At 57.0% G+C, this 115,343-nt stretch carries 106 protein-coding genes and 1 tRNA gene (1 of these 107 cut by a window edge); 59 read left to right on the top strand and 48 right to left on the bottom strand.

Translation table 11 applies throughout. The features are described from left to right. The 5 genes from AC2FLB_RS12170 to AC2FLB_RS12150 form a co-directional block, all read left to right on the top strand. A protein-coding gene (locus AC2FLB_RS12170) for a nucleotidyltransferase family protein (protein ID WP_496700819.1) crosses the window boundary here: on the top strand, positions 1–489 show its 3' portion. The gene continues 111 nt to the left of window position 1, outside the view; 489 of the gene's 600 nt are visible here — the last part of the coding sequence; its start codon lies off the left edge, out of view; its stop codon occupies positions 487–489. 753 nt (positions 490–1,242) lie between these two features. After that, positions 1,243–2,679, top strand: coding sequence for a Do family serine endopeptidase (locus AC2FLB_RS12165; RefSeq protein WP_496709333.1), 1,437 nt, complete (start codon positions 1,243–1,245; stop codon positions 2,677–2,679). Between the two features lie 183 nt (positions 2,680–2,862). Continuing rightward, positions 2,863–3,543 (top strand): response regulator transcription factor, encoded by a 681-nt coding sequence (locus tag AC2FLB_RS12160; RefSeq protein WP_142634264.1) that lies wholly within the window; start codon positions 2,863–2,865, stop codon positions 3,541–3,543. Further along, positions 3,536–4,906: a sensor histidine kinase gene (locus AC2FLB_RS12155; protein WP_271946675.1), complete on the top strand. Its 1,371-nt coding sequence runs from the start codon at positions 3,536–3,538 to the stop codon at positions 4,904–4,906. The genes AC2FLB_RS12160 and AC2FLB_RS12155 overlap by 8 nt, the downstream gene beginning before the upstream one ends. A gap of 74 nt (positions 4,907–4,980) precedes the next feature. Next, positions 4,981–5,328 carry a TfoX/Sxy family protein gene (locus tag AC2FLB_RS12150; protein WP_496687709.1) on the top strand — a complete coding sequence of 116 codons (348 nt, stop codon included), beginning with the start codon at positions 4,981–4,983 and terminating at the stop codon, positions 5,326–5,328. A 54-nt stretch (positions 5,329–5,382) separates the two neighbouring features. Here the strand turns inward: AC2FLB_RS12150 and ndk are convergent, their stop codons facing one another. Both ndk and AC2FLB_RS12140 read right to left on the bottom strand, forming a co-directional pair. Next, positions 5,383–5,805, bottom strand: coding sequence for a nucleoside-diphosphate kinase (ndk, locus tag AC2FLB_RS12145; protein ID WP_142634270.1), 423 nt, complete (start codon positions 5,803–5,805; stop codon positions 5,383–5,385). Between the two features lie 116 nt (positions 5,806–5,921). Then, positions 5,922–7,124 carry a multidrug effflux MFS transporter gene (locus tag AC2FLB_RS12140; protein WP_496709332.1) on the bottom strand — a complete coding sequence of 401 codons (1,203 nt, stop codon included), beginning with the start codon at positions 7,122–7,124 and terminating at the stop codon, positions 5,922–5,924. Positions 7,125–7,230: 106 nt separating this feature from the next. Here AC2FLB_RS12140 and AC2FLB_RS12135 point away from each other — a divergent pair, with 106 nt between their 5' ends. The 7 genes from AC2FLB_RS12135 (at position 7,231) to AC2FLB_RS12105 (ending at position 14,161) form a co-directional block, all read left to right on the top strand. Further along, positions 7,231–9,084, top strand: a complete 1,854-nt coding sequence (locus AC2FLB_RS12135; protein WP_496709331.1) for an ABC-F family ATP-binding cassette domain-containing protein — start codon at positions 7,231–7,233, stop codon at positions 9,082–9,084. Continuing rightward, a complete protein-coding gene (locus AC2FLB_RS12130) occupies positions 9,081–9,701 on the top strand; it encodes a MarC family protein (protein WP_142634274.1) in 621 nt (206 codons plus the stop codon). Before AC2FLB_RS12135 ends, AC2FLB_RS12130 begins: the two co-directional genes overlap by 4 nt. Before the next feature lie 40 nt (positions 9,702–9,741). Beyond that, the gene (locus AC2FLB_RS12125; RefSeq protein ID WP_142634277.1) at positions 9,742–10,323 is read left to right on the top strand and encodes a retropepsin-like aspartic protease family protein; all 582 of its coding nucleotides are present in this window, start codon (positions 9,742–9,744) and stop codon (positions 10,321–10,323) included. Positions 10,324–10,371: 48 nt separating this feature from the next. Beyond that, positions 10,372–10,998, top strand: coding sequence for an ImuA family protein (locus AC2FLB_RS12120; RefSeq protein WP_496709330.1), 627 nt, complete (start codon positions 10,372–10,374; stop codon positions 10,996–10,998). A 61-nt stretch (positions 10,999–11,059) separates the two neighbouring features. Continuing rightward, a complete protein-coding gene (locus AC2FLB_RS12115; RefSeq protein WP_496690686.1) occupies positions 11,060–12,274 on the top strand; it encodes an MFS transporter in 1,215 nt (404 codons plus the stop codon). Continuing rightward, on the top strand, positions 12,271–12,867 hold the full coding sequence (locus tag AC2FLB_RS12110) for a YceI family protein (RefSeq protein ID WP_496690687.1): 597 nt from the start codon (positions 12,271–12,273) through the stop codon (positions 12,865–12,867). The genes AC2FLB_RS12115 and AC2FLB_RS12110 overlap by 4 nt, the downstream gene beginning before the upstream one ends. 70 nt (positions 12,868–12,937) lie before the next feature. Beyond that, positions 12,938–14,161, top strand: coding sequence for an MFS transporter (locus AC2FLB_RS12105; RefSeq protein ID WP_271946650.1), 1,224 nt, complete (start codon positions 12,938–12,940; stop codon positions 14,159–14,161). A gap of 33 nt (positions 14,162–14,194) precedes the next feature. On the opposite strand, the gene AC2FLB_RS12100 is transcribed toward AC2FLB_RS12105, so the two are convergent. Beyond that, on the bottom strand, positions 14,195–15,865 hold the full coding sequence (locus tag AC2FLB_RS12100; RefSeq protein WP_496690688.1) for a flotillin family protein: 1,671 nt from the start codon (positions 15,863–15,865) through the stop codon (positions 14,195–14,197). A gap of 34 nt (positions 15,866–15,899) precedes the next feature. Further along, positions 15,900–16,616, bottom strand: coding sequence for an OB-fold-containig protein (locus tag AC2FLB_RS12095; protein ID WP_496687695.1), 717 nt, complete (start codon positions 16,614–16,616; stop codon positions 15,900–15,902). Positions 16,617–16,872: 256 nt separating this feature from the next. Here AC2FLB_RS12095 and metG point away from each other — a divergent pair, with 256 nt between their 5' ends. From metG to AC2FLB_RS12080, 3 genes are all read left to right on the top strand, one after another. After that, the gene (metG, locus tag AC2FLB_RS12090; protein ID WP_496709329.1) at positions 16,873–18,591 is read left to right on the top strand and encodes a methionine--tRNA ligase; all 1,719 of its coding nucleotides are present in this window, start codon (positions 16,873–16,875) and stop codon (positions 18,589–18,591) included. 287 nt (positions 18,592–18,878) lie between these two features. Continuing rightward, the gene (locus AC2FLB_RS12085; RefSeq protein ID WP_496695163.1) at positions 18,879–20,057 is read left to right on the top strand and encodes an efflux RND transporter periplasmic adaptor subunit; all 1,179 of its coding nucleotides are present in this window, start codon (positions 18,879–18,881) and stop codon (positions 20,055–20,057) included. Positions 20,058–20,060: 3 nt separating this feature from the next. Then, a complete protein-coding gene (locus AC2FLB_RS12080; protein ID WP_496690692.1) occupies positions 20,061–23,198 on the top strand; it encodes an efflux RND transporter permease subunit in 3,138 nt (1,045 codons plus the stop codon). 38 nt (positions 23,199–23,236) lie between these two features. Here the strand turns inward: AC2FLB_RS12080 and glpD are convergent, their stop codons facing one another. Beyond that, positions 23,237–24,814 (bottom strand): glycerol-3-phosphate dehydrogenase, encoded by a 1,578-nt coding sequence (gene glpD, locus AC2FLB_RS12075; protein ID WP_282021329.1) that lies wholly within the window; start codon positions 24,812–24,814, stop codon positions 23,237–23,239. Between the two features lie 203 nt (positions 24,815–25,017). On the opposite strand from glpD, the gene AC2FLB_RS12070 reads away from it, so the two are divergent. The 6 genes from AC2FLB_RS12070 to AC2FLB_RS12045 all read left to right on the top strand — a co-directional run bounded on the left by AC2FLB_RS12070 (position 25,018) and on the right by AC2FLB_RS12045 (position 29,770). Continuing rightward, the gene (locus AC2FLB_RS12070; protein ID WP_271946633.1) at positions 25,018–25,800 is read left to right on the top strand and encodes a DeoR/GlpR family DNA-binding transcription regulator; all 783 of its coding nucleotides are present in this window, start codon (positions 25,018–25,020) and stop codon (positions 25,798–25,800) included. A gap of 97 nt (positions 25,801–25,897) precedes the next feature. Continuing rightward, on the top strand, positions 25,898–26,053 hold the full coding sequence (locus tag AC2FLB_RS12065) for a DUF5993 family protein (protein WP_271946630.1): 156 nt from the start codon (positions 25,898–25,900) through the stop codon (positions 26,051–26,053). Between the two features lie 9 nt (positions 26,054–26,062). Next, on the top strand, positions 26,063–26,632 hold the full coding sequence (locus AC2FLB_RS12060; protein WP_496709328.1) for a disulfide bond formation protein B: 570 nt from the start codon (positions 26,063–26,065) through the stop codon (positions 26,630–26,632). 34 nt (positions 26,633–26,666) lie between these two features. Beyond that, complete coding sequence (locus AC2FLB_RS12055) at positions 26,667–27,029, top strand: DUF3302 domain-containing protein (protein ID WP_496690695.1); 363 nt, start codon at positions 26,667–26,669, stop codon at positions 27,027–27,029. Positions 27,030–27,050: 21 nt separating this feature from the next. After that, complete coding sequence (locus AC2FLB_RS12050; protein ID WP_281994737.1) at positions 27,051–28,196, top strand: HlyD family secretion protein; 1,146 nt, start codon at positions 27,051–27,053, stop codon at positions 28,194–28,196. Between the two features lie 11 nt (positions 28,197–28,207). Then, complete coding sequence (locus AC2FLB_RS12045) at positions 28,208–29,770, top strand: efflux transporter outer membrane subunit (protein ID WP_496690696.1); 1,563 nt, start codon at positions 28,208–28,210, stop codon at positions 29,768–29,770. Between the two features lie 3 nt (positions 29,771–29,773). Here AC2FLB_RS12045 and mprF read toward each other — a convergent pair whose 3' ends face one another. Both mprF and AC2FLB_RS12035 read right to left on the bottom strand, forming a co-directional pair. Continuing rightward, positions 29,774–32,383 (bottom strand): bifunctional lysylphosphatidylglycerol flippase/synthetase MprF, encoded by a 2,610-nt coding sequence (gene mprF / locus AC2FLB_RS12040; RefSeq protein WP_496709327.1) that lies wholly within the window; start codon positions 32,381–32,383, stop codon positions 29,774–29,776. Between the two features lie 98 nt (positions 32,384–32,481). Continuing rightward, positions 32,482–32,910, bottom strand: coding sequence for an Lrp/AsnC family transcriptional regulator (locus AC2FLB_RS12035; protein ID WP_142634311.1), 429 nt, complete (start codon positions 32,908–32,910; stop codon positions 32,482–32,484). Positions 32,911–32,996: 86 nt separating this feature from the next. Between AC2FLB_RS12035 and rocF the strand changes: the two genes are divergently transcribed. The 3 genes from rocF to ocd are packed head-to-tail and all read left to right on the top strand — an operon-like array spanning position 32,997 to position 35,887. Then, positions 32,997–33,917: an arginase gene (rocF, locus tag AC2FLB_RS12030; protein ID WP_142634313.1), complete on the top strand. Its 921-nt coding sequence runs from the start codon at positions 32,997–32,999 to the stop codon at positions 33,915–33,917. Further along, on the top strand, positions 33,917–34,837 hold the full coding sequence (gene ctlX, locus AC2FLB_RS12025) for a citrulline utilization hydrolase CtlX (protein ID WP_496677787.1): 921 nt from the start codon (positions 33,917–33,919) through the stop codon (positions 34,835–34,837). The genes rocF and ctlX overlap by 1 nt, the downstream gene beginning before the upstream one ends. A 9-nt stretch (positions 34,838–34,846) precedes the next feature. Next, positions 34,847–35,887, top strand: a complete 1,041-nt coding sequence (ocd, locus tag AC2FLB_RS12020; protein ID WP_142634317.1) for an ornithine cyclodeaminase — start codon at positions 34,847–34,849, stop codon at positions 35,885–35,887. Between the two features lie 67 nt (positions 35,888–35,954). Here ocd and AC2FLB_RS12015 read toward each other — a convergent pair whose 3' ends face one another. From AC2FLB_RS12015 to AC2FLB_RS12005, 3 genes are all read right to left on the bottom strand, one after another. Then, positions 35,955–37,358: a TRAP transporter large permease gene (locus AC2FLB_RS12015; RefSeq protein ID WP_496709326.1), complete on the bottom strand. Its 1,404-nt coding sequence runs from the start codon at positions 37,356–37,358 to the stop codon at positions 35,955–35,957. Positions 37,359–37,361: 3 nt separating this feature from the next. Continuing rightward, positions 37,362–37,991, bottom strand: coding sequence for a TRAP transporter small permease subunit (locus AC2FLB_RS12010; protein ID WP_496709325.1), 630 nt, complete (start codon positions 37,989–37,991; stop codon positions 37,362–37,364). Positions 37,992–38,056: 65 nt separating this feature from the next. Then, positions 38,057–39,073 (bottom strand): C4-dicarboxylate TRAP transporter substrate-binding protein, encoded by a 1,017-nt coding sequence (locus AC2FLB_RS12005; RefSeq protein WP_496695146.1) that lies wholly within the window; start codon positions 39,071–39,073, stop codon positions 38,057–38,059. A gap of 428 nt (positions 39,074–39,501) precedes the next feature. Here AC2FLB_RS12005 and acs point away from each other — a divergent pair, with 428 nt between their 5' ends. The 8 genes from acs (at position 39,502) to AC2FLB_RS11965 (ending at position 48,900) form a co-directional block, all read left to right on the top strand. After that, the gene (gene acs / locus AC2FLB_RS12000; RefSeq protein WP_496690701.1) at positions 39,502–41,466 is read left to right on the top strand and encodes an acetate--CoA ligase; all 1,965 of its coding nucleotides are present in this window, start codon (positions 39,502–39,504) and stop codon (positions 41,464–41,466) included. 7 nt (positions 41,467–41,473) lie between these two features. Beyond that, on the top strand, positions 41,474–42,157 hold the full coding sequence (locus AC2FLB_RS11995; protein WP_142634327.1) for an adenylate kinase: 684 nt from the start codon (positions 41,474–41,476) through the stop codon (positions 42,155–42,157). A 184-nt stretch (positions 42,158–42,341) separates the two neighbouring features. Next, positions 42,342–42,626 carry a DUF4212 domain-containing protein gene (locus tag AC2FLB_RS11990; protein ID WP_142634329.1) on the top strand — a complete coding sequence of 95 codons (285 nt, stop codon included), beginning with the start codon at positions 42,342–42,344 and terminating at the stop codon, positions 42,624–42,626. A gap of 6 nt (positions 42,627–42,632) precedes the next feature. Then, the gene (locus AC2FLB_RS11985) at positions 42,633–44,417 is read left to right on the top strand and encodes a sodium:solute symporter family protein (protein ID WP_496709324.1); all 1,785 of its coding nucleotides are present in this window, start codon (positions 42,633–42,635) and stop codon (positions 44,415–44,417) included. 111 nt (positions 44,418–44,528) lie between these two features. Then, a complete protein-coding gene (locus tag AC2FLB_RS11980; protein WP_496709323.1) occupies positions 44,529–46,352 on the top strand; it encodes a DUF294 nucleotidyltransferase-like domain-containing protein in 1,824 nt (607 codons plus the stop codon). A gap of 26 nt (positions 46,353–46,378) precedes the next feature. Then, entirely contained in the window at positions 46,379–46,897 is a 519-nt protein-coding gene (locus AC2FLB_RS11975) for a hypothetical protein (protein WP_496690703.1), read from the top strand. Between the two features lies 1 nt (position 46,898). After that, positions 46,899–48,311, top strand: a complete 1,413-nt coding sequence (locus AC2FLB_RS11970; protein WP_496709322.1) for a 3'-5' exonuclease — start codon at positions 46,899–46,901, stop codon at positions 48,309–48,311. Positions 48,312–48,399: 88 nt separating this feature from the next. Continuing rightward, positions 48,400–48,900 (top strand): flavin reductase family protein, encoded by a 501-nt coding sequence (locus AC2FLB_RS11965; RefSeq protein WP_281994740.1) that lies wholly within the window; start codon positions 48,400–48,402, stop codon positions 48,898–48,900. Between the two features lie 3 nt (positions 48,901–48,903). On the opposite strand, the gene AC2FLB_RS11960 is transcribed toward AC2FLB_RS11965, so the two are convergent. From AC2FLB_RS11960 to AC2FLB_RS11950, 3 genes are read right to left on the bottom strand one after another with little or no spacing between them, the layout of a single operon-like run. Then, on the bottom strand, positions 48,904–49,383 hold the full coding sequence (locus AC2FLB_RS11960) for a DUF6505 family protein (protein ID WP_142634342.1): 480 nt from the start codon (positions 49,381–49,383) through the stop codon (positions 48,904–48,906). Then, complete coding sequence (locus AC2FLB_RS11955) at positions 49,383–50,078, bottom strand: biotin/lipoate--protein ligase family protein (protein WP_496695137.1); 696 nt, start codon at positions 50,076–50,078, stop codon at positions 49,383–49,385. The genes AC2FLB_RS11960 and AC2FLB_RS11955 overlap by 1 nt, the downstream gene beginning before the upstream one ends. After that, on the bottom strand, positions 50,075–51,136 hold the full coding sequence (locus AC2FLB_RS11950; protein ID WP_142634347.1) for an Mrp/NBP35 family ATP-binding protein: 1,062 nt from the start codon (positions 51,134–51,136) through the stop codon (positions 50,075–50,077). The genes AC2FLB_RS11955 and AC2FLB_RS11950 overlap by 4 nt, the downstream gene beginning before the upstream one ends. 110 nt (positions 51,137–51,246) lie before the next feature. On the opposite strand from AC2FLB_RS11950, the gene AC2FLB_RS11945 reads away from it, so the two are divergent. Next, positions 51,247–51,975, top strand: coding sequence for a hypothetical protein (locus AC2FLB_RS11945; protein ID WP_496700134.1), 729 nt, complete (start codon positions 51,247–51,249; stop codon positions 51,973–51,975). On the opposite strand, the gene AC2FLB_RS11940 is transcribed toward AC2FLB_RS11945, so the two are convergent. Beyond that, a complete protein-coding gene (locus AC2FLB_RS11940; protein WP_496709321.1) occupies positions 51,969–53,921 on the bottom strand; it encodes a 4Fe-4S binding protein in 1,953 nt (650 codons plus the stop codon). The genes AC2FLB_RS11945 and AC2FLB_RS11940 overlap by 7 nt on opposite strands. A gap of 230 nt (positions 53,922–54,151) precedes the next feature. On the opposite strand from AC2FLB_RS11940, the gene AC2FLB_RS11935 reads away from it, so the two are divergent. The 10 genes from AC2FLB_RS11935 to AC2FLB_RS11890 all read left to right on the top strand — a co-directional run bounded on the left by AC2FLB_RS11935 (position 54,152) and on the right by AC2FLB_RS11890 (position 63,333). After that, the gene (locus AC2FLB_RS11935; protein ID WP_142634353.1) at positions 54,152–54,706 is read left to right on the top strand and encodes a DUF3305 domain-containing protein; all 555 of its coding nucleotides are present in this window, start codon (positions 54,152–54,154) and stop codon (positions 54,704–54,706) included. Further along, positions 54,703–55,284 carry a DUF3306 domain-containing protein gene (locus AC2FLB_RS11930; protein WP_496690711.1) on the top strand — a complete coding sequence of 194 codons (582 nt, stop codon included), beginning with the start codon at positions 54,703–54,705 and terminating at the stop codon, positions 55,282–55,284. Before AC2FLB_RS11935 ends, AC2FLB_RS11930 begins: the two co-directional genes overlap by 4 nt. Before the next feature lie 4 nt (positions 55,285–55,288). Continuing rightward, positions 55,289–55,900, top strand: a complete 612-nt coding sequence (locus tag AC2FLB_RS11925; RefSeq protein WP_496709320.1) for a TorD/DmsD family molecular chaperone — start codon at positions 55,289–55,291, stop codon at positions 55,898–55,900. A gap of 59 nt (positions 55,901–55,959) precedes the next feature. Next, on the top strand, positions 55,960–56,148 hold the full coding sequence (locus AC2FLB_RS11920; protein ID WP_142634359.1) for a ubiquinol-cytochrome c reductase iron-sulfur subunit N-terminal domain-containing protein: 189 nt from the start codon (positions 55,960–55,962) through the stop codon (positions 56,146–56,148). A 107-nt stretch (positions 56,149–56,255) separates the two neighbouring features. Next, positions 56,256–59,150 (top strand): formate dehydrogenase subunit alpha, encoded by a 2,895-nt coding sequence (locus AC2FLB_RS11915; protein WP_281972245.1) that lies wholly within the window; start codon positions 56,256–56,258, stop codon positions 59,148–59,150. Between the two features lie 11 nt (positions 59,151–59,161). Further along, on the top strand, positions 59,162–59,755 hold the full coding sequence (fdh3B, locus tag AC2FLB_RS11910) for a formate dehydrogenase FDH3 subunit beta (RefSeq protein ID WP_085821701.1): 594 nt from the start codon (positions 59,162–59,164) through the stop codon (positions 59,753–59,755). A 121-nt stretch (positions 59,756–59,876) separates the two neighbouring features. Further along, a complete protein-coding gene (locus AC2FLB_RS11905) occupies positions 59,877–61,058 on the top strand; it encodes a formate dehydrogenase subunit gamma (RefSeq protein WP_496709319.1) in 1,182 nt (393 codons plus the stop codon). Further along, positions 61,059–62,321, top strand: a complete 1,263-nt coding sequence (locus AC2FLB_RS11900; protein WP_281972247.1) for a c-type cytochrome — start codon at positions 61,059–61,061, stop codon at positions 62,319–62,321. It begins immediately after the preceding gene. Positions 62,322–62,334: 13 nt separating this feature from the next. After that, positions 62,335–62,460 (top strand): hypothetical protein, encoded by a 126-nt coding sequence (locus tag AC2FLB_RS11895; protein ID WP_281972248.1) that lies wholly within the window; start codon positions 62,335–62,337, stop codon positions 62,458–62,460. Then, positions 62,461–63,333 carry a substrate-binding domain-containing protein gene (locus AC2FLB_RS11890; protein ID WP_496709318.1) on the top strand — a complete coding sequence of 291 codons (873 nt, stop codon included), beginning with the start codon at positions 62,461–62,463 and terminating at the stop codon, positions 63,331–63,333. It abuts the gene before it with no gap. 2 nt (positions 63,334–63,335) lie between these two features. Here the strand turns inward: AC2FLB_RS11890 and AC2FLB_RS11885 are convergent, their stop codons facing one another. The 9 genes from AC2FLB_RS11885 to AC2FLB_RS11845 all read right to left on the bottom strand — a co-directional run bounded on the left by AC2FLB_RS11885 (position 63,336) and on the right by AC2FLB_RS11845 (position 72,227). After that, positions 63,336–64,151 (bottom strand): ABC transporter substrate-binding protein, encoded by an 816-nt coding sequence (locus AC2FLB_RS11885; protein WP_496709317.1) that lies wholly within the window; start codon positions 64,149–64,151, stop codon positions 63,336–63,338. An 18-nt stretch (positions 64,152–64,169) separates the two neighbouring features. Further along, positions 64,170–64,904 carry an ATP-binding cassette domain-containing protein gene (locus AC2FLB_RS11880; protein WP_496709316.1) on the bottom strand — a complete coding sequence of 245 codons (735 nt, stop codon included), beginning with the start codon at positions 64,902–64,904 and terminating at the stop codon, positions 64,170–64,172. After that, positions 64,897–65,610 carry an ABC transporter permease gene (locus AC2FLB_RS11875; protein WP_142634374.1) on the bottom strand — a complete coding sequence of 238 codons (714 nt, stop codon included), beginning with the start codon at positions 65,608–65,610 and terminating at the stop codon, positions 64,897–64,899. The genes AC2FLB_RS11880 and AC2FLB_RS11875 overlap by 8 nt, the downstream gene beginning before the upstream one ends. A 153-nt stretch (positions 65,611–65,763) precedes the next feature. After that, positions 65,764–66,753 carry an ABC transporter substrate-binding protein gene (locus AC2FLB_RS11870; protein WP_142634376.1) on the bottom strand — a complete coding sequence of 330 codons (990 nt, stop codon included), beginning with the start codon at positions 66,751–66,753 and terminating at the stop codon, positions 65,764–65,766. A 60-nt stretch (positions 66,754–66,813) separates the two neighbouring features. Next, complete coding sequence (locus AC2FLB_RS11865) at positions 66,814–67,659, bottom strand: ABC transporter permease (RefSeq protein ID WP_496687640.1); 846 nt, start codon at positions 67,657–67,659, stop codon at positions 66,814–66,816. Beyond that, positions 67,656–68,588 (bottom strand): ABC transporter permease, encoded by a 933-nt coding sequence (locus AC2FLB_RS11860; protein ID WP_142634380.1) that lies wholly within the window; start codon positions 68,586–68,588, stop codon positions 67,656–67,658. Before AC2FLB_RS11860 ends, AC2FLB_RS11865 begins: the two co-directional genes overlap by 4 nt. Next, the gene (locus tag AC2FLB_RS11855; protein ID WP_281972254.1) at positions 68,581–69,375 is read right to left on the bottom strand and encodes an ABC transporter ATP-binding protein; all 795 of its coding nucleotides are present in this window, start codon (positions 69,373–69,375) and stop codon (positions 68,581–68,583) included. The genes AC2FLB_RS11860 and AC2FLB_RS11855 overlap by 8 nt, the downstream gene beginning before the upstream one ends. Positions 69,376–69,429: 54 nt before the next feature. Further along, complete coding sequence (hydA, locus tag AC2FLB_RS11850) at positions 69,430–70,884, bottom strand: dihydropyrimidinase (protein ID WP_281994751.1); 1,455 nt, start codon at positions 70,882–70,884, stop codon at positions 69,430–69,432. A 92-nt stretch (positions 70,885–70,976) separates the two neighbouring features. Beyond that, the gene (locus AC2FLB_RS11845; RefSeq protein ID WP_496709315.1) at positions 70,977–72,227 is read right to left on the bottom strand and encodes a Zn-dependent hydrolase; all 1,251 of its coding nucleotides are present in this window, start codon (positions 72,225–72,227) and stop codon (positions 70,977–70,979) included. A 169-nt stretch (positions 72,228–72,396) separates the two neighbouring features. Between AC2FLB_RS11845 and AC2FLB_RS11840 the strand changes: the two genes are divergently transcribed. Then, a complete protein-coding gene (locus tag AC2FLB_RS11840; RefSeq protein ID WP_282021346.1) occupies positions 72,397–73,005 on the top strand; it encodes a TetR family transcriptional regulator C-terminal domain-containing protein in 609 nt (202 codons plus the stop codon). 254 nt (positions 73,006–73,259) lie between these two features. Here AC2FLB_RS11840 and preA read toward each other — a convergent pair whose 3' ends face one another. The 3 genes from preA to AC2FLB_RS11825 form a co-directional block, all read right to left on the bottom strand. Continuing rightward, a complete protein-coding gene (gene preA / locus AC2FLB_RS11835) occupies positions 73,260–74,564 on the bottom strand; it encodes an NAD-dependent dihydropyrimidine dehydrogenase subunit PreA (protein ID WP_496709314.1) in 1,305 nt (434 codons plus the stop codon). A gap of 45 nt (positions 74,565–74,609) precedes the next feature. Continuing rightward, positions 74,610–75,944: an NAD(P)-dependent oxidoreductase gene (locus AC2FLB_RS11830; RefSeq protein WP_496690719.1), complete on the bottom strand. Its 1,335-nt coding sequence runs from the start codon at positions 75,942–75,944 to the stop codon at positions 74,610–74,612. Between the two features lie 157 nt (positions 75,945–76,101). Further along, entirely contained in the window at positions 76,102–76,734 is a 633-nt protein-coding gene (locus AC2FLB_RS11825; protein ID WP_496690720.1) for a cupin domain-containing protein, read from the bottom strand. 171 nt (positions 76,735–76,905) lie between these two features. Between AC2FLB_RS11825 and AC2FLB_RS11820 the strand changes: the two genes are divergently transcribed. From AC2FLB_RS11820 to AC2FLB_RS11810, 3 genes are all read left to right on the top strand, one after another. After that, positions 76,906–77,901 carry a GT-B fold glycosyltransferase domain-containing protein gene (locus tag AC2FLB_RS11820; RefSeq protein WP_496709313.1) on the top strand — a complete coding sequence of 332 codons (996 nt, stop codon included), beginning with the start codon at positions 76,906–76,908 and terminating at the stop codon, positions 77,899–77,901. 72 nt (positions 77,902–77,973) lie between these two features. After that, positions 77,974–79,266: an O-acetylhomoserine aminocarboxypropyltransferase/cysteine synthase family protein gene (locus AC2FLB_RS11815; RefSeq protein ID WP_271946534.1), complete on the top strand. Its 1,293-nt coding sequence runs from the start codon at positions 77,974–77,976 to the stop codon at positions 79,264–79,266. 3 nt (positions 79,267–79,269) lie between these two features. After that, positions 79,270–79,986 carry a GNAT family N-acetyltransferase gene (locus AC2FLB_RS11810; protein ID WP_496709312.1) on the top strand — a complete coding sequence of 239 codons (717 nt, stop codon included), beginning with the start codon at positions 79,270–79,272 and terminating at the stop codon, positions 79,984–79,986. Here AC2FLB_RS11810 and AC2FLB_RS11805 read toward each other — a convergent pair. After that, a complete protein-coding gene (locus AC2FLB_RS11805) occupies positions 79,983–80,678 on the bottom strand; it encodes an SIMPL domain-containing protein (RefSeq protein WP_282021349.1) in 696 nt (231 codons plus the stop codon). The genes AC2FLB_RS11810 and AC2FLB_RS11805 overlap by 4 nt on opposite strands. Positions 80,679–80,842: 164 nt before the next feature. On the opposite strand from AC2FLB_RS11805, the gene AC2FLB_RS11800 reads away from it, so the two are divergent. Beyond that, positions 80,843–82,720: a hypothetical protein gene (locus AC2FLB_RS11800; RefSeq protein WP_496709311.1), complete on the top strand. Its 1,878-nt coding sequence runs from the start codon at positions 80,843–80,845 to the stop codon at positions 82,718–82,720. A gap of 43 nt (positions 82,721–82,763) precedes the next feature. On the opposite strand, the gene hppD is transcribed toward AC2FLB_RS11800, so the two are convergent. After that, entirely contained in the window at positions 82,764–83,861 is a 1,098-nt protein-coding gene (hppD, locus tag AC2FLB_RS11795) for a 4-hydroxyphenylpyruvate dioxygenase (RefSeq protein WP_281994757.1), read from the bottom strand. A 146-nt stretch (positions 83,862–84,007) separates the two neighbouring features. Here hppD and AC2FLB_RS11790 point away from each other — a divergent pair, with 146 nt between their 5' ends. Both AC2FLB_RS11790 and AC2FLB_RS11785 read left to right on the top strand, forming a co-directional pair. After that, the gene (locus AC2FLB_RS11790) at positions 84,008–84,463 is read left to right on the top strand and encodes an Lrp/AsnC family transcriptional regulator (protein WP_142634408.1); all 456 of its coding nucleotides are present in this window, start codon (positions 84,008–84,010) and stop codon (positions 84,461–84,463) included. 19 nt (positions 84,464–84,482) lie between these two features. Continuing rightward, positions 84,483–86,363, top strand: a complete 1,881-nt coding sequence (locus AC2FLB_RS11785; protein ID WP_142634410.1) for a monovalent cation:proton antiporter-2 (CPA2) family protein — start codon at positions 84,483–84,485, stop codon at positions 86,361–86,363. A 28-nt stretch (positions 86,364–86,391) separates the two neighbouring features. Here AC2FLB_RS11785 and cobT read toward each other — a convergent pair whose 3' ends face one another. After that, positions 86,392–87,405, bottom strand: coding sequence for a nicotinate-nucleotide--dimethylbenzimidazole phosphoribosyltransferase (gene cobT / locus AC2FLB_RS11780; RefSeq protein ID WP_496690724.1), 1,014 nt, complete (start codon positions 87,403–87,405; stop codon positions 86,392–86,394). Between the two features lie 79 nt (positions 87,406–87,484). Here cobT and cobS point away from each other — a divergent pair, with 79 nt between their 5' ends. Next, the gene (cobS, locus tag AC2FLB_RS11775) at positions 87,485–88,249 is read left to right on the top strand and encodes an adenosylcobinamide-GDP ribazoletransferase (protein WP_496690725.1); all 765 of its coding nucleotides are present in this window, start codon (positions 87,485–87,487) and stop codon (positions 88,247–88,249) included. A gap of 83 nt (positions 88,250–88,332) precedes the next feature. Here the strand turns inward: cobS and AC2FLB_RS11770 are convergent, their stop codons facing one another. The 5 genes from AC2FLB_RS11770 to AC2FLB_RS11750 all read right to left on the bottom strand — a co-directional run bounded on the left by AC2FLB_RS11770 (position 88,333) and on the right by AC2FLB_RS11750 (position 93,361). Then, positions 88,333–88,851, bottom strand: coding sequence for a CarD family transcriptional regulator (locus AC2FLB_RS11770; protein ID WP_142634416.1), 519 nt, complete (start codon positions 88,849–88,851; stop codon positions 88,333–88,335). A 282-nt stretch (positions 88,852–89,133) separates the two neighbouring features. Continuing rightward, the gene (fdxA, locus tag AC2FLB_RS11765; RefSeq protein WP_085821728.1) at positions 89,134–89,472 is read right to left on the bottom strand and encodes a ferredoxin FdxA; all 339 of its coding nucleotides are present in this window, start codon (positions 89,470–89,472) and stop codon (positions 89,134–89,136) included. A 66-nt stretch (positions 89,473–89,538) separates the two neighbouring features. Then, a complete protein-coding gene (locus tag AC2FLB_RS11760) occupies positions 89,539–89,904 on the bottom strand; it encodes an RNA-binding S4 domain-containing protein (RefSeq protein ID WP_496709309.1) in 366 nt (121 codons plus the stop codon). Between the two features lie 6 nt (positions 89,905–89,910). Next, positions 89,911–92,730, bottom strand: a complete 2,820-nt coding sequence (locus AC2FLB_RS11755) for a helicase-related protein (RefSeq protein ID WP_496709308.1) — start codon at positions 92,728–92,730, stop codon at positions 89,911–89,913. A 22-nt stretch (positions 92,731–92,752) separates the two neighbouring features. Further along, complete coding sequence (locus AC2FLB_RS11750; protein WP_496700103.1) at positions 92,753–93,361, bottom strand: tetratricopeptide repeat protein; 609 nt, start codon at positions 93,359–93,361, stop codon at positions 92,753–92,755. Positions 93,362–93,391: 30 nt separating this feature from the next. Here AC2FLB_RS11750 and AC2FLB_RS11745 point away from each other — a divergent pair, with 30 nt between their 5' ends. The 3 genes from AC2FLB_RS11745 to AC2FLB_RS11735 all read left to right on the top strand — a co-directional run bounded on the left by AC2FLB_RS11745 (position 93,392) and on the right by AC2FLB_RS11735 (position 96,546). Continuing rightward, positions 93,392–93,682 carry an SCP2 sterol-binding domain-containing protein gene (locus tag AC2FLB_RS11745; RefSeq protein WP_142634424.1) on the top strand — a complete coding sequence of 97 codons (291 nt, stop codon included), beginning with the start codon at positions 93,392–93,394 and terminating at the stop codon, positions 93,680–93,682. Next, the gene (locus tag AC2FLB_RS11740) at positions 93,682–94,623 is read left to right on the top strand and encodes an alpha/beta fold hydrolase (protein ID WP_496709307.1); all 942 of its coding nucleotides are present in this window, start codon (positions 93,682–93,684) and stop codon (positions 94,621–94,623) included. The genes AC2FLB_RS11745 and AC2FLB_RS11740 overlap by 1 nt, the downstream gene beginning before the upstream one ends. A 102-nt stretch (positions 94,624–94,725) precedes the next feature. Further along, the gene (locus AC2FLB_RS11735; RefSeq protein WP_281994761.1) at positions 94,726–96,546 is read left to right on the top strand and encodes a M3 family oligoendopeptidase; all 1,821 of its coding nucleotides are present in this window, start codon (positions 94,726–94,728) and stop codon (positions 96,544–96,546) included. Positions 96,547–97,482: 936 nt separating this feature from the next. On the opposite strand, the gene AC2FLB_RS11730 is transcribed toward AC2FLB_RS11735, so the two are convergent. From AC2FLB_RS11730 to AC2FLB_RS11715, 4 genes are all read right to left on the bottom strand, one after another. Further along, positions 97,483–97,752 carry a DksA/TraR family C4-type zinc finger protein gene (locus AC2FLB_RS11730; protein WP_142634430.1) on the bottom strand — a complete coding sequence of 90 codons (270 nt, stop codon included), beginning with the start codon at positions 97,750–97,752 and terminating at the stop codon, positions 97,483–97,485. A gap of 59 nt (positions 97,753–97,811) precedes the next feature. Then, the gene (locus AC2FLB_RS11725) at positions 97,812–98,789 is read right to left on the bottom strand and encodes a Gfo/Idh/MocA family protein (protein WP_496709355.1); all 978 of its coding nucleotides are present in this window, start codon (positions 98,787–98,789) and stop codon (positions 97,812–97,814) included. A 130-nt stretch (positions 98,790–98,919) separates the two neighbouring features. After that, positions 98,920–99,816 carry an RNA polymerase sigma factor RpoH gene (rpoH, locus tag AC2FLB_RS11720; protein WP_142634432.1) on the bottom strand — a complete coding sequence of 299 codons (897 nt, stop codon included), beginning with the start codon at positions 99,814–99,816 and terminating at the stop codon, positions 98,920–98,922. 145 nt (positions 99,817–99,961) lie between these two features. Then, positions 99,962–100,996: an RluA family pseudouridine synthase gene (locus AC2FLB_RS11715; protein WP_281972271.1), complete on the bottom strand. Its 1,035-nt coding sequence runs from the start codon at positions 100,994–100,996 to the stop codon at positions 99,962–99,964. On the opposite strand from AC2FLB_RS11715, the gene AC2FLB_RS11710 reads away from it, so the two are divergent. After that, positions 100,995–101,297, top strand: coding sequence for a DUF6476 family protein (locus AC2FLB_RS11710; protein ID WP_142634436.1), 303 nt, complete (start codon positions 100,995–100,997; stop codon positions 101,295–101,297). The two genes, AC2FLB_RS11715 and AC2FLB_RS11710, sit on opposite strands and share 2 nt — an antisense overlap. 2 nt (positions 101,298–101,299) lie before the next feature. On the opposite strand, the gene AC2FLB_RS11705 is transcribed toward AC2FLB_RS11710, so the two are convergent. The 9 genes from AC2FLB_RS11705 to AC2FLB_RS11665 all read right to left on the bottom strand — a co-directional run bounded on the left by AC2FLB_RS11705 (position 101,300) and on the right by AC2FLB_RS11665 (position 111,848). Further along, on the bottom strand, positions 101,300–102,262 hold the full coding sequence (locus AC2FLB_RS11705) for a hypothetical protein (RefSeq protein ID WP_496709306.1): 963 nt from the start codon (positions 102,260–102,262) through the stop codon (positions 101,300–101,302). A 47-nt stretch (positions 102,263–102,309) separates the two neighbouring features. Continuing rightward, positions 102,310–103,308, bottom strand: a complete 999-nt coding sequence (locus tag AC2FLB_RS11700) for a glycosyltransferase family 2 protein (RefSeq protein ID WP_496690732.1) — start codon at positions 103,306–103,308, stop codon at positions 102,310–102,312. Between the two features lie 106 nt (positions 103,309–103,414). Beyond that, positions 103,415–105,433, bottom strand: a complete 2,019-nt coding sequence (locus tag AC2FLB_RS11695) for a hypothetical protein (protein ID WP_496709305.1) — start codon at positions 105,431–105,433, stop codon at positions 103,415–103,417. Continuing rightward, a complete protein-coding gene (locus AC2FLB_RS11690) occupies positions 105,430–106,365 on the bottom strand; it encodes a hypothetical protein (RefSeq protein ID WP_496709304.1) in 936 nt (311 codons plus the stop codon). The genes AC2FLB_RS11695 and AC2FLB_RS11690 overlap by 4 nt, the downstream gene beginning before the upstream one ends. 5 nt (positions 106,366–106,370) lie before the next feature. Next, a complete protein-coding gene (locus tag AC2FLB_RS11685) occupies positions 106,371–107,354 on the bottom strand; it encodes a glycosyltransferase family 2 protein (RefSeq protein ID WP_496709303.1) in 984 nt (327 codons plus the stop codon). Positions 107,355–107,620: 266 nt separating this feature from the next. Further along, a complete protein-coding gene (locus tag AC2FLB_RS11680) occupies positions 107,621–108,403 on the bottom strand; it encodes a dimethylarginine dimethylaminohydrolase family protein (protein ID WP_271946472.1) in 783 nt (260 codons plus the stop codon). 18 nt (positions 108,404–108,421) lie between these two features. Next, the gene (locus tag AC2FLB_RS11675; RefSeq protein ID WP_496709302.1) at positions 108,422–110,017 is read right to left on the bottom strand and encodes a 5-guanidino-2-oxopentanoate decarboxylase; all 1,596 of its coding nucleotides are present in this window, start codon (positions 110,015–110,017) and stop codon (positions 108,422–108,424) included. After that, positions 110,014–111,201, bottom strand: coding sequence for a pyridoxal phosphate-dependent aminotransferase (locus tag AC2FLB_RS11670; RefSeq protein ID WP_496709301.1), 1,188 nt, complete (start codon positions 111,199–111,201; stop codon positions 110,014–110,016). Before AC2FLB_RS11670 ends, AC2FLB_RS11675 begins: the two co-directional genes overlap by 4 nt. After that, complete coding sequence (locus AC2FLB_RS11665) at positions 111,198–111,848, bottom strand: TetR/AcrR family transcriptional regulator (protein ID WP_496695076.1); 651 nt, start codon at positions 111,846–111,848, stop codon at positions 111,198–111,200. The genes AC2FLB_RS11670 and AC2FLB_RS11665 overlap by 4 nt, the downstream gene beginning before the upstream one ends. Before the next feature lie 96 nt (positions 111,849–111,944). Here AC2FLB_RS11665 and AC2FLB_RS11660 point away from each other — a divergent pair, with 96 nt between their 5' ends. The 4 genes from AC2FLB_RS11660 to AC2FLB_RS11645 are packed head-to-tail and all read left to right on the top strand — an operon-like array spanning position 111,945 to position 115,057. Further along, positions 111,945–112,721, top strand: a complete 777-nt coding sequence (locus tag AC2FLB_RS11660; RefSeq protein ID WP_496690739.1) for an ABC transporter ATP-binding protein — start codon at positions 111,945–111,947, stop codon at positions 112,719–112,721. Positions 112,722–112,752: 31 nt separating this feature from the next. After that, a complete protein-coding gene (locus AC2FLB_RS11655; protein WP_496690740.1) occupies positions 112,753–113,526 on the top strand; it encodes a transporter substrate-binding domain-containing protein in 774 nt (257 codons plus the stop codon). A gap of 47 nt (positions 113,527–113,573) precedes the next feature. Next, complete coding sequence (locus AC2FLB_RS11650; RefSeq protein WP_496691035.1) at positions 113,574–114,287, top strand: ABC transporter permease; 714 nt, start codon at positions 113,574–113,576, stop codon at positions 114,285–114,287. Then, positions 114,287–115,057 carry an ABC transporter permease gene (locus tag AC2FLB_RS11645; RefSeq protein WP_425471946.1) on the top strand — a complete coding sequence of 257 codons (771 nt, stop codon included), beginning with the start codon at positions 114,287–114,289 and terminating at the stop codon, positions 115,055–115,057. The genes AC2FLB_RS11650 and AC2FLB_RS11645 overlap by 1 nt, the downstream gene beginning before the upstream one ends. A gap of 164 nt (positions 115,058–115,221) precedes the next feature. Here the strand turns inward: AC2FLB_RS11645 and AC2FLB_RS11640 are convergent. Continuing rightward, a tRNA-Leu gene (locus AC2FLB_RS11640) sits at positions 115,222–115,308 on the bottom strand. Positions 115,309–115,343: the final 35 nt, after the last annotated feature.

Raw genomic sequence — 115,343 nt, 5'->3', positions numbered from 1 at the left:
CAGACAGCACGGGCCGCATCGTCGGTTATTGTTGCCCTGCCGTCCAAACCTCATCCCAGGTACGACGTGTTGCAGGGGCTGGACCTGCATCTGGTCGAAATCGCAGATGCGGAGGAAGGTATGAATGCCAGCTTACGAGGGGCTCTGTCCGCTGTTGGGCCAGAGGCCGAAGCCGTCATGGTTCTGCTAGCTGACCTGCCTGAAATCACTCTGGATGACCTTCAGACGCTGATCAAGGCGACTAAGGCGTATCCGGATAAGCTGATCTGGCGCGGGTCGACCGCGTCAGGACAGCCTGGCCACCCTGTGATTTTCAGCCGTCTCCTGTTTGATCAAATCAGCCGCCTGACCGGAGACGAAGGCGCACAATCAGTGGTTCGGGACCATCGGGACAAGGTCCATCTATGTGTGCTCCCCGGCCAACATGCCGTGCTGGATCTGGACACGCCCGAAGCATGGGATATCTGGACCAAAAATCGCAACAGTTAAAACGAGTACGGCCCGGTCAATGAAGACCGGGCCGGTTACCCAATTAAGGACTACCACTTTTCACTGATCCTGAAAGCGCGTCCAGAACACACTAGGCATTCCGAATATTCCGCAACCGAACCTAAACAAGACCCCCTCGTTAACATGCCGCTCAGCGCTTCCAGAGACTGTGACAAGCCGTTGGCACCCCCTAGTGCCGCCGACTTCCCTTCGCTTGGGCAAGACCATCGTCACCTATCAGATGCTCTCAAACAACGTAAAATTGGCCTAAACTTGCATTTTCTGATGTTTCAGTTTGGTTTTTACGCAACATCTCTCTCAATGCATTTCTACTATAGGTTGTTCGTCCGAGAAAATCTAAAAGCGAGTACACTCCAATTATCACAGACCATATATATAACATGTTCATAATATGATATGTTTCCGGCAAATTCAGCCTATGAGACCAGATCCACTCACAACCAATGGCTGTGTCATAAATCCATCAATTTCTGAGAGCTCGTTTTGTTTATCAAACAGATTTAATTCAACTAAAATCATCATTTGACTGCCGAACAGGCAACAATCCACCGATTCTCACCTTATGATTCGGAAGATTTCCGCGAATCTTTGCCACCCGACGCCGGGATAGAGCCTCTCGTTTGTGGCAAAATTAAGATTTATTAACCAACCAATCAGGAAAGTCACAGACTGATGCAGCATCTCTTGATCCAAGGCGCGGCCAGTGTCGCGTGCTTCAATCAGGAGACCAAAATGAGCATCCGTAAATCCTCTCTTCTTATGCCACGCACATCAAACTGGATAGGCGTCTCAGCGCTGAGTGCGGCATTGTTGGCAACGACCGCCCTGCCCTCGAAAGCTGACGAAGCGCTGGCTGATTTAGTTGAGAGCGTGTCACCTTCTGTCGTGACCATCATCGCGGAACAAAACGCCGCCAAGGGCCCGGAAACCGGACAGCAGTTTGATTTCGAAGGCCAACCATTCGGTGAATTCTTCAAACGCTTTGGCGTGCCTGAAGAGTTCGATGCCCCCCGTCGTGGTCCGTCTCAGGGTTTGGGGTCAGGTTTTGTACTGGATGAAGCAGGGTACATCATTACGAACCATCACGTGGTCGACGATGCCGCGACCGTGACCGTGCGCCTGAATGATGACCGAACTTTTGAGGCTGAGGTGATCGGTACCGACCCGTTGACCGATATCGCGGTTCTCAAGATCGACGCGGGCGAGCCACTTCAGGCCGTAGAGCTTGGCAATAGCGATGTGATCCGTGTGGGCGAGGATGTTGTCGCCATCGGGAACCCGTTTGGCCTCAGCTCGACCGTGACGACCGGGATTGTATCGGCCAAGGACCGCAATATTTCGCAGGGACCTTATGCCGAGTTCATCCAGACGGATGCGGCCATCAACAAAGGCAATTCCGGTGGCCCGCTGTTCAACATGGATGGTGAGGTTATCGGCGTGAACTCGGCCATCTATTCCCCGAGCGGTGGGTCGGTCGGGTTGGGTTTTGCCGTCACGTCGAACATTGTGGACCATATTGCCGCGGATCTGCGCGATGATGGCCAGGTCAGCCGCGGTTGGCTGGGTGTGTCAATCCAGAATGTCAGCCCTCAGATCGCTGCGGCGATGGGAATTGATGCCTCAAACGGCGCATTGGTTTCGGACGTTGTAGCCAACAGCCCTGCCGAAGGCGTCCTGGAACAGGGCGACGTCATCCTGACCTTTAACGGCGAACCCGTCGCGTCCAGCAGCGACCTGCCGATCCTTGTCGGAACTACCAAGGTTGGAACAGAAAGCACGCTTACAGTTTTGCGCAACGGCAGTGAGCAAGACATAAAGTTGACGATTGGACAGCATCAGTCCGCATCGGCCGAAATGGACAAGTCAGTGGATGAAGGCATTTCGGGCACCGCCCTGGGCGTCACCGTTGCACCACTAACAGAAACCAACCGTGCGGAACTGGGCGTGGCCGAGAATATTGACGGTGTGATCGTCACGGACCTGAAACCGGACAGCCCTGCAGCAAAAGCCGGTCTTCAGCGTGGCGACGTGATCGTGAAGCTGGGCAACCAGGATACGGCCACACCTGACGCGCTGAAAGAAGCGCTGGACAGCGAAAAAACCGATCCCGCGCTTGTCCTGATCAACCGTGGCGGCAACCAGATCTTTGTTGCGGTGGAAATCGCCTGATCGAACACCTGCGCGCGCCACGTGATGGGGAGATCTGGCGGGCGCCTCTCTGGCATGATTGAATTGTCCGCAATCTGCCGGAGCAGCCGGGTGCGCAACGACGCACCCGGCATCTAAACCGGTCAAATCTTGTACTTTGTTTGAAAAATTGTGTTTAAGTTCCGGTAGAAAGGATTTCAGATCATGAGCCGACGCCTGTTGATCGTTGAAGATGATGAAGACACCCGGGAATTCATAGCAAAAGGATTCAGCGAGGAAGGATATGTCGTCGAACAGGCCGCGGATGGGCGCGAAGGGCTGTATCACGCCACAGATGGTGGCTTTGACGCCATCGTTCTGGACCGAATGCTGCCCGGTCTAGACGGCCTGTCACTGATCAAATCCATGCGCGCCGCGGGTCTGAAAACTCCGGTTCTGATGTTAACCGCAATGAGCGCGGTCGATGAGAGAGTCAAAGGCCTGAGGGCCGGTGCAGATGATTATCTGGTCAAACCGTTCTCTTTTCAGGAACTGCATGCGCGGATCGAGGCTCTGTTAAGACGCCCGCAGGAATCTGAGGAAAACCCGACCCTGACCTGCCGCGATCTGGATATGGATTTGCTGACCCGCAAAGTCACCCGCAACGGGCGAGAGATTACCCTGACACCGCGTGAATTTCAGATTTTGGAATTCTTCCTGAGACGCAAGAACCGTGTGGTGTCACGCACTATGTTGCTGGAAGGTGTTTGGGATTATCATTTCGACCCGAACACCAATGTGGTTGACGTCCATATCTCGAAACTGCGCCGCCAATTGGATGAAGGCGGAGAGATCCCGTTGATTGAAACAGTCCGGGGCGCAGGTTACATGATATCTGATGGATAACCTGCGGCTTTCGTTCAATAATTCCAGAACACGTTTGGTTCTGGCCAGCATGGTTCTGAGCACATTGCTGACAGCCACCGTGCTGGCCCTTGTCTATGTCACCGCAAATCGCAGTATCGAAAGCGAAACCCGCTCGGTGGTTTCCGCGGAATTGACCGGTCTGGCCGATGAATACGAAAGGCGCGGGCTCATCGGTTTGCTGACAGCCATCGAACGCCGTATTCCCACCGCCTCTGAACGGGATGCCCTTTACTTATTGACCGACCGCAACGGGACGAAATTGGCTGGCAACCTGAGGCAATGGCCCGATGACATCACTGCCGGAAGTGGTTGGGTCCAACTTGAGCTGCGACGCTCGGACAGCGAACAGCTGGTGCCAATCTCGGCTGCATCCATTCGTCTGCCGGGCGGAGAACGCCTGCTTGTCGGGCGGGATGCGTTGGCACGACAGCAGTTTGACCGTGTTCTTTTACGCTCGGTCGGCTTCGCGCTGGCAATCGCGCTGGCGCTGAGCGTCCTGACAGGCTGGCTGTTTACCAGGCTCGTCTTTTCGCGCTTGTCTGACATCGCCTCGACCGCAGAAAATATCGTTTCAGGCGACCTGTCGCGCAGGATGCCCTTGCGCGGGACCGGTGATGAATTCGATCAAGTTTCAGGTACGCTCAATACGATGTTGGACCGGATCGAGGAGTTGGTCAGCAATCTACGGACGACCTCGAATTCGATCGCGCATGATCTACGCTCTCCTTTGTCGCGGTTGAAACAGCGGGTCGAATCCCTGTCAGATAGCCGCAAATCCGAACAGGATCGCGAAATCGACATCGCGCGCGCGACGACCGAGGTTGATCATGTCCTGCGGGTTCTGGGCCAACTGACTGAGATTTCGCGTGCCGAAGCAGGTGTCGGGCGAGAGCAGTTCGAAGATGTCGACCTTAAGCAACTCGTGGCGGACGTGGTCGAGCTCTATGATCCGGTTGCCACGGATCAGGGCGTAACACTTGAAGTTACAGGGTCAACTGCCCCCCTTCCCGGCCACCGCCCCCTTTTGTCTCAGGCACTGTCCAACCTGTTAGAAAATGCTCTGCGATACGCGCCTGATGGTTCGACCATCACGATCAATATTGCGGATGACGGCCTGTATACCAACCTCAGCGTGCGGGATCACGGCCCCGGTGTACCACAGGACGATCTGGCCCGCCTGCAGATGCCCTTTGTGACACTTGATCCCGCCCGGACCGAGCGCAATGCAGGTCTGGGCCTGGCTTTGGTCGCAGCGATATCGCATATGCACAAAGGCATGTTCGACGCCCGCAACTGTGATCCGGGCCTTGAAGCTACTATTCGTCTTTCGCGCAAACCCTGATCCGGTAATCATGAACCGCAAAGGTAAAAAAGGATCGGGTGACAGTAATTCTGACACCGGTTAAAACGTCGATTATGTCTGACCCGATCTCAACTATCCGTAATCTCGGCCCGGCCTATGAACAGGCTTGTGCGCGTGCCGGTATCCACTCGGCCCAGCAACTGCGCGAGATAGGCCCCGACGCGGCCTATGCAAAACTTTTGCAGGCAGGATCGCGCCCTCATTTCATCGGCTATTATGTTTTGGTGATGGGGCTGCAAGGCCGCCCCTGGAACGATTGCAAAGGCGAAGAGAAAAAGGCCCTGCGGCAAAGGTTCGACGCAATCAAAGCCAGCAACAGCACTGCGCCGCAAACGAAGATGATCGCCGACTTGGATGCGATCGGCGTCCGGATATCTTCGGACGACTTGAAACCCGCATAGGAAAAGCCGCCCCCGACCCCGGGAGCGGCTTTATAGGCTTGATCTTAAAACAGATTAGCCGACCAGTTCGATGCCCGAGAAGAAATAGGCGATCTCAACCGCTGCGGTTTCCGGTGCGTCTGAACCGTGGACCGAGTTCTCGCCAACCGATTCAGCGAACTCAGCGCGGATGGTGCCGGGGGCCGCATCTGCGGGGTTGGTTGCGCCCATGACTTCGCGGTTCTTGGCAATGGCGCCTTCGCCTTCCAGAACCTGTACAATAACCGGCTCGGACGACATGAATTCGCACAGTTCGTCATAGAACGGGCGCTCGGCGTGGACGTCATAGAACTTGCCAGCTTGTGCTTTGGTCATGTGAATGCGCTTTTGCGCTACGATGCGCAGACCGGCCTCTTCAAACTTGGCGTTGATCTTGCCAGTCAGGTTGCGGCGGGTTGCATCGGGTTTGATGATCGAGAATGTGCGTTCCAGTGCCATGTCGGCCTCTCCTTAAAATAGGGCGCGGGGCCCGCGCCGAAATCCATCGCGGGCCGCGTATCATGGTCTGTAGCTTATGAAAAGTGTTATGATGCCCTGCTCCGGCGCTTTGCCGGTCACAATGTGCCGGGCAACGGGTCCAGACGGTCGATCCTACGAACATAGAGCACGGCCAGAAGGCCGATAAAGCTGCACCCGCACATCATGCCAAGCACAAGAAAGGGTCCGTTTTCCGGGCTGACAAAGGCGCCGGTGATCGTGGTCAGAACCGCCCCCAGCGCAACGATCATTGCACCTGACAGGCCCGCCGCGCTGCCTGCCAGTTTGGGACGAACCGACATCACGCCCGACGATGCATTGGCGTTGGTCAGTCCATTGCCGAAACCGACACAGATGGCCGAGCCGAAAAAGACCCAAACCGTACCAAGCCCGACCCAAAACAGAAGCAGCCCGCAAAGCGGCCCTGCCGTGGCCACATTCCGCCCTATCAGGATCATCGTTGTTAACTGCGTCCGCGCCGCCAATCGGCCAGTGACAAAATTCCCGACCATGAACCCGCCGGTGATAATGCCGATCCCAAGACCCAGCATCGCGGGGCTCAGATCAAACCAAGCAGCTGCAACCAACGGTGCACCGGTGATAAAACTGAAAAAGCCGCCGATCGAAAATGCCGCGCATAGGGCATAACCCCAAAACCTTCGGGCGCGGAACAGATGCGGATATTCCTTCAGCTGCGCCGCGAATGTTGGGGCGCGGTTTATATTGGTCTCTCCCATATCAAACCACAGCAAAGCCAGCAGACCGGTGCCAAGTACGGAATACAGAACAAACCCCGAGCGCCAGCCAAACAGCATGTCCAACGCGCCGCCCAACATCGGTCCCAGCATTGGCGCCAGCGCCATAGCCATTGCGACATAGCCCAGCTTGCTGGCCGCCTCGTTGGGGGGATAGCGGTCTCGGATTGAGGCGCTGGACAGCACAGACCCGGCGACAACCACAGCCTGAACGAGGCGAAAACCCAGAAACACCCAGATTGACCCAGCCAGCACACAGCCGATGGATGCGACCACGAAGATCGACATGCAGATCAACAGGACCGGCCTGCGCCCATATCGATCCGACAGAGGACCCATGATCAGTTGCAGCACAGCAGAAACCGCCAGATATCCCGCAACCGCCAGATTCATAAGGCCGTAATCCACCTGAAAGCCCGCGCTCATATGCGCCAGCGATGGCAGGAACATATTCAGCGTCAGTACCGACAACGCCGTGGCAAAGACCAGCGTGACCAACGACGGAGGTGTTCGGGCTGTATGCATGATGGAACCGTGTGAAAACTTCAGGCAAATCAGCGCTAACACATCGAATGCCGGTTGAACATGCAAGCCGCTGGCGGCGGCATAACGGCTCTGCTAAGAGCAGCATATGTTACGGATTCAAGACATCACCTATGCCGTTGAAGGCCGCCCTTTGTTAGAGGGCGCAAGCGCAACCATCCCCGATGGCCACAAGGTTGGACTAGTGGGGCGCAATGGCACCGGCAAGACCACGCTGTTTCGCTTGATCCGGGGGGAACTGGCGCTGGAATCGGGTAGTATCGCTGTCCCGAAACGGGCGCGTATTGGTGGCGTGGCGCAAGAGGTGCCCTCGTCCGATGCCTCACTGATCAATACCGTTCTGGCCGCCGATACCGAGCGCAGCGCACTGATGACTGAAGCCGATAGTGCCACGGACCCCGGACGCATCGCCGATATTCAGACCCGGCTGGCCGATATAGACGCCTGGTCGGCCGAAGCGCGCGCAGCCTCGATCCTCAAAGGGTTGGGGTTCGATGACGAGGATCAACTGAAACCCTGTTCGGACTTTTCCGGCGGCTGGCGCATGCGCGTCGCGCTAGCAGCGGTGCTGTTCTCGCAGCCTGATCTGTTGCTGCTGGACGAACCGACCAACTATCTGGATCTGGAAGGCGCGCTGTGGCTGGAAAGCTATCTGGCGAAATATCCGCACACGGTGATCATAATCAGCCATGACCGCGGGTTGCTGAACCGCGCTGTGGGGTCAATCCTGCATCTGGAAGATCGCAAGCTGACCTATTACGCGGTGCCTTACGATAAATTCGCGGAACGCCGCGCCGAACGTCTGGCACAGGCGGAATCGGAAAACACCAAGGCCAAGGCGCGCATCGCGCATCTGCAAAGCTTCGTGGATCGCTTTCGCTATAAGGCGTCCAAAGCAGTTCAGGCTCAGTCGCGCCTGAAGATGATCGAACGCATTCAGTTGGTCTCGACCCCGCAAGAGGCTGCTCTGCGCGCTTTTTCCTTCCCAGAACCCGAAGAACTGTCGCCCCCGATCATTCAGATCGAAGGCGGTGTGACGGGATACGGCGAGACCGAGGTGCTGCGCAAACTGAACCTGCGCATTGATCAGGATGACCGTATCGCGCTGCTGGGCAAGAACGGTCAGGGCAAATCGACCCTGTCCAAGCTGCTGTCTGATCGTCTGCCGTTGATGGCTGGCAAGATGAGCCGCAGCACCAAACTGCGCATCGGCTATTTTGCACAGCATCAGGTGGATGAGCTGCATGTGGACGAGACGCCCTTGGATCATCTGCGCCGATTGCGCCCGAATGAAGCACCGGGCAAGTGGCGCTCGCGTTTGGCCGGGTTCGGATTGAATGCCGATCAGGCAGAAACCAAGGTCGGGCGGCTGTCCGGCGGTCAAAAGGCGCGCCTGTCGCTGCTGCTGGCCACCATCGACGCCCCGCATATGCTGATTCTGGACGAACCGACCAACCATCTGGACATCGAAAGCCGCGAGGCGCTGGTTGAGGCATTGACCGCCTATTCCGGGGCCGTAGTGCTGGTCAGTCATGACATGCACCTACTGTCGCTGGTGGCGGACCACCTCTGGCTGGTCTCGGACGGATCCGTCAAACAGTTTGACGGGGATCTGGAATCTTATCGGTCCCTACTGCTGGGCCGCGACAAACCTGTTAAGGAAAAGCCGCTGACGGCCAAGCCCAAACGCCCATCGCGCGAGGCGGTTCTGAACCTGCGCGCCGATCTGCGCAAATGCGAGGAACGGATCGAGAAATTGACGGATATGCACGAAAAGCTCTCGGCCAAACTGGCGGACCCCAGTTTGTATGAAGACGACAAGATCAACGACTTGGCAACCTGGAACCGGAAATTTGCCGAGGTGGTCGAGGCCATGCAAAAAGCCGAGGCGCTTTGGGTGGTTGCAGCAGAGCGGTTGGAACAGGCAGAGACCGCAGCATGATGGATACAGCCTTTCTCATAACCTCGTTTACAACATTGCTGGTGGTCATTGATCCGCCAGCACAAACGCCGATCTTTGTGGCCCTGACACAAGGCATGGATCGGCATGCGCGCTATACAATAGCGGTGCGCGCCTGTCTGACGGCGGCTGGGATTCTGGCCATGTTCGCCGCATTCGGCGAGGCGGTTCTGGGCTTTATTGGCATCTCGATGGAGGCGTTCCGCGTTGCGGGCGGAGTTCTGTTGTTCCTCACAGCGCTGGACATGCTGTTCGAACGGCGCACCAAGCGGCGCGAAAACAGCGCCGAAGAAGAAGAGCATCCTGATCCTTCAGTATTTCCGTTGGGTATTCCCCTGATTGCAGGACCCGGCGCGATTGCCACAATGATCCTGCTGGCCGGGCAGCATCCGGGCATAGAGGGTCTGGCCGTGGTGATCGGCATGATGCTGATCGTAGTGGCGATGGTGTTCGTCACCTACCTGTCTTCAGGCGCGGTGGCACGAATTCTGGGCAAGACCGGGCTGAATGTGCTGACCCGCCTGTTGGGCATGCTGCTGGCGGCCTTGTCAGTTCAGTTTATCTTGGATGGGCTAAAAGCCTTTGGATTTGCGTCATAAATCCCCATATTGGATTCGAGTGACGCAGTAAGGTAGCGGTATGGACGGCGACAGCATTGCAAATCTGGCCTATCTTGGATTGTTGGGCGCAGCGGTCGTGGCCTGGTTTATCTCTCAGAACCGGCAAAGCCTGAACAAAACGTTGCAACAGGCTCTGGCCTGGGTGTTTATTTTTATCGGCATCATTGCCGCCTATGGACTATGGGGCGATATCCGCAGCACTGTGGGCCCTGCCCCGCAGATGACCGTGACCGGCGAAAGCATCGAAGTGCCGCGCGCTTATGACGGGCATTACTATCTACCGGTTCTGGTCAACGGAGAACCCATCACCTTTTTGGTCGATACCGGCGCCAGCCAGATTGTGTTGAACGAGGCGGATGCCAGACGCATCGGTGTTGACCCCGATCAGCTGAACTATTTCGGGCGGGCCCTGACGGCCAATGGCGAGGTGCGCACCGCCCCGATACGGCTGGACAGCCTTGAACTGGGGCCGATCACGGATCGCAATGTCTCGGCCTGGGTGAATGAAGGGGCGCTGGATCAGTCCTTGCTGGGCATGGATTACCTGCACCGGTTCTCGAATATTCAATTCGCGGATGGGCGTCTGATCCTGTCGCGCTGATGCCCTCTCGATATTGAGAACATAATGAGAACATGCTAGAGTAATAGCATGTCCACACATCTTCTTGGCCGCAAGCCTGCACGACAAATGGCGGGGCTGCAGCTCCATCCGCAGATCACCCTGCAACTGGCCCGCGTGCACGAGGCCTGCGGCCCCGCCCGGCGCAGCTTTGCCATGTGGTTGGCCGGTCAGGCACAGGGGCCGGTGTTGTGGATTTCCCCCGCGTGGGAGGCCAGCCAGTTGCACCCAGGCGGGATGATGGCCTTTGCCGATCCTGCTCGGTTCCTGTTTGCCCGCCCCAACCATGCCGAGGACCTGCTGTGGTGCATGGAAGAAGCGTTGCGCAGCGGGGCAACCCCACTGGTGATCTGCGATCTGCCCGAGGCGCCCGGCCTGACGCCGGTCCGACGGATGCATCTGGCCGCGGAACAAGGCGGCACGATGGGGCCAGCCCCGCTGGGCCTGTTACTGACCCCTGGCGATGGCGGCGCACAGGGGGTTGAAACCCGCTGGCACATGGCTGCGGATCATCACGCCGGGGTTCCCTGCTGGACCCTGACCCGCCGTCGCGCCCGCGCCCTGCCCCCGGTCAGCTGGCAGGCCACCCAGAGCAAGACGCATGCCGGGCTGAACCTGACGCGGATCAAGGCCCAAGATGTGTATTGGGGGGAATAAGTTACGCGGCTCACGGCACTTGTGACTAGCCAAGTGCTACATCCACCCCTAGCGTTCCGGTATGAGCCATCCAATCCATGACAGCCGCTATTCTTGGCTTCGCCTTCTGATCACCCTCGCAATCGCTACGGTGGCGAATGTGGGCATGTGGGCGGTAATCGTCGTGATGCCCGCGATCGAGGCGCAATTCAGCGCCGGTCGGGCCGAAGCCTCATTTCCCTATGTCCTGTCGATGATCGGGTTTGCACTGGGGAACATGTGGCTGGGGCAACTGGTTGATCGGTTGGGCGTGACCAAGGCACTGATCGGTGCCGCCCTTCTGAGCGCGGTCAGCTATCTGTTGGCAACATGGGCGCCGAATATGCTGCTCTTGTCACTGGCCCATCTGCTGTTGGGGTTGGGCACGGCTGTTGGTTTTGGCCCTCTGATCGCGGATATCTCACACTGGTTCATGAAACGCCGCGGGATTGCGGTGGCGTTGGTTGCCAGTGGAAACTACCTGTCCGGGGCGATCTGGCCAACGCTTCTGTCAGGCATCCTTGCACGTGAGGGATGGCAGCAGGTCTATCTGACGCTGGCGGTCATAACGCTGCTCGTTGTCATACCCCTGTCTCTGCTGCTGCGCCGGCAAGTCCCGATCGAGGCCCATCAGACCGCCGCCGCCAATGCGCAGATCAACGCGCGCAGCGTGGGAATATCGCCGCGCAGCTTGCAATACGTTCTTGGTCTGGCCGGAATCGGCTGTTGCGTGGCCATGTCGATGCCGCAGGTCCATATCGTGTCCTACTGCGTCGGGCTCGGATATGGCCCGGCGGTCGGAGCCGAGATGCTCTCGCTGATGTTGCTGGGCGGCGTGGTCAGCCGAGTGATCTCGGGGTTGGTCGCCGACAAGCTGGGCGGGTTGATGACATTGCTGGTCGGCTCTTTCCTGCAATGTATCGCCCTATTTCTGTTCCTTCCCTATGACGGGATGGCCTCACTTTACATTATCAGCCTCATGTTCGGTCTGGCGCAGGGCGGCATTGTCCCCAGCTATGCGCTCGTCGTACGTGAATATATGCCCCCGCAAGAGGCCGGAGCACGCGTTGGCTTTGTCATGATGATGACCATCATGGGCATGGCACTGGGCGGATGGATGTCCGGGTGGATTTACGACTTAACCGGAAATTATCAACTGGCCTTTATCAATGGCATCCTCTGGAACGGGCTGAACATCGCTATCCTGCTGATGTTGCTAAGGCGATCACGGCCCCGCAGGCTGGAGGTCATGATATGACCCAACTGACAAGGCGCGCTGTACTGTCCGGGTTGACCACCCTTCCATTTGCGCACCCGGCTCTGGCCGGGTTGCGTCCCTATGAACTGGTCCACAATGGCACTTCCGTAGATTTTACGTTCGAGCTGTCCGGAATCACACAGTCCGGAACCATGCCGATACGATCTGCAGATATCCGAATTGACATGACCGACCTGGCCAACAGCCGGGTGGATGTTTCGCTGAACGTTGCCAAGGCGCGAACCAACCTGCCCTTTGCCCGCAAACCCATGCTCAGCGCTGGGGTTCTAGACGCCACAGGATTTCCCACAATTCATTTCACCTCGACCGATATTCAGCTTGGCAACGGTGGACGTATCTCGAACGGGGCCGAGATCACAGGAGATCTGACCTTGCGTGGTGTAACGCGACCAATCACATTGCGCGCCAATATTTTTCGCCCGCCCGGCAGCGCCCGAGACAACTTGAATAACCTCTCCGTCCAACTCAGCGGTTCACTGAACCGTCACGAATTTGGCGCCTCGGGTTATTCCGACCTCGTAAAGGAAACTGTTGGCCTTGATATCCGGGCCAAGATCAAAAAGACTGGATAGATCAAAAACGACGCCACAAAGTCGATAAGCCGCGCGCACCGCGCTGGAAATATCGCAATCTGAGCCCATCATGCGCACGATCATTTCCTTTGCCGCCCTATTTCTTTCCGTCATTCTGCTTCAACTGTCCACCGGTGGCGTTGGCCCGCTGGATGCGATTTCCGGCCTGACCCTGAATTTCACCACCGGGCAAATTGGTCTGTTGGGCTCGGCCCATTTCGTTGGCTTCTTTGTGGGATGCTGGTGGGCCCCGCGCCTGATGGGAAGCGTCGGCCATTCGCGGGCATTTGCCGTTTGCACAGCTTTGGGCGCAATGGGGTTGCTGGGGCACACCCTGACGGACAACGCTTATATCTGGGCGGCCCTTCGGATCGCGTCAGGCGCCTGTGTCGCCGGGTGCTACACAGTGATCGAGGCCTGGCTGAACGCAAAAGTCACGAATGAGACGCGCGGGCGCGCCATGGGCACCTATCGCATCGTCGATATGGGCGCGTCCCTCTGCGCCCAGCTGATCATCGCAGTTCTGCCACCAGCATCATATGTCTCGTATAACTTGCTGGCGATCCTGTGCTGCGCTGCCCTGTTGCCGCTAACACTGACCCGCGCCAGCCAGCCCGAAACGCCCGACGCCCCGCGCTTGCGCCCGAAACTGGCCTGGAACAGCTCTCCTCTGGCGGTGGCCGGGGTGGTGGTTGCCGCGTTAAGCTCGGCGTCCTTTCGGATGGTCGGCCCTGTTTACGGGCAAGAGGTTGGGCTTGGCGTCGATCAGATCGCGTTTTTCCTGGCGTCTTTCGTGCTGGGCGGCGCGTTGGCGCAATATCCGATGGGATGGCTGGCCGATAAATACGACAGGCGCTGGGTACTGATCTGGCTTTCGGTTGCCGCCGTCCTAAGCTGCGGTGTGACCATGGCCGCCGGCAACACCGGAACCGTCGGCGTCATGCTGGCCGCGTGTTTGTTCGGCTTTACGACCTTCCCGATTTTCTCAGTTTCATCCGCGCACGCCAATGACTTTGCCACAACCGAACAACGGGTCGAGCTCTCTGCCGCGCTGATGTTCTGGTATGCGCTGGGTGCGATTGCCTCGCCTTACGTGTCATCCACTTTGATCCAATCCTTTGGACCCGGCGCGCTTTTTGCCTTTGTGGCACTTGGCCACGTGTTCCTGATCATCTTTGGTCTGGCGCGGATGCGGTCGCGGCCAACACCCGAGGAACGCACCAGCTATGTCTATTCACCGCGAACCTCGTTTACCATCGGGCGCTTGCTGAAACGATCCCGCGAGGAACGATAGAAAAAGGGCCGGGAAAATCCCGGCCCTTTCGTTTTAGTGTTCGGTGTGAGGTTCCTTGTCGACAACTTCGACCTCTTTCACCGGATCAACCGTCGGCTCTAGCGCGCCGTTGACGATGCCCCCGACCCCGTTTTCCATCGACAGGCCCAGCTCTTCGCCCAGCTTTTTCAGCGCGGGCATCTGCACGGCCATACCCATGATCGAATCCAGCGCCTGGTTCACCACCGGCTTGTCGCCATTGGCGCCTCCGCCACCACCGGCGGCACCGATCCCGCCAACCTGGTGGATCTTGATCGAGTCGATCTTTTCGGCAGGTTTGACCATTTCCGCAATGATCGTCGGCATCGCTTCAATCCGGGCCAGATCAACCTTCAGGCGGATCTGATCAACGGACAGGGCATTGTCAGCCTCGACAATCGCGCGCTTACCTTCCGCTTCGGCCAGCATGTCGTTCTTCTTGGCCTCGGCGCGAATATTCAGCGCATCCGCTTCGGCTTGCGCCTCTTCACGGCGGGCTTCGGCGCGGTCGGCGGCAGCTTCTTTCTCGGCCTGGGCGGCCAGACGGATGGCTGTGGCCTGACGTTCAGCCTCACGCGTCGCTTCGATCAGCACGATCTGCTTCTGACGCTCGGCCTCGGCCACCTGACGGGCGGTAACCACTGCTTCGGTCGCTTTGGTCGCCTCAGCGCGGGCCAGATCGGCAGACGCACGGGCGCGGCTTTCCTCTTCGGATTTCTGCGCGATGATGATCTGACGCTCTTGCTCGGCAACCTCTAATTCGCGCTCTTTCGAGATCTCGGCCTCACGGATTTTACGCTCGCGCTCGATATCGGCGCCACGAATGGCTTCTTCACGGGCAATCCGGGCACGTTCGGTTTCACGCACCGAATCCTCGGTCCGCGCGGCGATCTCGGCCTCTTGCGCCACGCGCAGGGTTTCGATCTGTTGCGTCTGTTCGATGCGGGCCTGCTCTTCGTCCTTGTCGATCAACAGCTTTTGACGCTGAGCTTCCATGGCAGCACGGCGCACTTCTACCTCGGCATCCGCATCAATCTGCGCGCGCTCTTTTTTCGAGGTCGCAATCACCTCGGCCAGCTTGCGCATACCCACGGCGTTAAAGGCGTTGTTCTCATCCAGCGCTTCGAACGGCGTCTGGTCCAACGCGGTCAGCGAGACCGATTCCAGCGACAGGCCGTTTTTCAACAGGTCTTCGGAGACCGCATTCTGCACCTCTTGCACAAAGTCAGCGCGGTTTTCGTGCAGACCGTCCATGGTCATCTGCGCGGCCACGGCGCGCAGACCGTCGATCAGTTTGCCTTCGATCATCTCACGCAGTTGTTCGATATCGAATGTGCGGGCGCCCAGGGTTTGGGCGGCACGTGCGATGCCTTCGTCCGTAGCCATCACCGAGACATAAAACTCGACACCTACATCGACACGCATCCGGTCTTTCGTGATCAGGGCAGCCTCAGCGCTGCGTTGAACTTCAAGGCGCAGCGTTTTCATGTTTACTGGGCTGACTTCGTGCAGAAGGGGGATAACCCAAGCGCTACCGTCCATAATAACTTTCTTGCCGCCAGCACCAGTCTTAACAAGACTGATCTCGCGGGTGGTCCGTCGGTACAACCGTTTCAAAACCAATCCAATTAACACTAGTATCGATAAAACGGTCGCAACAATAATGATCAGGAGTTCAAGTCCCATGCAAAATCCTCCAAGATTGGGGTTTGAAATTTAGTTAGTCTGACAAGCCGACCAGAACGAACCGGTCTTGCCGTCGGTCGCGCAAGACAAGCACTTCGGTGCCTTGTTCCAGCGTATCCTTGTCCTGCAGGGGCTCAGCGCGCAGGTAATGCGCATTGCCAAAGCGATCCATGACCCGCACTTCGGCCGGGCGGCCACGCGATGCTGTCCCTTGCGAGATGAAACCGCGACGGCGGGCCAGCATCCGTTCAGACATCGCCTCGGTCTCGGTTTTCGGCAGCAGGCGGGCAAAGACCGCGCTAAAGCCACGCGCAAACCAGATGCCAAAGGCCCCGGCCGGGATCGCGGCCATCCATGAGGGCAGATCAAAGCCCATCACATCACGCAGGCCCAGCTGCAGACCGATGCCCGACAGGCCGAAGCCAGCCAGCAGAACCACCAGCCAGATCATGAACGGCACTTTGCCAAAGCCCAGCCAGCTTGCAGGACCGTCCGAGGCCACAACCGGCGTTTCCGCCGCGACCTCGGCCAGCTCGAACTCACCCAGATCGACATCCGCGTCCAGATCAAGTTCGAAATCACCAATGTCCAATTCCGGAGCGTCAACCACATCAAGGTCAACCTCGCCCTCACCCGCCATCAGGCTTCCACCCAGCAACAGCGCCACCAGTTCCAGCCCCAAAAGGCCAAACAACAGCGCAATCGCAATGGTAAAGGGCACAAATGCACCCTCGAGTAGAAAACTGAGCATCAGTGGGCTGTCTCCGTAATTGTATACTATGGTATGCAGTTAATATGGGGAGTCATGACAAAGTTTCAAGAGGTTGTGATTCTATATTTCAACCTATGGGTAATTAACATGGTGACACAGCGGCAGTCGGGAAATCCGTTCTTTGGGGTTTTTTCGGTGCCTGGGGCCGGAAAGTGGCATCCGGGCAAAAGCCGGGCTTTTGCTGGGCTGTGACATAAGATAGACGGGCCTGCAGTTACATACGCGGAAACGGAACATGGCTCGGATTCTCATCACCTCGGCGATCCCCTACATCAACGGGATCAAGCACCTCGGCAATCTGATCGGCTCGCAACTGCCCGCCGACCTATATGCGCGGTATCAGCGCGGCCGGGGGAATGAGGTCATGTTTCTCTGCGCCACCGACGAACACGGCACCCCGGCCGAGCTGGCCGCCGCCAAGGAAGGCAAGCCGGTCGCTGATTACTGTGCCGAGATGCATGGTGTGCAGGCCGATATCGCACAGCGCTTTGGCCTGAGCTTTGATCACTTTGGCCGCTCGTCCAGCGCCCAGAACAAAGCGTTGACCCAGCATTTCGCGGGCAAGCTGGAAGACGCCGGGCTGATCCGCGAAGTGAGCGAGAAGCAGGTCTATTCCCACGCCGATGGACGGTTTCTGCCGGATCGCTATATCGAAGGCACCTGCCCCAACTGCGGCTATGACCGGGCGCGCGGTGATCAGTGCGAAAACTGCACCAAGCAATTGGACCCAACTGACCTGATCGAGCCGCGCTCGGCCATTTCCGGTTCGACCGACCTTGAGGTGCGCGAAACCAAGCACCTGTATTTGCGCCAATCCGCGATGAAGGATCAGCTGGACGCCTGGATCGACTCCAAGACCGATTGGCCGATCCTGACCACCTCGATCGCCAAGAAATGGCTGCATGACGGTGACGGCCTGCAAGACCGTGGCATTACCCGCGATCTGGACTGGGGCGTGCCGGTCAAGAAAGGCGATCAGGACTGGCCGGGTATGGAAGGCAAGGTCTTTTACGTCTGGTTCGACGCGCCGATCGAATACATCGCCTGCGCCAAGGAATGGGCTGATGTGACCGGCAAAGCGGATGCCGAGTGGGAGCGCTGGTGGCGCACTGACAAAGGTGCCGATGACGTGCGCTATGTTCAATTCATGGGTAAGGACAACGTGCCTTTCCATACCCTGTCCTTCCCGGCGACCATTCTAGGTTCGGGTGAGCCGTGGAAGATGGTCGACCATCTAAAATCCTTCAACTACCTGAACTATGACGGCGGCCAGTTCTCGACCAGCCAAGGTCGCGGCGTGTTCATGGACCAGGCGCTGGACATCCTGCCTGCCGATTACTGGCGCTGGTGGCTGCTGAGCCATGCGCCCGAAAGCAGCGATAGCGAATTCACCTGGGAGAACTTCCAGCAATCGGTGAACAAGGATCTGGCCGATGTGTTGGGCAACTTCGTCAGCCGGATCACCAAGTTCTGCCGCTCAAAATTCGGCGAGGCGGTGCCCCAAGGCGGCACCTATGGCGAGCGCGAGCAGGCCCTGATCGAAGAGCTGACCCGCCGCGTCCGCGCCTATGAAGGGTTCATGGAGGCGATGGAAGTTCGCAAATCCGCCCAGGAATTGCGCGCCATCTGGGTTGCCGGGAACGAGTATCTTCAATCCGCGGCACCCTGGTCGACCTTCAAGGAAGATCCCGAACAGGCCGCGGTACAGGTGCGTCTGGGTCTGAACTTGATCCGGCTCTATGCCGTGCTCAGTGCGCCGTTCATTCCCGAAACCACCGCCCGTATGCTGAGCGCGATGAACACGCTGGATACCGGCTGGCCTGACGATGTTGCGGCGGCCCTGTCCGCCCTGCCCCCAGGCCATGACTTTGCCGTTCCCGAAGTGCTGTTCGCCAAGATAACGGACGAACAGCGCGAAGACTGGCAGAGCCGTTTCGCTGGTATCCGCACCTAAGACACCCGACCGGGAAAAAATACAGGGGGCTTAACGGCCCCCTTTTTCATTTTGCGTTTGATCCAGATTGCCGGAAACGCCCTTGCCAGATCAGGAAACTAACCCTGGCCGATTTGCGTAAACCTGCCGCCCTACAGAAAAATATCCTTGGGTAAGCGATTGCCTTACGGGCTAACACGCTTGAGAAACCCACCAAAACCAGCCATCCTCACAAAGAGTTTAGGCGACTCGGACCGCTGGCGGCGACCCGAGTTGTGTCCAGTTTTTGTTTCAATGGGGCTTCTGCCATGATCCTTGCATCAACACTTTTCAGCTTTCGACCGAATGACCCCATAGCCAAATCCGTTTGGTATGCCGCAGCTTTTGCCCTGTGTGGGTTGGTGGTGCCAGCTGCCGCGCAGGATAAAAGTGACGCCCCACCGCCCAAAGTGTCCATCGCAGCGGCCTACACACAAGAAATCACGGACGAGGCGACTTTCATCGGTCGAGCTGAGGCGCTGAACAAGGCCGATATTGTCGCCCGGGTCAGCGGTTTTTTGGACAGTCAGAATGTTGAAGACGGCGCGATGGTGAATGAAGGCGACCTTATGTTCACGATCGAGCCGGACCTGTATCAGGCGACACTAGATGCACGGAATGCCGATCTGGACCGTGCCGAAGCAAATCTTGAGCTCGCCAAAGTTGACCTGGCCCGTAAAGAAGAACTTTACAAACGCGATGCCACTCCGGAAAGCGAACGGGATATCGCCCGTGCCAACGAACTTGTGGCCATTGCCGAAGTCAAAGCCGCGAAAGCCGCGATCCAACAGGCCGAACTTGATCTGAGCTATACTAAGGTCCACGCACCGTTCACCGGCCGTATCGGGCGGGTCGCTATCAGCGTCGGGGACGTTGTCGGCCCGAACAACCCACCATTGGTGAATATCGTCAGCGAGGCACCAGTGTATGTGAATTTCTCGTTGAACGAGAAACAGTTTACCTCGGTTCTTGAACAATATGGCGAGAATGCATCGACGCTGGCCGAAAGCCCCAAAAGCCCGAATGTGCATGTAACGCTGCCCAATGGATCGGATCTGGGCGAAACAGGTTCGATTGTTTTCGTTGACAACCGTATCGACCCGCTAACTGGAACGATTGCAATGCGGGCCGAATTCACAAATGCCGACCGGCTGATCCTCGATGGTCAGTTCCTGAGCGTTCATATCGAAGCGCTGGAGCCGACTTTGCAGGTTCTGATCCCGCAGGCGGCCTTGTCACGTGATCAGCGCGGTGATTTCGTTCTGGTCGTTAACGATAAGCAAATGGTCGAACAGCGCTATATCACCACCGGCGACAATGTCGGAACTGCTGTGATCGTTCTGGACGGCCTGCGCGAAGGAGAAAGCGTGATCGTCGAGGGCCTTCAGCGCGTGCGCCCGGGTGTGGCAGTGGATGCTGTCACCGCATCCGAGCAGCCGGGAGAGTAACAGATGTTCTCATCCCTGTTCATCAGCCGGCCCAAGCTGGCCCTAGTTATTTCGCTTGTCCTGACGATCATGGGCGGGATCGGCTATATGGTTCTGCCGGTCGCCCAGTTTCCTGATATTACGCCACCGGTCGTCAGCGTTTCCGCCACCTATACCGGTGCCAATGCCGAAACGGTCGAGAACACCGTCGCCGCGCCGATCGAGGCGCAGGTCAACGGCGTGGATGACATGATCTACATGACGTCCACCTCTTCGGATAACGGCTCGTATTCGTTGAATATTACCTTCGAAGTCGGCACCGACCCCGACATTGCATCCGTTAACGTGCAGAACCGCGTTGCGCAGGCCATGTCTTCGCTTCCGTCAGAGGTGACTTCGTCGGGTGTCGTTACTCAGAAGGCATCGACCAATATGCTGATGCTGGTCACGCTGACCTCACCCAAAAGCACCTATGACAGTGTATTCTTGTCGAACTACGCTTCGATCAACCTGAAAGATGCGTTGGCACGGGTACAGGGTGTTGGTAAAGCCGATGTTCTGACTAACCTTGAATATGCAATGCGGATCTGGATGGATCCCGACAAGATGACCGCCCTGTCGATTTCACCGGGTGATGTCATAGACGCTATCCGAGAACAGAATATCGAAGTGTCTGCCGGTTCGATAGGCTCGCCTCCGGTCCCTGAGGGACAGACATTTCAATATACGATCAAGACCAAGGGCCGGCTGACCTCGGCCGCTGAATTTGGCAATATTGTCATCCGTACTGGTGATGCAGGGGCAATCGTACGCATAAGGGACATTGCCAGAACCGAACTTGGAGCGCAGTTCTACTCGGCTTCGGGGTATTTCCAGGCAGAACCCGCAACGGTTATCGGAATCTATCAAGCCCCCGGTGCCAATGCGTTGGCTGTTTCTGATCGTGTTCAGGCCGAATTGGACCGGCTGTCGCGTTCGTTCCCAACAGATGTTGAATATCAGGTTCCGTTCAACACGACGGACTTCGTGGAACAATCTCTGAACGACGTGGTTTCCACCCTGATGCTGACGTTCGTTTTGGTGATTTCGGTCGTATTTGTCTTTTTGGGCAGTTGGCGTGCCACGATCATTCCTGCGGTTGCTATTCCTGTTTCGCTGATTGGCACGTTCGCGTTCCTGCTGGCGTTTGGGATGTCCCTGAACACAATTTCTTTGTTCGCGCTTGTACTGGCCATCGGGATCGTGGTCGATGATGCCATCGTGGTGGTTGAAAACGTTGAACGCATTATCGCCGACGAAGGGTTGTCCCCGCCTGAGGCGACACGGAAAGCAATGGGCCAAATCACCGGACCCGTCATCGCAACCACACTGGTTCTGCTGGCCGTTTTTGTGCCCGTAACCTTTATGCCTGGCATCTCGGGGCGACTGTATTCTCAGTTTGCAGTCACCATCTCGACTGCGGTCGTGATTTCGTCAATCAACGCTTTGACCTTGTCTCCGGCGCTTTGCGGACTGGTTCTGCGCGCGCGCTCGGGTCCGCCCAAGGGTATTCTGGCCCTGTTTGAGCGTTTCATCGGAACGCTGCGTGACGGTTATGTTGTCATTGTGCGCAAACTGTTAATTCTGCCAGTCGCCGGACTGGGCGTCATCGTTGTTCTGGCAATGGGTACAGGGACGATCATGTCGAACACATCAAGCGGTTTTATTCCGCTTGAAGACAACGGCTATCTCTTTGTGGACATCCAGTTGCCAGATGCGGCAACGCTGGAACGCACCGAGACTATCGCAGGTCGGGTCGACGACCAGATCCGCGATATCTCGGGGGTTGCCAGTACAGTTTTGATCAACGGATTTTCGCTACTGAACGGCACAACCACAAATGGAGCGACCGTTTTTGTAAACCTCGACAACTGGGACGAGCGGCAAGATCCCGACCTGTCTGCCGATGCCATTCTGGGCAAGGTTCTAGCGATTGCAAATGGCGAATCCGCAGCTTCGATCGTGGCCTTCAACCCGCCACCGATACAGGGCCTCGGCATGTCAGCCGGTGTGGAAATGGAGGTTCAGCAAGTCGGGGGCGGTACGCCTCAGGATCTGGCCTCGGCCGTTGGGTCCTTCGTCTATGCTGCAAACCAGCGACCCGAGATTGGTCAGGCCTATACAACATTCCGGGCCAATGTTCCTCAGCTATTTGTCGATCTGGACCGTGAGAAAGCGAAAACCCTGGAAGTGTCTGTTGCTGAGATTTTTCAGACGATGCAAGCCCAACTAGGCTCGTACTATGTGAACGATTTCAACCTGTTTGGCCGCGTCTACCGCGTGATGATTCAGGCCGAGGGGAGCTATCGGAACAAGGTCGAAGATATTTCGAACCTGTATGTGCGCTCGACCAAGGGCGATATGGTTCCATTGGGTACGTTGATCGACGTGGAAAACGTGTTGGGGCCAGTCCTGTTAAAACGGCATAACCTGTTTCGTTCGGCAACTGTTACAGCTGTACCTGCGCCAGGGCTGTCCAGTGGCGACGCTATCACTGTGATGACAGAAGAATCCGCCAACGCCCTACCCTCGGGATACGCGTTTGAATGGACAGGTACCGCGCAACAGCAGCTTGCATCCGGCAGCCTTGTGATCATTATCCTCGGGCTTGCTGTCCTTTTCGCCTATTTGTTCCTGGTGGGGCAATACGAAAGCTGGTCGATGCCGGTGTCCATTCTTCTATCGGTTATTGTTGCCCTATTCGGGGCGGTTGCGGCGGTGGCCATCGTGGGCAGCGACATAAACCTGTACACGCAGATCGGGATGATCATGCTGGTGGGGCTTGCGTCGAAGAACGGTATCCTCATCGTTGAATTCGCAATGGAACAGCGTGCCAATGGCCTTTCGATCAAAGATGCTGCAGCCGAAGCCGCCCATCAACGATTCCGCGCGGTGATGATGACCGCCCTCTCCTTCCTGTTGGGTGTTGTACCGTTGCTTGCCGCGAACGGCGCGGGAGCGGCTAGCCAGAAGGCCATCGGTGTCGCCGTCTTTGGCGGAATGCTGGCGGCGACTCTGGTTGGCGTTATCCTTGTGCCGGTACTTTACGCCCTGATGCAGGGGCTGAGGGAATGGCTCAAAGGGACAAAGAACGACCCCGACCCTTCGGAAGAAGCCGCATAAATCAAAAAAAAGCCCCGCCAAAAACGCGGGGCTTTTCTTTAATGGGCCAGGCGCTTTTCGATCCAGCGCTGGATGGCAGCGATCTGATCGGCATCAAGTCTTAGGCCCAGCTTGTTTCTGCGCCAGATGGCATCTTCAGCGCAGCGCACATATTCCTTGGTGACCAACCATTCCATTTCGCGTTCGGTCAGCGTCGCCCCGAACTCTTCCCCCAGATCCTCAGCGGTCTTTGCATCGGCCAGAATAGCGCGCGCCTCGGTTCCATAGGCGCGCACCAGCCGTTCCGCCCATGTGCGATTCAAAAAGGCATAGTCGAATTCCAGACCGGCAATAAGGTCTTGCACTGCGCTAACGGGGAAATCGCCACCCGGCAAAGAAACTCCAGCGGTCCATGGACCGGGCAAATCCGGGAAGTACTCAGCGATTTTCTCAAGCGCACTTTCGGCCAATCTGCGATAGGTCGTAATCTTGCCGCCGAAAACATTCAAAACCGGAGCGCCGCCAAGCCCATTGACCTTCAGAGTATAGTCTCTGGTCGCGGCCGTTGCGCTGCTGGCCCCATCGTCATAAAGAGGGCGCACACCGGAATAGGTCCAAACGATGTCTTCGCGGGTTACAGGCTGCTCAAAATATTTTGACGCAAATGCACACAGATATTCCTGTTCAGACTCGGTACAGACTGGAGGAACCGATGGGTCTGGGTGATCCTGATCAGTTGTTCCAATAAGGGTGAAATCTCTCTCATAGGGAATGGCAAAGATGATGCGCCCGTCTTCGCCCTGAAAGAAATAGCATTTGTCATGGTTGAATAACCTGTGGGTTACGATATGGCTGCCGCGGACCAACCGAACCCCCTCGCGCGAGTTCACGTGGATTTTGTCCTGAATAATGTCCCCGACCCAAGGGCCACCGGCATTGATCAGCATCTTGGCCTGGACGACGCGCGTTTCATCACTCTGCTTGTCGCGGATCGTGACATGCCACAGGTCATCGACCCTTTCGGCAGACAGAACCTCTGTCCGGACCAGAATTTCGGCACCTCTGGCCTCGGCATCACGGGCGTTCAGAACCACCAGACGGGAATCTTCAATCCAGCAGTCGGAATATTCATAGGCAGTTTCGAACCTGTTCTGCAGCGGGCCGCCTTCGGGCGCAGACCGTAGATTCAGCGACGAAGTTCCCGGCAGAATTTTCCGCCCCCCGAGGTGGTCATACATGAACAGGCCCAGACGGATCAGCCAGGCCGGGCGACGACCGCGCATCCAGGGCATCACCATGCTCAGCAGGCGCGATGTCGGCGTGTCCGAGTCAAAGCGCATCCCATCGTGGTACGGAAGCACAAAGCGCATCGGCCAACTGATATGCGGCATTGCCCGCAGCAAGGTCTCACGCTCGATCAGCGCCTCGCGGACCAGTCGGAATTCAAAGTACTCAAGATACCGCAGGCCGCCATGGAACAGTTTGGTCGAGGCAGAGGACGTCGCCGATGCCAAGTCGTTCATCTCGGCCAATGTCACCGACAATCCCCGCCCGGCCGCATCACGCGCGATCCCGCAACCGTTAATACCGCCACCGATGATGAATAGGTCAGTAACCTGGCCAGTCTGCTGTGCCATTTGCAGGTCAGTCCTTTTGCTGAAAACGTGCGGCAATTAACCCGTTCGATACTCGGTTCGTCAATGTGGATTTTCGTTTTTTTTCGCGTAACGAACAAGAATAGCGATTTTTTGTTGTTGTCCAAACGATGTTTGTTTTCTGCCGGTTGCAATATTGCGAAAAAAGGAACAAAAACGAAAGAACCCAATAACCGGAGCTTCCCTTGTCTCTTTCGTTCCGCCAGTCAGACATCATAGAAATCGCCAAGCAGAATGGTCGCGTCATGGTCGAGGATCTGGCGTTGCAGTTTGGTGTCACGGTCCAAACGATCCGGCGTGATCTTTCCGAGCTTGCGGAACTGGGCAAGCTGGACCGGGTTCATGGCGGCGCGGTCCTGCGATCCGGCGTTTCGAATATCGGTTACGAGGACCGGCGCGCCCTGAATGCTGAAATCAAGACCCGTATCGCACAGGTTTGCGCTGCCAACATACCGGATGGTGCATCGCTTTTTTTGAACATCGGTACATCGACCGAGGCTGTCGCGCATCAGTTGCTAAACCACAAAGATCTTATGGTGGTGACAAATAACATGAATGTCGCGCGTATCCTGGTGGAAAACACGAACTGCCAGATCGTCGTCGCCGGTGGTGTTCTGCGCCGGTCGGACGGTGGTCTGATCGGCAATCTGACCAATTCAACGATTGAACAATTCAAGTTCGATTATGCGGTAATCGGGTGTTCCGCACTGGACGCCGATGGTGATCTTCTGGATTTCGATTTCCAAGAAGTCCGTGTCAGCCAGACTATCATTGCACAGGCCAGACACAGCTTTCTGGTTGCCGATCATTCGAAATTTCAGCGCTCGGCCCCTGCCCGTATTGCCTCGATGTCCGAAGTTGACGTTTTCTTTACAGATCAACCTCTTCCAAGTGGGCTTGCACGTAAATGTAAGGAATGGGGAACGCGGGTCGTATACAGCGGCCGAACCACCGGAGATTCGCATTAAACGCGTAATTCCAAACGTGGTTCTTGTCATAGGCGACCGGCCCTGACAGTATCGCAACATATTGCAATCAGTGCACGGCAAGGGGGAGATCCGGGCCATGATCGCGCTTTTATTTGCGTTACTCACAGCCACTATGGGGCTGAATTATTATAGAAAAACCAAAGCGGCCAATGTTGTGTTCTTCATTACCATGGCCCTAAGTGTTTATTGGCTGAAGTTTCATGCCACCAGCCAACTGACCATTCAGCTGTAGGAGGCCACAATGACACCCGAGCTTTCCCGCACCCTGAACGCGTTGGGAACCCTGGCGGTCAGCCTCGTTCTTGTACTGGCCTTCGGATACCAGCTGGCGCTGAACGAACTGCCCTGCCCGCTTTGCTTATTGCAACGGGTCGGGTTCGTAGCGGTGGGCGTTGGTTTGGGCCTGAACCTGCTATACGGAGCCCGGCCGCAGCATTATGCGTTGATGTTGCTTGCGGCACTGTTTGGGATCAGCGTTTCCGTTCGCCAGATCTTGCTGCATATCGTACCGGGTACCGGCCACTATGGTTCGCCTGTTTTTGGGTATCACTACTACACATGGGCCGTGATCTGCTTTTTTCTGATCCTGCTGGGCACGGCAATCATGCTGCTTTTCGACCGTCAATATCAGGACACAACCGTCGATCAACCACGGTTCGGGGGCAATACGCTGGCCAAAACCGCGTTCTTTGTGATGCTAGGGCTGGCCGTGCTAAATGCGGGGTCGACCTTGTTGGAATGTGGACCAGGTATCTGCGCTGACCCGCCGACAAGATACAAATTGATTGACGAACTGGACACCAACAACTGAGGATGGATAAACCTTCCCTCATGGAGGCATCGGAATGGGACTACTGGGGCAGCCGCTAGGCTATTATGACTATCTGACATTTATCGCACTTATACTGCTGCTGGCCGCTGTAATGGCGCTGTTTCTGTTCATAATGGGACTGCCCGGCCGCATCGCAATCAAACGCAACCATCCCCATGCCGAGGCAGTCAAGATCATGGGCTGGATGGGGTTTCTGGCCGTCGTTCCCTGGATTCACGCCTTTATGTGGGCTTTCCACGATGCAGCCACAGTCGATATCCGCCGTTTGCCCGACGATGAACGCGATGCGATACGCAAGGATATCAAACGGTTGGGCGGTGAACTGACTGAAGAATATCGCGATCCGCTGGACCCGGACGAAACACAAAAAAGCTAAGGCTAAAGGAAGTCCCACAATATGTTTGTCGCTCTTGGCATTACGCTTTTCTACATCATTTTTGTCTGGCTGATCTTCTTCAAACTGCAATGGCTTAAGTTCAGTATCGCCTGGGGCATCGTTTCCTTCTGGGTGGGTGCTCATCTGTTATTGATCTTTATGGTTGCGCTGCGGTTCTTCCAGCCATTTTCGATCGACAGCCACGTGGTCCGCTCAACCATACAGATCGTACCGCGCCTGACTGAACCAACCATCCTTTCCGAGGTTCTGGTCGAGCCGAATACAGAGGTGAAGAAAGGGGATCCGCTGTATCGGTTCGACGACACCGTCTTTGCGCTTGAATTCGAAGAGGCATCCGCACAGTTGGTTGCAGCCCAGCAGAACGCCAAAATTCTGGAACAGGATGTGATCGTCGCGGGTGAAGCCGTCGAGCGAGCCAACGCGCAACTGGCATATGCGCTGACCCAGCAAGCACGGTATGAAAACCTTGTCCCTGCGGGTGGTGCCCGCGAGGATGAGCTGGATCGCTGGAACGAGCAGGTCACGGAAGATCAGGCCAAGATAAAAGAGGCCGAAGCCAATCTGGAAAAGGCAAAGCTGGCGCTGGATTCGCAGATCGACGGGGTCAATACCGGAATCGTTCAAGCTCAGGCTCAGTTGGAAAAGGCCCGGTACTTTCTGGACAATACTACGATCTACGCGCCCGAAGATGGTATGATCGTTTCACAACAGGCACGCCCGGGTCTGGTTGTCGGTGACATCCGATTGGGCGCAATCGCCAGCTTTGTGACCAAGGAAAATCCCTATATTCTCGCCACTTACCGGCAGCAAAACCTGAAATTTGTGAAACCCGGGCAACAGGTTGAGGTCGCGCTGGACTTATATCCCGGAGAAATCCTGACCGGCAAAGTCGAGGCAATCTGGTGGGCAACCCGCCAGGGTCAATATCTGCCATCAGGCCGCCTGCCCGGATTTGAACTGCCAAAAATTCCCGGACATATTGCCGTGCAGATTTCGGTCGAAATTCCAGATGGCCACGTCTTTCCCGCCGGTGGACATGCCGCGGTGGCAATCTATACCGGCCAGGGCAAAAGCTTTGAGTTCCTGCGGCGCATCAATATCCGCCTCTATTCCTTCGCAAACTTCATCCGACCACTGGACATTTAAGGACACGCTGTATGACACGGGCCAGACTAAACCGCAGTTTGATGGGCACAGCCCTGTGTGCCGCGCTGCTGGTGGGATGCGCACCTGTCGGTCCTGATTTTGTGCGACCGAACTCTCCGGTCGTGAAGGAATGGATCGAGGTAAACAACCCTTCAGTCGGTGCCAGCGGCCTCACCTCGCGTAGTGCCCCTGTTGCAAAATGGTGGGAGACCTTCAACGACGCCACTTTGAACCGGTTGATCGCCGAAGCCTATGCCCAGAACCTGGCGCTACAGGTGGCCGGTGCACGCGTATTACAGGCCCGCGCACAGCTTGGGATTGCCTTTGGTGAGCTTTACCCCCAATCGCAGGCCATCGGAGGTTCGATCGAGCGGCGCCAGATCAGCGATAATATCGGGCCGATTTCCGATATCAATCGGATCATCCCTCTGGATACCGAATTCTCGACCTCGCAGGTTGGCTTCGACGCCCAATGGGAATTGGATGTGTGGGGGCAGCAACGCCGGGGTGTGCAGGCCGCACGATCCAATCTGGCACTTCAGGTCGCTAATTACGATGACGCTTTGGTCACGCTGACCGGCGATGTAGCAGCGTTATATGTAAGCTTCCGCGCGCTGCAAGAAACTCTGTTCGTGGCACGAGAGAATATCAAGCTGCAACAGGAATCGGTTGATCTGACGCAACTGCGTTTCAACAACGGCGTCACCACTGAATTGGATGTGCAAGAGGCCACCGCCCTGCTGAACAATACCATGGCGCTGGTGCCGGAAATTGAAAGCGATCTTCAACAGACCAAGAATGCTTTGGCTGTTTTACTGGGAACAACACCCTCGCGCATGGCCGGGTTGCTGGGTAATTCCGGTCGTATCCCTTCGGCCCGATCCAACGTCGCCGTTGGAGTACCAGCGGAATTGCTGCGCCGACGCCCGGATGTACGCGCCGCAGAACTGGCCGCTGCCACACAGTCTGCGCAAGTTGGGATCGCGATTGCTGACCTGTATCCCCAGTTCATCCTGTCCGGTTCGATCGGCCTGCAGGCCTCGGGCAGTCAGGACCTGTTTTCATCCGCCAGCAATACTGGGCTGGCCAGTGCCGGAGTGGTCTGGAATGTGCTGAATTATGGGCGGATCAAGAATAATGTCCGCGCCCAGGACGCAGCTTATCAGGCATTGATTGCGAACTATCAAAACACCGTCCTGACCGCTTATTCCGAGGTTGAAAGCGCCATGGTCGCCTATGCGCAATCACGCAAACAGGTGACATTCTACCAAAACAGCGTCACCGCATCGCGCAAAGCTGCCGAGATCGCGGTGAACCAATACCGGGATGGCATCGCCAGTTATTCCCGCGTTCTGAACACGCAAACCGCATTGCTTCGATCACAGGCCAATCTGATCGAAGCCCGCCAGCAGGTCTCGAGCAATCTGGTTGCAGTCTACAAAGGTTTAGGCGGTGGTTGGCAAATCCGGCAAAATCAGGAGTTCCTGCCGGAAACCGTGCTGGCCGAAATGGCCTATCGCACCGATTGGGGAGACCTGCTGCAACAGGCTCCGACCCAAGCCAGCCTGAACTGAGCGCTATTTCGTCAGACCGCGCAAGCCGCCCGAAATCAGAATGTTGACCTCGTAGAGAATACGCGGCGCGGCCAGTCCTCCGGGGCTGGCCAAATAGTTCGGGCTCCATTCTGGTTCAAATTTCTGCTTGAACGAGCGCAGCCCCTCGAAGTGATAAAACTGTTCGCCATGTTCATAGACAAAGCCGCCAATGCGGTTCCACAGCGATGCCAGTTGCCGGTTTTCGATCCCGGAAAACGGTGCCGCCCCCAGCGAGAACCAGTGGAACCCCTGCTCGGCCCCCCATGACATCATCTCGGCAAACAGCGCGTCCATAACAAAACTTGGGCTATCTGGTTCATACCGCATCAGATCCAGCGACAGTTCTGATTTTTGCCCGCCCTGAAACAGGTTAGCAAACGCGACGATCTCACCTGTTTCGCCATTCCGCAGCACCGCGTGGTCGAAATAGGACAGATAGGTTTCATCAAATCCGCCAAGCGCAAAACCTTTCTCGGCCCCAGCTTTTTGTGCCAGCCAGTCATCCGAAATCTTGCGCAACTCGGGCAGGATCGGGGTTAGTTCCTGTTTTGGAATAATCTCGAAAACATACCCTTCGCGTTCGGCCCGGTTCTTGGCTTGGCGGAATCGCTTGCGGGATTTGCCATCCAGCGAAAAGTCTTTCAGCGGCACCCGGGCAACCTCGCCGATTTTCAGGATCGACAGGCCCAGGTCCAGAAAGGTCGGCAGATACTTGGTCGAAACGCTGTAAAAGGCGCAGAGCTTCCCCTCACGATCCGCCATCTCGCGCAGCTGCCAGATCAGCTGTTTGCCGGCGGTTTCATCCCCTACCGGTTCGCCTTTGGTGACCAGCGCGTTGCCGGTGTCGGCATAGGCCAGAAAGGCGGTGTCATCCGGTGCGATCAGGAATTGCTTGTCCCCTGTCAGCGAGATCTGCGATTCCGTGTCTTCGCTTTCCATAACCAGACGCTCGACAACGTCGGGGATTTCGGTGCGGACCGGCGCGGGTATCTCGCGCCCGAACAGAGAGCTGATGGCAACCACCCCAAGGATCACCGCAACCACAAGGCTGGACCGCAGGAACCGCGAGGCATCACCGTCCCAGGCAAACTCCCACCACAGGGCGTTCTGATATTCAACATGGGAATAGGCAAACAGCCCCACCCAAAAGATCACGGCAAGCAAAGAGATGACGCTGACCAGCCAGGGAATGTTCAACCTGAAGATCGACGCGCCGCTAACTCGATAGAACGCGCCCCGGAACATCGCCAGCAGAGCGATAGTCCCCACCATGCTGAGCGCTTCGTGCGTATCCAGCCCCTTGGTCAGCGAGGCGACAAAACCGGCCACCATCAACAGCATGGCCACGACCCAGGCCCGGTAAAGCTTGCGAAACAGCCCCCGTGACACAAGGATCAGCAAGACCCCTACCGCACTTCCGGCCAGGTGGGACGCTTCGACAAAGGAAAGGGGCAGGAAATCCCGTAGCACACCCAGGTTACCGCTGCTTGCAGGCAACGCGCCGGAGACCAGAAGTATCACACCGGCCACTGCGGCCACGCCTGCGGCCACCATGGGCACGATCGGACGGATCACTCGATAAACCCAAGTGGCTGCACCAGTAATATGTCGCCGGTGGCTCAGCGCTGATGCCACAGCGATTGAAAGCGTGGCGATGAGGAAGGGAAGAAACGTATAAACAAGGCGATACAGCAACAGCGCGGCAATGACATCCGACCGGCCTGACGCGCCAAGTCCCGCGATCATAGTCGCCTCGAAGGCGCCAATTCCACCCGGCGCATGGCTGAGGATACCGACCGCAATCGCGCCAATAAAGATGGTGAAGAAATAGGGGTAGCCGATCCCAAGGTCTGTCGGCAGCAGCACATACAGAACCATCGACGCACCAAAAACATCGCCCAAGGCCGCCAGCGTCAGCAACCCGGCCAGTTTGCCGCCGGGAAGGTTAAATCCAACCCCGCCATAGGCCAGCCTGCGCCCGCCTTTCGACAGCCAGATGAACAGCGTTGCCAGAGCGATCAAAAGGCCCAATCCTATGACCGTCTCGACCGTATCGCTGATTGGCAAAACCTTCGATATCCCGTCGGGATGAAAGGTCAGCAAAGCCCCCAACAGCAAGGTCATGCCAGACCAGAAAGCGATCCACGAGGTCGCAATAACCCCAGCGACGCGCCCTAGATCCAACCCTAGAGACGCATAGATCCTGTACCTGATCGCCGTGCCCGTGATGTAGGAAAACCCAAGGCAGTTTGACACCGCATAACCACAGGCCCCGGCCATGCCCGCAACCGGCAAAGGGACCTCACCGTCGGCAACGCTCTGGACTGCAAAGACGTCGTATAAAGACAGGGAAACAAAGCTAAAAGCGGTCCAGCACAGGGCGATGAACAACAGCGTCCAAGAGGTGTTCGCCACATCCGTCTGAACGGATGACCATTTCACATGTGCAGACAGTTCATGCAGCACGGTCAGGGCGACCAGCATGACGATTACGGGAATGGCGATTCTGACCAGGGGTCGTTCCAGAAAACCGGATACTCTTTCGGCAAGTCTGATGGCCCAGAGTTCTTTGCCTGTATCCTGATCAGTCATGTGATTTCCCTGTTTCAGGTTTGCAGCTGCCTTTGCGCGGGTGGCGAACGCATCGCAACTTTTACACATATTCCTTGCTGCTCAAAGCACTACAGCAATCAGACGCGGCCTTTCCGAGTAGAAAGAAGCAAGTTGGTTTCGGATCGCGTAATCCCTTCGATCCTGCGGATGCGAAACAGGATTTCATCCAGTTCGGCCAGGGTCTCGGTCCCAATCTCGGCAATCAAGTCCCAACCGCCATTTGTCGAATGGACAGCCCGCACCTGTGGCATGGCGGCAATTTGGGCCATGGTGCGCTCGGTGCCGCGCCCTTCGATTTCCAGCATCATCAACCCTCTGACCGGGCTTTGCGCCACATCCTGCCGTGTCAGAACCGTAAAGCCCACAATCTCGCCGGATTGCTTCAAACGTTGCAGACGGCTGCGCACTGTTGTGCGTGTGACTCCCAGTGTTTCAGCCAGTTCCGAGAGTGAAGCACGGGCATCCCGATGCAGAGCGCTGAGAAGCTTGCCATCCAAATCGTCCATTCAATACTTCCGTTATGTCACTTGCGGTTCCATTTTGAGCATTTTGATCCCTATCCGCAAGCCACATTGCCGGAGTAGTATTCCATATGGATACAAACAACGTAATTCTGGTTGGCGCCCCGATGGATTCGGGCAAGCGTCGACAGGGCTGCCGGATGGGCCCCGATGCCTATCGGGTTGCGGGGCTTCAATCAGCTCTTTCCGATCTCGGTCTTCACCTACGGGATCTCGGCGATATCACACCTGACATTCCGGATATGTCCGAACATTCGCATCTCTTCGCCCTGCCCGAGTGTATCGGCTGGACCAAGGCTCTCAGCCGTGTTGCGCAGGATGTCGCCCCACAAGGCCTGCCAATTTTCATGGGCGGCGATCATGCACTTTCGATGGGCACGGTTTTGGGCATGGCACAGCACGCCGAGCGGATCGAACGCCCACTGTTCGTTCTCTGGCTGGACGCGCATAGCGATTTCCACACACCCGAGAGCACCGATAGCGGCAACCTGCACGGGACACCCGTAGCCTATTTCACCGGACAGCCCGGATTTGACGACTTTCCACCGGTTTCATCACCAGTTCCGACCGACCGGGTCGGCATGATCGGTCTGCGCTCGGTCGACCCAGCCGAACGGGCTCGGCTGGAACAGGATCGCGCAATGCTGGCCGATATGCGAAGCATCGACGAAAACGGCATCAAAGCACCGCTGATGGCCTTTCTGGAGCGGGTCCGGGCAGCGGATGGCATCCTTCATGTTTCGCTGGATGTGGATTTCCTTGATCCGTCCATTGCTCCTGCAGTTGGCACAACAGTTCCAGGTGGCGCGACCGAACGCGAGGCCCATCTAGTGATGGAACTGCTGCACGAAAGCGGTCTTGTCTGCTCGCTGGATCTGGTAGAATTGAACCCGTTTCTGGACGAACGCGGCCGCACTGCAAAGTTGATGGTCGATCTGGCCGCCTCATTGCTGGGCCGCCGCATCTTTGACCGCCCCACCCGGAGCTTCTGATGCAATCTCTACAAGCCCCACCAGCCGTTGTGATGATCCGGCCCCATGCGTTTGCTTCGAACCCCGAGACACGCGACGACAATGCGTTCCAGACCTTGGCCAACCGCTCGGCAGCGGCCACGTCTGTCCAAGCACGCGATGAACATGATCAGGCGGTGGCGCTGCTGCGCGATGCGGGTGTTAAGGTTCATGTCTTCGACGATTTCGGAGACCTCGACACACCAGACAGCGTATTTCCGAACAACTGGTTCTCGACCCATCCCGGCGGGCATGTGGCTATCTATCCGATGTTTGTGCCGTCGCGCAGGCGCGAACGTCGCGCCGACGTCATAGAAATGTTGAAACAGGAGTATCGTGTTCAGGACGTGATCGATTATTCCGGGCTTGAACAGGACAGACTGGCGCTGGAAGGCACCGGAGCGATGGTTCTGGACCACATTGGCCGCGTGGCCTACACGGTCAAATCCAACCGCGCCGACCCCGTTCTGTTGGAGCGTTTCTGCACCCATTTCAACTATGAGCCCATCGCATTCGAGGCGCATGATGCCGCAGGACGTGATGTCTATCACACGAATGTTCTGATGGGCATCGGCTCCAAATACGCGCTGATCTGTCTTGATATGATCGCGGACCCCGAACGCCGCGCGACAGTGAAAGCCAGGCTGGAAGAATCCGGTCGCACGGTCATTGACCTGACCCATGATCAGATCGCTGAATTTGCTGGCAACGCCATCGAACTGAGCGGCCTGAATGGTCCCGTGCTGGCGCTGTCCAGCAGGGCACTTGCCGCCCTGACCCCGGAACAAATCGTTACAATCGAAGCCAGCGCGACACCTCTGCCGCTTTCGATTCCCACCATTGAAACTGCCGGTGGATCCGTGCGCTGCATGATTGCGGGCATCCACCTGTCCCGTCGATAGGAGCCCCTAATGCAACCATCTGAAAAGGCCCTGGTGCCGTTTGTGTCTGTCGACAATATGATGAGACTGGTCCACCACATCGGCGTCGAACGTATGATCACCGATATTGCGGCGCAAATCGAAGCTGATTTCAAACGGTGGGAAAGCTTTGACAAAACACCCCGCATCCCTGCCCACTCGCCGCATGGGGTGATTGAACTGATGCCAACCTCAGACGGTGAGGCCTATGGGTTTAAATACGTCAACGGCCACCCCAAGAACACCTCTGAGGGCCTACAGACCGTTACCGCATTTGGATTGCTGGCAGACGTCTACACAGGCTATCCGACCCTGCTGACCGAAATGACCATGCTGACTGCATTGCGCACCGCAGCAACCTCTGCTCTGGTCGGCAGCTATCTTGCGCCCAAATCGGCCTCGACCATGGCAATGATCGGGAATGGCGCGCAATCCGAATTTCAGTGCCTCGCCTTCAAGGCCATGTGCGGGATTGATACTGTTCGCTTGTACGACACCGACGCGGCTGCCACCGAAAAATGTGCGGCCAACTTGGCGGGCTCTGGCCTCTCGGTCGTGAAATGCAAATCCCCTGAGGACGCCATCGAAGGCGCGCATATCATCACGACCTGCACGGCGGACAAGAAAAATGCCACGATCCTGACCGATAACTTGGTCGGCCCAGGCGTCCACATCAACGCGATCGGCGGCGACTGTCCTGGCAAAACCGAACTGCACAGAGATATCCTGCTACGCTCTGAAATATTCGTCGAATACCCGGAACAAACCCGTATTGAGGGCGAGATTCAGGCCCTTGAAGACGATCATCCCGTCACCGAGTTGTGGCAGGTCATGACGGGTCAGGCCGAGGGTCGTAAAGATGATCGTCAGATCACGTTGTTTGACAGCGTAGGCTTCGCGATCGAGGATTTTTCAGCCCTGCGCTACATCCAGTCCGCAGTCCGGGGCACAGATTACTACGAACCCCTGGACATGCTGGCAGACCCTGACGACCCGCGCGATCTGTACGGAATGCTGATGCGAGCGAAATAGAGATACCCTGCCCCCGTGCGCCAGCCGGGGGCAGGTATCACTAAAGATTGACTTCGCCAGATGCCAATTACCCGGCCAGCGAAGGCAGGTACAGAACGATGCCCGGAAAGGCGACCAGCAGCGCAATCGTCACGGCGTCGGCGATGAAAAACGGCGTCACGCCCTTGAACACGTCCTGAACGCTCAGATCAGGGCGGACGCCGGCAACGACAAAGCAATTCAAACCGATCGGTGGCGTGATCAGGCAGAACTCGGCCATTTTCACCACCAAAATACCAAACCAGATGGCGCACATCGGCCCGGACATCCCAAACGTACTTTCCGCAGCGGTGACGGCCTCGCCCCCGTTCAGCGCCATAACTGCCGGATAGACAACCGGCAGAGTCAGCAGCAGCATCCCGATGGCATCCATGAACATGCCGAGCACCGCATAGGCCAGCAGGATGCAGATCAGGATCAGCATGGGTGACATCGTCAGCGATGTGATCCAATCGGAAAACGCGTTCGGCAAATCGGCGAATCCCAGGAACCTGACATAGATCAGCACACCCCAGATGATCGAAAAGATCATTGCGGTCAATTTGGCTGTCTCGAGCAGTGCGGATTTCAACTCTGCCCATCTCATGCCGTGGAACAAGGCGAAACAGAATACGATGAAGGCACCTATTGCCCCGCCTTCGGTTGGTGTGCCCCAGGCTTTCTCACCAAAGGGGTTATAGACAAAACAGATGATGATCAGGATCACCGCCACAATCGGCAGAGCGCCAGGCAGAGCGGCAAAACGCTGTTTCCAGGTAAAGCCAGTGACCGGTGGGCCGACATTCTTGAACACCACCGCGATACCGACGATCAGCAACCCGTAAATAACCGCCGAAAAGGCCCCCGGTATGAACCCGGCGAGCAACAGCTTGCCCACATCCTGCTCTACGATGATCGCATAAATCACAAGGATCGCAGAAGGAGGGATCAGTGAGGCCAAAGTGCCACCTGCAGCGACTACGCCCGCCGCAAATTGTTTGTTGTACCCTACCTTCAGCATTTCCGGGATCGCGATCCGGGCAAATACCGCAGATGTCGCGACCGATGCCCCCGAGACTGCAGCAAACCCAGCGGTGGCGAACACGGTTGCGACCGCAAGCCCACCCGGAACCCAGGCCACCCAGCGTTTGGCAGCCTCGAACAGCGCGCGCGTCAGGCCTGCGTAATAGGCAAGGTAACCGATCAGGATAAAGGTCGGGATCAGGCTGAGCGTATGGGCTGCAACCTTGGAATGCGGCACTTGCCCTGCGGTTTTTACCGCAACGGTCAGCGCCTTGCCAAATCGGTCAGGATCATATCCGAATTTGGCCCAGAATATCCAAACCAGACCGATCAGCCCCGCCAAAGCCGCGGCAAAAGCCACACGCATTCCGGTGATAACCAGAACCAGCAGACCACCGGTGACCCAAAGGCCAATCTCAATCGAGTCCATTTACTAGTCCTGCCCTTCGAATTGTTCGGCTTCAGCGGCAGCCTGCGCAGCAGCGTCCTGTATTATCGGCACCGCAACTGGGTTTTGTAGGCCCAGCACAAAGGCCCGTCCATAACCCCAGATTTGCAGCACAAGCCGCAAGCAAAGTACCGAAAACGCAATAGGTGCCAGTAACTTGGCAGGCCAGAGCGGGATGCCAATGTCGATCGAGCTGTCCCGGCTCCACAGAGGTGCGCCAAAGTCGAATGATCTGTCGAAATGGGACCAGCTGCCCCAGACCAATGCCAACATGAGCACCAGGATGAGAACGACCGAAATCAACTCGAACAGCCACAAAGCCCGTCCGTGTAGCCGCGAAATGACAATATCCATCCGGATATGGCCCCCATCGCGTTGTACGTAAGAGATACCTAGAAACGCAATCAAGGGCATGGCTTGCTCGATCCAATCGACATAGCCCGGCAATGGCGCGTTATAGGCGTTGCGCCCGCTCACCGAGACAACTGCCAGCACCATTAACCCGAACACGGCATTTCCGCTGATCAGTGCAAGCGTACGCTCGGCCCTTAACAGCAGCTGGTCCAGCCTGCTCAGACGGCTATCATCCGCAAGCACCGTCGCCTGTCCTGCCATTCCGCTGGCCCTTTCTGTATAGGAATCAGTGTCCGGGTACCGCGCTGGGTACCCGGAACGCGTGATCAGTTCCCGCCACGCTGTTGTTTCAGCGTCAGTTGAACAAGATCATATAGATCCTGCGCAGGCAGACCCTGCGCGGACATGTCAGCGATCCATTGCTCGCGGATCGGATCAGCAGCCTTGGTGCGGAATTCCTCCAGCACGGCTTCGTCGATCTGAACTTTCTGCACGCCTTTTTCGGTCAACACACCATCCCACTGCTCCAGCAGACCGCCGTAATTGGCGAGATAATGGGCAATGGCCTCGTCGACAGAACTGTTAAGCGCTTCGCGATGTTCTGCAGGCAGCGCTTCGTAGGCGTCGATATTGACCACAACCGGACAGTTTACAGTGCCGGGGTTCAGGTTGGCCGTCCACCAGTCGGCTTCGTTGATGGTGCCGAAAGACAAATGTGCGTGCTGAGCAAAGGCCACTGTATCAACAACACCGGATTCCATCGCATTAAACGCCTCGGTCGCGGGCACCGATGTTGGAACACCGCCAACGGCCTCAAACGCCTTGCCCAGCCCGCCGGTCGCACGTACACGCATGCCGTCAAAATCGGCAAGCGTTGAGCGCGGATCACCGGTTCCAACGATATTATACTGGGGCATTGGCGACGTCATGATGATCCGGGCATTCCACTGAGCCATCTCATCCTTAACGGCGGGATGATCATATACAGCGTGGCTGACGGCCACCTCTTCTTCCAAATTGTTCACACCCAGGAACGGCAGTTCAAGTACAGTGATCGCCCGATTTTTGTCGCGGTGATAGCCTGCGCAGAACTGCGCCATCTCGAATGCACCGATCTCAATCCCGTCCAGATTCTCCTTCGGCTTTGAAAGCCCGCCATAGCTGACATTGATCGTGAATTCGCCACCGGTTTTTTCGCTGACCAGTTCAGCCAGTTTCTCGACATGTTCGGTAAAGGCCCGGCGTTTGCCCCAGACCGAAGCATTCCATTCTGTTGCTGCAGCTTCGGTAACGAATGCAACAGTCAGGGCGGCGACGGCGGCACCGCTCAACATTTTAGTCATAGTGAATTCTCCCATTGATGCGCCCCCTTTTTTGGGTCGCTTGCGCGTAAAGCTAGCGCCAACATCGATATGTGCCAACCCCTGCCAGACCACCCACTAAAATCTGCAAACCGCCCGCCAGCGCTAACAATCATAAGGTGTATATGAAATGTGTAAATTTCACGGGCAAGCACTTTGAAAACAGTGAAAATGTGATTAACATCTATGTTATTGTTTTAATTATGTTTTTTTAATATCTAACGATTTCCTTTACAATTCCCTCAAAGGGATTGAAATTTATTAACAAATAAACCCTGCTATTTCTGTAATTTATTTCTTTGTTTTCTGATCTCCGTATTATCCTGCATCGGGAGGAAACAGGTCGACATTGCCTGTTCAGCGGGCAAGATTGTCCCAGTGAATTTAAGTCCAGAGGGAGGAACCTCAGAATGACAACCGCTGCTCAGGCAGATGCCAAAGTTTATCCGCCATCCGCAGAAATTTCAGCGCGTGCGCATGTCGATGCCAAGAAATACGGCGAAATGTACACGGCTTCTATAACCGACCCCGTTGCATTCTGGGGCGAACAGGGCAAACGCGTTGACTGGATTAAACCCTATACCCAAGTGAAAGACGTCAGCTATGATTTGGGCTCGGTCGGGATCAACTGGTATGCGGATGGCACTCTGAACGTTTCAGCCAACTGCCTGGATCGTCATCTGAATACACGCGGCGATCAGACTGCGATCATCTGGGAACCTGATGACCCGAATGAACCCGCCCAACACATCACCTATGCCGAACTGCACCGCCGTACCTGCCGGATGGCAAATATCCTGGTTTCCATGGGCGTGCGCAAAGGCGACCGTGTGGTCATTTATCTTCCGATGATCCCCGAGGCTGCATATGCGATGTTGGCGTGCGCACGTATCGGTGCAATCCACTCGATTGTTTTTGCAGGGTTTTCCCCCGATGCCCTGGCTGCACGCGTCAACGGATGCGACGCCAAGGTTCTGATTACAGCTGATGAGGCCCCTCGCGGCGGCCGTAAGACACCGTTGAAGTCAAACGCAGACGCGGCCCTGCTGCACTGCAAGGACACGGTGAAATGCTTGGTTGTCAAGCGTACCAACGGCCAGACCACATGGATCGACGGGCGCGACTACGACTATAACGAGATGGCGCTCGAGGCGGATGACTATTGCGCGCCTGCGGAAATGGACGCCGAAGACCCTCTGTTCATTCTGTATACCTCCGGGTCGACCGGTCAGCCGAAGGGTGTCGTGCACACGACCGGCGGATATCTGGTCTATGCGGCAATGACGCATGAGATCACCTTCGATTACCATGAAGGCGACGTCTATTGGTGTACCGCCGATGTCGGCTGGGTGACCGGCCACAGCTATATTGTCTATGGCCCGCTTGCCAATGGCGCGACCACGCTGATGTTCGAAGGTGTTCCGACCTATCCGGATGCATCCCGCTTTTGGCAGGTCTGTGAAAAGCACAAGGTCAATCAATTCTACACGGCCCCTACCGCTTTGCGCGCGCTGATGGGGCAAGGCAATGAATGGGTCGAGAAATGCGATCTGAGCGATCTGCGCACGCTGGGCACTGTGGGTGAGCCGATCAACCCGGAAGCGTGGAACTGGTACAATGACGTTGTCGGCGGTGGGCGCTGCCCGATCGTGGACACCTGGTGGCAAACCGAAACCGGTGGTCACCTGATGACCCCCCTGCCCGGTGCCCACGCGATGAAGCCCGGCTCGGCCATGAAGCCGTTCTTTGGCATCCAGCCTGTGGTTCTGGACCCGCAATCCGGGGTCGAGATCGACGGCAACGGCGTCGAAGGCGTGCTGTGCATCAAGGACAGCTGGCCCGGCCAGATGCGTACGGTCTGGGGCGATCATGAACGGTTCGAGAAGACTTATTTCTCGGACTACAAAGGCTACTACTTCACCGGTGACGGCTGCCGCCGGGACGAGGATGGCGATTACTGGATCACCGGACGTGTGGACGATGTGATCAACGTCTCGGGGCACCGCATGGGTACGGCCGAGGTTGAAAGCGCTCTGGTGGCACATGCTGCCGTGGCCGAGGCCGCGGTTGTGGGCTATCCCCATGATATCAAAGGGCAAGGCATCTATTGCTATGTCACCTTGATGAATGATCGCGAACCCTCGGACGAGCTTGTGAAAGAGCTGCGCACCTGGGTTCGGACCGAGATCGGACCGATTGCCAGCCCGGATGTGATCCAATGGGCTCCTGGCCTGCCAAAAACCCGCTCGGGCAAGATCATGCGCCGTATCCTGCGTAAGATCGCCGAGAATGATTTTGGATCGCTCGGTGACACATCGACCCTGGCTGATCCGTCCGTGGTCGACAACTTGATCGAAAACCGCGCAAGCAAGTGAGGATGTGATGGACGCTGCCACGATCACTACACCCACCGTACTGATCCTTCTCGGCCCCCCGGGCGCCGGGAAGGGTACACAGGCCCGTATGCTCGAAGACAAGTTCGGGCTTGTCCAACTCAGCACGGGTGACCTGTTACGGGCGGCAGTTGCCGCAGGAACCGAAGCCGGAAAAGCCGCCAAAGCTGTCATGGAGGCGGGTGATCTGGTCAGTGACGATATCGTAATTGCAATCCTGCGGGATCGTCTGGCCGAACCGGACTGCGCCAAGGGCGTCATTCTGGACGGCTTCCCCCGCACCACGGTTCAGGCACAGGCGCTGGACGCGCTGCTGTCAGAGACCGGTCAGCAGATCAACGCAGCCATCAGTCTTGAGGTTGAAGACGCTGAAATGGTGATCCGTATTTCCGGCCGTTACACATGTGCCGGATGTGGCGAAGGGTTCCATGATCGGTTCAAAACGCCCGCAGTCGAAGGCAAATGCGACAAATGCGGCAAGACCGAGTTCAAGCGCCGCGCAGATGATAATGCTGAAACCGTCGCCTCACGGCTGGCTGCCTATCACGCGCAGACCGCGCCGCTGATCACTTATTACCAAGACCACGGCGTTCTGAAAGGTCTGAACGCAATGGGCAATATCGAAGACATCGCCGGCAATCTGGAACGGATCGTCAGCGACACAATGAACTAGGGGAATATGGCCCGCCCTCAATAAGGGCCGAATTCCTAAAGGAAAACTTCAAAGGACCCGCTCTGGCGGACCAGAGAAGCCTTGCCTGATGCCACCTGGCATCAAGCATATCGAAAAGTGGCCCCGCGCGCTGGAGGGTTAGGACAACGGGCCGCTCAAAGAGGAAGCGAAGGAGGAACCCGCGATGGCGGATCAATCAACACACTCCGCGCAGACTGCCGAAGCCGATAAGGGCTATTGGCAGGCCAACCTGCGTCTTATCTACATCAGCCTGGTGATCTGGGCGCTGGTGTCGTTTGGATTCGGCATTTTGCTGCGTCCACTTCTGTCCGGCATTTCCGTCGGCGGAACCGATCTCGGCTTTTGGTTCGCGCAACAGGGATCCATCTTGGTCTTTCTGCTGCTGATCTTCAACTACGCCTGGCGGATGAACAAGCTAGACGCTGAATACGGCGTTGAGGAGGAGTAAGGCCCTATGGACCAGTTTACCATCAACCTGCTGTTTGTGGGCGCGTCCTTTGCGCTTTACATAGGCATCGCGATCTGGGCCCGTGCTGGGTCCACATCAGAATTCTACGCCGCCGGTCGCGGCGTTCACCCGGTCACCAACGGTATGGCGACAGCGGCAGATTGGATGTCTGCGGCCTCGTTCATCTCGATGGCGGGCCTCATCGCCTTTACCGGCTATGACAACTCGTCCTTCCTGATGGGTTGGACCGGTGGTTATGTGCTGCTGGCGCTGCTTCTTGCCCCTTACCTGCGTAAGTTCGGCAAGTTCACCGTGTCAGAGTTCATCGGCGACCGCTTTTACAGCCAGACCGCGCGTATCGTTGCGGTGATCTGTCTGATCGTAGCGTCTGTGACCTACGTGATCGGCCAGATGACCGGCGTTGGCGTAGCTTTTGGCCGCTTCCTTGAAGTGTCAAACACCACCGGGTTGTTAATTGGTGCAGCCGTTGTGTTCGCCTACGCGGTGTTTGGGGGGATGAAGGGCGTGACCTACACACAGGTCGCTCAGTACTGCGTGCTGATCACCGCCTACACAATCCCAGCCATCTTTATTTCCCTGCAACTGACTGGCAATCCGGTTCCGGCTCTGGGTCTGTTTGGTGATACCGCCAGCGGTGAACCGCTGCTGACCAAGCTGGATGCGATCGTGACCGAGCTGGGCTTTAACGAATACACCGCCCACCACTCGGACACGCTGAACATGGTGCTGTTCACGCTGTCGCTGATGATCGGTACGGCCGGTCTGCCGCACGTTATCATGCGTTTCTTCACCGTGCCGAAAGTGGCTGATGCCCGCTGGTCTGCCGGTTGGGCGCTGGTGTTCATCGCACTGCTGTACCTGACCGCCCCTGCGGTTGGCGCAATGGCCCGTCTAAACATCAGTGACATGATGTGGCCAAATGGCGGCATCGAAGGTGGCGCCGTATCCGTCGAAGATATCGACAACGACGCTCGTTATGACTGGATGGCCACATGGAAGAAAACCGGCCTGCTGGACTGGGAAGACAAGAACGGCGACGGCAAGATCCAGTACTATAACGACAAGAATGCCGACATGCAGGCGCTTGCGGAAGAGAAGGGCTGGGTCGGAAACGAGCTGACCAAGTTCAACCGTGACATCCTGGTTCTGGCCAACCCCGAGATTGCCAACCTGCCGGGTTGGGTGATCGGTCTGGTCGCTGCCGGTGGTCTTGCGGCTGCTCTGTCGACCGCTGCGGGCCTGTTGCTGGCGATCTCGTCCGCGGTGTCACACGACCTGATCAAAGGCGCGATCAACCCGCAGATTTCGGAAAAATCCGAGCTTCTGTCGGCGCGGATCGCAATGGGCGTGGCCATTGTTGTGGCGACATATCTGGGCCTGAACCCTCCGGGTTTTGCAGCGCAGACCGTTGCCTTGGCGTTTGGTCTGGCAGCTGCCTCGATCTTCCCGGCGCTGATGATGGGGATCTTCTCGACCCGCATCAACAACACCGGTGCAGTTGCTGGTATGCTGGCTGGTCTGACTGTGACCCTGGTCTACATCTTCCTGCATAAGGGCTGGCTGTTCATTCCGGACACCAACTCGTTCACGGATGCTGATCCTCTGTTGGGTACAATCAAGTCGACCTCGTTCGGCGCGATCGGAGCCATGGTCAACTTCGCGGTCGCCTATGTGGTGGCTGGCATGACCAAAGAAACCCCGCAAGAGATCAAGGATCTGGTCGAAAGCGTCCGCATTCCCCGTGGCGCGGGTGCCGCTCAGGATCACTGAGTAGAGATGCGGCCCCTGAACACCTTGCCAAAGGCCGTGTCATTCGACTGACTACTCCCGCCCGGCATTCCACCGGGCGGGATTTTTCGAATAGAAACCGAGGAGTATCCGATGCCCCTGCCTCAAGCCGAGATTACGCGGTTTCTGAAATCCGTTCACCCTTATGACGCCCTGCCCGCCGATGATCTGGCAACGCTGTCTGATCAGATCGAAGTTTGGGAGGTCGAAGAAGGATCCCCAGTGTATCAACTGGGCGCGCCCCTGCCCGGCGTATTCGTGATTTACGAAGGACAGGTTGAAATCACTGACAGGAACGGTGCGATTGTCTCTCATCTGGGGTTGCGGAATTCTTTCGGGGAACGCGGTTTACTGAAAGACGGTAAAGCCGCGACCAAAGCGCAGGCACACGCAAACTCGGTTTTTTTTGTGATTCCGCCCAACCTGATCCGAGACCTCATTGACGAACATGAAATCGTCGCCAAATTCTTTGATCGGACCCGCACGGAACGCTCCAGCCCCCAAAGCCTTGCAACCAGCGCTATCGACGTTCTGATGGCACATAACCCCGCAACCTGCCCCCCTAATACCACCGTTCGCGAAGCGGCGCAGATGATGAGGGACAAACATATTTCCTCTCTCTGCATCACCGAGGGGGACATTCTTTTGGGGATCGCCACCTTACGAGATATCTCGGGCAAATACGTTGCCGATGGGATGTCTGTGGATACGCCTGTCTCGGCAATAATGACGGCAAACCCGGTGACGCTGTCGCCGTCTGATATCGGATCGGATGTTCTTCACATCATGATGGAGCGCGGCATCGGCCATATTCCGGTATCCGAAGCTGGGCGTCTGGTCGGAATTGTCACCCAGACAGACCTGACCCACTATCAGGCGGTCAATTCCGCCGAGTTGGTGCGCCGGATAGCAACTGCGCAAACCGCGCAGCAGATGGCAGAAGTGACCGAAGAGATTCCCCGGCTTCTGGTCCAGCTTGTCGCTGCCGGAAATCGCCACGAGATCGTTACACGCCTGATTACCGATATCGCCGACACAGCCACCAGACGTTTGCTGGCAATGGCGGAAAAACAGCTTGGACCACCACCTGTGCCTTACCTATGGCTGGCCTGCGGATCGCAGGGACGACAGGAACAAACCGGGGTGTCGGATCAGGACAACTGCTTGATGCTGGATGACAAAGTAACCGATGACGACATGTCATATTTCCAGACACTGGCAAAAATCGTGTCGGACGGGCTGGATAAATGTGGGTACTTTTATTGCCCGGGCGACATGATGGCGACAAATCCACGCTGGTGCCAACCGGTAAGTGTCTGGCGTGATTATTTTCGCGGGTGGATCGCCAAACCAAACCCCGAGGCGCAGATGCTGGCCTCGGTTATGTTCGACCTGCGCCCCATTGGCGGCGCATTTCACCTGTTCGATGACCTGCAGGCCGAAACGCTGGCCGCGGCCCAAGCGAATTCAATCTTTGTGGCGCATATGATCTCGAACTCGTTAAAGCACACGCCGCCGCTTGGCCTGTTACGCGGGTTTGCCACGGTACGCTCGGGTGAACATCGCAACACGCTGGATCTAAAGCATAATGGCGTTGTGCCTGTGGTTGACCTGGCCCGGATATACAGCCTTCAGGGGCAACTGTCCCAGGCCAATACACGTGCCCGCCTGAAAGCAGCTGGGGCGGCAGGCGTCCTCAGCCCCTCAGGTACCCGCGACCTGCTGGACGCTTACGATCTGATCGCCGAAACGCGGCTGAACCATCAGGCCCGTCTGGTGAAAGGCAACAAGAAGCCGGACAATTTCCTGCCCCCTTCCGATCTTTCGGACTTTGAGCGAAGTCATCTGCGAGATGCCTTTGTCGTGGTAAAAACAATGCAATCGGCGGTCGGCCACGGTAAAGGAATGCTGGGCTAAACCCTCAGGAACCTTGGAGAGTATTCATGTTCTTAGAACTGATCGGCACGATATTTGCAGGCGTCGCCTTAGCCGGCATCGTGATGGTGATCAACAAACTGACAGGTGGACGCCTGCCTCGTTGGTCCGCACCAGTCGCGGCGGGCATTGGCATGATCGGGATGACGATCAACAGCGAGTATTCATGGTTTGACCGCACGCGCGATACGCTTCCAGATGGTCTGATCGTCATTCAAGAGGTCGAAAGCCGCGCTTTGTACCGTCCCTGGACCTATGCGATGCCCTTTGTTGATCGTTTTGCCGCAATCGACACCCTATCTGTGCGCACCAATAACCAAGTGCCTGAACAACGCCTCGTTGAACTGTATTTCTTTGGCCGCTGGGCACCGGTTTCAAAATTGCCGGTCGCTGTGGATTGCGATAAGAACCAACGCGCCAATCTGGCGGATGGGGCAGAGTTTGGTGACAACGGCCAGTTGCTGAACGCCGATTGGGTAACAGGTTCTACCAACGATCCAATCATCGAGGCCACTTGCGGAGTGTAACATGCTGACCCGATTAAGCCTGCGCCTGCGGATTTTCCTGTTCTTCTGCCTGCTGGCGGTCGGCGGGGTTGCCGTCAGCTTGGTTGCGCTTTGGGTCAGCTACAGGCGAGCGGCGGATCCGGCCCTTTTGGACGCGTTCATCTTTGCAGAGATCGTCATCGGGTTCGGTCTGCTGGCCCTGATCGCCGCTGTCTGGCTATTGTTCGACGATAATGTCGCCAAGCCGATCGAAAGGCTTTCCGCTGAACTGCGCGCACGGGCGCATGCCGGTGTCAGCCGCGACCTCGATCTGCAAGCCGCGCGGTATCTTGGCGACCTGGCCCCTGCGGCTGCCGGTCTGGCCAACCAACTGTCCGACAAGACCATGGGCGTGGCAGAGGCTGTCGCTGCTGAAACCGAGCATCTGGCTGTGGAACAGCAAAGGCTTAGGGCGCTTTTGACTGAAATTCCTGTAGCCATATTGCTGGCTAGCCCCTCTCACAGGCTCGTTTTGTATGACGGACAGGCGGCCGAGGTTCTGGCACAGATTTCGCATCCACGCCTGAATGCGCCACTGTTCGATTACTTCCAGCCAGACGCGCTGCAGAAAGCCTATGCCAAACTGGCCAAGACCGGGATGGAGGCATCCTGTTCGCTGACCAGCATTGATGGGGCGCAGACCTATTCAGCCCGCATGAAACCGCTGGGGGAAACTTCCGGCTATATGCTAATCCTAGATGACAGCGCCGCCAATATAGCGCCTGAGGCTGCCAGACCTCTGGTCTATGACTTTGGTTTGCTGAACACATCCACCGACCAATCATTCGAGACATTGCCTCTGCGCGAGCTTTGTTTTGTTGTCTTCGACACCGAAACCACCGGCCTGCTGCCGCACAAAGACGAGATCGTCCAGATCGGCGCAGTCCGTGTGGTAAATGGACGGATGGTCGAAGGCGAAAGGCTGGATATGCTGGTGAACCCGGTCATGCCGATCCCTGCCGCCTCGACCAAGGTTCACAAGATCACGGATCGAATGGTCGAAGGCGCGCCGGAAATCGCCGAAGCCGGGCGTATCTTTCACGAATTCGCGCGAAATGCTGTAATCGTGGCGCATAATGCACCTTTTGATATGGCGTTTCTACGACGCCACGCCGACTGTATGAAAGTTGAGTGGACGCATCCCGTACTGGATACGGTCCTGCTATCTGCGGTCCTGTTCGGCGCCAGCGACACGCACACTTTGGACGCGCTGTGCGAACGGCTGGACATTACAATTCCGCATGAGCTGCGCCATACGGCATTGGGTGATGCAGTTGCCACCGCCGAGGCGCTGGTTCGGATGCTTCCGATGCTGCAAGCGCGCGGGATGAATACGTTTGGCGAGGTCATCGAAGCAACCCGCCGGCACGGTCGTCTGCTTGAGGACCTGAACTGAGGGCGAAATATGCAACTCAGGCGCAGCTTTTCATGGACAATCCCGACTTGCCATGGCACCTGAGGCGCGGCCACAGAATGAGCGTGAGATGACGGACCGCACCTTCACCCCAACCCCGGACAACAGCACCGCGTTTCGCGAGGCATTGGGGTGTTTTGGAACCGGCGTCACCGTTGTCACCACCGAAACAGCGCTGGGGCCCCGCGCAATCACGGTCAATTCGTTTTCCTCGGTCTCGCTGACGCCTCCGCTGGTGCTGTGGTGCCTGGCGAAGGATTCAAACCGGTTCGACGCTTTCAAAGACTGCGATCACTATTCGATCCATGTGATGGCTGAGGAACAGCAGGAACAGGCCCTAAAATTCGCGCGCGAGGGTGCGGATTTTTCACATGCCAACTGGGCCGCAGATCACCGTGGTCGCCCTCGTCTGGCGGATTGTCTGGCACGGTTCGACTGCCAGCTTCATGCCCGGCACGAGGCAGGGGATCATCTGATCATCGTGGGTGAAGTAGAACAGGCCATGTACCGCACCGGCAAAGGTCTGATCTTCAAACGCGGTCAGTTCGGCGGGTTTGCCGATCTTCTTTAAGCCCTATTCGTCCAGCGATCCGTGGACGGCCAGCGCCTCAAGCTGGGTTTCCTGCGGTGTGATGATGCGAAACGCCTCAAGCACCCCGGTTTCAGACAGCTCACGGGCGACCGTCAGCAAGGTATTGGCGGCGTGATCATCGCATAACTCTGCCATATGCGCGATCTCTTCCTGCGCAACACCCATGGCGGCCTCGACCGATGGGGCCCCGTAGAATTGCACGAAATGTTCCGCCAAATTCCGGGCAATCTGGTCGATCTCGGCCTGTTCAACCTGCGTCACCGCTACAAAGGTCACCCGGCCGAATGTCTCAACCCCCAACCAACCATTCGCAAAGGCCTGGCGGGCTTTACCCTCCAAATCGCCTTCGCCCCAATTCGAAAACTCGAACCCGCCGGAAATGCACCACTCACCCGTTCTCGCCGGAGAATGAAACACATTCATGTCGCTTTCATCGAAATGGATCGCACGGGCCAGTTTCATTATCCGTTCTCCAGTAAGTTAGTCAGCGGGTGCAGGCGGGTGTCCGCACCATTGCGGATAAGCATGCCAAACCGTTCATCAGTGCCCAAAAAGACCCCGATCTCGCCAAAGGGTTCGCCAACACCACGCAACAAACCCAACCATTCGCTGTGCAACGGCGCGTTGCCGTCTTCTTGCCAGCGGTTGAGCCATGTCAGCATATGGCGCGACCAGCTTTCGATCAGTTGGACAGGCTGGACCTCGGCACACCCTTCATCGTAGAGCGCTGTGATATCCGGGGTCTGGCCTGGCGCGGTGCTGGTCTGTAGCAAGGCCAGCTCCCAGCCGACAATCAACCAGTCAGGCTCAATCTGAGGGTCTGAAGTCGACGCAGCAACCTGAAACTTGCCGCAGGTCGCACCATTCACACAGATAGGGCCGCCCCAGTCCAGATGAACGGCAACCTCGGGCGGGGCTAGAGCGCCCAGCGCATTCTGAAACCCAACTCCGCAAAGCGGCAACATCACCATGGCGTCCTGCAATGGAACCTCAGGTGCAAATACAATGGCAACGCGCAAACGGTTGGCCTGAATGTTGTAGACCACCGTTCCGGCATCACAGCCCAGCGCAGCCATCGCCTGGGCGCGTTCGAACGGGTCTTCCCCGCCCTGAACGGCATGTCCAGTCAGCAACGGAGGAAAGACCGGCTGGGTCATGCATTGCCCTTGGTGATCATGTCGCGGGCAATCTTGCGGAAAGCTTCGGCCTGTGCGCTGTCCGGCTTGCTGACAACGATGGGCGCTCCCCCATCCGCCGCAACCCGGATATCCAGATGCAGCGGAATCTCACCAAGCAGCGGAATGCCCAGCGCCTCGGCCTCAGCGGCGACGCCGCCATGTCCGAACACATGTTCCTCATGCCCGCAGTTCGAACAGATATGGGTCGACATATTCTCGATCATCCCAATAATCGGCGTCTTGAGCTGATTGAACATATCGATCCCTTTGCGCGCGTCGATCAGGGCCACGTCCTGCGGGGTCGACACCACGATGGCCCCGTCCACCTTGAACTTCTGGCTGAGCGTCAGTTGCACATCGCCGGTGCCCGGCGGTAGGTCGACAATCAATACATCCAATGCTCCCCACTGAACCTGTCCCATCATCTGTTGAAGAGCGCCCATCAGCATCGGACCACGCCAGACGACCGCCTGACCTTCGTTGGTCATCAGTCCCATCGACATCATCGTGACGCCATGATTGCGCAGGGGCAGGATCGTTTTGCCATCCGGGCTGGCCGGGCGGCCAGAGACACCCAGCATCCGAGGCTGTGAAGGGCCATAGACATCAGCATCCAACAACCCGACACGCCGCCCTTCTGCAGCCAAAGCACAAGCCAGATTTGCGGATACGGTGGATTTACCGACCCCGCCCTTACCGGATGCAACGGCGATGATCCGATCGACACCCGGAACGGCCTGCGGACCTGTCTGAGATGGTTTCGGCTTGGGCTTCAGTTCAGGCGGGGCCTTTTCGGAATGCGCAGTCATCATGGCGGAAACCTTGTCGACCCCCTCCACCAACTGCGCAGCCTGCTCGGCGGCGGCGCGCACCGGCTCCATCCGCTCTGCCTGTTTCGGATCAATCTCAAGCACAAAGCGCACTGTATCGCCATCGACATTCAACGCGCGGACAACTCCGGCGCTGACGATATCCTGGCCTGAAACCGGATCGGTGATTTTCTTCAGGTTCGCCAGAACCGCGTCACGAACACTCATGCCATTACCCTTTTGGTTTGCCCGGTCGTTGGGATAAGTTTCATTGCATGTGTCTCCGTCTTTTTTTCGTTCATTTGACGCATTCGGGCGCAGGCCGATAAGCTGCCTTTATGCGGGTTACCTTCTTTTGCCTGAGCTTGCTGCTCTCTGCTACCCCCTCTTGGTCGCAAGAGGCGCTGGGGCTTGCCGCCCCGGATGAGGTTACAGACTCTGGTCTGTTGCAACATATTCTTCCGCGTTTTTCTCTCAAGACCGGGATACGCGTCGTTGCAGACGATTCCGGCGCTATGGCTTTGGGCGGTTCACCGCCAGGTGATCCGGTATTCGAGCGTCATGGCGTCACCTATCACCTGCGCATTGTGGACGACCCAAGGCAGATTCGGTTTCGGGAGTGGCTGCTTTCTGACATCGGCAAACGCACCGTTGAAAGCTTTAGCCCCGATAGCGGCCCGTCCTATTCGGCCAGTTTCACTGTCGAAGCCGCAACAGAGGGTCCGAAGATCGAAGGCGACGCTGTCCTGGGTGCGGAATTGTCGATGACCCATTGCGGGCGGTGCCATGTGATCGGTCCAGAGAACCAAATGAACGGGCTTGGCTCCACCCCCTCTTTCGCCGTACTGCGGGCTATGCCGGACTGGTCCGAACGGTTCGAGGCCTTCTTTGCCCTGAACCCCCATCCCGCTTTCACGCAGATTGAGGACGTAACCCCACCCTTCGATCCTCTGCGTCCCCCTCCAATCCACCCGGTCGAGATGACGCTGGAGGAGTTAGAGGCCATTCTGGCCTTTGTCTCGGCCATCAAGGCAGCAGATCTGGGCGCGCCGCTACAGCTTCAATGATCCTTTCTTTTCGAGAAGTAATCCTCGGTCGTGACAACCTTGGGTTTCGGGTTTGACTGGAACGGGTTGTCCTGATGCTGGAACTGCGCGTTCACACGGCAATCGTCACACATCTGGATCATGCGCGCCTGTTCGGATGTCGCAAACATGGGATGCGTGCCCGACAGCTTTTCCATGATCCGTTCGACGGTCGATTTGACACCAAAGAGGGCACCGCATTCCACGCATGCAAAAGGGTCTTCTTCGTTCAACACGTCCTGAGACAGGGCCGCATCACTTAAATCCAGTTGCGGAACCAGAGTTATTGCATTCTCGGGACAGATTGTCCGGCACAGACCACATTGCAGACAGGCATCCTGTTGGAAGTTCAGCTGCGGCATATCCGGGTTGTCGGCCAAAGCGCCTGACGGACAAAGGGACACACAGCTGAGGCACAATGTACAGGCGTCCGTATCCACCGCGATGGCCCCATAGGGTGCATTCTCGGGCAAGGGCAACGGGGCTGCGGCCTGCGGGTTCAGCGCCTGTGCGGCCAGTCGCGTAATCTGCCTGCGATTTCCCAGCGGCAGAACCGGGTCGGCCAAGGGGGGCGGCACCTCCTGCGCATATAGCAGGTCGGACAGCGCATCGGGATCAGCCTCATCGATCAGTGCCAGACCGCCCGCGCCAGCGATCGCCTGCGCCAGCGCCAGTTCGCGGTCCAAGGCATCCCTTTCGGTTGTTGGGGCCAGCAGCACATCAACCCGCGCAAACCCATGTGCCAGCGCGGCCAGCATCTCGGCATGGCCAAAGCCCGAGATCACGTTCAGTTCTAGCGGGATCACATCCGCTGGAATCCCGCGTCCGAAACGGGCGGACAGACGGATCATTTCGGCCCCATGCGCCTCATGCACCAACAGTCGGGGGGCTTGCCCGCCTGCACGCCGGTAGGTTCGCGACAGAATGTGCATCCGTGACAGCAGCGCAGAAACGGGCGGATCCTCGTATGTGATCGCAGTCGAAGGGCACACCGCCGCGCATTCTCCACATCCCGCGCAAACCATAGGGTCGATGGCTACATGTTCGCCCGCAGGGGTGATCGCCCCCGTCGGGCAGATATCCAGGCAATTCGTACACCCGACCTGTTCGGCACGGGAATGCGCACAGAGGGATTCTTCCAACCGGACATAGAGAGGTTTTTCAAATGTCCCGACCAGTTGCATGGCCTCGAACGACAGACGCTCCACGGCCACCGCATCTTTGGGATCTGCCCGCAAATACCCCTCGCGCTTGGACGGGGCCTGCACCAGAGGCATGCCGCCCGTCAGATCCACAACCATATCGCATGAGGAGTTCGCCCCGTCGCGTGGTTCGGTCCAACCAAAGGCCCCGCGTCCTCCGGGTTCAAGCTGCTGTAACGCATCCAGCTTTATCGAAAACCCGCCCAGCGCACCGGTCACCAAACGAACGCGCCCGCGTATCACATCAAAGCGGCGCGACATGGGTTCGGTGTCATCAGTGGTCAAAACTGTCACGGCCAATATGTCCGAGAGGCGTTCAGCCAAATCCAAACTTACTGCGCCGGGCCCGACTATGAAACACGTCCCTTCGCTGACCACATCGACACTGGGTGTGATCGGCTGAGGCAACACCGCCTCAGCAGCCAGCGCGGCCATCTTGGGGGCGGCGTCCTGCCCCTGTTCAGACCACCCGGCCCGATCGCGCAGATCGACAAAGCCAGGTGCCTGGACACCTAATTCATCGGCCAATGCCAGAAAAACATCCTGCTCTTGCATACAGGCAATGACGACATTGCCCTCTTGCAGCAGCTTGGCGACGGATTCCAGTTCTTTGGTGCATAGTGCAGTGTGAATTCTGGAACAGGCGACGTCGCAGGCTGACGATATTTTCTCGGCGTCAACGACTTGCGATCCCGCGCAGTCACATAGCAGCAATCTTGTTCCCATAACCTCCCCCGGATGTCCTCCCCAGTCCAAGGTAAGCTTAGAACCTCTGAAGAAAGTAGCAATGCCCGTGGGGGTCGGATCGCCGGAACAAAGCCCGATAAGAGCCGCGAGGACCGTAAACAATCGGTGAAGGGTGCATATTCGACCACCCAAGGACTTGGCAGGAAGCTACTTTGTGTACCATAGTAGACCCTGAGGAAGGCAGGGGAGAGCTTTCCAGGGAGGACTTAGTGGCCAAGGCCGCCAGCCAGATTGAAATGCCAATCGGCGTCGTCGTGCGCAAAACACCCGGGGTTACACGCTGGGCGCAATGGAACTGGCGCGCCGTCGCCGTGCTGCCCGGCGCTGGACCGGCCGATTGGCTGGAGATGCGGCGCGAGGGTGAAGCGGTCGAGTACCACGCGGCCACCCTGCCCCTGACCCTTTGGTCAGATGAGGCCGAAGCCTACATGGTCAACCTGTCGGACGGGCAACCCTCGATCTATCTGGTCCTGCGCGATGCGCTGGATGGAACACAGCCGATGGACGCGGTGCTGGTGACCGCCTCACCCTTCGAAGGACAGGACTACGCCGATACCGGCGAAGAGCTTGTCGAGAAAATCCCAATGACTGATGGGCTGATCGCTTGGGTACGTGATTTCGCACTGGAGCATCATCGCAACGAAGTCTTCGTCAAGCGCCGCCGTGATAAGAAACGCACCGATCTGGTTGAGGACGGCAAAGGGGATGTACGCATCCGGCAAGACTCGGATGTTTTCCGCGCCCCGCGGAGGATTGTGCAATGACAGAAACCCGCGATTTCTGGTCGCGCCGTAAAGCCGCCGTTCAGGCTGAGGCCAAAGCAGAGGTTGTAGCAGCACAAGAACAGGCTTTCGCTGAACAGCGGGGCGAGCTGGAAGAAAAGACTGACGCTGAAATTCTGGCAGAATTCAATTTGCCCGATCCTGATCTGTTGCAAGTTGGTGACGACGTCTCGGGCTTTATGGCCAAGGCAGTGCCTGACCGGTTGCGCCGCCGCGCCCTTCGGCAGCTCTGGCGCCTAAACCCGGTTCTGGCCAATGTCGATGGGCTGGTGGATTACGGCGAAGATTATACAGATGCCGCCTGCGTGATCGAAAATATCCAGACCGCCTATCAGGTCGGCAAAGGGATGCTTGCCCATATCGAAGCTCTGGCCACTCAGGCCGAGGAGGAAGACGCAGACCCGATCCCTGAGGTTGAAGAAACCACGCAAGAGCCTGAGTTGCCCGAGGTAGCCGAGATGCAATCGTCAGAGCCTGTAATGATTTCTGAAATCGACGACCCGGAAGAGGCAGAGCTCACGCCTGCCCCACGCCGCATGAAGTTTGAATACGAAGGATAACCGTATGAACGCAAGCAACGCGCAAAACCTGGACGTCTCAGCCGAGGATCGTCTGCGCGCGGATTTCTATAACTTCCTTGGGCTGCTGCTTGCGGCGCCTCCGGATCAGATGCTGCTGTCTCAGGTTACTGGTCTGACCGGCGATGAAACCGATCTGGGTCAGGCTATCAAGGCCATGTCGCGGGTCGCCAAGGTGACCAAACCCGCGGCTGCCGAACGCGAATTCAATGCCCTGTTCATCGGGCTAGGACGCGGAGAACTGCTGCCCTATGCCAGTTTCTACCTGACTGGTTTCCTGAACGAAAAACCGCTGGCGCAACTGCGCAACGACATGGCGGTTCGTCAGATCACACGGGCGCAGAACGTGTTTGAACCCGAAGACAATATCGCCTCGTTGATGGAGATGATGGCGGGCATGATTGTCGGACGCTTTGGCGCGCCCGCCTCATTGGAAGATCAAAAAGCGTTCTGGAACAAACACATCGGCCCCTGGACCGCACATTTCTATTCAGATTTGGAAGCTGCGGAAAACTCGGTTTTCTATGCCTCGGTCGGCACCGCCGGTCGGGTTTTCATGGAAATCGAGCGTGAAGCCTTTCGAATGACGGCGGGATGATCCCGCCATTCGCCAGCGCCCCAATAGGCGCTAGATCGCAATTGGGAAAGGAGGATCCCATGAGCAAAACCAAGGAAGAAGGCGCCACGCGCCGTGATTTCTTGAAACTGGCCGGAACCGCAGCGCCCGCTGCAGTTGCCGCCGCCAGCCTGAGCGGACAAGCCGAGGCAGCCGAGCTGCCGACAGATGAGACCCGCATGCAGGACACCGCGCATACGCGCGCATATCTGGACAGCGCCCGGTTCTGAACCCCGGACGTTGTCACCACCCGACTGACGGTTGCGATTGGCCCTGACGTCGGCACCAACAGGACCAAGCCAGCCATGGAAAACATGGCCAGCAAGGGAGGAAAGAAATGCTTAGGAAAAAGACCAACGGGGTTGCGAGACGCTCCCAGCGGACAAGTATCCTGTCCCAGGTCGGCGAGAAAACCGTCGATCGCCGCGCATTCCTGCGCGGATCGGGCCTGACGATCGGCGGGTTGGCCGCGATCAGCGCCACGGGTGGAACCGTGACGCCAGCCAGTGCCCAGTCAGCGGCCAATCAAGCCGTCGAAAACATCAAATCCATATGCACGCATTGCTCGGTCGGCTGTACCGTTGTGGCCGAGGTGCAGAACGGCGTCTGGATCGGGCAAGAACCCGGCTGGGACAGCCCTTTCAACCTGGGTGCGCACTGCGCCAAGGGGGCCTCGGTCCGTGAGCACGCCCATGGTGAACGCCGCCTGAAATATCCGATGAAAAAGGAAGGCGGCGAGTGGAAGCGCATCAGCTGGGAAGAGGCGATCAACGAGATCGGCGACGGCATGATGAACATCCGCGAGGAAAGCGGCCCGGACAGCGTCTATTGGCTGGGCTCTGCCAAGCACAATAACGAACAGGCCTATCTGTTCCGCAAATTCGCCGCCTATTGGGGCACGAACAACGTGGACCATCAGGCCCGTATCTGCCACTCGACCACTGTTGCGGGTGTTGCGAATACATGGGGCTACGGCGCCATGACCAACAGCTATAACGACATCCACAACTCCAAGGCTATCTTCATCATCGGTGGCAACCCGGCTGAGGCACACCCTGTCTCTCTGCTGCATGTTCTGCGCGCAAAAGAGCAGAACAACGCGCCGCTGATCGTTTGCGACCCGCGCTTTACGCGCACCGCAGCGCATGCGGATGAGTATGTCCGGTTCCGCCCCGGCTCTGACGTGGCTCTGATCTGGGGTATCCTCTGGCACATCTTCGACAACGGCTGGGAGGACAAGGAGTTCATCCGCACCCGTGTCTGGGGCATGGATCAGATCCGCGAAGAGGTCGCCAACTGGAACCCGGAAGAAACCGAGCGTGTGACCGGCGTACCCGGATCACAGCTTAAGCGCGTGGCGCGCACCATGGCCAACAACCGTCCTGGCACGGTGATCTGGTGCATGGGCGGCACCCAGCACACCAATGGCAACAACAACACACGCGCCTATTGCGTGCTGCAGCTGGCTTTGGGCAACATGGGAACGTCGGGCGGTGGCACCAACATCTTCCGTGGCCACGACAACGTGCAGGGTGCGACGGACCTTGGTGTTCTGTCCCACACCCTACCCGGCTATTATGGCCTGTCCGCAGGGGCATGGGGCCATTGGGCGCGCGTTTGGGGTGAAGACCCTGAATGGCTGTCCGGCCAGTTCGCCTCGATCAAGGACAAGGAGGGCAAGGATAAACCGCTGCAGAACGAGCGCGGCATCCCGGTCTCTCGTTGGATCGACGGTGTTCTGGAAGACCCCGCCAACATGGATCAGGACAACAATGTCCGCGCCATGGTTCTGTGGGGGCACGCTCCAAACTCGCAAACCCGCGGGCCGGAAATGAAGACGGCGATGGAAAAGCTGGACATGCTGGTCGTGATCGACCCGTATCCCACCGTTTCCGCCGTTCTACATGATCGGACCGATGGCGTTTACCTGTTGCCCGCCTGTACGCAGTTCGAAACCCGTGGCTCGGTCACGGCCTCGAACCGCTCGTTGCAGTGGCGCGACAAGGTGGTCGAACCGCTGTTCGAAAGCCTGCCGGACGAGGTCATCATGGCCAAGTTCGCCAACAAATTCGGCTGGGCGGATCGGTTCTTCCGCAATATCGAGATGGAGGATGCCGAAACCCCGAATGTTGAAAGCATCACGCGTGAGTTCAACTCGGGCCTCTGGACCATCGGCTATACCGGCCAGTCGCCAGAGCGTTTGAAAAGCCACATGGCCAATCAGCACACGTTCGACAGAACCACGCTGCAAGCTATAGGTGGACCAAACGACGGCGAATACTACGGTCTGCCCTGGCCGTGCTGGGGAACGCCAGAGATGGGTCATACGGGGACACCAAACCTCTATGACATGTCCAAACCGGTGGCCGAAGGTGGCCTGACCTTCCGCGCGCGCTTTGGCGTGGAACGTGATGGTGACAACCTGCTGGCGGAAGGGGTCTATAGCGTTGGGTCGGAAATTCAGGACGGATATCCCGAATTCACGATGCAGATGCTGATGGATCTTGGTTGGGACGGCGATCTGACGGCCGAAGAACGTGCGGCCATCGACGCCGTTGCGGGGCCAAAGACCAACTGGAAAACCGACCTGTCGGGCGGCATCCAGCGGGTTGCGATTGCACATGGCTGTGCGCCCTTTGGCAACGCCAAGGCCCGCACCGTGGTCTGGACTTTCCCGGACCCGATCCCGCTGCATCGCGAGCCGCTCTATACCAACCGGCGCGATCTGGTAGAGGACTATCCGACCTATGAGGATCGTCAGTCCTATCGCCTGCCAACCCTGTATGCCTCGATCCAGAAGAACGATTTTTCAAAGGATTACCCGATAATCCTGACGTCAGGTCGTTTGGTCGAGTATGAGGGTGGAGGTGAGGAATCCCGGTCGAACCCGTGGCTGGCCGAACTGCAACAGGACATGTTCGTCGAGATCAACCCCCGTGATGCCAACAACCTGGGCATTCGCGACGGGGCTCAGGTCTGGGTCGAAGGACCTGAGGGTGGTAAGGTCAAGGTGATGGCGATGCTGACCAACAGGGTTGGTGCCGGCGTGGCCTTTATGCCATTCCACTTTGGCGGCCATTTTCAGGGTCAGGATCTGCGGGACAAATACCCCTCAGGCGCTGATCCCTATGTGCTGGGAGAAAGTTCGAACACCGCCCAGACCTATGGCTATGATTCAGTAACCCAGATGCAGGAGACCAAAGCGACTCTCTGCAAGATCTCAGCAGCGTAAGGAGGACGACAATGGCTAGAGCAAAGTTTCTCTGCGACGCTGAACGCTGCATCGAATGCAACGCCTGCGTAACCGCGTGTAAGAACGAGCACGAGGTGCCTTGGGGCATCAATCGCCGCAGAGTAGTGACGATCAATGACGGCGACCCGGGCGAACGCTCGATCTCGGTTGCCTGTATGCATTGTTCGGATGCGCCCTGTATGGCGGTGTGCCCGGTTGACTGCTTCTATCAGAACGAAGAAGGGGTCGTCCTGCACTCAAAGGACCTGTGCATTGGCTGCGGCTATTGCTTCTATGCGTGCCCGTTCGGCGCGCCGCAATACCCACAGGCAGGCAACTTCGGATCACGTGGTAAGATGGACAAATGTACCTTCTGCGCCGGTGGCCCCGAGGAAACGCACTCGACCGCAGAGTTCGCCAAATACGGTCGCAACCGGATCGCAGAAGGCAAACTGCCCATCTGCGCCGAGATGTGTTCCACCAAGGCCCTGCTTGCCGGTGACGGCGACGTGGTATCGGCCATCTATCGCGAACGCGTCGTGGCGCGCGGTTTCGGGTCTGGTGCCTGGGGGTGGGGCACAGCCTACGACCAAAAAGACGGCTGATCCTTGGCCAAACCTTCCCCGGCGCGCAAACCGTGTGCCGGGGAGCACTAAGATTTTTCGACGAAAAATCTTTGCCCGCCCAGAAAAGGGCCTACGCCAATGACCGCGTCACGAGGTTCATATGACTTTCCTGCGACTTCTGTTCTGTCTCATTGTTTTGACTGTTCCTGCTTTTGCGCAGGATGCTCCGGATCGCAATTCAACGGGTGGCGCGACCACGCTCGAGGATATCTTGGCCCGGCAGCGTGGCGAGACGGTCGATAACGGTTATCGCTCAGGTAACACCGGTCAAGGCAACGCCGAAGGTCTGATGGGCCAGTTGGGCACACGTGGCGTGGCGTCTGACAGCGACGTCTATCGCGCTTTGCGCTATGGCTCGGCGGATGTGACCGTTTCGTCGAACGGTCCTGCGGCCAGCGTCTTGATACAGGACGGAGGCATGTGGTGGTTGAATTTCCGAACAGGCCCGTTACGCGATTACGGCACGTATATTCTGGCCGGGATGCTTGGCATCCTGCTGCTGTTCTTCTTGATCCGGGGTAAAATCCGCATTGATGGTGAAAAGACGGGACGCACGGTTACGCGTTTCTCGGGCTTTGAGCGGTTCGGACATTGGCTGTTCGCGGGCTCTTTCCTTATCCTTGGCCTGACCGGATTGCTGACCCTTTATGGTCGAGACTTTCTGATCCCAATCTTCGGGAAAGAAGGCTTTGCGACCATAGCGCAGGGCTGCAAATGGCTGCATAACAACCTCGCCTGGGCCTTCATGCTTGGTTTGATCATGGTCACTGTGAACTGGATCGCCCACAACATCCCCAACCGCACCGACCTGAAATGGCTGGCCGCCGGCGGCGGGTTGTTCACGAAAGGCAGCCATCCTCCGGCCAAAAAATTCAACGCGGGTCAAAAGATCATCTTCTGGGCCTGTATCCTGCTGGGCGTATCGATCAGCCTGTCTGGCCTGTCTCTGCTGTTCCCGTTTGAGATGCCGCTGTTTGCTAAGACCTTCTCAATCGCAAATGCCACCGGCATCCCGCAGATGTTGGGTCTGAACCTTCCGGTGCAGATGTCCCCCCAGGAAGAGATGCAATATGCTCAAGTTTGGCACGTGATGGTCGCTTATGTCTTCATCGCCATCATCATCGCGCATATCTACCTGGGCTCGGTGGGCATGGAGGGCGCTTTCGACGCGATGGGCACTGGCGAGGTCGAGGAACAATGGGCGCGTGAGCACCACTCGCTTTGGCTGGAAGAGGTCCAGGAAAAAGAGGCCAGTAAGGCAGCGGCCTCGCCTGCGGAATAGATGCGCGGTCTAATCCTTGCACTGGTGTTGACCCCCCTGCCCGCAATGGCCGAGTTCTTTACGCTCAAAGGTCATGGAGGACCGATCATGGGGATTGCCGCCGCGCCGGACGGCCGGATTGCGACGGCCAGCTTCGACAACTCCGTCGGCCTGTGGTCAGACCGCACGCCGCAATGGCTTGAAGGGCACGAGGCTGCCGTGAACAGCGTCGCCTTTGGCGGCACAGCGATCTATTCCGCGGGTGACGACTTTACCCTGCGCCGGTGGCCGGATGGCCAAATCCTCGGGCGGCACAAAGGCAAGATCGTCGATATTGCTGTTTCAGACTCCTACATCGCCACTGCCAGTTGGGACGGCACGATAGGGGTTTGGCCGCTTGACGGGACAGAGCCAAGGGTATTAGGGCCCACAGGCAGCGGTGTGAATGCTGTTGTGTTCACACCAAACGGGGATGCGCTGTATACCGGCGGGGTTGATGGGGCGGTTCGTCTTTGGGATGTCGCAACCGGTCAGGAAAAACTGCGACTGGTTGATAACGGGTTCGGCATCAACGAACTGGTCCTGAATCCCCATGAAAACTGGATTGCCTATGGGGCCGTCGATGGCGTCACGCGCATTCGTGATCTGACTACAGGCGACGAGCATGATTTCACCCTGGACCGCCGTCCAATCCTTGCGCTGGCTCTCAGCCCGGACCGCAGCTTGCTGGCGGTGGGGGATGGTGAGGGTCATATCATGTTGGTCGATACCATCGACTGGCGCATCGCACAGGATTTCCGGGCCACATTGCGCGGCCCGGTCTGGGCGCTGGCCTTCTCAACCGATGGTAAAAACATCTATGCAGGTGGTATAGATGAGGCGATGTATAGCTGGCCGGTATCTGACCTTGGCGACCAACAACAGATGGCCGCGACTGAACCAAGTTTTCTGAAGAACCCTGACCAGATGGATAATGGCGAACGCCAATTCGTGCGCAAATGCTCGATCTGTCACAGCCTGACGGCGGACGGGCACAGACGTGCTGGACCTACGCTCTCTGGTGTGTTTGGTCGCCGGGCGGGAAGCTTACCGGGATATTTCTACTCGGACACGCTGCAAGACTCTGATATCATTTGGAATGACGAGACGATAAATGCCCTTTTCGACCAAGGACCAGACCATTACATTCCGGGATCGAAGATGCCCATGCAACGGATTACACAAGCGGATGACCGCAAAGATTTGATCGCCTTTCTGCGCCGCGTCACGGCACCGGAAAACTGAACCGGAGGTAAATATGAAAGCCTTTATAGCCGCAGTTGCCACGATGGCTGTAATTGCCGTCGCTGCGCCATTTGCCTTAGGCCAATTCGGATTCAGCGCGGCGAATGCCAGCGCGGGTTCGGCCGTGCGCCTCGACTGAATGTCAGAATACCTGACCACCAAAGAACTGGCCGACCTGCTGCGCATTGGCGAGCGTAAAGCCTATGACCTTGCTTCATCCGGCGAGGTCCCCTGTGTCCGGGCCATGGGCAAACTCTTGTTTCCAAGGGCCGAAGTCATTGCCTGGCTGAACGCATCGCGCAGCGGACCGCAGGTCGCAGAACCGTCGCTGCCGCCGATCGTGGCGGGCAGTCATGATCCGCTGTTGGATTGGGCTCTGCGGGAAAGCGGGTCGGGCCTGGCAACTTATTATGACGGCTCATTTGACGGCTTGAATCGCCTGAAAGAACGATCAGCGCAGGCTGCGGCGCTGCATATCCACGAGACAGACGGATTTAACACGCAATCTCTCCAGGACCATCTGGGAGAGGCACCCGTCATTCTGTTCGAACTAGCAAAACGCCAGCGTGGGCTACTGATGGCCCCCGGTGTGACTGGGATATCGGACTTTTCTGACCTCAGGGGCCGTCGCGTTTTGCTGCGTCAGGACAGTGCCGCCAGTCAACGGTTGTTCGACACGCAACTGCAGGCGCACGGCCTGAACCGAGACGATCTGGATACCCTGCCGACCTGCGCACGTACCGAAGAAGAGCTGGCCATAGCCCTGCATGACAATAAAGCCGATGCCGGATTCGGCCTGGGTGCGCTTGCAGGGCTGTACAATCTGGGCTTTGCCCCGACCCATACCGAACGCCTGGACCTTGCTATCTGGAGGCGCGCCTATTTCGATGGCCCGATGCTTCGGTTGCTCGGCTTTGCGCAATCCGACCGCTTTGCCACCCGGGCAGAAGAATTCGGCGGGTATGACTTGTCGGATCTGGGAACCATCCATCACAATGGAGCCAGCGGCTGACCCTATTGGGCGTTGGGAAAGAACAGCTGCTGGCCGTCCAGCGTGTAAGATGCGATGGCCGCCTGCCCTTCGGGTCCGGTCAACCAGTCAATAAAGCGCTGCCCCGAGGCCGCCCGCACTTTGGGATGCTTGTCAGGGTTCACAAGAATAATCCCATATTGATTAAACAGGCGCGGATCGCCCTCAACCATAACCTCTAGGTTTCCCTTATTGCCAAAGCTCTGCCAAGTCGCGCGATCCGTCAGCGCATAGGCCCCCATCCCGCTGGCCACATTCAGTGTCGCCCCCATCCCGGATCCGGTTTCCCGGTACCAGGTGCCCGAGGCGCCGGTCGGGTCAATACCGGAGGTGGCCCAATGGCCCAGTTCCGCCTTATGCGTCCCGCTGTCATCCCCGCGTGAGGCGAAGGGCGCCTTGGCTTTAGCCACGGCGGTCAGCGCCGCGACAATGTCAGTCCCACCTTTCACTCTGGCGGGATCGGATTTTGGCCCCACAAGGACAAAATCGTTGTACATCACGTCCGACCGCTCAACACCCCAACCATCTGCCACAATCTTCTCTTCGGCAGGTTTAGCGTGAACCAGTAAGACGTCCCCGTCACCATTTATCGCATTGCGGATCGCCTGCCCTGTACCAACGGCCACTACGCGGACATCAATCCCGCTTTCGGCCTCAAAGCCTGGCAGGATATGGTCAAACAAGCCCGAATTCTGCGTCGACGTGGTTGATTGGACTACAATAAATGGCGTTTCGGCCAATGCGGCTGTAGTGTTCAGGCCAAGCGCGATTACTGCAGCCCCGACGAATTTGCGGATCATTTGAACTCCATACTCTGATTAGGTTACCAGACCACCGGCAACAAACCGGCGCGCGGCGTCACTTGTCGGGGCATCCAGAACTTGTTTGGCAGCACCGTGTTCGACCACGTGCCCGGCCTGCATCATGACGATATCCGCAGCCAGACAGCGTGCCTGACCGATATCGTGGGATACCATGACAATGCGTACCCCTCGGTTCGAAGCGCGCAAGATCATCCGTTCGATCATCTGCGTAGCACCGGGATCAAGCGAACTGGTTGGTTCGTCCAGGAACAAAGTCTCCGGGTCCAGCGCCAGCGCGCGCAGAATGGCCAGCCGTTGCGCCTCGCCCCCGGACAGCGATCTGGCGGACTGGCGTGCCTTACCCTCTAGCCCACCTTCGGCCAGCAATTCGTCGATCCGGGATTTGCGAATTGCACGGGACATGCCCTGACGCTTTAGCACAAAATCAAGATTGGCTGACACGGACCGGCGCAACAGAACCGGTCTTTGAAACACCATCGCCTGTCGTGATTTGTGATACGCATTCAGGGCAATCCCGTCCTGCTGAACCCTGCCGCTATCCGGGACGATAAGCCCGTGCAAACAGCGCAAAAGCAGGCTCTTGCCCGCTCCGTTCGGCCCAAGGATCAAAGTTGGTCCCAGCCCCATCAGGGATAACTCTGGCACTTGAAGCAGTGTCTTTCCCTTGCGGGAAATCTGTAAACTGTGAACAGAAAGACATTTCACCATCTCGGGCACCAGATCACGCATGGCGCAACCCTTCCTTCTCGGCCCGCAGGCTAAGCGTGCTGACCATGGCGTTTACTGCGATGGCTATGGCAATCAGGATCGCCCCAAGCGCAAGCGCCAAGGCCAAATTACCCTTGGACGTTTCAAGGGCGATTGTCGTCGTCATCACCCGCGTGACGTGATTGATATTGCCGCCAACGATAATAACCGCTCCAACTTCGGCAATCGCACGGCCAAACCCCGCCAGAAATGCCGTAACAAGAGACAGCCGCGCATCCCACAATAGCACCGGAATCGATGCCATCCGCGACAGGCCGAGTGAGCGGAGTTGCTCGGAATATTCCTCGGCCAGCATTTCGACCACTTGACGTGTCAGTGCGGCAACGATCGGGGTCACCAGAACGACCTGAGCAATAATCATCGCCGTCGGTGTGTAGAGCAATTCAAGGACCCCCAACGGGCCGGAACGCGACAGCATCAGATAGACCAGCAAACCAACCACAACCGGGGGCAAGCCCATCAAGGCATTCATCAAGACGATCAGAATCCGCCGCCCTGGAAAACGCGCAACGGCCAAAGCCGCGCCCATGGGCATCCCGATAACGGCAGAAATCAGAACGGCAAAAACAGAGACTTTCAGGGACAACAGAACAATCGCCCACAGCTCCGGATCCCAATGAAGGATCAAAGCAAGCGCCGACCTGAATTCTGTTGTAAAATCCTGCATTATCTACCTGATATCTCCCATGTTGAACAGTTTGCTATAATTTACAGGTAATTACTATGACAAACGCCATACAAGTTCAGTCACATTTTCGACGCTTCCAACAAAAAACGCGGCCCCATTTGGGACCGCGCCATATTCCATCGTGAACCTGACTCAGTTCAGTGCTGCATCCGAAATCTGATGCGTCCAGGCACCTTCGGGTTGTTTTGTGATAACGGGATCAGAACCACCGGCAAGCAGCGTCCCTACAGTGCGCTCAAAATCCGCCGGATCAAGCGATCCGTTTGAGCCCGCAGTCAGCTTGGCAATCTCACCCATCATACGTTTCTGATGCGCTTCGGTCTGGGCGCCAGTCGCGTCATTTTCAAGCACGATATCGGCCGCTTCATCTGGGTTCTCCTCGGCATATTTCCACCCCTTCATCGACGCCCGCACGAAACGTTCCATCTTGTCGACAAATGCCGCGTCGTTCAGGTTCTCTTCAAGAACGTACAGGCCGTCTTCCAGCGTCGCGACGCCCTGATCTTCGTATTTGAATGTGACCAGTTCGTCGGGGCTGACGCCGGAATCTATGACCTGCCAGTATTCGTTATAGGTCATGGTGCTGATGCAATCAGCCTGACGCTGCAGCAGCGGGTCGACATTAAAGCCCTGCTTCAAAACCTCGACGCCATTTTCGCTCTTGCCACCGGTATCAATGCCCAGCTGGCTCATCCAGCTCATGAAGGGGAATTCGTTGCCAAAGAACCAGACGCCCAGTGTCCGGTTCTTAAGGTCTTCTGGTGCGGAAATACCGGCATCTTTCCAGCAGGTCAGCATCATACCCGAGCTTTTGAAAGGCTGGGCAATATTCACCAGCGGCAGGCCCTTTTCGCGCGCGGCCAACGCAGCTGGCATCCACTCGACCGTCACGTCAGCGCCGCCACCGGCAATGACCTGTGTCGGCGCTATGTCCGGGCCGCCTGGCAGAATGGTGACATCAAGACCTTCTTCTTCGTAGAACCCTTTGTCTTTGGCCACGTAATAACCTGCGAACTGAGCTTGCGTGACCCATTTCAACTGCAATGTCACCTCATCCGCCGACCAGGCTGCACTGGCGGCCAGGCTAAAGGCGGCAACCGCCCCGCTGAGTATCTTTTTCATCTTCACATCTCCTAGTTTCAGTTGGCGCCCCATTTTTCATTTTTGGGGTCTGTTGAATTTTTATCCGCGCTGCGATGGGTGCCAGAAGGTCACCGCCTTTTCGATCATGGCCACCAGACCATAGAATGATGTCCCAGCCAAAGCCGCCACTACGATCTCGGCCCAGACCATATCCAGTGAGAGCTGCCCCACGCTGGTTGATATCCGAAAACCCATGCCAAGCGTCGGTGAGCCAAAGAACTCGGCCACGATAGCGCCGATCAATGCAAGGGTGGTGGATATCTTGAGACCATTGAAAACAAATGGCATCGCGGCAGGCAAGCGCAGCTTCAGAAAGCTTTGCCAATAGGTGGCGGCATAGGTCTCCATCAGGTCGCGCTGCATTGCTGTCGCCTCGCGCAGCCCGGCGACGGTGTTCACCAGCATTGGGAAAAAGACCATCACGACAACCACCGCCGCTTTGGAGTGCCAGTCGAACCCGAACCACATGACCAGAATCGGCGCGGTGCCAACAATCGGCAGAGCAGCCACGAAGTTGCCCACGGGCAAAAGCCCAAGGCGCAGAAAATCCCACCGGTCCACTGCAATCGCCATCAGGAAGGCGGCTCCACAGCCGATGATGTAACCGCTCAGCGCGCCCTTGATGATGGTTTGCACGAAATCCATCCAAAGCGTTGGCAAACTGTCCCAGAACCGAATCCAGATAACCGATGGGGCGGGCAAAATGACCAAGGACACCTCAAGGCCGCGCACTAAAAGCTCCCAGATGACGATGATAGTCAGACCAAAGATCAGCGGTGCCAGAAACCGGACCATCCGCGTATCAGCATAAGGCCCGCTGGCCAAGCGGCTGTTCAACCACCATCCCAACAGCCACACACCGAGTGCGCCCAGAATTGGTATCATTGCGCAATCCCCATCCGTTTCAGGACCGACTTTTCAATCAGCCCCAGAAGCCCCACAAGACAGGCCGCCAGAATCGCCGCCGCAAACAGGGCCGACCAGATTTGCACGGTCTGACCATAATAGCTGCCTGCCAGCAGGCGCGCGCCCAGTCCCGCAACTGCCCCGGTGGGCAATTCCCCCACGATGGCCCCTACCAATGAAGCCGCAATGCCTATCTTCAGCGATGTGAACAGATACGGCATCGAGGCCGGCAAACGCAGTTTCCAGAACCCCTGCGCGTGGCTCGCGCTATAGGTACGCAGCAAATCCAGTTGCATCGCATCCGGGCTGCGCAAACCTTTGACCATGCCCACCACGACAGGAAAAAAGCTGAGATAGGCCGATATGACTGCCTTGGGGATGATCCCCTGCACGCCAACAGAATAAAGGACCACAATGATCATCGGGGCCAGAGCGATGATCGGGATGGTCTGGCTGACTATCGCCCAGGGCATGACCGACAGGTCCATGACCCGGCTATGTACGATCCCAACAGCCAGCAGAATTCCCAGGCCGGTGCCAATGGCAAAACCCAGTATCGTCGCACTCAGCGTCACCCAGCCGTGATAAACCAGCGAGCGCTTTGAGGTGATTTTCTTCTGGACCGTTGTCTTCCATATCTCAACGGCCACCTGATGCGGAGCGGGCAACCGTGGACGATCCTGTTCCCACGTGGCTGGAATGGCAAAGCTATTGTCCAGAACCAGGCTGAATTCGGACAGATCGCGACGATCTTTTGCCGAGGGTGGCTGAACTGTGGCGCCGGCCCGTTCCTGTTCGGTCAGAACGCCTTTGATATTCATCGGAATACAAGCGGCGTACCAAAAGGCTACTATGACGGCCAGTACCGTCAATACAGCCCAGAATGCCTTGAACCCGCTGCTATTCATCCGAATGCCCCGCGCGCAACCCTTCTCGCACCCTATGGGCAACTTCGATGAATTCCGGCGTGTCGCGAATATCGAGCGGCCGCTCTTTCGGCAACGGACTGTCGATCACGTCAGTGATCCGTCCGGGCCGAGGGCTCATTACAACGATCTTGGTGCTCAGATAGACGGCCTCAGGGATGGAATGGGTGACAAACCCAATGGTCTTTTCAGTCCGCGCCCAAAGTGCCAGAAGCTGTTCGTTCAGGTGATCGCGGACAATCTCATCCAACGCGCCAAAAGGTTCGTCCATAAGCAGGATATCTGCATCAAAGGCCAGCGCCCGTGCAATGCTGGCCCGTTGCTGCATTCCACCCGATAACTGCCAAGGAAACTTTCCGCCAAACCCTTCAAGATCAACAAGTTCCAAAACCTTGTTTACGCGTTCTTCCTGCTCGGCAGCTGTAAACCCCATGATTTCAAGCGGGAGCTTGATGTTCTTGGAAATGGTGCGCCAAGGGTACAGACCCGCGGCCTGAAATACATAGCCATAGGCCCGATTCCGCCGCGCCTCATCCGGGGTCATACCGTTGACGGTCAATGTCCCGCCAGTCGGTGTTTCCAACGCAGCGATGCACCGCAAGAAGGTGGTCTTACCACAGCCGGAGGGTCCGATGAAGCTGACGAATTCTCCCTTTTCGATGGTCAGGTTCACATCCTTCAGAGCGTGGACCGGCCCGTCATTGGTCTGAAAGGTCAGATCCAGTTGCCGCGCCTCGATTACAGGCGGTGCAGCGGTTTCAATATTCATTCCATCCCCTTGAACTTAAACCGTAATAAGACGTGATATCTGCCACATATTCTGTCATACACCGGTTGCTGGAATACCCGTGCGTACCACCGGTCGCGGCGCTGTCAGCTCTTTCCAAGTACTCAGCGCCTTGTTGACGGTCGTATTGGCCTCGCGTTCAACAAATTGGCCATGGCCTTCCTGAGTCCTGATCTCTCCGTCATGCACTGCAACCTGCCCACGGGTCAGAGTAAAGCGCGGCAAGCCTTTGACCTCTTTGCCCTCAAACACGTTGTAGTCGATCGAAGATTGCTGCGATTTCGCGCTGATCGTCTTGCCTTTCTCAGGATCCCACACCACCAAATCGGCATCGGCACCTACAAGAATTGCGCCCTTTTTTGGATAACAATTCAATATCTTGGCGATGTTTGTTGAAGTGACTGCCACAAATTCATTTGGCGTTAGCCGACCAGTGTTCACCCCATGAGTCCACAGCATCGGCATCCGGTCTTCCAACCCTCCGGTACCGTTCGGGATCTTGGTGAAATCCCCCACGCCAAAGCGTTTCTGATCCGTCGTAAAGGCGCAATGGTCGGTGGCCACGACACTCAACGAACCAGATTGTAATCCGTTCCACAGGCTATCCTGATGCTGCTTGTTTCGGAACGGAGGGCTCATGACCCGCCGCGCCGCGTGGTCCCAATCCTGGTTGAAATACTCGCTCTCATCCAAGGTCAGATGCTGGATCAAAGGTTCCCCCCACACCCGCTTGCCCTGCATCTTGGCACGCCGAATGGCCTCATGCGCCTCTTCGCACGAAGTGTGCACCACATACAGCGGCACTCCGGCCATATCCGCGATCATAATCGCGCGGTTGGTCGCTTCGCCCTCGACCTGCGGCGGACGGGAATAGGCATGTGCCTCGGGACCTGTATTGCCTTCGGCCAACAGCTTGGCGCTGAGCTCGGCAACAACATCGCCATTCTCGGCATGCACCATGGCCGTTCCACCCAGCTCGGCAAGACGCTTGAACGAAGCATACATTTCATCGTCATTGACCATCAACGCGCCCTTATAGGCCATGAAATGCTTGAACGTGTTGATGCCGCGTGTCTCGATCACCGTCTTGAGGTCATCAAACACCTGCTCGCCCCACCAGGTCACCGCCATGTGGAAAGAATAGTCGCAATTTGCACGTGTCGACTTGTTATCCCAGCGCTTGAGCGCATCCAACAGGCTTTCACCTGGGTTGGGCAGAGCGAAATCAACCACCATCGTGGTTCCTCCGGCCAATGCCGCCCGGGTTCCGCTCTCAAAATCATCGCTGGAATAGGTGCCCATGAACGGCATTTCCAAATGCGTATGCGGGTCGATCCCGCCAGGCATCACATAGCAGCCTGTCGCATCCAGTTCCGTGTCACCTTTTAGGTCCGGCCCAATCTCGGTGATCACCCCATGCTCGACCCTCACATCCGCCTGGTAAGACAAATCCGCGGTTACGACGGTCCCGTTCTTGATAACAGTGCTCATATCAATCTCCCTGATGCGGTCTGCGCCGCTTGCTTCATCTGGCTACAAATACCTCGGGGGGAGTCGCCCAACGGGCGACGGGGCAGAGCCCCCTATTCCACAATTCCAGCCGTCTCTACGACCGCATGAAACAGAACATCCGCCCCGGCGGCAGCCCAATCCTTGCTGATTTCTTCGGCTTCGTTATGGCTTAGCCCATCCACACAAGGGCACATCACCATCGCTGTTGGTGCAACCCGGTTGATCCAGCAGGCATCATGACCGGCGCCCGAAATGATATCTGTATGAGAATAACCCAACCGTTCAGCCGCGTCGCGCACGGCTGCCACGCAGCCTTCATCAAATTGCACCGGATCAAATCCGCCGACCTTCTCAAACTCGATCTGTAGGCCCATCTCATCCACGATATCTTCGGCCGCTACGCGCAGACGATTTTCCATATCGGTGATCACGTCCAGATCGGGCGAACGGAGATCGACAGTAAACACAACTTTCCCCGGGATCACGTTACGCGAATTCGGAAACACATCAATATGCCCCGCCGCACCCACCGCGTGGGGCGCATGGGACCAAGCAATCTCGTCAACCTTTTCAAGGATACGCGCCATCGCCAATCCGGCATTCTTGCGCATCGGCATCGGCGTAGACCCGGTATGGGCGTCCTTTCCGGTAACGGTAATCTGGGTCCAGCTGAGACCCTGACCATGGGTGACAACGCCGATATCCTTCCCCTCGGCCTCAAGAATGGGGCCCTGTTCGATATGCAGCTCAAAAAAGGCGTGCATCTTTCGGGCGCCAACCTCTTCGTCACCGCGCCAGCCAATGCGGCTCAGCTCATCTCCGAACTTCTTACCATCGGCATCCTCACGGTCATAAGCCCAATCCTGCGTATGCATCCCGGCAAAAACCCCCGAGGACAGCATCGCAGGTGCATAGCGCGTGCCTTCTTCATTCGTCCAGTTGGTCGCGACGATTGGATGTTTGGTCTTGATTCCCAAATCATTGAGCGTGCGGATGATTTCCAGCCCGCCCAATACACCCAGAACACCGTCATATTTGCCGCCTGTCGGCTGCGTATCCAGATGTGAACCCACATAGACCGGCAATGCCTCGGGGTCCGTGCCCTCTCGATGCGCAAACATATTGCCCATTTGGTCCAGCCCCATGGTGCACCCGGCCTCTTCGCACCATTTCTGAAACAGCGCGCGGCCTGCCGCATCTTCATCCGTCAAGGTCTGACGATTATTGCCCCCCGCAACACCCGGGCCAATCTTGGCCATCTCCATCAGGCTGTCCCACAACCTGTCGCCATTGATCCTGAGGTTCTGCGCCGGAGCTGCCATCCTAGTCTTCCCTGTTGCTTGCGATTTGCTCGCTTTTGGTGTCTTGATTTGACCATCTGGTCAAACTCACGCTATCACGGGTTCGACATCAGTCAAGAAATAGCAGAGCTCGGTGGGAATTTTTGGCATATTCCGCACTTGCGAGCCCAAAAATCAGACAGGCAAAGACATGTCCAAAGACCGCGCACCAACACGAATTCAGAAAAAAAACCGCGCTGCAATTCTAGAAGCCGCTTTGAACGTGTTTTCTGCCTACGGTTTCCGCGGTGCCACCGTCGACCAGATTGCTGCCGAGGCCGGGTTGAGCAAGCCGAATCTTCTATATTATTTCCCCTCAAAAGAAGCGATTCACACGGCCCTTCTATCTGGCCTTCTCGAGATTTGGCTGGCCCCTCTCCATGATCTCGACGCCGACGGGGACCCATTGGAAGAGATACGCGCTTATATCCATCGCAAACTGCAAATGAGCCGGGAACTTCCGCGCGAAAGCCGTCTGTTTGCCAATGAACTGGTCCAGGGTGCGCCACGCATACACGATGCATTGTCCAATGATCTCAAAACTTTGATGGATGAGAAGACCGCAATCCTTACGGCCTGGATGGAGCAGGATAAAATCGCGCGCCTCCATCCCTACCACCTTATTTTCTCCATCTGGGCTTTGACACAGCATTATGCGGATTTCGATGTCCAGGTTCGGGCCATTCTTGGCGACGAAGACCCGTATGAAGGTGCTGAACCGTTCATCGACACGCTCTACCGCAAATTGCTGGCGCCTTAGGTTTTCGTTAGCCGGAACCCGCTCACCCTCAGCCTAGGATGACGCTACTCTTTTCTTCCCGGTCCACACACAGAGGCCGTGGTAAGGCTTTCGGTTGGGTGGGTAGAGCGAGAAGTGGGGCATGAGGCGTTCCAAGACGAAGTGAGGAGGCGCGGATATCATCTGATCCGCACCGCCACCCAATATGTCGCAAACTGCCACAACGCCCCCTCATCGACATCCTGCTCTAAGAAAATTCGACGAGTTTTCTTGGACTACTCGGCGGCTTTCGCCATTGGATTGTTGGGATGGGTTGTCCAGTTGCCATATTCGGGCTGCACTTCTTGTCCCGTGCGCGGGTCGATTTCGCCAGCGGCCATCGGCACCATCGAAATACATCCTTCAACCGGGCACACATCCACGCACAGGTTACAGGCCACACATTCGTCATCCATAACCTCGAACACGCGCTCTTCGGACATTGAAATGGCCTGGTGGCTGGTGTCTTCGCAGGCGGCATAGCATCGGCCACACTTGATGCACTGATCCTGATCAATCTTGGCCTTGGCGACATAATTCAGGTTCAGATATTGCCAGTCGGTCACGTTTGGAACCGCAAGACCGACAATTTCCGAGACGTCCTGATACCCTTTTTCATCCATCCATTTCGACAGACCCGCCGTCAGTTCGTCAATGATCTTGAACCCATAGGTCATCGCTGCCGTGCAGACCTGAACATTGCCGCAACCCAATGCCATAAACTCTGCAGCATCGCGCCAGGTAGTCACACCGCCAATACCCGAGATCGGCATTCCGTTCGTTGCCTGTCCACGCGAAATCTCGGACACCATCGACAGGGCAATCGGTTTCACCGCAGGGCCACAATAGCCGCCGTGGCTGCCTTTGCCGTCAATCGAGGGTTCAGGGCTGAAGCTATCCAGATTGACACTGGTAATCGAGTTAATCGTGTTGATCAGCGATACCGCATCCGCACCACCATTCTTTGCGGCTTCTGCCGGCTTGCGGATATCAGTGATATTCGGCGTCAGTTTCACGATGACCGGTCGGTCATAGTATTTCTTGCACCAGCGCGTCACCATCTCGATATATTCCGGCACCTGCCCTACGGCCGCCCCCATCCCGCGCTCGCTCATTCCGTGTGGACAGCCAAAGTTCAGTTCGATCCCGTCGGCACCGGTTTCGGCAACACGCGGCAGGATAGCCTTCCAGGCTTCTTCCTCGCACGGCACCATGATCGAGGCGATCAGGGCGCGATCTGGATAATCAGACTTAACCCGCGCCATTTCTTCAAGGTTTACCTCTAATGGGCGGTCTGTAATCAGCTCGATGTTGTTCAGACCCAACAACCGACGGTCTGCGCCGTAGATCGCCCCATACCGCGGGCCATTAACATTGACGACCGGTGGACCTTCGGACCCGAGTGTTTTCCACACGACCCCCCCCCATCCGGCCTCAAAGGCACGGCGGACGTTATATTCCTTGTCCGTCGGCGGCGCAGATGCCAGCCAATATGGGTTGGGGCTTTCAATTCCCAGAAAGTTCGATTTCAAATCAGCCATTTATCCGGCCTCCCTGATGCTTGCAGGCATCTTGATCATTGAGTTTCACGCAATCAGACTTGCGTGGATATCCATCGCGGCATCGCGCCCCTCGGCCACTGCGGTCACGGTCAGGTCATCCCCGCCTGCGGCGCAGTCGCCTCCGGCCCAGACCGCTTGTACCGATGTGCGCCCGGCGCCCGTGACGGCGATCTTGTTCCCGTCCAACGTCAGCCCTTCGGGCGCTCCTTCCAGCGTCTGACCTATTGCCTTCAGCACCTGATCGGCAGGCAGGCGGGTTTTCTCGCCGGTGCCCTTCAACTGACCGTCATGGCTGGCAGTATACTCCAATTCGATCTCGGCGGCTGCCCCGTTGCCGTGTACGGCTACGGGCTGAACATTGGTCATGATCCTGACGCCGTGCGATGCGGCCAGATCCTGCTCATAGCGGCTGGCACCCATCGCCTCGCGTCCGCGCCGGTAGGCGATGGTGACGTTTTCCGCGCCCAGCAATTTCGACTTTACAGCTGCGTCAACCGCGGTCATGCCGCCTCCGATGACGACGACATTCCGCCCAACGGGCAGCTCAGCCAGATCGGCCGCCTGACGCACATCCGAGATAAAGTCGACCGCGTCGCGCACGCCGGTCAGATCCTCGCCGCCCGCTCGCAATGCATTCACACCTGTCAGACCGATGGACAGGAAAACCGCATCATAGTTGTCAACAAGGCCATCCAGCGACAGGCCCTCGCCCAGAACCGATCCGGTCTCGATGGTGATGCCGCCGATCCTCAGCAACCAATCGATCTCAGCCTGAGCGAAATCATTGGTCGATTTATAGGCGGCAATTCCATATTCATTCAGACCGCCGGGTTTTGGGCGGCTTTCGTGAATGACCACATCATGCCCTAGCATCGCCAGCCGATGCGCACAGGCCAGCCCTGCGGGCCCTGCCCCGATCACGGCCACCGTTTTGCCGGTGAATGCGGCGCGCTGGAACGGATGGTCGCCCGATGCCATAACGCTGTCAGTAGCAAACCGCTGCAAACGCCCGATCTCGACTGGCGATCCTTCGGCGGTTTCGCGTACGCAGACTTCCTCGCACAGCGTTTCGGTCGGACAAACACGGGCGCACATGCCACCCAAGATATTCTGACCAAGGATGGTTTCACCCGCAGCTTCAGGCTGACCGGCCTGAATCTGGCGCATGAACAATGGAATATCAATGTCTGTCGGACAGGCCGTCACACACGGCGCGTCATAGCAGAAATAGCACCGATCCGCGGCCACTGCGGCCTCATGCGGGGCAAGTGGTGGATGCAGATCCGTGAAATTCGAGGTCAGCTCATCGCTGGAAAGCCTCCCGGAGACTATGCCGGGGACCATCTGGCCCTGTGCCATCGCTCTACTCCCTGTAGATATGTTGTTATGGCCTCAGCTTGGCACAATCTGATTTTTTATCAAATGGTAAATTTTGCCAAATGGTCAAAAAATGAGTAACCAGGCCGAAACACCCGGTTTTTTACTGTACATTGCTAGTTTTTTGGGCCGGAACCGCTCAGATCATCTGTGACAGGTGCCCGGATTTGATCCAAATTCGCGCGCCCTCTGCTCCTGCCAAAGCAGTGGAACGCGCACCTGGCGGTAATCTCAACCAGTCCCAGACCGAAAATTCTTCGTCGGATTCCTGCACCGAACCTGCGATGACAAACAACTCCAACCCATCGACTGCATCCAGATCCAGCTTTTCGCCAGGTGACAGATTCAATACGCGAACATCTTCGCGTGAGTCCTTGAAAAGCTGAAGATTCGAATCCCCAGTAATCGACCGACGAATTTCGGTCCTGTCCTCAGGGTCAAACTGGTGCAGTTTGACTAGTATCGTCGCGCCTTCTTTTGCCGAAGGCGTGTGGGAAGATGTCGGAGGATTGCGCACATAACTACCTGCAGGAAAATCACCGGTCTCGTCCTGAAACACACCTTCCAGCACCAGATACTCCTCTCCTCCATCATGCGTATGGGCGGCAAAGGCGCTTCCTGGGGCAAAGCGGACAATCGTGGTGGCGCGGGCGACCTCTTCCCCGATCCGGTCCAACATCTTGCGCTCGACCCCTGCGGCAGGTGACGCAATCCAGTCATTCCGGTCGAAATGCACAGCAACACGTTTTGTGAAATCTGCGTTAACTCTCATGCGGCTTCTCCTGTTTGGTCTGGTCTCTAGATGGTTGCGCAAGTCCTGAATTCAAAATTCAGATGCATGATCTATGATCACATCTGGTTTTGTGCCACGTCTCTACCTAGTGTACGCCCAACCAAAATTCGAGCAGTGCTGGCCCAACGCCACGAACCCGAGAGACGCCCGATGCAGACCGTCAACAATAAATTCAATATCGTGGTCATCGGCCAAAACAATCGGCTGCAATACGAGGCACTGCTGTTTGCAGCCTCGTTACGACACAGCTGTCCCAATTTCGCAGGCCGCCTGTTCGTTGCCGTTCCTCAACCAGGAGCCCGCTGGTCACAGGATCCCAGCATTCAGGATGAGGATGTCCTGAAAGCGCTACATCAGCTTGGGGCCGAAATTCTACCGTTTGAAAACCGGGCTTTCGGTGGAAGCTATCCCTATGGAAACAAGATCGAAGCACTGTTGGCCTTGCCCGAGGGGGAACCGTTTGTCTTTTTCGACAGCGATACGCTTGTCACCGGAGACCTGAATAGTGTGCCCTTCGATTTTGACCGCCCCGGTGCCTCGCTGAAAGTCGAGGGAACATGGCCGCGCCCGACCCTGTATGGTCCGGGGTATGACGGTATCTGGCGCGCCCTGTATGAGCGGTTCGAACTGGATTTCGACAGCTCATTGGACAAGGCCCAACCGGCCGAATACTGGCGGCGCTACCTGTATTTCAATGCGGGTTATTTCTTTTACAGATGCCCACGCCAGTTCGGCGAACGGTTCCTGGAATATGCCTGCACCATCCGGGATGAGGATATCCCGGAACTCGCAGGCCAAACACTGGACCCATGGCTGGATCAGGTCGCATTGCCGCTGGTTATCCATGCCCTTGGCGGCGGCCGCGACGCACTGCCCACTGGCCTGCTGGACGGGTCGGACACGTGCCACTACCGTCTGTTTCCTCTGCTGTATGCCCGCGAAAGCGACCATGTGATCGAGGTTCTGGAAACTGTGGTTGCGCCCAACAAGTTCAAGAAAGTGCTCAAGGGCTATGACCCAATAAAGAAACTGGTGCTCCAACGCAAAGGGCACAAAATACGCGAGATGTTCGATCGCGAAAACCTGCCTCAGCGCGAGCAGGTCATTCGCAACAAGATCAAAAGCAAAGGTCTATGGATGCGCTGACAGCAATGTTGTGCGCACGCGTCCAATCGCCTAGAGATTCTGCAACACATAGTCCAACAGGAGATTTTCACCATGTCTGACGGCCCCACCTACGGTTTCGACACGCTTCAAATTCACGCAGGCGCACGCCCTGACCCGGCAACAGGTGCGCGTCAGACGCCGATTTATCAAACAACGGCATATGTGTTTCGCGATGCAGACCACGCGGCGGCTCTGTTCAACCTGCAGGAAGTCGGCTTTATCTATTCCCGCCTGACCAATCCCACCGTGGCGGTTCTGCAGGAACGCGTGGCAACGCTTGAGGGTGGCGTTGGAGCAGTTTGCTGCTCGTCCGGTCATGCCGCCCAAATCATGGCACTGTTCCCGCTGATGGGACCTGGCTGCAACGTGGTGGCCTCGACCCGGCTGTATGGCGGCACGATCACTCAGTTTAGCCAGACGATCAAACGGTTCGGCTGGTCTGCCAAGTTTGTGGATACTGACGATCTGGATGCTGTGAAGGACGCGATCGACGAAAATACACGAGCGGTGTTCTGCGAATCCATCGCCAACCCGGGCGGCTATGTCACCGATATCCGCGCACTGGCGGATGTGACGGATGGCGCCGGCATTCCGCTGATCGTCGACAACACCTCGGCCACACCCTATCTGTGCCGCCCGATTGAGCACGGCGCGACGCTGGTTGTGCATTCAACCACCAAATACCTGACCGGCAATGGCACTGTCACCGGCGGCTGTATCGTGGATTCGGGCAAGTTCGATTGGTCCGCGAATGACAAATTTTCCTCGCTCAGCCAGCCGGAACCGGCCTATCACGGGCTGAAATTCCACGAGACATTCGGTCCGCTGGCCTTCACATTCCACGGCATCGCCATCGGCCTGCGTGATCTGGGCATGACGATGAACCCACAGGCGGCGCATTACACGCTGATGGGGATCGAGACCCTGTCTCTGCGAATGGAGCGTCATGTAGAGAACGCGCAAAAGATCGCAGCCTGGCTAGAGGCCGATGACCGCGTGGAATATGTGACCTATGCGGGCTTGCCGTCCTCGCCCTATCACGACCGGGTCAAGACGCATTACCCTAAAGGGGCCGGTGCGCTATTCACGTTTGCGGTCAAAGGCGGCTATGACGCCTGTGTCAAACTGGTGAACGCGCTGGAGATCTTCAGCCATGTGGCCAACCTGGGCGACGCGCGATCGTTGATCATTCATTCGGCCTCGACCACCCACCGTCAGCTGACCCCGGAACAGCAAGAGGCCGCAGGCGCCGGTCCCGGCGTTGTTCGGGTTTCCATTGGCATCGAAGACGCCAACGATCTGATTGCCGATCTTGATCAGGCGCTGGCCAAGGCAACGGCCTGACAAATGGCCGGGCACGACATCAACGATCTTGGCCAACCCATCGGCCGGCCGGTTTCGGGCAATTTTCCGCGCCCGACGCCGCCTTATACGCCGATGGAAGGTCACTATTGCTCGGTCGTGCCCCTTGATGTGAACAGGCATGCGCCCGGTCTGTACCGGGCGTTTGCCAATGACACTGATGGGCGGAACTGGACTTATCTGCCCTATGGCCCATTCGAAAGCGAAGAAGATTTCGCCGCCTGGACCCGCGCGTCCTGTATGGATGCCGATCCCTTGTTCCACACAGTGCTAGACGGTGATGGCACCCCGATTGGCATGGCCTCGTTCCTGCGGATTGAACCTGCGGCCGGTGTGGTCGAGGTTGGGCACATCCATTTCTCACCGCTGCTGCAGCGCAGCCCGAAATCCACCGAGACGATGTACTTGATGATGCGCCGCGTGTTCGATGAACTGGGTTATCGCCGTTATGAATGGAAATGCGACGCGCTGAATGCCCCGTCCTGCAGCGCGGCCCAAAGGCTGGGCTTTACCTTCGAGGGCATCTTTCGGCAGGCCACCCATTATAAGGGGCGCAACCGCGATACGGCCTGGTACTCGATCCTCGATACAGAATGGCCGCGCATCCGCTCGGCTTTCGAGGCCTGGCTGTCGCCGGACAATTTTGATCAATCGGGCCAGCAGCGGCAATCCCTGATGGCCCGAACCAGCGACACATCCTAGTCGGAAATCAGAAATTCCATCGACACGTTGACCGAGACCGAAATCTCGCCCCCGGAAACCGGAACGCCGCCCTCAGCCGCCATGTTCATTGCACGCATTTGAGGCATGGGATTGAACCCTCCGGCCTGTTCGCGGATCATCTGAACCGGTCCCAGCGTGACTTCGGCCGCCTGTGCCAGTTGGTTGGCCTTTGCCCGCGCCTCACCGACAGCTTTGGCCCGCGCCTGTGCCTCAAGCGGTGCAGGGTCCTGAATTCCGAAACTCAGCCCGCCGAAATTGTTGGCCCCGTCGTCAATGACCGCATCCATGATGGTACCCAGCTGCGACAGATCGCGAACACGCACCACGACGCTGTTGGATGCGACAAAGCCGGAAATCTCGGGCCGCTCTCCGCTAGAACTGTTCCGCCCAGACCATACCGGCGACAAAGACAGATCACGTGTTTGCACATCACGCGTTTCGATCCCCATCTCATCCAGTCGAGTCAGAATTTTGGCCACCGCGTCCGAAGTCGCTTGCATCGCATTTGATGCCTGTGCATCTTCGTTTGTTACACCCAGGGTAATGGTGGCCATATCCGGGGCCACATGCACCATGCCTACCGCATCAACAATGATGCGACGTTCTTCCGCAGTTGCCATCCCTACCGACGTCATGGCCAGCACAGCGGCCAGAAAAGCGATTTTCTTCAATATCTTCCCTCCAATTATCCTGATTTCAACATGGGGCTGCACCGGGTCACGGGGCAAGAGGAGACGCAGGCTTTTTCTTTCCCTCGGCGAGATCCTGCTTTAATGTCGGTCTGCGGACGAGGCATCGTTTGCATTGCAACTGACAATTATGGTTCCTCCGGATTATGAAACCCGCTTTTGCGCTGTCCATTTCTACAACCGGAATTTCTTTGCACCACAATTCCGATGGCGACTGGTTCGCCATAGGTGAGGTGTCGTTGGATGCCTCCAACTTGGAAGAGCAGTTGAAAGCGCTTCGGGACAAGGGGTTTGCGCTTGAAAATGACCTGAGCTGCAAGGTCATCATCCCAAGGGATCAGGTCAAATTCATCAAGGTTGAGGCCGCCGGATCATCCTTCGAAGACACCGAACAGGCTGTGCAAAACGCTGTATCCGATGCCACCCCTTATGATCTGACAGAGCTGGTATATGTCACGGCACATGACGGGGCGACCACATGCGTCGCCGTCGTTCCACGCGATACACTGGAGGAAGCTCGGGGGTTTGTGCTGGGATACGGATTCGTTCCGGTCGCGTTCAGCGCTGCATATGAAACAGATGACTTTCCGACCGAACCGTTTTTCCCGCTTGGGGACGCGCCTGCGACCACAAACGCGCCCAAAGCGATCGCCACAAACCCCGCGCAGGATAGTCCGGTTGTTCACGCGATCGCCGATTCTACCGCTCCGACCAGCTTTTGGCCTGTCCAAAAAGTGGCCGCACCTAACTGGACCTCTCTGCCATCAGTGCGAATTGCAGCGGCGGTGGCTTTGATGTTGGTGGCCGGTGGCATATGGAGTCTTTTCAGAGAAGACAGCCCTGCCCCTGCCGATTCAGAACTGGCCCTGCTGGACGAAACAATATCCCAACCCGAACCGAGTTCTGGACCTGTCGAGCCTGCAGAGACACCCGCAGCACAGGCCGAAGTCACAGTGCCCGAGACCGCAGAACCAGAAATGGCACCGACCTCTGAATCAGAGCCAGAGCTGTCTGCAACCGACCAGGCCATTCTTGAGGCGCTGAACGTTGCGCCCGCGTTGGTAGACGAAATCGAGCTTGAGCCTGAACCTCAGTTAGTTCCGACACAGCCGGAGATCGAAATCACGTCACCGGGCCTTTTGATAGCGCCAGCGCAGGATCCGCAAATTGAGCTGTATCTGGCCTCCAAAGACGACTCGAATCTGTCGCGTGATGCAATCGCATTGCCGCCAGTACACACATACGACACCGACCTGCCATTTGATTTCGAACCACTTTCAACCGCTGCCGGGGCTAGGTTCAGCCTTGACGAGCGCGGGCTGGTAATACCAACCAAAGAAGGCGTCTTGAACCCGGACGGGGTGGTTGTCTATTTGGGAACACCTTCTAAAACTCCCCCTCCATCGGCTTTGGTCCGGCTGGAAAAGGCACCTGTTGAGGAAGTGGTCGACAACAGGCTGGCGACATTGCGACCGAAATCAAGGCCCGAGAACCTGGCCGAAAATTTTGAACGGCAGCGGCTTCAAGGGCGTACATTGAAGGAATTGTCTGGAATTCGCCCGAAACCGCGCCCGGAATCCCTGTTGCGTGCCCCGCCGCCCCCGGAATCGACTGAGCCCCTTGCGGAAATGAGGGTGCCGCGCCCCAAACTCCGACCGGCCGGACTGACTCGGCAGGCCAGTGCAGGTACTGCGACTTTGGGTTCGGCAGCTGGAATTGAACAGCTCAACAATGAGGTCGGAACGTTCCAGCCCAAAACCACAGCGCCCAAAATCCCATCCTCGGCTTCGGTTGCACGGCAGGCCACAATCGACAATGCAATCAACCTGCGGAAACTGAACCTGATCGGGGTTTACGGCAGCCCATCCAATCGCCGCGCATTGGTTCGGCTGCCCAGCGGCAGGTACAAAAAGCTTAAGATCGGGGACAGGCTTGACGGCGGCAATGTCATTGCTATCAGCGACAATGAATTGCGCTATCAGAAACGCGGGCGAAACGTGGTTCTCAAGATGCCACGTGGTTAAGAGGCGGCCTGCGCGGGTGACCACGCAGGATTACCTTCTTGCATCAAGCTGCTGAAATTTCTCCACTTTCAATCTGCTCTCGCTCGATGGATTCGAACAGCGCCTTAAAATTACCCTCGCCAAACCCATCGTCGCCTTTGCGCTGAATGAACTCGAAGAAAATCGGTCCGATGACCGTTTTCGAGAAGATTTGCAGCAGAATCCGGGTCTCACCACCGTCCAGAACGCCCTCTCCATCAATCAGAATGCCGTGCTTCATCATCCGGTCCAACGGCTCTTCATGATCGACCACGCGGGTTTTAGACAACTCATAATAGGCTTCGTTCGGGCCGGGCATGAACTTCAGCCCCTTTTCGGCAATCGCATCGGTCGAGGCATAGATATCCTCGCTGCCCACAGCGATATGCTGGATGCCCTCGCCCTTGTATTTCTTCAGGTAGGAAACGATCTGCCCGGTTTCGCCGCGATCTTCGTTGATCGGAATGCGGATACGCCCGCATGGAGACGTCAGCGCGCGGCTAAAAAGACCGGTGAATTTGCCCTGAATGTCAAAAAAACGGATTTCACGGAAGTTGAACAAATCACCATAGAACTTGAACCACTTGTCCATATTGCCCTTGTAAACATTGTGGGTCAGGTGATCGAGATAATAGAACCCATCCCCCCGGGGCTTGGACTGTTCGGTCCATGTGAATTCCTGATTATAGGGCGATGTTTCGTAATATTGATCAATGAAATAGATCAACGATCCGCCAATCCCCTTGATTGCAGGCACATTCAGTGTCTTGTCTGCCGCGTCATAAGGTTCAGCCCCTTTCGCTACAGCGTGCTCATAGGCTTTCTGCGCATCCACGACGCGCCATCCCATCGCCGGAGCACAAGGGCCATGCTCGCCCACGAACCGGGCAGAATAGCTGTCGGGATCTGCATTCAGGATGTAAGTCACATCACCCTGTTGCCACAACTCAATCGCAGGCTTGTCCTTGTGGTGACCGACCAGCGCGAATCCCATCTTTGCGAACAGATCGCGCAGCTCTTGCGGCTCGGGATGTGCGAACTCGACAAACTCGAACCCATCGGTTCCGGCGGGGTTTTCATCCGATATGATTGATTTCGGGGCGTTGTGAGGGAAAGGACCCATGGCGCGTCTCCGTTAATACAGGAATTTATTTGCTGATTTCAAAATACGTCTTAATCGGCACTTTTTTCGCGCATAGTTTTCCAATAACTTAAAGGAGCGCGCGTAAATTGCGCATAAGATTGGCCAATCACGGAGTTTTTCCGCACATGCTTGATTCCACTGATACGCGCCTGCTGTCAGCGCTGCAGAAAAACGCCCACCTAACAGCACATCAACTTGGAGAGATGTTGAACCTGTCGCCCAGTCAGGCTGGTCGCCGGCGCCAACGGCTGGAAGCTGAAGGGTATATCACCAGCTATGTCGCACGCCTCGATCCTCTAAAGTTAGGGTTGCAGGTGCAGGGTTTTGTTCAGGTTCATCTGAGTACGCACGGCCCCGAGCAATCTGAAGGCTTTGCCCGTATGGTCGAAACACGCGCCGAAATCACCAGCGCATGGACAATGACAGGTGAGGCCGATTATTTACTACATGTCTATTGCGACGATCTATCCGCGCTTAATCGCTTGCTTCATCAGGTAATCCTTCCACATCCTGCAGTGGCTCGGATACAAAGCCAAATCGTTATGGATCAGCTCAAACGCGACGCCCCCCTGCCCACCTGAGCGCATTGAAAGGACGATCATGGACAACTTCCTTTACCAGGCGACGATCTATCTGGCTGCGGCTGTGATCGCCGTGCCGCTTTCGGCGCGTCTGGGACTGGGCTCTGTACTGGGATATCTGGCCGCGGGCCTTGTCATAGGGCCGTTGTTCGGATTGGTGGGTGCGGAAACGGAAAACCTGCAGCATGTGGCTGAATTCGGCGTAGTCATGATGCTGTTCCTGATCGGACTTGAACTGGAACCGCGCGCTCTTTGGGATATGCGGGACAGGCTTTTGGGGCTTGGCGGCCTCCAGGTGCTTTTATCGACCGCAGTGATCGCCAGCGTCGCCATGTATGCAAATCATCCATGGTCCGTAGCCCTGGCAGTGGGGCTGACGCTTTCCCTGTCATCAACTGCGATTGTTTTGCAGACCCTGTCGGAAAAGGGCTTGATGAAAACGAACGGAGGACGGGCGACCTTTTCAGTACTGCTGACTCAAGACATCGCGGTCATACCAATCCTGGCACTGCTTCCACTGCTGGCTCTGCCTGCCATTCCCCAGATTGCAAATGACGGATCTATCAACCGCATATCCACGGGGCACCACGGCGCGGCGCATCATAGCTTGTCATTGGTCGAGGGGTTGCCAGGGTGGGCGGTAACGCTTGTCACCATTGCCGCGATCGGTTTCGTCATTCTCGCCGGAGTGTACCTGACCAGGCCCTTGTTCCGCTTTATTCATGCGACTCGCCTCCGCGAGATGTATACGGCGCTGGCGTTGATGATTGTGGTTGGCATTTCCTTCCTGATGACGCTGGTTGGCCTGTCACCCGCTCTGGGCGCGTTTCTTGCAGGTGTGGTGCTGGCCAGTTCCGAGTTCCGGCATGAAATGGAGAGCGACCTAGAGCCGTTCAAAGGCCTTTTCCTTGGTCTGTTTTTCATCACCGTTGGCGCAGGCATCGATGTCGCCTATTTCTTTGACGACCCCTTCGACCTGATCGGACTGGCCCTGTTGGTAATCTTGGTCAAAGGGATCATTCTGTTCTTGGTTGGCCGCGCCTTTAAACTGCGCGGACGCGATCACTGGCTGTTTACACTGGGGCTGGCGCAAGCGGGTGAGTTCGGCTTTGTCCTGCTGGCGTTTTCGACCCAGCAGAATGTGATTCCAGGGGATTTGTCACAAAAACTTTTGATGATCATTGCGCTGACCATGCTGATCACGCCGCTTTTGTTCATCATTTATGATCTTCTCTCGCGCCGGATGGGGGATGGCACTCCGGCACCCGAACCGGATGAGATCGACGAGAAAGGCCCGGTCATCATCGCCGGGATCGGGCGATTTGGTCAGATCGTCAATCGTCTGGTGCAGGCAAGCGGGTTCAAAACCATCGTTCTTGACCATAACATCGAAACCATCCAGCTGATGCGTCGCTTTGGCGTAAAAGGGTTCCTGGGGGATCCGACCCGTCCGGAACTGTTGCGCGCGGCCGGCCTTGAAAAAGCATCTGTTCTGGTGGCTGCGATGGATGATCGCAAGAAGGTGACGCGTCTTGTCGGCTATGCGCGCCGCCAGCGCCCAGACCTACACATCGTCGCGCGGGCACGGGATCGGACCCATGTGTACGAGCTGTATCAAGCCGGCGCGAACGACATAGTGCGCGAGACATTCGATGGCTCATTACGGGCCGGGCGATATGTGCTCGAGAATGTGGGTCTCAGCGAATACGAGGCAGCGCAGGCCGAACAGACTTTCTACCACCATGATCGCATGTCGGTTCGTGAACTGGCAGAGCTCTGGATTCCCGGGCTGCCCACCGCCGAGAACAAAAAATACATCGAGCGTGCGCAGCAGCTGGAAAAAGACCTTGAGACCGAACTGCTGGAATTGGCGGAAGAAAACGACAAAAAATCGGCCTGACCTTCAACTCACGGTCAGGCCGCGCGGATCAACCGTCCGAGACGCCAGCTTCGGCAAAGGTCGCCATGCCGGAATGACAGGCAACAGCGCTTTTGAGGATATTGATCGCCAGCGCCCCGCCAGAGCCTTCACCTAGTCGCAGCCCCAGCTTCAGCAAAGGCTCTTTACCGAGCTTGGCCAACACAGCGCCATGCGCACCTTCCGCGCTCTGGTGCCCGGCGATCGTGTGATCCAGCGCGCTCTCTGAAAGGTCAGACAGACACGCGGCGGCCGCTGAGCAGATAAAGCCATCCAGAATAACCGGAATGTGCAGCGCGCGTGCGGCGGCAATGGCTCCGGCCATAGCGGCGATCTCGCGTCCGCCCAGACGGCGCAGAATCTCTAGCCCATCGCCCGAACCGCCATGTAGCGTAACACCTTCGGCCACCACACGGGTTTTGTTTGCTAATCCCGCATCATCGACACCTGTTCCGCGACCAGTCCAATCGCCCGCCTGACCTCCGAACAAGGCGCAAGCAATCGCCGCTGCGGGGGTCGTGTTGCCGATACCCATTTCACCAACAACAAGAAGATCGGCGTCTGGTCTGACCGCAGTCCACCCGGTGCGCAGCGCCTGCAACAGGTCGTCCTCTGACATAGCTGGACCTGATGTGAAATCCGCGGTCGGTCGTTCAAGCTCCAGCGCGTGGACATCCATCGTTGCCCCAGCCGCCTTGGCCAGCTGGTTGATGGCCGCCCCGCCATGTTCAAAGTTCAACACCATCTGCACGGTCACTTCCGGCGGAAAGGCCGAAACACCCTGTGCTGTGACACCGTGGTTTCCGGCAAACACGATAACCTGCGGCGAGGTGATCTGCGGGCGGGCATCCCCGCGCCAGCCTGCATACCAGATTGCCAGGTCTTCCAACCGACCAAGCGCGCCCGGAGGTTTGGTCAGCTGCCCATTACGGTCAGTCGCCCCTTGCGCAGCGGCATCATCGGGCCCGGAGGCTTGCCGGACAGCTTCGCGGAAAGAATTCAGATTGTTAATTTCGGGCAGCATCCAAAGCCTCGTTGCATCAGAGTGGTCCTGCGTGTTTAACCGAAGCGATCAAACCGACAAGACCCTGAAAGGCGCAGGAGTGCTAAAAAACGACACCAAGCTCATTTCTGCCTGGGATATTCCGCTGGCTTTGGTCCTGTTGACGCGTTTGCCCGTGCCGCGGCTGCCTGACAGAGTGTTCTCGCGTCAGGCCAGCGCCGTTTGGGCCTTTCCATTGGCGGGGCTTGTTGTCGGCATGTTGGCCTGTGCTGTGGGATGGATGGCGACGGCTATGGGGCTCCCGTCGATAGCATGTGCCATACTTGTCGTTCTTGTCCTGACCATCGCCACCGGCGCGATGCACGAGGATGGGCTTGCAGATACCGCCGACGGGCTGTGGGGCGGCTTCACTCCTGAACGGCGGCTAGAGATTATGAAGGACAGCCAGATCGGCACCTATGGCGTCCTTGCCCTGATTTCTTCGCAATTGCTGCGCGTGTCGTTGATTACTGCGATCCTTTCGAATGCGGGTTTTACCACCATATTGGCCGCATGCATCGTTTCGCGGGCTATGATGCCTGTTGTTATGTCCGTCCTTCCAAATGCCCGCCAATCAGGCCTTAGCCATTCAGTGGGCGCACCCGGATCGACCGCGGTGATACTCGGCGGGGCCATGGCGCTGCTGCTCACTCTGCCAATGATCGGGTTGCAGGTGGTTTTCCCTACGCTGATTGCCGCTTTCTCTGCGGTGGCAATGACGATGCTAGCCAAGGCCAAGATCGAGGGTCAGACCGGTGACATACTGGGCGCTACTCAACAACTGGCCGAGATAGGGTTTCTTTTGGCCGTAGCTACGCAGGTTTAGTGGCCCCGATTTCAATAGGTGACTGCAATATAAAAAGGCCACCTCCTTGCGGGGATGGCCTTAAAACTTTGATTTCAGCAGGTTCAGGCCGCCGCTGCCGCGCGCGAGGTCAAAACCTCATCCACCTGCCTGGCTGCCGACACTTCACCTGCGCCGGATACTGCCGCGACTTCGCGGGTCAGACGCTCAAGCGCGGCTTCATAAAGCTGACGTTCGGAATAGCTCTGTTCGCGCTGATCATCGGTGCGGTGCAGATCGCGGACAACTTCGGCAATCGAGATCAGATCACCCGAGTTGATCTTTTGTTCATATTCCTGTGCCCGGCGGGACCACATGGCACGCTTGACCTTGGCCTTGCCCTTCAGTGTCTTCATCGCCTGGCTGATGACATCTGGCGAGCTGAGCGACCGCAGACCAGACTCGGTCGCTTTGTTGGTCGGCACGCGCAGGGTCATTTTGTCTTTCTCAAAGGAAATGACGAACAGCTCGAGCGAGTATCCCGCAACTTCCTGTTCTTCGATCGAAATGATCTGACCGACACCATGGGCCGGGTAAACAACATAGTCGTTGGGGCGAAACTCAAGCTTCTTCGACTTAGACATACAGGTTCTTCCTTGGTTACGAGAGCGCGGGACAGACAACAAAACGACCCACCCCGTGCCAGTACGGCCCGGTCAGGTTGCTGTGTTTTCAACTAATCAGAACTCCAAAGCGAGCATACTTACGGAGTCATCCCCATCTCAATCAACGTTCAATTTCTGAGTATATCACAAAATTGAGACACTCGAAAGGCTGCCCCTTTCCACATGAAAGAAAGGTGTTAAGAAACAGATAGATAAGGCGCCATCCCACTGCTGAACTGACAAGTTCAGAGCGCGAATCGCTTAGCCGCCTTCGCCGGGGGCCTCAGAGAAATATTTCTCCATCTTACCCTCTTCGCCATCACGCTCTTCTGCGTCGGGCAGCGGGTCTTTCTTGGTCACGATCACCGGCCACTGCTCAGAGAACTTACGATTAAACTCGACCCATTGATCCATGCCCGGCTCAGTATCCGGACGGATCGCATCAGCGGGACATTCCGGTTCGCAAACACCGCAGTCGATGCATTCATCGGGATGGATGACCAGTGTATTCTCACCTTCGTAGAAACAATCCACCGGACACACTTCGACACAGTCGGTGTATTTGCAGGCGATGCAGTTTTCAGTGACAACATAGGTCATGGTGAATTTCCCGTTTGCGGTTTGGGCGTCTAGCTAAATCAGTATGGCGTCAGCTTCAAGATATGTTCAGCTATCTTGATTGCGAGAAAGATCAAGTAGACGCCGATCCTTCTTGGTGGGACGACCTTTTCCCTCAAACCCTGGATTTCGCGGCTGCGTGTCCTGCTTTTCGGTCAAATCGGTATATAGTGTCTGCGCCTCGGTTGCCGGTCCACGCCGATTACCCAGTTTTTCGATACGCACAACTCGCACAACGCGCGCCTGAGGGAAGGTCAGAACATCACCGGGGGCCACAGGCTGCGCCGGTTTCAGGATCCGGTTTCCGTTGACGCGGACATGGCCGCCACTGACCTGTTTGGCGGACAGGCTGCGGGTCTTGAAGAACCGAGCCTGCCACAGCCATTTGTCGATCCGAAGCCGGGCCTCGGTCATCAGGCGTTAATTGCCTTCCTTCAAACCCATAAGCGCGGCCGCGAACGGGTTATCGGGATCAATGGGCTTTTCTTTCCTAGGCGGACGAGACGAGAAGGTCTTGGCACCCTGCGGCTTGCCACCTTTCTTGCCCTGCGGCTTGCCCCGGCCATCCTGAGGCTTACCGCGCGGCTTACCTTTGCCCTGCCCCTGTCGCTGTTCGCGGCGTGGGCCTTGGTTGGCCTGACGCTGACGGCCCCAAGTGAAGGTATAAAAGACCTCAACCTCGGGTTCATCTGTTGCGGCTGTCGGCGCGGTGGCCTCGGCTGCTGCCTCGTTGCTTTCGGTGGCCTCGGCTGACGCCTCGGTGGGTGCGGCGACCTCTTCGGGGGTTCCCTCTGGTGCGGGTACTTCCTCGGAGGCAGCTGCTTCCGTGGCCTCTGCGGCAGGTAGCTCTGCCGGTGCGGGCTTAACCTTTTCACGCTCGGCGCGTTCGGCCTTGTAGCCCAGCCCCTGCATCAGGTCAGCGAATTGTTCCAGCGTCATACCGGTGATCGACAGCATGTCAGGCTTGGCCTCGAACCCACCACGGCTGTCTTCAGCGCGCAGCATGTCGGCCAGACGTTCCAGCATGTCGATCCGGATCGAGCGTTCGCCCGCATCGCGATAACCACACATAGTGTCATAACCGTCAGGTGCGCCTTTGGCGATGGGCACAGTAACAAGACCCGGAGGCGGCGCGTCGGGAAATTCCTGCAGGCCATTTGCCAATGCCCACAGAACAAGACGCAGACGCGTTGGGGCCGGTTTCAGCAGCAGCGGCATGAAAATGGTGAACTGACCAAAGCGGATACCGTGTTTGCGCAGCGCGCCACGGGCGTCCTGATCCAGATCCTTGACGTCTTGCGCGACACCTGCGCGCGGCAATACGCCTAGCGCCTCAACCATGCGGAAGGCAAAGCCCCTAGCCAGCCCATTGAGTTCTTCATCGCGCGACAGGTTCAGCAACGGCTCGAACAGTGCGGCCACTTTGCGGTCGATGAAATGCTGCAGGCGACGCTGAACTTTCTGTTCAACATCGGGGCCCGCGGCCTCGTCCACAAAAACCTCGACCAGCGGCTTGAGAGGCTCTGCCCCGGCAACCAGCTTGCCAACGGCATATTCACCCCACATCAGGCCACCCTGATCGGTAAAATCAATTTCGGTATCGGGTGCATTATAGAAGCGATCGGCACGCAGATGGAATTGCGGCGCGAGTGCTTGCAAGGACGCCGATTTCAAGGCTTTCGCCTCGGCTCCTTGCGCGCTTTTGTCCGGACTGAACCGGAACCCTTCCAGACGACCGACGAATTCACCTTCGACGGTCACTTCACCCTTGTCATTTACTTCGGCCAAAAGGGCCTCCTTCTGTTTGAGCCGGCGCAACAAAACGGATGTGCGCCGGTCCACAAATCTCTGAGTCAAACGGTCATGCAGAGCGTCTGACAGCCTGTCTTCTACAATGCGCGTCTCATCACGCCAATGGGATTCGTCACGCACCCAACCATTTCGTTGCGCAACGTAAGTCCAGGTGCGAATATATGCCAACCTTTTTGACAGTGCATCTATATCGCCATCCGTTCGGTCGATCCGGCGGATTTGCCGCGCCATAAAGTCATCCGGGATCGAACCACCTTCATGCAGGTGGCCAAAAATCACTTCGATCTGGCTGGCATGTTCGGCATGGCTGATGCCGCGAAAATCGGGGATACGGCAAACATCCCACAACAAACGAACGGATTGCGGATCACTGGCACGGGCCGCAATTTCGGCAACTTGCGACAAGGATTTAAGCACATTCAGATCATCTGCCGGACGGGCTTTGATCAGGTGTTCGCTATCCGGGCTAATCTCGAGCGTGTGGATCAGAGCGTCAATCGAACCAAACTGCAAGGCGGCATTCCGCCAATTCAGTTTTTTCATCGGCGCAAAGCGGCTGTCCATAATGGCCTGCGCGACACCGTCGTCCAGAGGCGGCGCCTCGCCGGTCACGCCGAAGGTTCCATCGGACATTCCGCGCCCTGCGCGGCCAGCAATTTGGGCAAGCTCATTCGGGGCCAGGGGCCGCATCCGCCGGCCATCGAATTTGGTCAGGGACGAGAACGCAACATGGTTCACATCCAGGTTCAACCCCATCCCGATGGCATCGGTGGCAACCAAATAGTCGACCTCACCATTCTGATAGAGCTCAACCTGTGCATTCCGTGTACGCGGGCTAAGCGCCCCCATGACCACAGCTGCCCCACCCTTTTGACGGCGTAGCAGCTCGGCGATGGCATAGACGTTGTCGACCGAAAACCCGACGATGGCGCTGCGCGGTGGCATGCGGCTGATTTTCTTGGAGCCAGCATAGACCAGTTGCGACATCCGCTCTCGCCGGACGAATTGTGCTTCGGGCACAAGTGCCGCGATGGGACCGCGCATGGTATTGGATCCCAGAAACAGGGTTTCATTGGTGCCGCGCGCGCGCAGCAACCTGTCGGTGAAGACGTGGCCGCGTTCCGGGTCGGCGCAGAGTTGGATTTCGTCGATAGCCACAAAATCGGCACCCATGCCTTCGGGCATCGCCTCGACTGTACAGACCCAATATTTCGCACGCGGCGGTACGATACGTTCTTCCCCGGTGATCAGCGCCACCACCGACGACCCGCGAATGGCGACGATTTTGTCGTATACCTCGCGCGCAAGCAGACGCAGCGGCAAGCCGATCACCCCCGTGCGGTACCCCAGCATACGTTCGATTGCGTAATGGGTTTTGCCTGTATTGGTTGGGCCAAGTACGGCCACGATTCGGGATGACCCGCTCACCTTTGCCCCCTGCCCCCGGTCCTCAGAGGGCCGAGCCCTCGACCTGGGCTTTCAGTCGATTCACTGCATTGGTTACTTCTTCGTAATGGGGATGTATAGCCAAGGCATGGGAATAGGCCGCAAATGCTTTTTCGGGCTGACCCAGAATCTCAAATATCAATCCAAGCCCGTAGATGGCCTCATAGTTGTTCGGGTTCAGCGTCAGGGCATGTTCCAGATCTGCGGCAGCCATCCCGAACCTTTCGATCCCAAAAAACGCAGAGGCCCGCGCGTGCCAGCCTTCGGCGAAATCAGGCGCGTGGTCTGTCAGGGCCGTCAAATGCTCGATCGCGGCATAGGTGTCACCATCATCCAGTGCTTCGCGCCCACGCTCCAGCAGCAGATCGGCGGAGGCCGAACCAGATTGCGACCAGAGCGCCCGTAACTGGCGGTCGATTCCAGTCGCCTGGTCCGGTGTGGCCTGCGCAAGGTTCTGCAACAACTCGGCCTCGTCGCGGGAATCCTCCTGCTGCGCAAGGCAAGTGGAGGAAAACATGACTAGGACAGAAAGTGCCGCAACGGTACCTTTGAGATTGTTGATTGCATTGCTCATAACAAGTGTCAGTGTAGCGTTGCGACCGAGGATGTCCATTCACGGCGTACTAACAAAATGAGGAAGATCATGAGCGATTCATTGGAAAAAGCCGCAGCAGTGCTGAATGAGAAACTGTCGGGCGGCGATTTCGACGCATCGGCTAAATTTGCCATCGCGGATTTGGGCGCGATCGTAGTTGATGCAAGCGGCGCGCGCATCAGCGATGAAGAAACGGACGTGACTTTGAACGCTGATGCGGACACGTTCGAGCAAATTCTCAATGGTGATCTGGACCCGACAAGCGCCTTCATGGCCGGAAAACTGAGCATTGACGGCGACATGGGCGCGGCAATGAAACTCGCCTCGGCCCTGGCCTGATGGAATACCCGTCGGCCCCTTTGTTCGAAGACGTGGCTGGCGGCCCCGCTGGCGGTGTTGCACATTGGTTGAACACCGCCGACGGTACTCGAATTCGCGTGGCGCATTGGCGCCCCGAAGGTACAGCGAACGGGACTGTCATGCTGTTTCCCGGTCGCACTGAATACATCGAAAAATACGGTGATGCAGCGAGTGAATTCGTCAAGCGTGGCTTTGCCGTGCTGGTGATCGACTGGCGGGGTCAGGGATTGGCAGACCGGTTGCTTGACGATCCGCGGGTTGGCCATGTCAATAAATTCACTGACTATCAGCAAGACGTAGATGTGTCGCTAGAGCTGGCCACAAAGCTTGATCTGCCCAGACCCTGGCATGTTATCGGCCACTCTATGGGTGGTGCCATTGGATTGCGGGCAGTTTTGGAAAACGATTGTTTTGCTACCTGTGTTTTTACCGGTCCGATGTGGGGGATTTTCTTTACGCCCCTTATGAAACCCATCAGCCGGTTGACCGCAAATTGGGCCCCGCGCCTGGGGTTTGGCGAAAAGACGCCCCCGACCACATCACTGGACAGCTATGTTCTGACACAGCCTTTCGAAGGCAATAGCCTGACGCGCGATCCTGCCATGTACAAAATGATGCAGGATCATCTGGCCAAGTATCCCGAACTTTCCCTTGGTGCACCGTCGACGATCTGGCTGCGCGAGGCATTAGATGAATGCGACTGGTTGATGGTGCAGACTGCCCCAGCCATTCCATGCCTGACATATCTTGGCTCCCACGAGCAGATTGTGGACCGCAAGGCCATCCGCGCACGCATGGCAAACTGGCCGAACAGCACGTTGATCGAAATTCCAGACGGTGAACACGAAGTCCTGATGGAACCGCCAGAGGTGCGCGACCCTGCATTTGACCAAATCGCCACGCATTTCAAAGCTGCATAGACGGATCACCCCCTGGAACCGGCGCTTTCCCTTTGACTGTCCGCTTGTGATCCTCGCCGGTCGCGCCTAGATGTTTGCCAAAGCAGATTTTCGAGGTGATCCATGCGCGACCTTCCTTTTCCAGTACGTGACGCAAACGCGGTCGGCGGGGCCGATAATCTTGGCAACCTGCCGGAATGGGATCTGACGGATCTCTATGCTTCGGAAGACGCGGCCGAGCTTGCGCGTGACCTGGACTGGTTGGAAACCGAATGCGCCGCCTTTGCCGCAGATTACGAAGGCAATTTGGCGGATCTTGATGCCCAGGGCTTGCTGACCTGCGTGTTGCGGAACGAAAAGATCAATTCGATCGCCGGGCGTATCATGTCCTTTGCCGGACTGCGCTATTATCAGCTGACGACCGACGCCGAGCGCGCCAAGTTCCTCTCGGACATGCAGGAAAAGATCACTGTCTTTACCACACCGCTGGTGTTCTTCACGCTGGAAATCAATCGCCTCGACGACGACGCGCTAAAAGCGCATTTCGACGCCAACACCGATCTGGCCCGTTACGAGCCCGTATTCCGCCGCATCCGCGCAATGAAACCCTATCAGCTATCTGACGAGCTTGAAAAATTCCTGCACGATCTGGGTGTTGTTGGCGATGCCTGGGAACGCCTGTTCGACGAGACCATCGCGGGCTTGACCTTTGATGTTGACGGAGAAGAGTTGAACATCGAAGGCACACTCAACCTACTGACCGAGCAGGACCGCAGCAAACGCGAAGCGGCTTCTCGCGAATTGGCCCGCGTGTTTCAAGACAACGTCAAGACCTTCGCGCGCGTTCACAACACGCAGGCCAAGGAAAAGGAAATCGTCGACCGCTGGCGCAATATGCCGACCGCGCAGACTGGTCGCCATCTGTCGAATGACGTCGAACCCGAGGTCGTAGAGGCCCTGCGCGAGGCGGTCGTGGCCGCTTACCCCAAGCTGAGCCACCGGTATTACGAGCTAAAGCGCAAATGGCTGGGTCTGGACGTGATGCAGGTCTGGGATCGCAACGCACCCCTGCCGATGGAAGACACGCAGATTGTCGGCTGGGATGACGCCGAGAAAACCGTGATGGATGCCTATGAGGCCTTTGATCCGCGTATGGGTGAGATCGCCGCGCCGTTCTTCTCGAAGGGTTGGATTGATGCCGCGGTGAAACCGGGCAAGGCGCCGGGCGCCTTTGCGCATCCCACCGTAACTGACGTCCACCCCTATGTGATGCTGAACTATCTTGGTAAGCCCCGCGATGTGATGACCCTGGCGCATGAGCTGGGCCATGGCGTTCATCAGGTTTTGGCCGCCGATCAAGGTGAGATGCTGTCTTCCACCCCGCTGACGCTGGCCGAAACCGCTTCGGTTTTTGGTGAAATGCTGACCTTCCGCAAAATGCTGGACAAGGCCGAAACCCCTGAGCAGCGCAAGATTCTGCTGGCTGGCAAGGTCGAGGACATGATCAACACGGTCGTGCGCCAAATCGCCTTCTATGACTTCGAATGCAAATTGCACGCCGCCCGCCGCGAGGGCGAGTTGACCCCGGACGACATCAACGCCCTGTGGATGAGCGTTCAGGCCGAAAGCCTCGGCCCCGCATTTGAATTCATGGAAGGGTATGAGACGTTCTGGGCGTATATCCCACATTTCGTGCACTCGCCCTTCTACGTCTACGCCTACGCCTTTGGTGATGGCCTCGTGAACGCGCTCTATTCCGTCTACGAAAGCGGCGCGGACGGGTTCGAGGACAAGTATTTCGACATGCTGCGCGCCGGTGGGTCAAAACACCACAAAGAGCTACTGGCCCCGTTCGGTCTGGATGCCAGCGATCCCAAGTTCTGGGACAAAGGCCTGTCGATGATCTCGGGCTTTATTGATGAATTGGAAGCGATGGAGGGCTAATGCGGCCTGTCTTGGAGGCGGTGATGTCAGCTTTGGGGACATTGCCGACCTTGATTTTCCTTCAACCAACGTCTGCTTTGACATCTCTTAGTCTGAGGTTATTGCGTCTCAAGTTCGATTCGACGTAGCAACTGGTCAGCATAAGGCGTCCTGTCTCTATAGGCAATCTTCGTGGGGTCTCCACCCAGCCATTTTACCAAATGTTCGGGGTAGTACCGGCGACGATCAGGTATGACAAAAGGTACCGGGCCAGCCTTCAATTTGAACGGGTTACCTTCAAGAAAATCAGAATCTCTAAAACTGCGTTTAGAGCACTCCCATGAGCCACCAGACTTTTTTGTAACTGGGTTGAATGCGTTAGAGCCGTATCTGTAGCAGAGCTGAACGCCTGCAGAGTTGAAGTCTTGGGCTCGCCATTGGCCTACTACGATTGTGCGATTTCCCGGGTACCATAGATACGATTTACCGTTAGACGCATGATATTCTATCTGCGTCCCGTGTTGTTGAACTAAAGAATTGGGGTCTTGAGTTACTAGTGTTGCATCGCTTAGGGCACTCATCATTGCATTGACAGAGCTGCTATATCCATCTCTGCGATCAATCCATGCCCATACTTCGGCCCGGCTCTCGGGCGTGCCGCAAGCGGCCAGTAGTGTACACAACAGCAAAATGCCGGCCATGCCCTTTGTTTTCTCAAATCGACTTTTGAGCATTTAGGGTCTCCAAAATTCTAATGCCATACAGTACAATTGTTGGAACTGCCGCAAGGGCAAAATCCATGCTAGCGCCGGTTTTCACCACAGATCACAAACGTCGGCCATTGTCTCCCAAGTATGGTCAGAAATCACGGCTTGCTTTGACCAATGCCGATGGAAAGCTGACTTTGATGCGCTGTGCGGCATCCTCTACTTTGGGCTCAAAGCAAACATAATAAACTCACCTCAACTGACTGTCCTTCGACCCGCGCCGGTTGATACCGCCGCGCATTTTATGCGCCCCGTCACGTTCTTGCTGGCACTCGAGGCACAGTTTCACGCCAGGCAGTGCTGTGCGGCGCTTTTCGGGGATTGGTTCTTCGCATTCGGCACAATGGGTCAGGCTTTCGCCTACGGGCCGTTTCTGGACCTGCATTCGGGCCAGCTCATCCGAAATGGATGCCTCGATCTGTTCGCTTACTGCGCCGTCGCGCGCCCAGCCACCTGCCATCGGGATGCCTCCTGTAAAGGTGTTAGCCAATTTTGCAGCGGTTCAAGAAGCGTGGCAAGTCATGGCAGCGCCATTGCATTCTCCAGCACACGGTCAATCACTTCCTGCGTGCCGCGTGAAAACTCAAGCGGGCACGGATATTCGGCACCCTCACGGACCGACCGACAAAAAGCTTCGACCTGCAGCTTATAGTGATCGTCCGCGGGGAAACGTGTGACCTGTATTTCCAGGCCGGGGCGGTGCAATTCGACACGCGCCTCTCCGAACACACGCGGATTGAACGGCGCAGTCTGCCGGATCATGCCGCGGTCGCCATGAAACACCATCTCTTGATGCGGATGCATTCGGATCGAGACATAGCTGGAATAGGTGAAATCCGGGAACTGAGCGCGAATCTCGGTAAAAGCGTCGACCCCATCCTCCCACCGGATGGCGGATTCGACCTGAATCGGCTCCTGCCCGGTGACAAAGCGCGCGCTGCCAATCACATAGACGCCAATATCACGCAGCCCACCTCCGCCGGTCTCAGCCCGGTTGCGAATGTTTGCCGTATCCGCCCGGCTGTCAAAGCTGAACGCACCCGTCACATGGGCCAATTTCCCGATCGCCTTGTCGGCGATCAGCTTGCGTACAAACTTCCATTGAGGGTGTTGGACGATCATATAAGCCTCGGCCGCCAACAATCCGGTCTCATCCCGTTTGTTGATCAATGGGGCAAATTCGGACACGGTCATAGCCATCGGCTTTTCACACAGCACATGTTTACCGGCGTCCAGTGCCTTAAGGCTCCATTCGACATGCAAATGGTTGGGCAACGGGATGTAAATGGCCTCAATCTGTGGGTCGTTCAGCAACGCATCATAACTGTCATAAACCGTCAAATCCGGGCAAAAGGCCTGAAACGGTTCGGCTTTGGCGGGATCGGACGTCGCAAGGCCTGCCAGACGCGCGCCCTCAGCTGCGTGGATTGCAGGGGCCATATATTGCCGCGCGAATTTCGCAGCTCCCAATACGCCCCAATTCACCGGATTCTGCATCATGGACACCCCCTATGGCTTTGATCCGGTCTGTTGTAATCGCCCTCAGTCCGAGTGTCATTAGCGCTAACACAAATAGAAAACCCGGCACGACCAATGTCGCACCGGGTCCGTTCAATAAACGAAGAGGTCAGGCTGTGGCCAGCATCCCTTTTTCGCGGGCAAGCTCTCGCATCTTCTTCTGAAGTTTCTCAAAAGCGCGGACTTCAATCTGGCGAATGCGTTCGCGACTGACATTGTACTGCGTACTCAGCTCTTCCAGTGTGACGGCCTGATCCATCAGGCGGCGTTGGGTCAGAATGTCTTTTTCCCGGTCATTCAAAACTTCAAGAGCAGCCGCCAACAGCTCGCGGCGGGCGTCGAGCTCATCGCGGGCCTCATAGTCGCCCGCCTGATCGGCATCCTCGTCCTCAAGCCAGTCCTGCCATTGCATGGTGCCTTCACCCTCGGACCCGACGGTCGCATTCAGAGAGGCGTCGCCACCGGACATCCGGCGGTTCATGCTGATCACTTCTGCTTCGGTCACACCAAGGTCATTTGCGATCCGGGCCACGTTTTCCGGACGCAGGTCGCCTTCTTCCAGCGCACCGATGCGTGCCTTAGCTTTGCGCAAGTTGAAAAACAGCTTTTTCTGCGCCGAGGTTGTACCCAGTTTGACCAAAGACCATGACCGCAGAATGTATTCCTGAATCGAGGCGCGAATCCACCACATGGCATAGGTCGCCAGCCGGAATCCTTTTTCCGGGTCAAACCGTTTCACGGCCTGCATAAGACCGACATTGGCCTCGGAGATCACTTCGGCCTGTGGCAGCCCATAACCGCGATAACCCATAGCGATCTTGGCCGCCAACCGTAGGTGGGAGGTCACCATTTTATGTGCAGCTTCAGTATCTTGCTTCTCAACCCAGCTTTTGGCCAGCATGTATTCTTCTTCTGGCTCCAGCAGGGGAAACTTCCGAATTTCCTGCATATAGCGGTTCAGCCCGCCTTCCGGCGTCGGCGCGGGGAGATTTGCGTAATTGGCCATGTTTCTTGTCCCTCCGACAAATGTTTAAGTCGTTAACATGGATATGGGAGGTCGTCCCGATCCGTTCAAGAGGTACCGTTAACAGTTTGAAATTAACGTTTGATAAAGGAAACCTAAGAAAACGTTATTCACGTAACTTTGCTTATTATGTCAGCGGTGTGCGCAGCTGTTCAATCAGATTTTCCATATCATCCGGCAACACAGCCTCGAAGCGAAGGTTTTCACCCGATATCGGGTGCTCAAAACCCAAAACCGCAGCATGAAGCGCCTGACGAGGAAAGTCTCGTACGGCCTCTGCGGCAGCCGCGCTAAAGGCTTTGGCTGCGAGTTTCCGCTTGCCCCCATAAACCGGATCACCGACCAGACCATGACCGGCATGGGTCATGTGAACCCGAATCTGATGTGTGCGGCCCGTTTCCAGCCAGCATTCGATCAGAGCCAGCCCCTGCGGCGCCCCAAACGTTTCGACCAGGCGGGCGCGCGTGACAGCGTGGCGACCACCGTGAAACAGCACAGCCTGTCGTTGCCGGTCTGTCTTGTGACGGGCCAGCTGAGTGGTGATCCGCATGATGTTTCCGGGCTCAAAGCTGACACCTTTGACGCCGCGCAACCGGGGATCATTGGCATCCGGGACACCGTAACAGATGGCGCGATAATAGCGTTCGACACTATGCGCCTCGAACTGCGCGGCAAGCCCGTGATGGGCCGCGTCGGATTTGGCCACCACCAGCAACCCGCTGGTTTCCTTGTCGATACGGTGCACAATGCCGGGGCGTTTGACCCCGCCCACACCGGACAGGTCATCACCGCAGTGATGCAACAACGCATTAACCAATGTCCCGTTCGGAGAACCCGGCGCAGGATGCACAACCATACCCGCCGGTTTATTGATCACGATCAGGTCGGCATCCTCGAACACGACCTCCAGCGGGATGTCTTCGGGGCCGATATGGCTGTCTTCGGCCTCGGCCACGGTGATCGCCACCACTGCGCCTTCGGCCACCTTGGCCTTGGGGTCGCGGGTGGCGGTTCCGTTGATCATCACGGCCCCCTCTTCGATTAACTTCCCCAATCGGGTCCGCGACAGGCTTTCCCCCGCTGGCACATCGCGGGAAAGCGCCTTATCAAGGCGGGGCGGCGGATCGGCCGCGATTTGAAACTCAATCTGGCGAGTGCCCATGACTGTCCCTTCCGAACCCCAAGAACCGCAGGAAACGCCGCAGCTTCGCCTGCTGCGGAGAATGGTCATGCTGCTGACCGCGGTGATGATTGGCGGGGTTCTAGTGACATTCGCACTGATTGTCATCCGGCTATCGGACCGGACCCCCACCCTGCCTGATCAGGTTGAGTTGCCCGATGGCGCAAAAGCGCAGGCGGTCACCATTGGAAACAACTGGTTTGCGGTTGTGACTGATGACAATCGCATCCTGATCTTTGACAAAACCACTGGCCGGCAGCGCCAGGAAATTACCGTCGAATAAGGTCAACCCTCTAGCGCCATGCGAAACACGATCTCGGATGCCTGGCGCAGCGCCTGATATTCCGCGGCTGTGTCCCGGCGAAACGACTGATCATGCATGCTCAACCTGACAGGGGCAAAAAGCTGCGTCCGGTCGGGAAAGAACTCTTGATGAAAACTCACATCTTCATTTGCCATAAACGCGTCCAGCCAGGCGCGTTCATCCGGTTCAAGCACATCATTCTTACGCATCATCACGGGATCATCGACAGCCCGACGTCGCAACTGGCGACTTTTCTTGCGTCCCATAGCCCTTGTGACCACACCAAACGCCTCACACGCGGCTCTTGAATGCGAAGGATTGGACGATGTTTCGGTCTTGCTGCCCAAGGGCAGTTGGACGCCGATGCGATCCAGAAAATCATCGACAATGTTGCCATTGGCCATTTCAGAGCGCTCATACAGCATAGGCACCAACGAGACGCCCGGAAAAGCTGACCTTATCCGAGCCGCAGCACTGGCAAAGCTGAAACGCTCAGGATGCGCACGTATCTCGTCCAGCTGGGTACTAATATATTCAGAGCCGCCCCCGGCAAGCCTGCCGTTCTTTGCCCTTTGTTTATAGTCGGCTTCGAAAAAGTCAGAATATCTACGGCAGTAGAAAGCAATCCTCATCTCACGCGCGGGGATCTCAGCGAAAATCTCGGCCAGTTTGTGCAGATCGACTGAGTACAACATCTCAGACGATACCAAGCATGCCTTATCCTCATGCTCAGCATATTCCCTTGCCATCGCTTCGCGCAGGGCGGTGACCGGCTGATCGGTTTGGTTCATGTGGAAGGCAATCAGGTTATGACTGCTGGCCAGACGCCCCTGCCCCTCGGTTCGCCTGCGGCCCGTTTCCATATAGTGTAATCCGGCCCCAGCCATCACTTGACCGTTTTTGCGAACAAACCCCTGTAACGCGGTCGACCCAGTCTTGGGCATTCCTATGTGTAGCCAAAGCATGAAACGTTCCTATTCGCCAAGCGACCTCAGGTCTCGGCCTTGGCTGAGAACCCGGCGGTCATCTGACGCATGAGGTCTTGCATCTCAGGTTGTTCGCGCAACTGGGCAACCTGCTGGCGATGCAGATCGCAGGTCATATGGTGCAGGCGCGCCGTCTCAGCGTCTGACAGCATTTCGTAGTACAATGCCCGTTTCCGATCGAGGATTGTGTCGATCGAGGTCTCAGTTTCGGCGTTTTGGTTCATCATGTTCCAATATTCCATCCCAAGGCTTTCCCCCAGATGATGGGCCCGACCACGCATTTTCTTGACCAGATAACTTTCACAGGATTTCAGAGCATAGTGATTGATCTGAACATGCTCGTACCCGACGGAGTCCCGCGCCGATCGCCAACTGGCAGTAAAATACCTTTCGGGCATCGGTTGACCGGATCCGTTGTACCAATGGCATTCTTCCATCGTTTCAACGGTCGGCCTTTTCGGTCGATGGACACCGAGCGCATCCCATACGCCGCGTTGGAACATAGTCTTAAAGCCCCAAGCTTGCGGCGGTCGAAAAATACGCTCAGGTGCAGCTTGGCGAAACTGATCCGACAGGAAACGGTCCTCGTACCGAACAATGCCGGCGTTTCCGAATAGACGCCAAGTCATTGAAATCGTTTTTGCATCCGGCATGGCACCCGTCAGCGCACGCAATGTATGGTCGCCGGTTCTGACGTTAATATGTTCATCCGCGTCGATAACGATCACCCAATCCTGTGGACGGGCCACTTCCATTTTCAGAAAGGCGTTATAGGCGCGTTTTTGCGGGCTGGTCTGACGTCTCGAGTTGTTGTCGACATGCGTGACAATGCCAAGGTCATGCAATCGCTGCAGCAAGGCATCTGTACCATCGGTACAGTCATTGGTCATGACCACAATCTGGTCCACACCAATGGCACGATTATGGGCGATCCATTCAAGAACGAATGGTCCTTCGTTCTTCATTGGGGTAACGCTGATATATCGAGGATCCTGTTCGGCCATACCTGACTGCCCTGCTTGTTTTCATTGCCCCGGTGGTATCGGAGATTTGTTTAAGATTTTGACCGCAAACTACCGGTATTCAAGCCGGTCACCAAGAGAATTCCGTCTATTTTCCACCCGCACGTTTCAGCTGATTGGAATATCGTTTAAGGGTTGGGCACAGCGCGTGGGCCTTGGAAAGATGAACGCGCGCATTCTGCTTTTCACCTCGTTGCAGATATATCCTGCCGGCCTCGCCTTGAATCGCCGCTGTATTGTCATCCAGTTTCGCAGCCTGAATAATTTGGTTTTGCCCCTGTTCTTCGGCCCCGTTCCTTTCAAGGTATTGCCCCATCGCAAAGACCAGAAATGGGTTGCCCGGATCACAGGCCAACGCATCTGCCATGGCCAGTCTTCCGTTTGCAAAATCTCCATCTTTCTCATACAGTTCGGCCAGTCGCTTTAAGTATAACGGGTTATCCGGAAGGCGCTTGGCCACTTTCCGCGCAATATCCAAAGACTGCGCCAAAGATGTATCTCCCAAATGCAAACGCAGCAAAGATTGCACCCCTTCAAAGCGCGGGTCTTCGCGGGAAATGCGAACATCCTCGGGCAACTGAGTTGAGCTTTCTAGCCCGTCAGCCAAAGTCTGCAAGCGGGATCGGTTGGAGGTTAGACGGCGCGCCCTTTGATCTACGGACAGACTAGCCCAATCCAATAGGATCAGGTCGAAATTACAGGGCGGGCGACCCAGTACCTTCCTCTGCGCAACGTGCGCATTGTAGTTGAACCAAGGCCTCCGAACAGCCTTCTGCATCACCCAATCCATTGGCGGCATTGCGCGCTGCGCAATCTGTTCACGATACAAAAGGCGAGAGCCAAATATGATGACATCCGGGCGCATTGGTTTTGTCCAAAACGCCCTGCTGAACACCTGCGCAGCCTTCCAGCGTTTCTTCTGCCCTCCAAATATCGCGGCTTGAAGTGCAGTTACGACAGCAAAATCTTCGGGCCAGATATGCGGGTTTTCGAAGGCTGCTTCAGTCATCTCTAACGCTTCGGCCCAACGATTCAGATAAAAGTAATTCAACGCCTGAAGAAGTGGAAGGAATGCATTATCCGAACCTGCATCCATCAACGGCTGCACCAGTTCCAATGCCTCTTCGGCCCGATCTCCCGCGCCCAAACCATGAAGATAAAACGAAGCCTTGGCATAGATATGAGCGGCTTCTGAGAGATTCAGAAATTCTTCTGGACCGCGGTGCAGGCGTGCGATCACTTGTTCGTTGGCGCGTTTGACTTCTTCTTCGTTCAAAACATCGCGAAAAACTTTTCCCTGCTGCCCTGAAATTCGCGCCGCTGCCATGGAAAAGGCGGAAACGTACGGCGCTATCAACTGATCCGCGCGCGACATGGTATAGAGCTCCAGAAAGTCTCGTTGTGCACGGGTCAGACTGGAAAGATCCGCGATATCTGACATTTGCATAAGGTGCGGAAACTGCACTTGGAATCGGGCCACAAGCTCGGGCTGATCTGAAAACATGATCGCGGCACACCCTGCGTTTTTTCCAAGATGCGCCGCATACAGTTCTTCCGGTTCGATCTTTGCCGGCCAGGTCGTATGCTTCCACGGCAGGCCATTCAGGATGTCGCCACGGCGAATGTGATAGGCCGACACCCGCTTGCCACTTAGTTTGACATCTGCCTTTTCCATGATCGTCCGGATTTCATCCGTGAACCCGATCCGATGGATGAACTCTCGGTACCGGGGACGGATCTGCTCGATATCTTCCCATTGAAAGGCCAGAACCTCAAAGCCTTCCTCGACGACAACAGAGCGGCCGGAATTCAGATGGGATATCAGCCGATCCGGTGTCGCATCGCCCTGAAACGACCATATCGGCAAGGCATCCTCGCCTAGAGCATCAAAGGATTCGGTGCTCAGGAAATGCTCATCCATCCACTCTTGTGAGAACAATTCTTGCGGCTGGTCCAGCTCTGGCGCATCCGCACCTTTGGGAAACCAGTTGACCCGATAGTTGGTGTCAAAATCCTCGGCCAACCGGATGCAGGTCAGCATCATCAGCAACCGGGCACCCATCCTGTCTTTGCGCTGGCCGATAAAGACCCCCTTTTCGGGCTTCATGAGCCTGCTTCGGCCAAGGCTGCGCGCCGCAGCCGTCGGAACCTCTGCCTTGCTTGCGTAACAAGCTGTGGGTGACGTTCGCCGCCAATCGCCTCGATCCCGCGCATATACAAAGGCAGTCGCCGCCGTGCCCGCATCATCCGGTAATAGGCCTGGGGTTCCAGTGTGCCGTCCATCGCCTCGAGCATAACCGGCTTCAGTATATCCAATTTGCGCAGCATCGGGGCCGCGAAATGGTTTGAAAACCATGTCTTCAGCAGCACGACATTATCGCCCTCCAATCGCGACACCTGCTGGCGATCAAGATCAAAAAATGGATCATAGAAAACGTAGGCTTTCCCCACATTCTCAATGGTTTGCGCGGCATCGCTAAAGGGAAGATCCCAGTCTTGCACCTGCCCGAACCGATACCGGGTTTCCCACGGGACCAGCCGTTCATCCAGCGTTGTCTGCGGATTGAAAGCGATGACATTGGCGCCGGGAACAAGGGCCGAGAATGTCAGCGCTCCAAATCCGCCCATCGAAGCGCCCGCAAACACAACCTGATCAAACTGTGCAAAAAAACCCTGATCCGCTTGGGTCTGAAAATACGAGATGATCTCGGGATCGCGGTACCAGGCTTTGGTCCGCGCAAATATCCCCATATGGGACCAGCCTTCGTCACGGAAGAACTTCCAGCCCCAGGGTTCGCGGGAAAAAGACAGGTCGTTGGCATTGGCAATGTTGTCAAAGCTGACCACAAGCCGGGACGCAGACCTTTGGTGAAACAAAACCGAGTGTCTGTTCAGCTTTTGCAGAAACCCGGTCCCGTCCCCACCTGGATACAGCTCGACAAACCAAGGGGGCGCAGGGTCTGTCAGAATCCGTTCATACCCCGTCTTACGATCGGGGTGATCAGGCTTGAGCTGCTCTTTTGAAAGGTCTTCTGCCATGGTGATCAGACCAGATTTTCCGCAAGCCAGAGGCGGAAATCCACCCAGTCAGGCCGCAACTTGATCTCTGATATCTTGGCGCGATGCCAGTCACATGCCTTCGCGTGCAGGCGGCCGAGTTCTTCATCGGCTTTCAGTTCGGCCAGCAATGGGGCCGCGCGATGCGCTGCTGGCAGTATCGAGTGATCTGTTTCTTTGTTGGCATTCATGTCCTGCCAATAGGCTTGCCCTTGGTCTACGCGGATATGATTGGTCCGGCCCCGATCCCTTTTTACCAGAAACCCATCCAAAGACCGGACGGAATAGTGATGAATCCGCCCCAGCGAATGATCAAATTTCCGCCATGCGCGCCACCCAACCTTCTCGGACGGAAACAGCCTGCCACCGGCATCGGACCAAGCGATTTCGCTTTCTTTCCCTTCTTCGACCCCTTTCGGGCGATGCGGGCCGAACCGCGTAAATTTTCCGTTGTTACGAAACAGGGTTTTCAGACCATAGGCCCGGCCGGAATGATACGGGAATTCCTGATCCCCCATCGAAAAGGACTCGGTCACAGGTTTGTCTTCAAAGCTGATATTCCCCGAACTACCAAACAATTTCCACGCGAATGAGATCGCATCCACCGGCTTTCCGGCCCGCTGTTCGGTTTCTGCGATCAGCGCCGCAAAGCTGTTGTCACCGCAGCGGATGTTCCAGAATTCATCAACATCCAGACACATCAGCCAGTCGGCCTCTTTCACTTTGGGCTGACGCCGCGCGCGCCTTAGCATCTGGTGCTGCGGGTTTCCCCCTTCTTTGACCTCGTTCGGTACATGTGTGGCAAGACCCAATTCCTGCAGCCTGCGGGCAATGGCATCCGTGCCGTCTTCACAGCTATTGGTGAAGATCACAAAGTGATCGACTCCCAGTGTTTTGTGGAATGCGACCCATTCCAGCATATAGGGGCCTTCGTTCTTCATCGTCGTGAATACGGTGAGCGCCTGAGACATGTATTTCCTGCCATAACTTCTTTGCCCAAGTCATACACAACCCGGCAAGCACGGGCGAGATGGGATTTGGGTGCAAAAGAAATACTGCGCGAAACTGGTGCAAAGCTACACCCACTGGGTAGGGATCATACTATTTCGAATGAATATCCAAGTGGTTGAAGCGGCTAACCTTAATCACGCCAAAATGCGCCTACTCTTTCTTTGGTTGCAGCAGGACGCATTTGGCTGGTTCAAGGTTAGTCGGTTCTGAATCGTCGCGAACCAGGTCAGAATCTCAGCGACAGACATGACATTCCGCCATCCAGTTTGGCGCATTCCACATTGTCGATTTCGACCACATCATAACCGTTCTGGCGCAACATCTCGGTGGTACGCGGGAAGCCGGCCGGAGCCAGGACAAATTGGTTGAACCGGATCGAGTTTGCAGCGGCTTCTTCGCCTTCTGCCACATGCAGAACCCGATACCCTTCGAAGCAGCCGGATGCGTCCAGCCGCTTCGTGGACAGGATGGTTTCCCCATCCAGCAACGAACAATCCGTTTTGAAGTGCAACACGCCCGGTGGTGTAAAAACCTCGCGTACGGTGTGGCCCCAGTCGGAAACGATTTCGGTCAGCTCTGTGACACCGGCCGCATCGGTCCGATCTGACCGGCCAACCAGAATTTCGCGACCCGTTACCAGAATGTCCCCGCCTTCAATATGGCCGGGCCCAGCGATCTGCCGAACCTCGTCATAAACGCCGCGGATTGTCGGCTCCATCTCGGCCACCTCACCCATGCGGCTGGGTGCACCGGGGCGCATCATCACCGCACCCTGAGGAAGACACAGTGTGGTATCTTCGACAAAGACGGCATCCGGATACGTCTCAAGGGGAGCCAGTTCGATAACCTCTGCTCCGGTTTTCTTGAGGGTTTCAACATAATGCGCATGAGATGCAAGCATTCGGTCTAGGTCCGGCGTACCGATATCTTCTGCACGCAAACCATCGGTGATGGACGCTGCTGGGCGACGGGTGATCGCGCGCGAGAATTCATAGGTCGGGTCAGTCATTTTCGGTCTCACTTTTAATCAAGAGTGTGATTGGTTTGGCGCGCGGATTTCAACAAGCCGCGGGCCATCTTGGGATTGTGCAGACGACAAAGCTTGGGCCACGTCCAACGGGTCGGGGCCAGTGCGCCAGAACGGCATGCCGCACGACCGGGCGACGCTTTCAAAATCCGGTGGGGTCGGATCGCATCCCAGCACAGTCACACCGACCGCCTGCATTGATGTGGCGATTTCCTGATAACCGTGGTTGTTCCAGATCACGAAGGTGATCGGCAGTTTTTCATCAACGGCGCACATCAGCTCAGGAAGGCTGAACTGCGCCCCGCCGTCGCCTGCGATACAAATGACCGGAGCGTCAGGGTCCGCCAATGCAGCGCCGATCGCGGCGGGTATGCCATATCCAAGCGCTCCAAACCCGGTCGCGGCGTTGAACCACCCGCCGGGCCGATCATGATCGTAGTAAAGGTTTCCTGCATAGATCGGATAAGCAGAATCGCCCACCATGATCGCGTTAGGGACTGCATCGCGCATGGCGTTCAGCACAGCCAGTAACGCCTGCATTTCCGGCCCGATTTCTTCGACCGCGTTCTGCCGCGAAGTAGCTGCGCGCGCGGCACCGTTTGCCGACTTGGGCGATGCGGCAAACCGATCCACAAGCTCGGCCGCTGCCATCGCCGCATCACCAACAATGGCAATGTCCGCCGCGTGGCGCTTCAGCTGATCGGGGCATAGGTCCACACGGATCAGGGATGGCATTTCAGCCATCGTGCCGGTGGCGTACATATCGTAGTCCGTCTGGCCCAGCTCAGTTCCCAGAGCCAGGACCACGTCGGCCTGTTCGATCAAAGCGCGCACTGAATTCAGGCTTGGGCTTGCAGGCACGCTCAACGGGTGATCGTACATCAACCCGCGCGCATTCACGGTTTGAACAACCGGCGCATCCAGCGCTTCGGCCAGCTGCCGGATCGGCCTGCCCGCGCTGCGCGCACCGCCGCCGACCAGAATGACCGGCGCTTTTGCCGACCCCAGTAGCTTGGCAGCACGGTCAAGAAGCGCCGGATCAAGAGACTTATCGACGGGACCTTTCGCAGCATCGGTCGAACCAGCAAACTCGTCCCCCGCAACGTCTAGCGGGATTTCGATATGTGTTGGCCCTGGGCGACCGGATTGAAACAGGGCGAAGGCGCGGTCCAACGCGGCTGCTAGTTCAACTGACTTTTCAACTCGGTCCGATGACAGAGCGACTGTTCGCGCCATCGCTCGTTGATCCGGTAACTCATGCAAGTGACCAAGCCCTTTGCCAAGACTGGACAACGTGTTGACCCCAGACACAACCAGCATCGGAACGCTGTCTGCCCGAGCCTGCCCCATCGCCGTGAGTGTATTGGTCAGACCGGGGCCGGTAATCACAAAGGCAACGCCGGGCTTGCCGGATACCCTGGCATAACCATCAGCCATGAACCCTGCCCCCTGCTCGTGTCGTGGGGTGACATGGCGAATGCCCGATGCGGCCAGCCCGCGGTACAGTTCGACCGTATGCACGCCGGGGATGCCAAACACGGTATCCACATCGCGCCTGACCAGTTGATCAACCAGCGCCTCACCAATGCTCGTCATGCGTTTTCCAGTTGCAGTTGGGTCGCGTGGGCAACGATCCGGTCACAGGCTTCGGTAAAGATCGCGTCGTCCACCGTCAGCGCGATACGGACCCAGTTATCAACCGTGTCACCGAAAGACGGCCCCGGCATCACCGCGACTTTGCCATGTTCGAGCAGATGAAAGGCGTACTCGTTTCCATTCATCCCGGTGGCCGAGACATCAATCATCGCAAACATACCTGCCTGTGGAAGATGCACACGCAGATGTGTCTCGTTCGGCAGCCTGTCGTTCAGCATCCGGGCGCGGCGGGCGTACCGTTGTGCCATGCCTTCGGCCACGGATGATCCGTTGCGAATAGCCGTCTCGGTCATGTCGGCGATGAAGGGCTGATTTCCAAACAGCATGGTTTCCGACAGCGCCAAAAGGCGCGCGGTAAATTCCTCGGGACCAATGCACCAACCGCTGCGGAATCCGGGGGCGGCATGGGATTTTGATATCGACGAGACGACGATTACCCGATCCGCCAACTCGGACCGCGACAGGGGTGAGGTAAACACAGATCCGTCAAAGATCAGTTCTTCATAAACCTCATCAGAAATGATCCATAGATCATGCTCGATAGCCAGCTTGCCGATTGCGTCTATGTCTTCGCGTGTCAGGATCGACCCGGTAGGATTATGCGGTGTGGTTAACAAAAGCGCAGTGGTCTTCGCGGTAATCCTGTCCGCGATATCATCCGCAGAAATACGAAAACCGTTTTCCGGCCGCAATGGAACCGGCACAATATCCGCACCGCTTGCGCGTACCACACCTTGATAGGTTGCATACATTGGATCGCCCACCAGCACCTCACAACCCGCCTCGGCCACGCCCATCAGGACGGTAAAAAGCGAGGTCTGGGTGCCTGGAAAACACAACACTTGATTATCCGTGATCGTGCGCCCGGATCTGGCCGAATAACGGTCGGCCAGTGCAGAGCGCAGTCCAGCCTCACCACGCCCATTGGAGTAGTTGGTACGCCCGGCGCGCAAAGCGTCCACAGCGCTTTCCACCAGTTCGGTAGGCGTTGGCACATCCGGCTCGCCAATGGTCAATTCGATGATATCCTGCCCCTGCTCGACAAGTTCCTTGGCCTTGAGATAAACTTCCCATTTGGCGCCACCCAGGCCGGCAAGGCGTTCGGTAATCGCTGTTTTCTTCATGTCTGCCTCTGCTCAAGATCCGTCAATTCAACACCGATAATTGCCCCAACCGAAGCAAGCCCAATCTCGGGCAGCTCATCCGGCTCAAAGGCGTATGGCAGGGCGCCGCCCTCCATCCACAAGCCGTCGACCACGGCGTTGCATGCGATAGCCAACCTGCGCAGTTCCGTCGGGCTGGCTGGTATGCCTACCTCGTTCAGCGCATCTGCAATGAGTGATTCCAAGCGGTCACGAAAATCCCGATATGTCTGTTCGTGGATCGCTTGCATTTTGTCGTCCGCCAGAACTTTGTTCAAAAAGCCCGCCCATAGGGACACTGACCCCGGATCGACCACCGGATGGGTCAGCCCGGTCGTTACAAACGTCGCCAGCCGCAATCTGGCTGTGCTATAATCTCCGTCTGCAGGGGCCGACGTCATATCCGTCAGTCGCCGCATATGAAAGTCATAAGCTGCTGTAATTAAATCTTCTTTCGAAGAAAAATAGTGCCGGATCAGACCCTGAGTTACACTGGCCCGCTCGGCAATCGCCCGAACGGTCGCACCTTGCAAACCTTGCTCAGCGATCAAAGACAGCGTGGCCTGGATCAACGCCTCTTTGCGCTGCTCCGCGGGTTCTCGCTTGAATTTTGTTGCGTGATCCGACATCTATCTTTCCAGAAATTATAATTATACAGTTGCATAATTGTAGGGATTTGCTAAAGCTGCAAGTAAAAAAACGGTTGAGAGGGATGAAACTGCAAAATGAACGCTGACCCAGAAACCACGCCGGATGAAGCCATTCGGGTCACTGACTTGCACAAGTCTTTTGGCTCGCTCGAAGTTCTCAAAGGCGTTTCACTTACTGCCCATCAGGGTGATGTCGTCGCCATCATCGGAGGCAGTGGTTCGGGGAAATCCACGTTCCTTCGCTGTATCAATTTCCTTGAAACTCCCAGTTCCGGAGAAATCGTCGTAAACGGCGAGCCGATTGAGATGCGCCCGGATGGCACGCCTAAGGACCGGCGTCAGCTGGAACGCATCCGCACCCGACTGGCAATGGTGTTTCAGGCCTTCAACCTTTGGACCCACCGCACGTTGCTGGAAAATGTCATCGAGGTGCCCGTTCACGTGCTGAAAGTGCCGCGAGACGAGGCGATCAAGCGCGCACACCAGTTGCTGGAGCGCGTTGGGCTTGGCGACAAGGCGGATACCTTCCCTTCCTTTCTGTCAGGCGGTCAGCAACAGCGCGCTGCGATTGCGCGTGCTCTTGCCGTTGATCCCAGCGTAATGTTGTTTGACGAGCCAACCAGCGCGTTAGATCCTGAACTTGTTGGTGAAGTGCTGACCGTAATTCGCGATCTGGCGGCCGAGGGCCGAACCATGTTGCTGGTCACGCATGAGATGAAGTTTGCGCGCGAGGTTGCGACCCATGTTGTGTATCTTTTCGAAGGAAAGATCGAGGAACAGGGGACACCCGACGAACTTTTCGACAATCCGAAATCCGCAAGGCTGCAACAATTCCTAAAATCAGTCGGCTGAACAAACAAAATATCAAACAGGGAGAATATCAATGAAAAACAAAAAGCTAATCGTGGCCGCTTTGGCTGCTGCTGTGCTTTCGGCTGGAACGGCTGGCGCAGATGAAGTCAAGATCGGGATCGCAGCCGAGCCTTATCCGCCTTTCGCATCGCTGGATGCCTCTGGCAAATGGGTCGGTTGGGAGATCGAGGTTATTGATGCGGTCTGTGCCGCCGCCGAGCTTGAGTGTGTGATCACTCCGGTTGCGTGGGACGGTATCATCCCCTCGCTGACCGGTCAGCAGATTGATGCCCTGATGGCGTCGATGTCGATCACCGAAGAGCGCATGAAGACGATCGACTTCAGCGCCCCTTACTACAACACTCCGGCCGTTATCGTCGCCGACAAGTCGATGGACATTGAACCGACACCAGAATCTCTGGCCGGTAAGATCATCGGTATTCAGGCGTCCACGATCCATCAGGCCTATGCCAACGAGCATTTCAAGGATGCGGCAGAAATCCGGGTGTATCAGACTCAGGACGAAGCCAACCAGGATCTGTTCGCTGGCCGTATCGACGCGACCCAGGCCGACAGCATCGCCATGGCGGATTTCGTCTCATCTGACACCGGTGCCTGCTGTGAAATCAAAGGCGCGGTCGAAAATGACGTCTCGATCCTAGGTCGCGGCGTCGGCGCGGGTGTCCGCAAGGGCGATGACGCGCTGCGTGAAAAGCTGAATGCGGGTATCGCGGCAATTCTTGCCGACGGCACGCATGACGAAATCACCTCGCGCTATTTCACAGCCAGCATCTATAGCGAGTAAGATCCGTCGTGGAAGCTATCCTCGAAAGCCTGGGTTTGGCCCAAAGCATGGAGTTGCTTGCCCTTAGTCCTCCGGGATGGGGCGGCAACCTTCTGCGTGGCCTCGCTAACTCGTTGCAGATCGCTTTTGGAGCGTTCGGGTTCGGGTTGATCATCGGGCTTTTCGGGGCCTATGGAAAACTATATGGCGGGCCGGTCACACGTGACCTGCTCGGCATATATACGACTGTAATGCGCGCCGTGCCTGAATTGGTGCTGATCCTGATCCTGTATTACGTCGGGACCGACCTGATCAATCAGGCCGCGCAGGCAATGGGGTATGACCGCGTCGAAATCAGCGGCGTCGTTGCCGGCATCTGGGTTTTGGGCATCGTTCAGGGCGCCTATGCGACCGAGGTTCTCAGGGGCGCAATCAAAGCGGTTCCAACCGGACAGATCGAAGCCGCCCGCGCCTATGGCATGCCCTCGCTGCTGCTGATGCGGCGGGTGACAATTCCCGCGATGATGTCTTTTGCCACGCCTGGATTGGCCAATCTGTGGCTCATTGCAACTAAAGATACGGCCCTGCTGGCCATTGTCGGCTTTAGCGAATTGACGCTGGAGACCCGTCAGGCCGCGGCCAGCACCCGCGCCTATTTCACCTTCTTCCTTGCTGCAGGTGCCTTGTACTTGATCGTCACGCTTTGTTCCGGTGTCGTGTTCGCGCGTATCGAGAAATGGGCCCGTCGTGGGCAGCCTTCGTTGAAGGGAGGAAGCCGATAATGGACTGGCGAGCACTCATGCAGCCGCATCGGATCGTGCTGATGGCACTTTTTGCTGCTTTCGTTATCTGGTGCGCCGTCTCACTGCGCTGGGATTGGATTCCAACCTATGCGCCCCTGGCACTTGAAGGTCTGTGGAGAACCATCTGGCTGTTGGCCGTCACCTGTGTGCTTGGGTTCTTGCTGGCTGTTCCGCTGGGCCTCGCTCAGGCGATTGGGCCCTGGTATCTGTCGGCACCGGCGCGGGTGTTCTGCACGATCATTCGTGGCACGCCCATCCTTTTGCAGATCTGGCTGCTATACTATGGGCTTGGATCGCTTTTCCCTCAGATTCCATGGATACGCGGCAGCGAGCTGTGGCCCTATCTGCGACAGGCTTGGCCCTATGCGGTTCTGGCCCTGACCTTGTCGTACGCAGGCTACGAGGGCGAAATCATGCGCGGTGCCTTTGCCAGCGTTAAGAAGGGTCAACTCGAAGCGGCGCAATCCTTTGGCATGCCTCGGTTTACCATGTTCCGCAGGATCTGGCTGCCTCAGGCCATTCGCAGCGTGCTGCCGACACTAGGCGGTGAGACAATCCTACAGCTGAAAGCAACCCCGCTGGTGGCGACGATAACAGTGGTTGAGATCTACGCTGTGTCGTCAAGAATTCGAGCGGACACCTTTGTTGTCTATGAGCCGCTGCTGCTGTTGGCACTGATCTATCTGATCATTGCAGGCATTATCACACTGATCTTCCGCCGTATTGAGCTGCAGGTCCCTGCCCGGTAACGCAACGCCGGACACCTAAGAAACCTGACACCTGGTCAGAATCCTGGCTGCCAGCGCCTTTACCTTGCTTAACAGCGGGCGGCTGGCGACCGGCTTTGACACGTCGACTGAACGCACCGAAGGCGTCGCGAATTTCGGCCTAAAAAGAATGAAATCCAATGACTTGGTGCGGTCGAGAAGACTCGAACTTCCACGGGTGTTACCCCACAGCGACCTCAACGCTGCGCGTCTACCAATTCCGCCACGACCGCACTGTTAGTGACTTGGTAGTGGGGCGTATAGACCT

It is taken from the genome of Ruegeria sp. CDSA236 (assembly GCF_059611285.1).
This window is presented reverse-complemented; position numbering and strand designations above follow the sequence as displayed.

Coding starts and splice junctions, on each gene's coding strand:
- AC2FLB_RS12165 (WP_496709333.1), top strand. CDS start 1,243: ATGAGCATCCGTAAATCCTCTCTTCTTATGCCACGCACATCAAACTGG.
- AC2FLB_RS12160 (WP_142634264.1), top strand. CDS start 2,863: ATGAGCCGACGCCTGTTGATCGTTGAAGATGATGAAGACACCCGGGAA.
- AC2FLB_RS12155 (WP_271946675.1), top strand. CDS start 3,536: ATGGATAACCTGCGGCTTTCGTTCAATAATTCCAGAACACGTTTGGTT.
- AC2FLB_RS12150 (WP_496687709.1), top strand. CDS start 4,981: ATGTCTGACCCGATCTCAACTATCCGTAATCTCGGCCCGGCCTATGAA.
- ndk (WP_142634270.1), bottom strand. CDS start 5,805: ATGGCACTGGAACGCACATTCTCGATCATCAAACCCGATGCAACCCGC.
- AC2FLB_RS12140 (WP_496709332.1), bottom strand. CDS start 7,124: ATGCATACAGCCCGAACACCTCCGTCGTTGGTCACGCTGGTCTTTGCC.
- AC2FLB_RS12135 (WP_496709331.1), top strand. CDS start 7,231: ATGTTACGGATTCAAGACATCACCTATGCCGTTGAAGGCCGCCCTTTG.
- AC2FLB_RS12130 (WP_142634274.1), top strand. CDS start 9,081: ATGATGGATACAGCCTTTCTCATAACCTCGTTTACAACATTGCTGGTG.
- AC2FLB_RS12125 (WP_142634277.1), top strand. CDS start 9,742: ATGGACGGCGACAGCATTGCAAATCTGGCCTATCTTGGATTGTTGGGC.
- AC2FLB_RS12120 (WP_496709330.1), top strand. CDS start 10,372: ATGTCCACACATCTTCTTGGCCGCAAGCCTGCACGACAAATGGCGGGG.
- AC2FLB_RS12115 (WP_496690686.1), top strand. CDS start 11,060: ATGAGCCATCCAATCCATGACAGCCGCTATTCTTGGCTTCGCCTTCTG.
- AC2FLB_RS12110 (WP_496690687.1), top strand. CDS start 12,271: ATGACCCAACTGACAAGGCGCGCTGTACTGTCCGGGTTGACCACCCTT.
- AC2FLB_RS12105 (WP_271946650.1), top strand. CDS start 12,938: ATGCGCACGATCATTTCCTTTGCCGCCCTATTTCTTTCCGTCATTCTG.
- AC2FLB_RS12100 (WP_496690688.1), bottom strand. CDS start 15,865: ATGGGACTTGAACTCCTGATCATTATTGTTGCGACCGTTTTATCGATA.
- AC2FLB_RS12095 (WP_496687695.1), bottom strand. CDS start 16,616: ATGCTCAGTTTTCTACTCGAGGGTGCATTTGTGCCCTTTACCATTGCG.
- metG (WP_496709329.1), top strand. CDS start 16,873: ATGGCTCGGATTCTCATCACCTCGGCGATCCCCTACATCAACGGGATC.
- AC2FLB_RS12085 (WP_496695163.1), top strand. CDS start 18,879: ATGATCCTTGCATCAACACTTTTCAGCTTTCGACCGAATGACCCCATA.
- AC2FLB_RS12080 (WP_496690692.1), top strand. CDS start 20,061: ATGTTCTCATCCCTGTTCATCAGCCGGCCCAAGCTGGCCCTAGTTATT.
- glpD (WP_282021329.1), bottom strand. CDS start 24,814: ATGGCACAGCAGACTGGCCAGGTTACTGACCTATTCATCATCGGTGGC.
- AC2FLB_RS12065 (WP_271946630.1), top strand. CDS start 25,898: ATGATCGCGCTTTTATTTGCGTTACTCACAGCCACTATGGGGCTGAAT.
- AC2FLB_RS12060 (WP_496709328.1), top strand. CDS start 26,063: ATGACACCCGAGCTTTCCCGCACCCTGAACGCGTTGGGAACCCTGGCG.
- AC2FLB_RS12055 (WP_496690695.1), top strand. CDS start 26,667: ATGGGACTACTGGGGCAGCCGCTAGGCTATTATGACTATCTGACATTT.
- AC2FLB_RS12050 (WP_281994737.1), top strand. CDS start 27,051: ATGTTTGTCGCTCTTGGCATTACGCTTTTCTACATCATTTTTGTCTGG.
- AC2FLB_RS12045 (WP_496690696.1), top strand. CDS start 28,208: ATGACACGGGCCAGACTAAACCGCAGTTTGATGGGCACAGCCCTGTGT.
- mprF (WP_496709327.1), bottom strand. CDS start 32,383: ATGACTGATCAGGATACAGGCAAAGAACTCTGGGCCATCAGACTTGCC.
- AC2FLB_RS12035 (WP_142634311.1), bottom strand. CDS start 32,910: ATGGACGATTTGGATGGCAAGCTTCTCAGCGCTCTGCATCGGGATGCC.
- rocF (WP_142634313.1), top strand. CDS start 32,997: ATGGATACAAACAACGTAATTCTGGTTGGCGCCCCGATGGATTCGGGC.
- ctlX (WP_496677787.1), top strand. CDS start 33,917: ATGCAATCTCTACAAGCCCCACCAGCCGTTGTGATGATCCGGCCCCAT.
- ocd (WP_142634317.1), top strand. CDS start 34,847: ATGCAACCATCTGAAAAGGCCCTGGTGCCGTTTGTGTCTGTCGACAAT.
- AC2FLB_RS12015 (WP_496709326.1), bottom strand. CDS start 37,358: ATGGACTCGATTGAGATTGGCCTTTGGGTCACCGGTGGTCTGCTGGTT.
- AC2FLB_RS12010 (WP_496709325.1), bottom strand. CDS start 37,991: ATGGCAGGACAGGCGACGGTGCTTGCGGATGATAGCCGTCTGAGCAGG.
- AC2FLB_RS12005 (WP_496695146.1), bottom strand. CDS start 39,073: ATGACTAAAATGTTGAGCGGTGCCGCCGTCGCCGCCCTGACTGTTGCA.
- acs (WP_496690701.1), top strand. CDS start 39,502: ATGACAACCGCTGCTCAGGCAGATGCCAAAGTTTATCCGCCATCCGCA.
- AC2FLB_RS11995 (WP_142634327.1), top strand. CDS start 41,474: ATGGACGCTGCCACGATCACTACACCCACCGTACTGATCCTTCTCGGC.
- AC2FLB_RS11990 (WP_142634329.1), top strand. CDS start 42,342: ATGGCGGATCAATCAACACACTCCGCGCAGACTGCCGAAGCCGATAAG.
- AC2FLB_RS11985 (WP_496709324.1), top strand. CDS start 42,633: ATGGACCAGTTTACCATCAACCTGCTGTTTGTGGGCGCGTCCTTTGCG.
- AC2FLB_RS11980 (WP_496709323.1), top strand. CDS start 44,529: ATGCCCCTGCCTCAAGCCGAGATTACGCGGTTTCTGAAATCCGTTCAC.
- AC2FLB_RS11975 (WP_496690703.1), top strand. CDS start 46,379: ATGTTCTTAGAACTGATCGGCACGATATTTGCAGGCGTCGCCTTAGCC.
- AC2FLB_RS11970 (WP_496709322.1), top strand. CDS start 46,899: ATGCTGACCCGATTAAGCCTGCGCCTGCGGATTTTCCTGTTCTTCTGC.
- AC2FLB_RS11965 (WP_281994740.1), top strand. CDS start 48,400: ATGACGGACCGCACCTTCACCCCAACCCCGGACAACAGCACCGCGTTT.
- AC2FLB_RS11960 (WP_142634342.1), bottom strand. CDS start 49,383: ATGAAACTGGCCCGTGCGATCCATTTCGATGAAAGCGACATGAATGTG.
- AC2FLB_RS11955 (WP_496695137.1), bottom strand. CDS start 50,078: ATGACCCAGCCGGTCTTTCCTCCGTTGCTGACTGGACATGCCGTTCAG.
- AC2FLB_RS11950 (WP_142634347.1), bottom strand. CDS start 51,136: ATGAGTGTTCGTGACGCGGTTCTGGCGAACCTGAAGAAAATCACCGAT.
- AC2FLB_RS11945 (WP_496700134.1), top strand. CDS start 51,247: ATGCGGGTTACCTTCTTTTGCCTGAGCTTGCTGCTCTCTGCTACCCCC.
- AC2FLB_RS11940 (WP_496709321.1), bottom strand. CDS start 53,921: ATGGGAACAAGATTGCTGCTATGTGACTGCGCGGGATCGCAAGTCGTT.
- AC2FLB_RS11930 (WP_496690711.1), top strand. CDS start 54,703: ATGACAGAAACCCGCGATTTCTGGTCGCGCCGTAAAGCCGCCGTTCAG.
- AC2FLB_RS11925 (WP_496709320.1), top strand. CDS start 55,289: ATGAACGCAAGCAACGCGCAAAACCTGGACGTCTCAGCCGAGGATCGT.
- AC2FLB_RS11920 (WP_142634359.1), top strand. CDS start 55,960: ATGAGCAAAACCAAGGAAGAAGGCGCCACGCGCCGTGATTTCTTGAAA.
- AC2FLB_RS11915 (WP_281972245.1), top strand. CDS start 56,256: ATGCTTAGGAAAAAGACCAACGGGGTTGCGAGACGCTCCCAGCGGACA.
- fdh3B (WP_085821701.1), top strand. CDS start 59,162: ATGGCTAGAGCAAAGTTTCTCTGCGACGCTGAACGCTGCATCGAATGC.
- AC2FLB_RS11905 (WP_496709319.1), top strand. CDS start 59,877: ATGACTTTCCTGCGACTTCTGTTCTGTCTCATTGTTTTGACTGTTCCT.
- AC2FLB_RS11900 (WP_281972247.1), top strand. CDS start 61,059: ATGCGCGGTCTAATCCTTGCACTGGTGTTGACCCCCCTGCCCGCAATG.
- AC2FLB_RS11895 (WP_281972248.1), top strand. CDS start 62,335: ATGAAAGCCTTTATAGCCGCAGTTGCCACGATGGCTGTAATTGCCGTC.
- AC2FLB_RS11890 (WP_496709318.1), top strand. CDS start 62,461: ATGTCAGAATACCTGACCACCAAAGAACTGGCCGACCTGCTGCGCATT.
- AC2FLB_RS11885 (WP_496709317.1), bottom strand. CDS start 64,151: ATGATCCGCAAATTCGTCGGGGCTGCAGTAATCGCGCTTGGCCTGAAC.
- AC2FLB_RS11880 (WP_496709316.1), bottom strand. CDS start 64,904: ATGCGTGATCTGGTGCCCGAGATGGTGAAATGTCTTTCTGTTCACAGT.
- AC2FLB_RS11875 (WP_142634374.1), bottom strand. CDS start 65,610: ATGCAGGATTTTACAACAGAATTCAGGTCGGCGCTTGCTTTGATCCTT.
- AC2FLB_RS11870 (WP_142634376.1), bottom strand. CDS start 66,753: ATGAAAAAGATACTCAGCGGGGCGGTTGCCGCCTTTAGCCTGGCCGCC.
- AC2FLB_RS11865 (WP_496687640.1), bottom strand. CDS start 67,659: ATGATACCAATTCTGGGCGCACTCGGTGTGTGGCTGTTGGGATGGTGG.
- AC2FLB_RS11860 (WP_142634380.1), bottom strand. CDS start 68,588: ATGAATAGCAGCGGGTTCAAGGCATTCTGGGCTGTATTGACGGTACTG.
- AC2FLB_RS11855 (WP_281972254.1), bottom strand. CDS start 69,375: ATGAATATTGAAACCGCTGCACCGCCTGTAATCGAGGCGCGGCAACTG.
- hydA (WP_281994751.1), bottom strand. CDS start 70,884: ATGAGCACTGTTATCAAGAACGGGACCGTCGTAACCGCGGATTTGTCT.
- AC2FLB_RS11845 (WP_496709315.1), bottom strand. CDS start 72,227: ATGGCAGCTCCGGCGCAGAACCTCAGGATCAATGGCGACAGGTTGTGG.
- AC2FLB_RS11840 (WP_282021346.1), top strand. CDS start 72,397: ATGTCCAAAGACCGCGCACCAACACGAATTCAGAAAAAAAACCGCGCT.
- preA (WP_496709314.1), bottom strand. CDS start 74,564: ATGGCTGATTTGAAATCGAACTTTCTGGGAATTGAAAGCCCCAACCCA.
- AC2FLB_RS11830 (WP_496690719.1), bottom strand. CDS start 75,944: ATGGCACAGGGCCAGATGGTCCCCGGCATAGTCTCCGGGAGGCTTTCC.
- AC2FLB_RS11825 (WP_496690720.1), bottom strand. CDS start 76,734: ATGAGAGTTAACGCAGATTTCACAAAACGTGTTGCTGTGCATTTCGAC.
- AC2FLB_RS11820 (WP_496709313.1), top strand. CDS start 76,906: ATGCAGACCGTCAACAATAAATTCAATATCGTGGTCATCGGCCAAAAC.
- AC2FLB_RS11815 (WP_271946534.1), top strand. CDS start 77,974: ATGTCTGACGGCCCCACCTACGGTTTCGACACGCTTCAAATTCACGCA.
- AC2FLB_RS11810 (WP_496709312.1), top strand. CDS start 79,270: ATGGCCGGGCACGACATCAACGATCTTGGCCAACCCATCGGCCGGCCG.
- AC2FLB_RS11800 (WP_496709311.1), top strand. CDS start 80,843: ATGAAACCCGCTTTTGCGCTGTCCATTTCTACAACCGGAATTTCTTTG.
- hppD (WP_281994757.1), bottom strand. CDS start 83,861: ATGGGTCCTTTCCCTCACAACGCCCCGAAATCAATCATATCGGATGAA.
- AC2FLB_RS11790 (WP_142634408.1), top strand. CDS start 84,008: ATGCTTGATTCCACTGATACGCGCCTGCTGTCAGCGCTGCAGAAAAAC.
- AC2FLB_RS11785 (WP_142634410.1), top strand. CDS start 84,483: ATGGACAACTTCCTTTACCAGGCGACGATCTATCTGGCTGCGGCTGTG.
- cobT (WP_496690724.1), bottom strand. CDS start 87,405: ATGCTGCCCGAAATTAACAATCTGAATTCTTTCCGCGAAGCTGTCCGG.
- AC2FLB_RS11770 (WP_142634416.1), bottom strand. CDS start 88,851: ATGTCTAAGTCGAAGAAGCTTGAGTTTCGCCCCAACGACTATGTTGTT.
- fdxA (WP_085821728.1), bottom strand. CDS start 89,472: ATGACCTATGTTGTCACTGAAAACTGCATCGCCTGCAAATACACCGAC.
- AC2FLB_RS11760 (WP_496709309.1), bottom strand. CDS start 89,904: ATGACCGAGGCCCGGCTTCGGATCGACAAATGGCTGTGGCAGGCTCGG.
- AC2FLB_RS11750 (WP_496700103.1), bottom strand. CDS start 93,361: ATGGACATCCTCGGTCGCAACGCTACACTGACACTTGTTATGAGCAAT.
- AC2FLB_RS11745 (WP_142634424.1), top strand. CDS start 93,392: ATGAGCGATTCATTGGAAAAAGCCGCAGCAGTGCTGAATGAGAAACTG.
- AC2FLB_RS11740 (WP_496709307.1), top strand. CDS start 93,682: ATGGAATACCCGTCGGCCCCTTTGTTCGAAGACGTGGCTGGCGGCCCC.
- AC2FLB_RS11735 (WP_281994761.1), top strand. CDS start 94,726: ATGCGCGACCTTCCTTTTCCAGTACGTGACGCAAACGCGGTCGGCGGG.
- AC2FLB_RS11730 (WP_142634430.1), bottom strand. CDS start 97,752: ATGGCAGGTGGCTGGGCGCGCGACGGCGCAGTAAGCGAACAGATCGAG.
- AC2FLB_RS11725 (WP_496709355.1), bottom strand. CDS start 98,789: ATGCAGAATCCGGTGAATTGGGGCGTATTGGGAGCTGCGAAATTCGCG.
- rpoH (WP_142634432.1), bottom strand. CDS start 99,816: ATGGCCAATTACGCAAATCTCCCCGCGCCGACGCCGGAAGGCGGGCTG.
- AC2FLB_RS11710 (WP_142634436.1), top strand. CDS start 100,995: ATGACTGTCCCTTCCGAACCCCAAGAACCGCAGGAAACGCCGCAGCTT.
- AC2FLB_RS11715 (WP_281972271.1), bottom strand. CDS start 100,996: ATGGGCACTCGCCAGATTGAGTTTCAAATCGCGGCCGATCCGCCGCCC.
- AC2FLB_RS11705 (WP_496709306.1), bottom strand. CDS start 102,262: ATGCCCAAGACTGGGTCGACCGCGTTACAGGGGTTTGTTCGCAAAAAC.
- AC2FLB_RS11700 (WP_496690732.1), bottom strand. CDS start 103,308: ATGGCCGAACAGGATCCTCGATATATCAGCGTTACCCCAATGAAGAAC.
- AC2FLB_RS11695 (WP_496709305.1), bottom strand. CDS start 105,433: ATGAAGCCCGAAAAGGGGGTCTTTATCGGCCAGCGCAAAGACAGGATG.
- AC2FLB_RS11690 (WP_496709304.1), bottom strand. CDS start 106,365: ATGGCAGAAGACCTTTCAAAAGAGCAGCTCAAGCCTGATCACCCCGAT.
- AC2FLB_RS11685 (WP_496709303.1), bottom strand. CDS start 107,354: ATGTCTCAGGCGCTCACCGTATTCACGACGATGAAGAACGAAGGCCCC.
- AC2FLB_RS11680 (WP_271946472.1), bottom strand. CDS start 108,403: ATGACTGACCCGACCTATGAATTCTCGCGCGCGATCACCCGTCGCCCA.
- AC2FLB_RS11675 (WP_496709302.1), bottom strand. CDS start 110,017: ATGACGAGCATTGGTGAGGCGCTGGTTGATCAACTGGTCAGGCGCGAT.
- AC2FLB_RS11670 (WP_496709301.1), bottom strand. CDS start 111,201: ATGAAGAAAACAGCGATTACCGAACGCCTTGCCGGCCTGGGTGGCGCC.
- AC2FLB_RS11665 (WP_496695076.1), bottom strand. CDS start 111,848: ATGTCGGATCACGCAACAAAATTCAAGCGAGAACCCGCGGAGCAGCGC.
- AC2FLB_RS11660 (WP_496690739.1), top strand. CDS start 111,945: ATGAACGCTGACCCAGAAACCACGCCGGATGAAGCCATTCGGGTCACT.
- AC2FLB_RS11655 (WP_496690740.1), top strand. CDS start 112,753: ATGAAAAACAAAAAGCTAATCGTGGCCGCTTTGGCTGCTGCTGTGCTT.
- AC2FLB_RS11650 (WP_496691035.1), top strand. CDS start 113,574: ATGGAGTTGCTTGCCCTTAGTCCTCCGGGATGGGGCGGCAACCTTCTG.
- AC2FLB_RS11645 (WP_425471946.1), top strand. CDS start 114,287: ATGGACTGGCGAGCACTCATGCAGCCGCATCGGATCGTGCTGATGGCA.